Below are 115343 nucleotides of genomic sequence, written 5' to 3' on the forward strand. Positions count from 1 at the left end.
ATCATGAAGCGCTTCAAGTCACAGGGACAGTTGCAGCGCTTCGTCTCCATTCACGATCCGATTGCCAACCTATTCCACATCCCTCGCCACGACATCTCCTCCAGCCATCATCGCGAATCGCGTTCAGCAGCAATGAACCTGTAGGCGAAAATCGCCCGAGCATGACCGACGAACTCGGCCGGCATCATGGTCTGCCCTTGTGGCCGTTAGGTTTACGACGCCCGATACCGTCTTACGTCATTGGCGACGGAGATATTTCGCTTTTATCTTTGCCCAGGCCAAGGCCGGCGCGACGCCCGATGGCCAGAAAGGTTGGAAGGGAATGGAACTAGGCTTGCTGAAAGGCAGGATCGGGGTCTCGCCGCGGACCAGCAGGGCCGCCATCTCCTGACCCATCACCGTGGCCATCGCCACTCCGCGTCCGTTATAGCCCAGGCAGGCATAACCGTTCTTGCCAATATGGTGCACATGTGGATAGTGATCGGCGGTCAACGCCACACGTCCGTTCCAGCCGTACTCCCAGCCGACCGCACCAATCCCCGGCCAAATTGTTTCGGCCAGCGTCTCCAGTTGCGGAAATGCGCCGGGGCCGTCAGCATCGCGCATCCGTCCTCGACCCCCGAAGATCAGCCGCCCATTGCTGTCGACCCTGTAGTAGGTGGTCACTGGCCCAACTTCAAAGCAAGATTGGCCGTCCGCCAGAATCCGGTCGCGCCACTCCTGCGGCAAAGGTCGCGAGGCGAGGATCGAACTGAAGACCGGCAAGACGGACCACCGCAGCCCCGGCACAAGACCATCTGTATAGCCATTGGTCGCGAACAGAATCCTATCCGCCGTAACTTCGCCTTCCGGTGTCTCGATGCGCCAGAGACCCTGCGTCTCGCGGGCACGAAGGGCGGGTGTATTGCAATGAATGGGTATACCCGCACGCTGTACCGCATCGGCAATTCCAAGTGTATACTTCAAGGGGTTCACCTGCCCTCCCGAAGGGTCCAGCAGTCCACCCACGTAGCGCGCGCTGCCAGTGACGGCAGCCACCGCGTCCGACGAAAGCATGCGATAGTCTATACCGGTGTCCCTCGCTTCCTTCGCAAGGGCCTGGAGCTCGGCAAGCGATTGCCGGTCGGTGGCGGCGCGTAGAGTTCCGCCTCGGCGGATCTCACATTCAATACGCTCTTCACCCACCAGTTCGAAAACTGCGTCAGCGGAGCCTTGTACGCGTCGCATGGCTCTCTCACCAAAAAGCTGTGCAACGGTCTTGGGGCCCGTCTTCAGTCCGGGATTGATCTGTCCGCCATTGCGCCCTGACGCACCCCAACCCGGCTCGTTGGCCTCAAGGACACGGCAGTCGATACCGTGCCGCCCCAAGTATAGCGCCGTCACAAGCCCGGTGATACCAGCACCGATCACGGCTACCTCGGTTCGAACAGCCCCCTTTTGCGGCGAACGCGGCATCTGCTCCCGCGACAGGTCGTGGACATACAGGGAGGCTGCTGGAGGCTGTCCTGAGCGGGTCGTGACTATATCGACAAGCATTGTAGGGATCTCTCGTCCTGGCTCAACGCATATGCTCGGCAAGAAAATCGCAGATGACTTTATACTCCTTGGCCGCCTGAGCACCGGTGAAACGAGCACGCATGAAGCCGTGGATCATGCCGCGAGCCTCTCGGAAGGTAACGTCAACGCCAGCCTGCACCAAACGTGCCGCATAGGCCCGGCCGGCATCCCTGATCGGATCGAACTCCGCCACGTGCACCAGCGTCGGCGGCAGGCGGGAGAGATCGGCGGCGAAGATCGGGAAGGCGACCGGATCGTCTTTCGGCGCTCCTTCTGGAAACAGCTTCCGGGCAAAGTCCGAGGTCCGCGCGGCCGTCAATCCAAAGCCGGTTCCGAAATCCAACATCGACCCAGCGTTCTCTATCGGTCCGCCATTGCCATATATGATGACCTGGGCCCGGATCTTCGGACCGTTTGCATCCCGCGCTTTCAGGCTCATGCAGGCCGCATAGCGCCCACCCGCGCTATCGCCGCCGATCGTCAACCTGTCGGGGTCAATGCCGATCTCCGGTCCCGCGGCGGCCGCCCATTCGAGTACCGAACAGCAATCGTCGAAGCCGGCTGGCCACCGGTTCTCCGGCGTCAGCCTGTAGTCCACGCTTATCACCGTGGCGCCGGTTTCTGCAGCGAAGCCCCACGCGACGGAATCCGAACTGTCGAGGTCCCCCAGCATGAAGCCCCCGCCATGCATGTAGATCATGCAGCCCGTGAGCCCCTGTGCCGCCTTTGGCCGATAGATCCGCACCGGCACCTCGACACCTTTGCCGGGCACGACGCGTTCAGTGACCTCGAGTGTGTCTGGGTGGGGCCGCGATAGCCGGGCTGCATACGCATTCCAGTTCTCGCGCTGCTCGGCGACTGTCGGATTGGGGTGCGACGGTCGTCGGGCATCGATCAGGACCTGCATATCCGGATGGATCTGGAAACGGCTTGCATCATTCGACATTGTTGGGGTCCTCAGATCATGACTCTTCGAAGAAAAGCGCAGGTGCTTCAGATTTGACCGGCCTCAAGCACCAGACGACCCGTCACTGTCCCGGCATCAAGGCGGCGCAACGCGTCGTTGACGTCCGCGCGTGGCACGACAGAAACGGGAATTGGGGGAAGCTTGCCGTCGCGCGCGAGGGTCACGACATCGCGCAGATCGTCCAGCGTACCGGTAATGCTGCCCTGAACCGTCAGCGCCCCCCCGGTCAGCAAAAGCAGGGGCAGTTTCATCTCGCCGCCATAAAGCCCGACCTGGACCATGCGCCCGCCCTTGCCCAGAAGTTCAAAGGCCATAGTGGCTGTCACGGAACTATTGACGAAATCGAGAATGGCATCGACCTTGCCCTCGAGGCGATGGAGCACGTCCGCGGTCGTAATCCCTTCCGGTGTGGCAATGAAGTGACTAGCCCCGGCGGCGCGCGCCGCCGCTCCCCGGCCCGCGTCCCGGTCGAGAGAAATGATGTTGCGATGGCCCAGGGCATGAAGAACCGAAATAGCCGTCAGTCCGACGCCACCTGCGCCGATCAATACGATAGGTTGATCGGCATCGAAGGGTTCGAGCTTACGAATGGCACAGCGGACGGTCAGTCCTGCACAGGCGAGAGGGGCTGCGTGTTCGGGTGACAGTTCTGCAAGTGGCACCGCGTAGCGTTCGTGCGGGACCGCCACCTTTTCGGCAAAGCCGCCGTGATTGCCGAAACCCAGGCTGCGAGTGGGTTCGCGGCAAAGATTGTCTTGTCCAGACATGCACGCCTTGCATTTTCCACAGCCGAACCAGGGGTAGACGATTACTTTTTCACCGAGACTACGCCCCTTGACCTCAGGGCCCATCGCAATGATTTCGCCGACGATCTCGTGCCCCATGGCGATTGGGTGTTCCGGCCTGGGGCGACGCACCACGCCGCGGCTGCCAAGGTCCGAAATCCCGTGCCAGCGATGCAGGTCAGAATGGCACAGACCACAATGCGTGACGCGAATCACCAACCCGCTTTCGCCAGCCTGCGGATCGGCGACGTCTTCACATCGCAACATCTCGCCGTGATCATGATTGAGCCAGGCTTTCATCTTATCTTCCTTTAGATGTATGTTCGAAAATCTTGTTGCGGTCCTTAGATTGCCCAGCCGCCGACAGCCTTGACCTCCATGAAGTCCGCGAGGCCCCAGGCCCCCGCCTCGCGCCCATTGCCGGATTGCTTCATCCCGCCGAACGGGGCGCCGGGACCGCGGGGCTTCCCGTTGATCTCGACCATGCCTGATCGGAGCGCGCGCGCGACGCGGTTTGCCCGCGCGCCGTCCGCCGTCTGGACATAGTTCGATAGGCCATAGGGCGTGTCATTGGCGATCGCGATGGCCTGTTCTTCGGTGTCAAAGGGTATGATTGTCAGCACTGGGCCGAAGATTTCTTCGCGCGCGATCGTCATGTCATTGGTGGCATCGGCAAAGACCGTCGGGCGAACGAAGTAGCCGCAGTTGAGGCCCTCCGGAAGCCCCGGACCGCCGGCAACCACCCGCGCGCCTTCATCGATACCTTGCTGGATCATGCCCTGGATCTTGTCCCATTGTGCGCGGCTCACAACCGGCCCCAAATGCAGACCCGGCATAGCGGCCGGGCCAACAGAGATGGATTTCGCGACACTGGCGGCAGTCTCGACAGTCGCGTCATAGACGTCGCGCTGCACGAGCATCCGCGTGGGGGCATTACAGCTCTGGCCGGTGTTATTCATCATCTGGCGCACGCCGCGTTCCACGGCGCCTGCGTCGGCATCACCGAAGATCAGGTTTGCTCCTTTGCCGCCCAATTCCAGATGCACGCGTTTCAGGGTCGCAGCCGCCGCTTTCGAGATCGCAATGCCGGCTCTCGTCGAGCCGGTGAAGCTGATCATGTCGACATCCTTGTGTTCACTAAGTCGGGTCCCGGCGCCGGCTCCGTCGCCGTTGATCAGGTTGAAAACGCCTTTCGGCACACCAGCCTCCGCCATGCATTCGGCCCAGATCATCGCGTTGAGAGGGCTTTGTTCCGAGGGCTTCAGAACCATCGAGCAACCCGCGATCAGCGCCGCTATGGACTTCAGCGAAATCTGGTTCAGCGGCCAGTTCCACGGGGTGATTAGTGCACAGACCCCGACCGCCTCGTAAAGGATGCGGGTATCGGCAGAGGCATCGGACAACGGCGCCTCGAACGGAAAATCCTTCGCCGCCGCCAGGAAGCCTTTGATGTGCTTGACAGCCAGCGGCACCTGGGCCCGTCGTGAGAGATCGATGGGAGCGCCCATCTCAGTCGAGACCGCCTGGGCGATGTCCTCGGCTCGTGTCTCATAGACCGTGAGAAACCGCTCCACCGTAGCAATGCGTTCGGCCGCGGGCGTGGCCATCCAACCGGGCAAAGCGGCCTTCGCTGCGGCAACTGCGGCATCGACGTCGGCCGGGCCCGCCAGAGAGATGACCGCACAGGCCTCTTCCGTAGAAGGGTCGATGACCTCCTTGTCGCGGCCCTCCTTCGGGTCGGTCCAGGCCCCGTCTATGTAAAACTGTCGTTTGTCTATCATGTCGGTCTCTTGCATTTTGGCACTAGAAAGCCAGCCCGCGGAACGCGGGCTAAGGCCAAGGCGATGTTCGAATGATCAGGCCCGGTTTTCGACGAACATTCGGATGCCGACGAAGCGGTTGACCACATAGACCATGGCCAGCGTCAGACACATCAGCAGCGTTGAAACCGCAGCGATGGCCGGGCTTGCCGAAGCCTGGATATCGGAAAGGATCTTGACCGGCAGCGTCGTCAGATCGACCCCGATCAAAAAGACGGAAACGGTGACTTCATCGAAGGAGACGATGAAGCTGAACAGGAAGGCGCTGACCAGCGCCGGCCGGATCATTGGCAGGGTAATCTTGCGGAAAATCGTGACCGGGTCGGCGCCGAGGGTCATGGCGGCCTCTTCGAGGCTGAGGTCATGCTGGCGCAGCCCATTGACGATGGGACTATAAACAAAGGGCATAACGACGATCAGGTGGGCGATCACAAGGCCCATGAACGTGCCGCGCAGCCCTATGAACAAGACCAGCGAAAACAGCGCCATGGCCAGCGCCGCGTGCGGAAGCAACAGCGGAAGTTGTACCAGCAGTTCGAAAAGGCTCTTGCCCGGCACTCTGCGGCGCGTCGTCACCAGCGCTGCGAGAAAGCAGATGAAAGTGGTCGCCGTGGCGGCAACGAACGCCAGGGCGACGCTAAACATGAAGGCACGCAACCAGACCCAGGAGCCGAGAACCTCGGCATACCACTTCAGCGAAAGGCCTTGTGGCGGGAAATCCAGGTAGCCGCGCGGCGTAAAGGAGGCCATGACGACAATCAGGATCGGTGCCAGGATGAAGAGGAACGCGGCGAAAGCAAAGCTGGTCAGAAGCGCTGGCCCGAGTTTCATGGGAAGGTCCTCAGCTCTGCTCGCCGCCGGGCAGCTTGCGGGTCGCCCAGCGGTCGATAAGTTGGAATGGGATGACCGCAATTGCAGCCGAGGCGGTCAGCAGAATTGCAGAGGCGGAGGCTGCCGGGAAGTTGTAGTAGACGAGCATTTGATTGTAGATCATTGTCCCGAGCATGGTCTGCTGCTGACCGCCCAGAAGCAGAGGTGTGACGATCGCCCCAAGGGTCAGCAGGTAGACAATAGTTGCAGCCGTGGCCACGCCCGGCAACGACAGCGGCAGGATGACCTTCGTGAACACCTTGAATGGCGAGGCGCCGAGCGACATCGCGGCCTCGGGCAAACTCTTCTCGATCTTTACGTATACCGCCAGGATCGACAGGACCGCGAAGGGAATGAAGATGTGCACAAGCCCCACGACCACGCCACCGGTGTTGAACATCAGCCGCATGGGACGATCGATCAGGCCAACGTCGATGAGCAGCGTGTTGACCAGTCCACGCGGACCCAGGAGAACCACCCATCCATATGTGCGCACCACGATCGAAACCATGAGCGGCAGCAGGATCAAAATCAGGTAGATCAGCCTCGGTCGCATCGCCATGAAGACCGCCAGCGGATAGGAAAAGAAGACGCAGATCAGCGTCACGATCAACGCGACTTCGTGGGTATACCAGAAGACGCCGACGACCTCGGGCCGACTGGTGAATTCGGTGAAGTTCGCGATAGAGGGCCCTTGGCTTCCGGCAAATGCCTGTATCACTAGAGAGCCGACGCCTGTCAGCATACCGATTAATAGGCCGACGCAGGGGAGCAGCAGCAATAATGTGGCATGTCCGAACTTCATGAAGGGCCCTCTTACTTGACTGCTCAGCCGAGGGCTGCTTCGATACGCTTGATCAGCGCTTCGCGCCCGTTCTCGATGAGGCCCCAGTCTGGATTGAAGGTCTTCGAGACGATCTGCTCACGGGTGTAGCCCATGCGGTCGACCAGAAGATTCTCGTCGATTTTCGCAGTCGAGTTTAGCGGGATGTATCCGGAATTGGCGAAGTTGCGCTCCTGGGGGGCGGCTGTACCGGCGAACTTGGCGAACTCTATCGCCGCTTCCATGTGGGGAGCATTCTTGGGAATGACGAAGACATAGGGGATCATCAAAGCCCCTTCTTCCGGGATCACGATATCCACGGTGCTGCCGCCGCCCTCCTTGAGGATCCAGACCTGGCTCGAATAGTAGGCGCTTGCCACTGCGTCACCGCGTTGCAGAAGTTGCTGGTTCTGCGCCATCGAAGTGTAGGTGGTGAGGGCGTTGTCCGAGACCTTCTTGTAATGAGCGATGCCGGCTTCTACCTTGGTCTGGTCGCCTGTGAGCATGCGAGAATACCACGGCACATCGTAGAGCGATGCAAAGACCGGGTTGGTCAACGTCACCTGGCCCTTCCATTTTGGATCGATGAGCGAGTTCCAGGAGGCGAAATCCTCCTTGGCCGCCGAAGCGCTGTTGAAAGCCAGGCCGTAGAACAGGAACTGGATCGGGATGCCGGAGACATGGTCATCGTCGATCATCGGCAGCATGGACTTGGGCGTATCCTTGAGCGCCGGGAAATCCGAAAGCTTCAGCGGCTCCGTGACACCCATCTTGATCAGTTTCATCGAACCCGAATAGGAGTGGTACGAGGAGTTGTAGATCGGGGAAGAGACGTTGGAGATCAGCGCCGTTTCGGTCGACGGCACTTCAACGATCTTGAAGGGGATTCCGGTCTGCTCGGTAAAGAGATCGCCATAGGATTTTTTGAAGGCTGTGGCCACGCCTCCACCAAAATTGCATTGGATCACCTCGCCCTTGCCCTGGGCAAACACTGGACGGGTGAAGATGGCCGGTGACGCAAGAGTCGCCGCTGCGCCAGCAAGCAGCCCTCTGCGGGTCACGGGAAGTTTGCTCGTCATGATCTATTCCCCTCTATTGTTAGTTTCAATTTTTAGTTGAGGGCAGGGCGACGCATCCGCCGCTCGGCCAGGTAATCAGAACGTCTTGGCCCGGCATGAAGCCATTAACCTGAGGCGAATGCGGCACCCGCACCTTCATCTCTCGCCCGTTGACCGAAACGAGGTACCGCGTGGTATTGCCCACGAAAGTCCGCTCGGTAATCGTACCGGTTAGCCCGGTACCTGCCCCTGGAGAGTTCAGCCTAAGGTAATCAGGACGCACCATCAGTTCGACCCGAGCGCCCTGGGCAAAGGCCGCCCCACGAGCATTGACCGTCTCGCCAGTACCGAGCAGGCGGACCTGCGTACCAGATGCGTCGGAACCCAGCACTTCAGCCTGAAGAACGTTGGTATCGCCTACAAAATTCGCGACGAACAAAGAGGCCGGGCTGTCATAGATCTCCTGTGGCGATCCGACCTGCTCAATCTGTCCTTCGTTGACCACGGCGATCCTGTCGGACATGGTCATCGCTTCCTCTTGGTCATGCGTGACGAATATGAAGGTCGTGCCCACCCGCTTCTGAATGCGCTTCAGCTCCTCCTGCATCTGCTGGCGCAGCTTCAGATCCAAGGCCGAAAGCGGTTCATCCAACAACAGCACGGCGGGCTCGGTCACCAGCGAGCGAGCCAAGGCGACACGCTGCTTCTGTCCGCCCGATAGCTGATGCACGAGCCGGTCGCCATAGCCTGCGAGGCCGACCATAGCCAGCGCATCCTCAGCTTTCCGCTCGGCAATCGCGCGGCTCTCTTTGCGCAGGATCAATCCGAAGGTCACGTTTTCGCGCACATCCATATGCGGAAACAATGCCAGGCTCTGCATCACCATGCCGATCGGACGGCGATAGGTCGGCACCTTGGTGACATCCGCGCCGTCGATCATAATCCGTCCCTCGGTGGGCGTCTCGAATCCGGCAATCATCCGCAGCAGGGTCGTCTTGCCACAGCCGGAAGGCCCCAACAGCGACAGGAACTCCGCCCCTCGGACATTCAGGCTGACATTTTGAACCGCCTGCACCGGCCCGTAACGCTTCATCACGCGGTCGACCTGCACTTCGCCTGCGGGCATCTGGCTCTCGCTTCCTCGTTTTGACGATCCTGTATTAGGCCAACCCTATTGTCGGCTTGAATTTAGTCAAGACAAAAAATTAAATGGCTTAAAGGTTTTTATCAGATGAAAGTCTAGGTCTTACGACGCCGTGGTCGGTCGATGCGATTTCACATAAAATTTTAAACTGGCATAAAGAATTTTATCGCGTATAGGCTAACGCTTGTCAGCCTCAGCAGAACCTAATTGACTGCCTCCCGCCCACCGGCGAACCCAGTGAATTTTCAAAGGTACCGTGAACCTCGATTGTGAAGAGAGCCTCGCGGCAAGATCAAAACGGATAAGATATGGAGCAGCTTAGCAAGAAACTCGGATTGAGGGGCCGCCAGCGACACCGCCGGCACCGTGATATTGTCTTCGCCGCCGCCGAACTCTTTGCCGCCAAGGGATTCGCCGAAACCACGATGGAAGACATCGCCACGAGAGCGGAGGTTTCCCCGCCAACCATATACAATTACTTCCGCTCCAAGAGCGACATACTCTTGGGTCTGCTGGAGATCAGCAAGGAGATGATGGACAAGTCCTTAGATCGCATCATCGAAGACCCCAAAGGTGATCCCATTGACGTAGTTTGCGAATTTGTGCGCATCGATCTCGAGGACGCGTACGACTATCGCCAGAAGAACGTCTGGCGAATGATCTCCGCCGCTGCGCTCGAAGCCAATGATGAGCGGCGCAGTTCTTACATGAAGGTTCAGTCCATTTTTACCGTAAAACTGGAGAAGCTGCTGCGCCAGATGCAGGCGCGGGGCTCGATCACCGCCGAAGTCGATCCCATCGTCGCGGCCCAGCTTTTGAATGCGATTACCCGCGACGTTTTTCGGCTGTACATCAGCGTTGACGCAATGAGTATTGAAGAAATGCATGCCCGCTTTCGAAGCCAAGTAACACTCCTTTGGCAGGCCATGCGGACGCACTCGAAAAAAGCAACGTCGTAGGCCCTTGAGGCGGTAAATGAGTTAGACCATGTAGCTACCCCCGGGCGATGTCACGTTGTCAGTGGCTTAACGGTTGGCGGATAATTGGGCAGGGGGCGATGTCATGTTAACTGGGGCTGGAAGATTTTGCGGCTATGTCGCCGTGATGAGCCAGAGCCCGGTCAATTATAAACGTCATCGCTTTCCGCCGTCTGTGATTTCCCATGCAGTCTGGCTGTATTTCCGATTTCCATTGAGCCTGCGCCTGATCGAAGAGAGGCTGCTGGAGCGCGGCATCGTCGTTTCGCATGAATCGATCCGATGCTGGGCAAAGAAGTTCGGCCTCGACTATGCCGCCCGCTTGCGGCGGAAAGCGCCAGCCCGAATGACGTGTGGCATCTGGACGAGGTGGTCGTGACGATCGGCAGGCGGAAACACTGGCTCTGGCGTGCCGTGGACCAAGACGGTTATGGACTCGACGAAATTGTGCAGGCTCGCCGCAATACCAAAGCGGCGAAGCGGGTTCTGGTCCGGTTGATGAAGAGGCAGGGATGCCAGCCCAAGCGCATGGTCACTGACAAGCTCCGTTCATACGGCGCTGCAAGGCGTCAGGTCATGCCGGACGTCGAGCATCGATCGCACAAGGGCTTGAACAACCGTGCTGAAAACTCGCACCTGCCGCGGCGGAAACGGGAGCGGGTGATGCAGCGGTTCCGTTCGGCAGGCGCGTTGCAACGTTTCGTCAGCGTCTTCTCCGTGGTTCGCAATCTCTTTGTCCCAACCCGCCCGAAAAAGACAGCCATCGATGTCCACCTGCATCGCCTCAGGGCGATCGCCCATTGGAGGAATGCGGCCGCCATCGCCGCGTGATTAATGCAAGCCTGCCCATTGCGCACTCCTCCCTATTAACCTGACATCACCGGTTTTCGGGCGAGCCGTCGGCATGTGAACAATTGCGGCGGCGTCAACCCATGCCGCCGCGCCACAGAGCACACCGTCACGCCAGGCTCGCAACTCTCCGCGATGATCCGCGCCTTCTGATCGTCGGTCCATTCGCGACGACGGCCATTGCCAGTGAACATCCCAAACCGGCGTACTGGCTCATCCTTGGATTTAAGCGCAAGCTCTGAAATGGACATATGTCCAAGCCCTCTTTCGAGGTTGAACATCAATGATCAAGCGATGATCCGGAAGATGGGATCAGGACAGCGCTTGCAAGGAAACTATAACCACTATGACACCGACACCATCTCATGGCGCGTCATCGTAGCAGTCGTTGACAGAAAAACTCTTTTTCCCTAATTGGAAGGCCCATTCGATCCGGGAGAGGCAGCGACCTGATGCAATTTTCAATAGTAATTCCGATCTACGGGGATGGCTATTTGGCAAGAAACTGCTGCGAGGAACTACAGCACGTCTTTCAGGCATACTTTGAAAAAACTGATATCTCCGCGGACATGGAGCTGATTTTTATTAACGACGGCAGCCCAAACAACTCCTTGGAAATTCTCAAAGAAGTCCGGAACGACTTCAATTTTGTTAAAGTCGTTGATCTCTCGCGCAACTTTGGACAGCACGCGGCAATTGCCTGTGGTTTTCAATTGGCATCTGGCAAGTATGTAATGCGCATGAACGTAGACTGTCAGGACCCGCCTTCCGAGGCTCCCAAACTGCTCGATGCCGTTAGAACTGGGCAATATGATCTCGTAATCGGCCAGTACAGGAAGCGGAATAGCCCTCTGATGGACCGAATTACTTCTAAATTGTACTTTTGGATTTTCGAACTGTTCACGGGCCTCCGTTCCCCGCCTCACACATCCCCTATGCGAGTGATGAATAGAACATTCGTGGACGTTTATAACAGTCTGACGGAGAAAGCCCGCTTCCCGCAAGGCCTCGATCAATGGCTGGGCTTCCGCCATCATTACGTCGAAATCATTCACAGGGAACGGGCCGACGGTAAGTCGTCCTACAATTTTCGTAAGCGATTGAGGCTTGCCCTGACGGGAATTCTCTATTTTTCAGATAGACCGCTGAAGTTCATCGCAGGAATTGGACTCGCCTTCGCCCTTATCGGCGCTTTACTTGGCACCTTTGTGGTCGTGCAAAAGCTGTTGGGCGCCACTGTTATGCCGGGTTACACGTCACTTGCCGCAATCGGCCTGATCGGATTCGGCGTTCAGGTGGGCAGTACAGGCGTACTTGGTCTGTATCTGGGACGGGTCTTTACCGAGGTACAAAACAGGCCGCTTTATATCGTCCGTGAAATTCTCTAATACACGACAAGGAAATCAGAGCATGTCAACGGGTCACGAGTCGTCAATCCTTTCCTACTCACCAAGTGATGCACTGGAGTCGAGGAAAGAAATTTTTGATATCATGCAGTCCTATCAAGCAACGGATGAGGAGAAGGAGCGTTCGCTCGGTCTTTTTCTAAGAGGTTCGTTGCTGGCTAGGATCCTAGGCGTCGCTGAGATCTATCAGAAGATAGTTTCTCTTCCGGGGATTGTCATGGATATCGGCACGTGGAGAGGCCAAACGGCCGTATTGTGCGAGAACCTTCGCGCAATTTACGAGCCTCTTCATTTCAACCGGCGTATTGTCTGCTTCGACACATTTGAAGGCTATGCGGGATTCTCTGACAAAGATAAGTCAACCGAGCTCCATAGGGAGGGAACTTACGATCTCGGCGGAGAGGACTACTCCAAATTTCTTAGCAGGCTGCTCGTCTTGCACGAACGCAGTAACGCTATGGGGAACTACAACGGCAAGCACAAAGTCATCAAGGGCGATTGTCGCGTCGAGATCCCGAACTTTTTCAAAGAAAATCCTGGGGAGTTCGTCTCCTTAGCCTTTTTCGACGTTAATTCGTACGATCCTACTCTGAAGTCCTTTAGGGATGTCTGGGACCGCCTGGTGCCCGGTGGCATTGTCGCGTTCTGGCAGATCAGTCGCGGTGTTGCCGTTCAGGCCGAGGGCCAAGTTTACGCGGACAACATTCTGACGAAAGTGCCCCATAAAATCTACCGGAGTTCGACTTATCCGGGCCTCTGCTATTTGGTTAAATAGCCATCTAATTCAGCTGTTGGGTTCTCATGGAAACAGTTATAATCGGAAACGGGATCATTGCCCTGACAACCGCGTTTCGCCTCGCGAAAAGGGCAAGCGCTCGGGATCTTATCACTATCATCGGGCCGCGCGCCCGCGCGGGTTCTGCGACCCGAGCGGCGGGCGCCATGCTGAACTCGTTTGCCGAGATCGAAAAAGGATCGCTCGATCACGAAATTGACATGTTCCGTTTCGAACTCAGCCATTTAGCGGGGAGAATGTGGCCGCGCTTCGAGAATGAAATGATCGAAGCCGGCGCATCTTGTCTGCCATTGGGATGCAGGAAGTGCTCTGGCTTCGGCGGCGGCGGTTGCGTTGATACCGGTACCTACGTTGTCAATAACACCGCCGCAGATGATCTGGATGACGAAAACTACGATGCAATCGTCGATGCCCTAGAGCAATTCGACGAACCGTTCAGGCATGTCTCGCCAAGAGACATCCCAAACTATCTGCCGGAACAGAAGGCGCGAGCAACACGCGCCCTCTACATTGAAAATGAAGGCTGGTTCAATCCGAAACTAATTTTGGAGAAGCTCGACAATCTTCTCAAGCGGTTCCCTCAGGTAAGGTTCGTTGATGCCGAAGCACAACGGCTGTTGAAGACGGCTAAGGTATTAACCGGGGTTGTGCTTTCGAATGGGGAAACGCTCGTTGGTGACACCTACCTCCTGGCGACAGGGGCGACGGTCACGGATCTGATTGAAAAGAGCGATCTGGGGATTGATATCCAGCGCATTTTCTATGGCGTTGGGGTTTCGCTTGAAATCAGAAGCCGCGACTTTCCGCACACCAAGGTCATAAGGACGCCTAACAGGGGGCTCGCGTGCGGTATTTACAGCGTACCATTCTTCCGTGATCCCGACGAGCCACAAGACCATATCCTGATCGGTGCGACGAATTTTATTTCTCCCACTCCGTACAACTATGGCCGCCTTACCAGCGTCGAAACGCTGATGAAAGCCGCTATGGAACAGATCAACGTTAATTTTTACAAGGCTGATCTCGTCGGCATCAATGTAGGCTGGCGTCCGACAAGCCAGGATGGCTATCCGCTGATCGGCCGGACCTCGATTTCGAACCTAGTTGTCTGCACCGGGACCAAGCGTGACGGGTTTCATCTGTCGCCGCTGCTTTCGGAGATACTGGCGAACATCATACATGGCGACAAGACGGATGAACGCCTTGAGTGGTTTCATCCCGAACGCAAGCCGTTGCGTATTCTTAGCCGCGAGGCAGCAATCGAGAAATCAATCAAGCATATGATGAGCGCCGCCTATCAGCACGGCTTTACGCCTTCACCAGGCGGACTTACGCGACAAATCATCGAAAGTCATAAGGCCAACTTAGAAAGGCTGCATGATGATGTCGGAGCCCACGACTGGGGCATCCCGCCGGACATGCTGGATATGTACCGGTACGGTCATGCGAAAACTGACCTGCGGCAAAATAAATGAGATTTTTTCTCGCACTGGCTCCGACCATCTCCTTCGTAGTATATGGGCAGTTGATGCTCAAGTGGCGCGTAGGCACACTTGTGAAAGCGGGAGTGCTCAATGGAGGAATTTGGGAACGATTAGTTTCCTATTTGATTGATCCCATTATCGTATCTGGCTACGTAGCGGCATTTCTCAGCTCGCTTTCGTGGATGATAGTGGTTGAGCGGTATGCGCTGAGCTTGGCATTTCCGGTCTACATTGGGATGACTGTATTTCTGGTTACGCTCGGAAGCGTCGTTCTACTGGGAGAGAATTTAAATGCACAGAGGATTCTCGGAATTTTCATAATATTACTCGGAGTTATACTTTGTAGTCAGTCGTAATAGATGCTGACTGATTGGTGCCACTAACACCATCCCTCCCTCTAAAAACGGCATAAAGTGCGGATACAAAATGAGGAAATATGAGGATATCGATCAATGGCTGGAAAAAGCCAGGGCGTATTTTTCTGTAAATGCTCCGCAGTTGCTCGGCATATTTGACACCTATTCCGCAGAAGCGCGATTTTCGGTTGACCATATCCGTGGGGACCTGGAATCTTTGCGCCCGGATGCGAAGATTCTAGAGGTTGGCGCAGGTTCCTTTCTGCTGACATGCTTTCTAAAGTCTGCAGGTTACCAGATCGTTGGACTTGAACCCGTCGGCGATGGATTTTCACACTTTGATCAAATGAGGACCTTGGTCCTTAGGTGCGCGGCTGAAGACGGTATTGAGCCCGAGTTTCTGGGGGCTTACGCGGAAGATTTGGACGTCGATCTAGTATATGATTATGCGTTCTCAATTAATGTGATGGAGCATGTGGGAAATGTCGATCGAGTCATCGAGCGGGTTGGGCGAGCGCTAAAACTGGGGTGTTTTTACAGATTCACCTGCGCAAACTATGCCTTTCCTTACGAACCGCATTTTAATATTCCGACCCTCTTCTCAAAAAGGTTAACACGTTACGTGTTTGACAGCCGGATCAGGTCCAAGGCGGACCTACTTGATAACGAGGGTATCTGGGCGTCGCTTAACTGGATCACGACCTCATCAGTCAAACGAGCGGTGCGTAGGATCCCTTCTCTCAACGTCAAAATGAATACGCATATGCTTGAAAAGGCAGTGAAGCGGCTTGCAACAGACCGTGAGTTCGCAGCTCGCAGATCTCCATTTATGCTTCGTTTCGTGGCTTTCTTAGTTGCAATTAAAGCGCATAAATTTTTCTGGATCGTACCCGCCGAAATTCAACCGCTAATCGATTGTTGGGTAGAGAAAATTTCAACACAGTCCCCGACTACACTGTCGCAGGTTGCAACCTAAGGGTCCTTGCGCACAATTATCGTAAACTCATACAATCCGTAGTCGTGGAGAAGCGCTACATTGCGCGAGAAGCGCCGCTTGCATATGTCAAAGAGCCTGAGCGGATCGGCATAATAAAGGTAGGATCGCATCTTTTCCGAGTCCGAGTATGACGTGAGGCAGTTGAACGCAAATCCCTTCCGCGACGAGGCATTCATCTTTTCTATGGTATGAATTATAGAGCTCAGCCAGTCCTCGTCCGATCGCTCGAGCCGCACGTTGAATATGCCCGACGCGACACAATAGTCCGAGGGCTCATCCAGGGAGTTCCCGACCAGGAACCGGAAATTTTGCTGGTTCTCGAACCGTGCGTTGGCAGCCGAAACCATCTGCTCGGAGATATCTATGCCCGTATATTGGAAATCGTGGTTCAGAGTTTTGAGATAGTCGACCAGCGCACCATATCCGCAACCGATGTCTCCTATTGTGTATGGAACTGTGGGGTCGACAACTTTTAGCAGTTGAGAGAACCGAAGGTTCTGGCCCGCCTCACCATTCCAATCCACGCCCGCTGCACGGTTTCCATGCGCTCGGAGCTTGTCGGAGTAATAATTTGCCACGTCGTTGAGGAGGTCGCCGTTTTCCAAAGTCATTCGATACACTCATGTCGTTATGGGCCGATCATGATAAACGTATCCGGTGCTTGAAAACAAACGTTATGTTTGACTTCGAGGTATCGGATCAACTCGATCGCGTCGCGCTCACTAGAGCATGTTCTGCGATCGATGAATCGATTGTGCTGTGACGACACGCGTCGAAGCTGATTCAACTGAATAGCCCCGAGTTTCGTAGACACCGTCAGGCCACGACGTTGTCATGGCAGTTCCCTCGGCGGCTTATCGAGTGAACCAGATTGTGGTGTTTCAGGAACGATGAACGATGCCCAGTCCATACTCGTGAACTGCTAGCCCTGGTCCGAATAGATCAGCACCTTGTCCTTCGGCTTGCGTCGCCACACGGCCATAAGCACGGCAGCTTTCTTTAGGATGTCTCGCTCCTCGGTGACGCGAGCCAGTTCCTTCTTCAGCCGCCTGATCTCTTCGACCTCGTCGTTGCCCTTGGCGTTCGACGCCGCAAACGTCTTCTTCCACTCGTAGAGAGAATGCTGGCTGACGCCGAGCCGCTGCGAAACCTCCGAAACCGGATAGCCTCGCTCCGTGATCTGGCGCACCGCGTCACGCTTAAACTCTTCGCTGAAATTCGATTTGCTCATGATGCTCTTCTTGCTTCAAAATTAGGAAAGAAGGCGTCTACAAATCTGGGAGCTGTTCAAACTCAAGTATGGAATCACCCATCGAAACGGGTTAAGAGGTCTCCAACATTCGGGGGGGCCGGTGATCGCGGGTAAACCGAGTAGGTTATCTGCAGTTGGGTATTGAGCAGTGAGTAGCCGAGTGGCTCTGAAGGATAAGACCAATAATCCGATGGTGGCAGTTACGCGCCGTGCAACGGCGGCCATTTCGGTTTTGGGAACATTGATGATTTTGGGCTGGCTTCTCAGATACAGCTTCTACGGACTCGACTTTACAGACGAAAGCTATTACCTCGTATGGATGTCGAACCCTTTTATCTATGAGGTTTCGGCAACGCAGTTTGGTTTTATTTACCGGCCTCTTTATATTCTCCTGAACGGCGATATTGCCTTGCTCAGGCAAGCCAACATAGTAATCACCTTCAGCTTGGGATGGTGTTTAGCTTATACTTACCTGGCTTCGCTCGCGCCTGAGGTCCGCCAAGGTCGTGTCGCCCTACATGTCACTGCCGCGGGGTTGGGCACCAGCTCCCTTGTCGTGTTCAGTACGTGGTTGGCCACCCCAAATTACAACAGCCTTGCATTTCAAGCGCTGATCGTCACCGCCATCGGCCTGTTGCTGGCTGACAAAGCAATTACTCATAAAAGCTTCGCTGGATGGATCACCATTGGCATTGGTGGCTGGTTGGCCTTTATGGCCAAGCCAAGTACTGCGGTTGCGTTGGCTGTCGGTATTTTGGCCTGCCTACTAGTATCGGGCAAGTTTTCGCTTCGATTGCTTTTGCTTACGGCGGCCACCGCTATCGGGCTTCTTTTGTTCAGTGCACTGATGATCGACGGATCGATATCGGGTTTCGCAAGGCGACTGCAGCTTGGAGTTGAGTTCGGAGGATATCTGGGCAGTGGTCACACCATGAGTCAAATCCTTCGCATCGACAATTTTCGAATCCGTGGCCCGGGGCAGCTAGCCATTCTGTCTGTCTTTGCAGCGACATTTGTTGCGATCTGGGGTGCCTGGTCTGAAAAATCAAAGGGGGCGATCGTCTCCCTGTCCGCATGTGCTTGTTTTTTTACGGTGACCGCATTGCTGGCCTTGAGCCAGGTTCACAAGGTAGCAGGTCTAGGAGAGTTCGAAGGGTTACTCATCTTTGGAGTGGTATTCGCCGCGGTTTTGACCGGCCTGATATTCGGCCGGCCCAAGCCATTGTGGTCTCTTTCCGCAGAGCAATGGGCGATAGCCACCCTCTTTTTGGTAATGCCGCACATCTATGCGTTTGGAACGAACAGGAACTATTGGGAGAATGGAGCCTGGGCGGGCATTTTCTGGCTCCTTGCAGGCGTAACGCTGCTGCGGCCAGTTGTTTCCGAACTTGGAAACTGGTCGTTTGCAATGCCACTTGCGCTGGCTACTCAGACTGTCACGGCAGTCCTCCTGCAGACTGGGCTGGAACAGCCTCAGCGCCAAACTCAGCCTCTCAGGCTTAACGAAACTACTTTGGAAATCGGACCGCAACGGTCCGCTTTGGTATTATCCGCAGGGTATGCGACTTATATAGCTGACGCGGTGGCGGCCGCCCAAAATGGCGGTTTCGAACCCGATACCCCAGTGATAGATTTATCAGGCCAGTCGCCGGGCATTCTTTATGCTATCGGTGCAAAAAATATTGGCCAAGCTTGGATCATAGGTGGATATCCAGGCAGCCTGAAGCTTGCTAAGGCCGCGCTGGACCATGTTCCGTGCGAAGAGATTGCGGAGGCGTGGGTTCTCTTTGAGCCCGATGGCCCGCGGAGCATTCCGACGGAACTCATGTCGAGTTTGGGAACTGCTTTTCCTCAAGGCTATCAGGAGGTAGGTACTTGGCGGACTGCAGAAGGCGCAGGCGGCTATGATGCCAGCCGTGCCCAAGAACTTTATAAGCCGACGGCACCGACTGAGGCTTTGAGTGCCTGCCGAGCCATTCGAGCGAAGGAAATGAAGTGAAGAAGGTGGCTATCGTCCAGTCCAACTACATCCCGTGGAAGGGCTATTTCGACATGATCGCCGCGGTGGATGAGTTCATACTCTACGACGACATGCAATATACCCGACGCGATTGGCGCAATCGGAACCAAATCAAAACGCCCCAAGGGGTTCAATGGCTCACGGTTCCCGTCCGTGTTAAGGGGAAGTACCTCCAGAAAATCCGGGAAACGGACATAGAGGGCACTGAATGGGCGAGTGCCCACTGGAAGAGCCTAGTCCAGAACTATCGTCGTGCCCCACACTTTGAGGAAATCGCTGTGTGGTTGGAGCCGCTTTACCTGAATGAATCGCCAACTCGCCTTTCGCAGCTCAACCGTCGATTCATCGAGGCAATATGCGATTATCTTTCGATCCAAACCGTGATTTCCAATTCGTGGGACTACAGGTTGGTGGATGGAAAGACAGAGCGTCTGGCAGAGCTTTGTGCGCAAGCTGGTGGCACAAGGTACGTATCTGGCCCCGCGGCAAAAGACTATGTAGATGAAGAAGTCTTCAAAGAGCGAGGAATAGAGCTTACCTGGTTCGACTATACGGGGTACCCGGAATATCCCCAGCTCTGGGGCGGGTTCACTCATGGCGTGACGATCCTTGATCTGCTGTTCAATTGCGGGTCCGAATCGAGCAGAAAGATGAAATGGGTGCATCCGTGAGGCTGTCTCTCGTAAGCACCATGTATCGATCAGCCCAGTATCTGGAGTCATTTATCTGCCGGAGTACGGCGGAGTGCCAACTTCCTGGGAGAGGTGTTCTGGAAGGCGATAAACTTCATGTCGAGCGTGAGGATACCCGCATAATCCGATGGCATGCCGGTTGATGACCCGCGACTATGTCAACGATGGGTATTGCGTGCGGAAAGTGTTCCCATCAGAACTGGTTTGAATCTTCCGCTGGGTGGTTCACTACTGCTCGTCGCCAGAAAGATGTGAAAGCTACCATCTTTCAGCATGGGAGGTTTTTTATCCAATCGAGGCCGATCGTGTCGGTGAGGAGACATGAATGAAAGCGATTGTTCTTGCTGGCGGCGCGGGCTCGCGGCTGTATCCCCTGACGCAAGTCTCCAGTAAGCAGCTACAGGCTGTTTTCGACAAGCCTATGATCTATTACCCTCTGACCGTTCTGATCGCGTCAGGGGTCAGGGAATTCTGCCTCATTGCGACGCCAGACGACTTGCCTCGGTACCGGAATTTGCTTGGGGATGGCGGTCAGTGGGGAGTGGCAATCCAGTATCGCGAGCAGCCGAGACCAGAAGGAATTGCGCAAGCATTTTTGATTGCGGCGGATTTCGTAGGCTCCGATGAGGTGATCCTGATGCTGGGGGACAATATCTTTTCCGGCGGCGACGATTTTCCCCGGGCGGTCTCCAGCTTTACGGGTGGTGCAACAATTTTTGCCTACCATGTCAAGGATCCTGAGCGCTATGGCGTGGTGGAGTTCGACCGGAACGGAAAGGCGATCTCCATTGAAGAGAAGCCCCAGCATCCCAAAAGCAGCTACGCCGTCCCTGGTGTGTATGTCTACGATAACAGCGTGCTGGACATTGCGAAGGCGGTAAAACCGTCCATCCGCGGCGAGTTGGAGATCACGGATATCAATCTGGAGTACCTGAGGCTCGGCAAGCTACAGGTGCGGCGCTTGAGCCGCGGCTTTGCCTGGCTTGACGCCGGTACCAGCACCGCGCTGCACGAAGCTTCCTCCTACATCGAGGCGATCGAGCGACGGCAAGGCGTGAAGATCGGCTGTCCGGAAGAGGCGGCCCTGGTGAGAGGGTTCCTCAGCATTGCCCAATTTGAAACCTTGATCGAGCGCATGCCGGCATGCGAGTACAGCGACTATCTGCGCGGCGTCGCCGACGAGTGGCACAGGCTTCAGGGGGATAAGCAGTGAGCGAAAAAATCGAGTTCAACCGGCCGTTCATGACCGGTAAGGAGCTATATTACATTGCGGAAGCCAAGTTCGGCAACATGCTCGCTGGTGACGGTCCTTTCACGAAGCGTTGCCACGAGTGGCTGAAAAACAAAAGTGGATGCGTCAAACCGCTGCTGACGCACTCGTGCACCGCCGCACTGGAGATGGCGGCATTGCTTCTCGACATCGAGCCTGGTGACGAGATCATCATGCCTTCGTACACGTTCGTCTCGACCGCCAATGCATTCGTGCTGCGCGGCGGCGTTCCGGTGTTCGTCGATATCCGGGAAGACACCTTGAACCTGAACGAACGCCTGATCGAGTCGGCTATCACCTCGCGCACTCGCGCCATCGCCCCGGTTCATTATGCGGGTGTCGCCTGCGAGATGGACACCATCATGAGCATTGCCAAACGCCATGGCCTCAAGGTCGTGGAAGATGCGGCACAGGGCGTGATGGCAGCCTATAAGGGCCGGGCACTGGGCAGCATCGGCGATCTCGGGGCCTACAGCTTTCACGAAACCAAGAATGTAATTTCAGGGGAAGGTGGAGCCCTGCTGGTAAACGACCCCGCTCTGGCGGTGCGCGCTGAAATCATCCGCGAAAAAGGGACGGACCGTGGTCGGTTTTTCCGGGGTGAGGTCGATAAATACACTTGGCAGGAGGTGGGTTCTTCGTTCTTGCCGGGCGAGCTGATCGCGGCTTTCCTATGTGCCCAGCTTGAAGAAGCCGAGCGCATCACCAATCACCGCTTGAGCATCTGGCAACATTATCACACGCTTCTTGAACCGCTTGAGGCCAAAGGATTGCTTCGCCGGCCCATCGTCCCGGACGATTGCCAGCACAATGCCCACATGTATTACGTTTTGCTGGCGCCGGAGATCGATCGTCAGAAGGTACTCAGTGAGCTGAAGAGGAGCGATATCTTCTCGGTCTTCCATTATGTGCCCCTGCACTCTTCGCCCGCCGGAAAACGGTATGGCCGCACGCATGGCGACCTGCAGGTGACCAACATCCAGTCGGAAAGGCTGGTGCGTCTGCCCTTGTGGGTTGATCTGACGGCTGAGCAGCAGGAACACGTTGTCAGGGTCTTGAAAGATGCCATCGGCTGACCCCACAAGAGCATCGACGGGAATGAAAATTCTGGTGACGGGCGGGGCCGGTTTTATCGGGTCGGCAGTTATCCGCCATATCATCCAGAATACCGGCGACTCGGTGGTCAACGTCGACAAGCTGACCTATGCCGGCAATCTCGATAACCTTCGTTCAATCGAGGGATCGAGCCGTTATATGTTCGAGCACGTCGATATCTGCAATCGGCCTCAGCTGAAGCGGGTATTCCGCCGGCATCTCCCAGATGCCGTCATGCACCTTGCAGCAGAGAGCCATGTTGACCGGTCCATCGACGGTCCCGCGGCCTTTATCGAGACCAACATCATTGGCACCTACACCCTGCTTGAGGTGGCCCGAACTTATTGGCAGGGATTGGGCGCCGAGCGTCGGCAGGCCTTCCGATTCCATCACATCTCTACCGATGAAGTTTACGGCGACCTGCCTCATCCAGCGGATACCGTAGACGCCCACCACCACCTCTTTACCGAAAACACCGGTTATGCCCCCAGCAGCCCATACTCGGCGAGCAAGGCCAGTTCCGATCATCTGGTTCGCGCCTGGATGCGAACATATGGCCTGCCGGTTCTGGTGACCAACTGCTCCAACAATTATGGCCCTTACCATTTCCCGGAGAAGCTGATCCCGCTGGTGATCCTAAACGCGTTGGAGGGGAAGCCCCTGCCGGTCTATGGATCTGGCGATCAGATACGTGACTGGCTTTACGTCGAGGACCACGCGCGTGCGCTTCACAAGGTCGTCAGCGAAGGCCAGGTTGGGTCGACCTACAATATTGGCGGCCATAATGAAAAACAGAATTTGGAGGTTGTCAGAATAATCTGCGATGTCCTGCAACAGCTGGCTCCTCCTGGTATCGACCATCCTGTGAGAGACTACAGGTCGCTGATCACCCACGTGCAGGACCGGCCCGGGCACGATCGCCGATATGCCATCGATGCGAGCAAGATCAAACAAGAGTTGGGTTGGCAACCGACCGAGACATTCGAGACCGGCATCCAGAAGACCGTACGGTGGTATCTGGACAATTTGGACTGGTGCCGTCACGTGCAGGACGGCAGCTATCAACGAGAGCGACTGGGGCAGGTCAGGTAGGTTCGATAGCCGATGCCATTGGGGCTCAATACTAAGCTATGTCGGGGCGGCTCTCGGGAGCTGAACTAGCGAGGCGCATGAAATCTGTACTCTATCCGAACCAGTTTCCAAGCATGTTTTCGCAATTGACGCATCAACGTTCATGCAGGAGAACGTCGCTTGATGCATCAGCGTCAACGCAGTAGCATTGTAGAGCTTCGCCAAGCATCTCGACGCACGCAGCGTCAAAGGAAGACCCCGTGCCTGCCGTCACCGTTGCGAACCCCAAGGGTGGGGCCGGGAAGTTACGCGCCGCTCGTTCTCGCAACCACATTGACCCAGCAGGGAAGTGAGCCCCTCGGGCTGGATCACGGGCGGCATTGATCTTTCGCTCTGCCGTTGTTGACGACTTCACCCGCTGGTCGCCGATACGTCGCTCTCAGGTCGGCGGCTTGCGCGGGGAACTCGATGCCGTCATCGCCCGACGAGGGAAGCCGCGAACGATTGTCTCCGACAATGGCACGGAGATGACGAGCATGGCCATTCTCGAATGGTGCCAAAGCACTCATTGTTGAGTTGATTTCCACTGAGAACTGATCCGGCGTTTCCACCAAGAATTTTGGCTGCCATTCAAATTCCGCGGTGATTTTCATCCACGCTAGCCTGCCGGCGGAAGGGTGCAAGATGGCCGTGCAGTGACCTCGCCAAAGGACGCGCCAATCTCGTGGTTGGCGGGACTGTGGTCATTACATTCCACAATGCGGGCATCTGGCGCATAGAACATGCGGAAAGGTCACGTAATAGGCAAAAATTTCGGTTGCTTAAAAAGAGAACCATGCAATATTTGAATTGATAAAACTCAATGCTGCACTTTCCGCATTATAGGCCGGCCATGGAAATCAAACAGCTCGAAGTCTTCCTCGCTGTCATGTCGGCGGGCAGCATCACCGCCGCCGCCCGCCTGCTCGACCGCTCGCAGTCGCAGGTGACGCGACTCATCCAGGAACTCGAATCCTCGTTGGGCTTTGCGCTATTTGATCGCAACGGCCCCCGCATCACGCCGACGTCGCGGGCGATCGCCTTTCATTCCGACGCGGAGCGTTTCCTGACCGGCATCGGCCAGCTGAAGGAGCGCGCCAGGAATATCCTTTCGCAAGAGCCGGCGCCGATCGAGATCGCTGCGATCCCGGCATTTGCCAGTGGGATCGTGCCGCTGGCGCTCGCGGAAATGTCGTTCGGCCTCATTCCGAGAAACGTGCATCTGCGCAGCATTTCGGCCGAGGCGGCCGTCCAGTCGGTGCTTGCCCGCACCGCGGATTTCTGCGTCGCCTCGCTGCCGGTGGAACATCCGGGCCTTGATGTACATGGCCTGTTTCAGGCGCCTTGCGTTGCAGCGGTGGCCGCCGACGACCCCCTGGCGGACAAAGACGTCATCTCGGTTCGCGACCTGGCCGATCGTTGCCTCGTCACCATGGCCAATCCCTTCCGGTTGCGCCGCCGCGTCAACCAGGCGCTGCAGACGGCCGACGTCCGGCCATCGCGCGTCGTCGATACCAATGCGGCGCTGAATGCGTTGCAGCTTGCCTCCACCGGTTTCGGGGTCTCCATCGTGGAGCCCGCGACCGCCTACGGCCTGCAGCTCAAGAACGTCGAGATCCGGCCGCTCGATGTCGACATCCCGTTTCTCTGGGGCATTTTCTCGGCCGCTTCCAAGCCGCTTTCGGAAGGTGTTCTGGAGCTCATCCAGTTGATCATCAGGATGTCGGCCGCCCGCATACCGGGCTTCGTGGCGCATGATCCCGGCCATATCGAACGCGTGGCGGATGCCACTTTCGGCGCCGGCGCGAACGTACAGGAGCAGTGATTTTGAAGGCGCAGGACGCACAGCGGATGAAAGGCCTGGAAGCGCTTGAACAGCGGCTTGCCGAGGACCTGTCGTTTCTCGAACTTCCTCCCAAGGAGTGGGTGCCGGCGACCGAATATGATGGTGTCCAGGTTTTCGACACCGTCGTAATCGGCGCCGGCATGTGCGGCCTGGTGGCGACCGCCTCGCTGAAAATGCTCGGGCTCCATAACGTCGTTTGCCTCGACCGCTCCCCCGCAGGGCAGGAGGGTCCGTGGGTGACGTTCGCGCGCATGGAAACGCTGCGGTCTCCCAAACAGCTGCCGGGGCCGGCGCTCGGCCTGCCGGCGCTGACATTCAGGGCGTGGTTTGTTTCGCAGTTCGGCGCGCAGGCATGGGACGCGCTCGGCAAGATCCCCAAATCGCAGTGGATGGACTACCTGATCTGGTACCGCCGCGTGCTTCAGCTGCCGGTCCGCAATCTCGTCACCGTCACCGAGATGATCTCGGTCAGCCAAGACCTGATCGCTCTCGATGTGTCGGATGCGCAAACCGGCAGGCAGGAACGGCTTTATGCCCGGCACGTGGTACTGGCGACCGGCCGCGACGGCCTCGGCGGCGGTTACGTGCCGGAATTCGTCGAGCGGGTGCGGCCGAAATTCTGGGCCCATTCCGCCGACGAGATCGATTTTTCCGCCCTGAAGGGCAAGCGCATCGCGGTCGTCGGGGCCGGGGCCTCGGCCATGGACAATGCCGCCACCGCGCTCGAAACCGGTGCCGGCCAGGTCGATATGATCATCCGGCGCAAGGAACTGCCTCGCATCAACAAGTTCACCGGCATCGCCAGCCAGGGTGTCGTCCACGGTTTTGCCGGCCTCAGCGATGCGTGGAAATGGAAATTTCTCGACTATGTGCTCGGTGCCCAGACGCCGCCTCCGCGCGATTCCACCCTGCGGGTGTCGCAACATCAAAACAGCCGGTTTTTCCTCGGCACGGCGGTGACCGGCCTGCGGGAAAGCGGCGATCATATCGTCGTCGAAACCAGCCGCGGCGAATTCGACTATGATTTCGCGATCTTCGCCACGGGCTTTCGGGTCGATCTCGATCGCCGCCCCGAACTCAGACATTTCGCGCCTTACATTCAGTTCTGGAGCGACGTCTTCACGCCCGAAAAGGGCACGGAAAATGGCGAGCTCGCCACGTCTCCCTATCTCGGTCCCGATTTCGAATTTCTCGAAAAGGTCCCCGGCAGCTGCCCGTCGCTGCGTCTTGTCCATTGCTTCAACTACCCGGCCTCGCTCAGCCACGGCAAGTTGTCGGGTGACATACCGGCGGTCAGCGACGGCGGGCGTCGGCTTGCGCGCGGCATCGCCCGCAATCTCTTCGTCGCCGACCGCGAAACCCATTTCGCCAATCTCGTCGCCTTTGAAACGCCGGAGCTGCTCGGCGACGAGTGGACGGATTCCGCCGCGCTGATCCCGGCCATCCTCAAGGGAGCGGCCGAATGACGACCGCCGTTCTCCATCGCACGAGGGCCTGGCCGTGACCCGCTATCTCGTCGGCAAGCTGGCAGAATCGCTGCTCGCCATATGGGGCGTGGTCACGATCGTTTTTTTCGTGAGCCGCGTCCTCGGCGACCCGGCCGTGCTTCTGCTTCCGGTCGGCGCCGGCCAGCAGGACCTCGACGCGCTCCGGGCCTCGCTTGGCCTCGATCGCCCGATCCTCGAACAATATCTCATCTCCGTTCTGGCCATGGTCCGGGGTGATTTCGGCATATCGTTCCAGCACCAGCGCCCCGCCATGGACGTCGTTCTCGAACGCATGCCGGTAACCGCCACGCTCGCCGGTACCGCGCTTTTGTTCGGAACGCTGATCGGAGCGGTGGCCGGTGCCATCGCGGCGCTGAAACGCGGCACCATCTCGGAATTCATCGTCATGGTGGCCGCTCTTCTGGGCCAGGCGACACCGGTTTTCTGGCTCGGCATCATGCTGATCCTGGTATTTTCGGTCGATCTCGGCTGGTTCCCGACGGGTGGCTCGGGAACGATCGCCCATCTGGTGCTGCCTGGACTGACGTTGTCGGTCTTCGTGTCGGCCTCGATCGCCCGTCTGCTCCGCTCGTCGCTGCTCGACATCATGCGTGAGGACTATGTTCGGACCGCGCGGGCCAAGGGCCTGCTGCCGCGCACCGTGTTCTTCTGGCACATCGCGCGAAACGCGCTGATCCCGGTGATTACGATGATCGGCATCATCGCCGGCGAGCTTCTCGGGGGATCGGTGGTCATCGAAACCGTGTTCGCCTGGCCTGGCGTCGGGCGCATCATCATGCAGGCGATCCAGGCCCAGGATTTCCCGGTCATCCAGGCAGGGGTTGCACTGGTCGCCGCCATCTTCATCGTCGTCAACCTGTTGGTCGATCTGCTCTATGGCGTGCTCGATCCGCGCATCCGTCGGCGATAGGTGCGGCCCATGAAAGCGTTCTTCCTCGCCCTCCTGAAAAGCCGCGCCGGACTGTTCGGTTTCCTGCTGGTCTCGGTCTTCGTGCTGGCCGCAATTCTCGCGCCCTATCTCGGCCTGCCGGTGCCGACGCGGTCCAATCTCCTTGCCCGCATGGTGGCTCCCACCTGGACGGGATTGTTTTCGCCCGGCGCCCACCCACTCGGCACCGACGAGCTCGGTCGCGATATCCTGTCTCGCATCGTTCACGGCAGCCGGATCACGCTGGCGATTGCGGCCGCGGCCGTCATCCTGGGCGGCATCGTCGGCACGCTGCTCGGCATTGTCGCCGGTTACTATCGCGGCATGGTCGATCGCGTTCTGATGCGCATTGTCGATATCCAGCTCGCCTTGCCGCTGATGCTCCTGGCCCTTCTGGTGGTTGCGGCGCTCGGACCCTCGACCCGCAACCTCGTCATCGTGCTCGCCCTGACGAGCTGGCTACGCTACGCCCGCATCATCCGCGGCCAGGTGCTTGCCCTTCGCGAACGCGAGTTCATCCTGTCGGCGCATGCCATCGGTGCGGGGACCTGGCGCATCATGCTCAAGCACCTGCTGCCGAACGTCATGACCCCGGCGCTGGTGATCGCCACGCTGGAACTCGCCCGCATCATCATCATGGACGCGGCGCTCTCGTTTCTCGGCCTCGGCGTCCAGCCGCCCAATCCGAGCTGGGGCCGCATGCTGGCCGACGGCCGCGTCTACATCTCGACTGCCTGGTGGATCGTCACCTTCCCCGGCATCGCCATTCTCCTGACTGTGCTCAGCGTCAACCTTCTGGGTGACTGGCTGCGCGATCATTTCGATCCGAAATTGAGGACCATGCGATGAACCAGCTTTCCCGTTCCACGTTACCGCCCCGCGTCGGACGCCTGAAGGCCGGCATGACCAGGCTGGGCGTCGATGTCATCGTCTCCTTCAAACCGGAAAACAGCTTCTATTTCACCGGCTTCAACCCGATCATCTATTCCCATCCGGTGATCGCCATCCTGACCCCGGACGATGACCCGATCATGCTCGTGCATGCGTTGCGCGACGATCACGGCCGCGCCAGCGCCTGGGTGCCGGATATCCGCCTCTACGGCTCCTGGTCGACCAAGGTCACCATGGGGCCGAACTGGCAGGATGCGCTGGCCTCGATCCTTGCCGATCTCGGCGTGGCCGGCAAGACCGTTGGCATCGAGGAGGAATTCATCTCGATCCAGCGGGCCGGTCAGCTGCGCAAGGCGCTGCCGGACGCGGCATTCGCCGATGTCAGTCATCTGATCGACCATTGCCGCCTGATCAAGGATCCTGACGAGATCGCCAATGCCCGCATCGCCGCGCGGGCGGCCGATCTTGGCATGGATACGGCAGTCGCAACGCTTGCCGCCGGCGGTAACGAGCGGGAGGTCGCCATCGCCTCCATGCATGCGATGAACACGCTGTGGACCGCCGAATATCCCGATGTCGAGGTCTGCGACTTCGGCTCGCTGGAAGGCGGGGTCCAGAACGGCATGGCCACCTGGGTGCTTTCGGGGCCACGCATGTTCTACAATTGCGACAACCCCACCCAGCGCAAGCCTCAGCGCGGTGAGGCCGTCTCGGTGCTGATCTGGACGATCGCCAACGGCATCCACGCCGAAAACGAGCGCACCGTCGCGATGGGGCCGCTGCCGGACGTCAACAAGCGGGCGCTCGACGCCATTCTCGAAATCCGCCAAGAGGTCGATGCCCTGATCAGGCCCGGCACGCCCTACAAGGACCTGTTCGAAAAGACCCGCGAGGGACTGAAGGCGCGCGGTTACGGTGCCAACATCCCGGGTCGTATCGGCCATGGGATCGGGCTTGGTGCGCACGAGCATTCCTCGCTCGACGCGTCGTCTTCGCTTGTCCTCGAACCGGGCATGATCTTCACCTTCGAGCCCAATATCCGCGTTCCCGGCGTCTGCGCGACGCAGATCTCCGATACCGTTCTCGTCACCGAGACCGGCCGCGAGTATCTGACCCGCTCGGCCGGCGGCTATCTGGAGGTCTGAGCGTCCGATGGCACCGCTGCTCGAGGTCCGCAATCTTACCGTCGCGTTCGACACGCCGGCCGGCACCGTGCATGCCGTCAACGACGTGTCCTACAGCCTGGAAGAGGGCGAGACGCTCGGCATCGTCGGCGAATCCGGCTCGGGCAAGAGTGTCCATGCCCTGTCGATGGTCGGGCTGATCGCAACACCGCCCGGCCGTATCGTCCGCGGCGAAGTCCTGTTCAACGGTCGCGACCTGCTGGCACTGACGCAACGCGACCTGTTCGAAGTGCGGGGCAAGGAAATCGGCTTCGTCTTCCAGGACCCGATGACCTCGCTCAATCCGGTCCTGACCATCGAGCGGCAGATCGCCGAGCCGCTGCGGCGGCATTTCGGCATGTCGGCAAGCCAGGCGCGGACCCGCGTCGTCGAACTTCTCGAACTTGTCGGCATCCCCGATGCCGCCCGCCGCGCCAAACAATATCCGCACGAGTTTTCCGGCGGCATGCGCCAGCGGGTGATGATTGCGATCGGCATTTCGTGCAATCCGAAGCTGCTGATCGCCGACGAGGCGACCACGGCGCTCGACGTCACCGTTCAGGCGCAGATCCTCGATCTGGTGCGCGATCTCAAGAAGAAGATCGGTACCACCGTCATCTGGATCACCCACGACATGGGCGTCGTCGCCGGCCTCGCCGATACGGTTCAGGTCATGTATGGCGGCCGGATCATGGAGCGCGGCCCGGTCCGCGCCGTGTTCCACGATCCCCGCAACGCCTATACCTGGGGCCTTCTGAAGTCGCTGCCGCATGGCGGCCGTCGAGGCGTGACCCGGCTTTACCAGATCCCCGGCAATCCGCCGGACCTGACCAAGGAGCCGATCGGCGATCCTTTCGCGCCGCGCAATCCCTTCGCGACCGAGCGCTGCCGCATCGAGACGCCGCCGCTTGGCGAAGTCGAGGGCAGCGTTGCCGGCCACAAGGCGGCCGCCTGGTACGATCTTCGTGCCGAGCTTGCCGCCACGCAGGTGCAGCCATGAGCGAGAGCACCATGAAGCCGCTGGTTTCGGTCCAGAACCTCTGCAAGACCTATGGCGGCGAGAAGCGTTTGTTCGGCGGTTCGACGCAGGCACTGAAGGCCGTCGACAATGTCAGCTTCGACATCGAGCCCGGCGAGACGCTCGGCCTTGTCGGCGAATCCGGCTCGGGCAAGAGCACGACCGGCCGTGTGCTGCTCCAGCTCGAGGCGCCGACCAGCGGCGACATCCTCTACAAGGGCGAGAATATCACCGGCCTGAGCAAGCCGACGTTGAAGCCTTACCGGCGCGACATGCAGGTCATCTTCCAGGATCCCTATGCCTCGCTCAATCCGCGCATGACGGTGGGCGAATTTGTCGGTGAGCCGCTGGAGGTTCATAAACTGGGCGGTTCCCGCCGCGAGCGTGAGGATCGGGTCGCCTCGCTGTTTACCAAAGTCGGCCTCGATCCGTCCTTCATGAAGCGTTATCCGCACGAGTTTTCCGGCGGCCAGCGCCAGCGCGTCAATATCGCGCGGGCGATCGCGCTCAATCCCGCCTTCATCGTGGCCGACGAGCCGATCACCGCACTCGACGTGTCCATCCAGGCGCAGATCGTCAACCTCTTCCAGGATCTGCAGGACGAGCTCGGATTGACCTACCTGTTCATCGCCCACGACCTGTCGATGATCCGTTATCTCTGCCACCGGGTGGCGGTCATGCTGCGCGGGCGCATCGTCGAAATCGGCCCCTGCGACGCGATTTTCGAAAACCCGCAGCATGCATATACGAAGGCGCTGCTTTCGGCGATCCCGGTTCCCGACCCGGATATCGAACGGAATCGCCGCCCGCTCGTCTTCGACGTCGGCGCCAACCTGCCGCCGGAGGACGCCGTTCTGCGCCCCGTCGGCAACCGTCATTTCGTGCTGGAGGCTTGAGAAAATGACGCATCTGTTCGCAACCCATTTCGGCACTTACGAAGTCGGCACGGATGCGAACGGGAAGCGCAAGCTCCTGCCGTTCCGTCACGATCCGGACCCTTCGGAAATGGGTCTCGGCTACCTGGATCTGGCCGACCATCCGGAGCGCATCCGCGCCCCGATGGTCCGCAAGTCCTGGCTGGAGAAGGGGCCTCTTGCCGCCACCGGTGTTTCGCGCGGCCGCGAAGATTTCGTCGAGATAAGCTGGGACAAGGCCGCAAGCCTGATCGCCGGCGAGCTTCGGCGCGTGCGGGAGAAACACGGCAACCAGGCGATCTTCGGCGGCTCCTACGGCTGGGCCAGCGCCGGCCGTTTCCACCATGCGCAAAGCCAGCTCAAGCGACTGCTCAATCTCGCCGGCGGCTTCACCTCTTCCGTCAACAGCTATTCCTATGGTGCTGCGGCCGTCCTTCTGCCGCATATCCTCGGGCCGAATTACAAGGATGCCTGCGATACCTCACCGTCCTGGAACGACATTGCCGACGGTTGCCAGCTGCTGGTCGGGTTCGGCGGCTTCCGGCTGAGCAATGCGCAGGTGGAGTCGGGAGGGACCGGCAGCCACCGCGCCGTCGAATGGCTGCGGCACTGCCAGGACAGGGGTGTGCGCATCGTCGTGTTCAGCCCAGCTTCGAGCGATGCGCCCTCCGGTCTAAACGTCCGGCATATTCCGCTGCGCCCGAATACGGATGCCGCGGTCATGCTCGGCATGTGCCATACGCTGCTCGTCCAAGGCCTGTTCGACCGCGATTTCCTGAAACGCTGCACGACCGGCTATTGCGATTTCGAGAGCTATCTGGCCGGCGAGGCGGACGGCATCGCCAAGGATGCCGAATGGGCCTCGGCGATTTCCGGCGTGCCGGCGCAAACCATCGTCGAGATCGCCGAAGACCTGCATGACGTGCCGAGCCTGATCAACGTCGCCTGGTCGCTGCAACGGGCGCGGCGTGGCGAACAGCCGTTCTGGGCTGCGATCGCGCTCGCCTCGATGGCGGGTCATGTCGGCAAGCGCGGCTGCGGTTTCTCCTTCGGGCTGACAGCGGTCAATTCCGTCGGCCAGCCGGTGCGGCGCCTGAAAGGGCCGGCATTCGAACAAGGCTCCAACCCGGTTCGCAGCTTCATTCCGGTGGCGCGGATCACCGAGCTGCTGGAAAATCCGGACGGGCGGATCGACTACGACGGACAGGTTCTCGAACTTCCGGATATCCGGCTCGTCTGGTGGGCCGGCGGCAATCCCTTCCACCATCATCAGGATCTCAACCGGCTGGCCGAGGCTTTCCGGCGCCCGGAGACCGTGATCGTCACCGAGAACATGTGGACCGCCACCGCCAAGATGTCGGACATCGTGCTTCCGTCGGCGTTTCCCTTCGAACGCGACGATGTCGCGGCGGCGTCGCGCGAGAACTGGCTGGTCTACAGCCGCCGTGTGATGGATCCGCCGGCCGGTGTCTTGACCGATCACGAAGCCTATTGCCTGATCGCCGAAGAACTCGGTTGCCGCCAGCAGTTCGACGAGGGGCTGACGACCGACGACTGGCTTGCCCGGATCTACGAGGGTTATCGGGAGCGTTATCCGGAACTGCCGGATTTCCAGGCGTTTCGCGTTCGGGGTTATGCCGCGCTCGACGAAGGCGAGCTTGCGCCGTCGCCCGCGAACCATTTTCGAGATTTCGTCAGAGACCCGGATGCGGCCCCGCTGAAAACAGCAAGCGGGAGGATCGAAATCGGGTCGAATGCCATCTGCGGCTTCGGTTATTCCGACATCGCCGGCCATCCCGTCTGGCTGGCGCCGGAGGAGTGGCTTGGGGCGCCGCTTTCGGCCAGACATCCGTTCCATCTCCTGTCTCCGCAGCCCGCCCACCGCCTGCATGGCCAGCTCGAATATGGTCCCGCGAGCCAGGCGGCCAAGCTTAACGGCTATGAGCGGTTCACGCTGAGCGAGATCGACGCCAGGCGTCTTGCCCTGAAACAGGACGACCTTTGCGAGCTTTACAACGACCGCGGCCGAACGATCGCGGCGCTGACGATCGACAGTGGCCTGATGCCGGGCGTCGCCGTGCTTGCGACCGGCGGCTGGTTTCGTCCCGATACGGATGGCGTCGACCACGGGGGCAACCCGAATACGCTGACAGCGGTTACGCCCGCCTCGCATCTGTCGCAGGCGACCGCCCCCAATTCATGCCTGATCTCGATCCGTCGATGGACCGGATCCGCAGGTGGAACCTAAGATGGGAATGAGTGACTTGGACCAGATCGACATCCTATCCGGCTTGAAGCCGGGCTCCGAGCTCTACGCGATCCGCCGCGAGCGACCGGAATTCGTGGAGGGCACGGAACTGTGCCGCGAAACGGTGCTCAGTCCAAATCACGGCTTTGGCCTCAGCCATGCTCTGCGCGCCGCGCTTGCCTCCCGCATGGCCCGCTTCATCGGCCGCGAGGACTTGGCGGCGGTCTACGATCTGATCCTGGACGATGCAGGCAGCGATCCGGACCTTGCCGCCATTGCCTCCGGCGCCGAAACAGCGGCGTCCGCCGATGCCTTTACCAGCGCCATCATCCGTCATGCCGATCTCGTCACCCAGACGCCGCGCAACAGCAGCAGGGGGGATATCGAGCGCCTCGAAAAGGCGGGCCTCAGCAAACCGCAGATCATCGCGCTGTCCGAGCTGATTGCCTTCGTCAACTACGAGGCCCGCGTCCTTGTCGGTCTCAGCCTGCTGGAGGAGGTCGAATGAGCACATCGCGTTTCAAGGTCAAGGCGCTCTCCTGGTCGCCCTATATCGAGCCGGTCGACGTTGCCACGGCGAGCGAAGAACAGCTGGCTGCGATGCAGGTGACCCCGTCCAACACCAAGGTTTCCCCCTATGTGCGCACGCTGGCGCATGATCCGGAATCCTACGTGGCCCGCACGAAACTGTTCAACGCCATCATGTATGCCAAGGGCGGCCTCGACCGGGCCGAGCGGGAACTGGGCGCGCTCGTCGCCTCCGCCGTCAATCGCTGCGTCTATTGCGCCTCGGTCCATGCTCGCCGCTATGTCGAACTCTCCGGCCGCGAGGATGTCGTCGAGGAGATCTATGTACGCGGCCTCGAAGGTCCGTTCGATGCCAGGACCCAGGCGATCGTCGACTTCTGCAAGGCGCTGTCCGAGACGCCGTCGCAGGCCACCAGCGAGCAGGTACAGGCCCTTCGCGATCATGGCATATCGAAGGCCGAGATCGTCGATCTCATCCACTCCGCCGCCATTTTTGGCTGGGCCAACCGGCTGATGCACACGCTTGGTCATTCTGTCCCTGTCGAAGCCAAATGAACGGAAGGGAGGAAACAGCATGACCGCCAACTCCCGGACAAGCCGATCGTCGTTCCCGGCAGGAGGATGACCGAAACGTTCTGCAATCTTCGCAAATTCGATCCGCTTATGCTCAAGGGCGTAAAATAGAGGAAAAGCGTCTCTTGAGAACGCAGTGTAAACCCATGAAAACCAACGGGAAATAATCAGAAGGGAATGGACGTGACCAGAAAATCGATCTCCGCGGCAATCGCTGCACTTTCACTCGGCGCCACGATCTCGACATCGGCGCTTGCACAGGACAAGACGCTGACCATTGCGATCACCAACACGATCAACACGTTCGATCCGCATATGACGGCATCCGTCGGCACCGACCTTAGCTTGCTCAGCCACATCTATCCGTCGCTGGTTCTGCGCGGGCCCGACATGAAGATCGCTCCGGCTCTTGCAACCGAATGGACGAGCGTCGACGATCTGACCTGGCGCATCAAGCTGCGGTCGGACGCCACGTTCAACGATGGCGAGAAGATCGATGCCGAAGTGGTCAAATGGAACTTTGACCGTGTGCGCGACCCGGCCGTCAATGCCCGCATCAAGGCCTGGTTCACGCTGATCTCCGACGTCAAGGTCATCAGCCCGACCGAGATCGAGATCAAGACGAGTTCGCCCTATCCGGCGATGATCGGCCAGCTGTCGATGTTCTTCCTGCTGCCGCCGAAATGGGCCGCCGGGCACAAGCCGGCGACCGAGACCGCTTCGGGCGGCGCCTATGTCATCTCCTCCGTCAAGCCGGGCGAGAGCATCACCCTCGACGCCAATCCGCAATATTGGGGTCCAAAGCCGGATTTCGGCAAGGTCGTCGTCCGCATCATTCCGGATGCCGCCAGCCGTGTCGCCGCGCTGCTTGCGGGCGAGGTCGATTTCATCAACTCGATCCCGACCACGGAAATTACCCGGATCAAGACGAGCGGCAGTGCCCAGGCCAGCGCGGTGCCGAGCACCCGCACCGCCTTCATCAAGTTCAACACGCTGAAGCCGCCGCTCGACAACAAACTGCTTCGCCAGGCACTGAACTACGCCGTCGACAAGGAAGGCATCGTCAAGGCGATCTTCAACGACCAGGCCGAGATCGCCAAGTGCCAGGTGACATCGAAGAGCTATTTCGGCTTCAACGCCGATCTGAAGCCCTATGCCTATGATCCGGAAAAGGCGGCCGAACTTTTGAAGAAGGCAGGCGGTGCGCCGGCCGAGCCGATCGAAATCGAAGTGCCGACGGGCATCTACCTCAACGGCGAGGAAGTCGTCCAGGCCGTCGCCAGCCAACTGGAAGAGATCGGCGTCAAGACCAAGATCGTCGAGATGCAGTTCAGCGCCTATATGGACAAGTATCTGAAGACCAAGGACCTCGGCCGCATGAGCCTGCTCAGCCAGGCATGGCCGACGATCGATGCCGATGGTCTTCTGACCCTCTTCGCGCCGGGCAACATGTATGCCTATTGGGAGAATGCCGATTTCGGCAAGGCCCTGGCGGATGGCCGCTCGACCATGGACGTGGCGAAGCGCCAGGCGGCCTACAAGAAGGCGACCGAGGTGATGTGCGACGAGGCGCCGGCGCTCTTCCTCTATACCCAGCCCGCCACCTACGGCCTGTCCAAGCGCATCACCTGGACCGCTCGGGGCGACGACTGGGTCCGCGCTTTCGACATGAAGCCTGCGGCGAACTGAGTCCAGGACGCCAGATTGTGCCATCCCGCTTCACGCCGAGGCGGGGTGGTCTTCCATTGGCCCATGACAGTTGTCGAATCCAGCATCCACCGGACCGACGACCCGGCAGACGCACGCACTCGGACGCTATATCAGCAGAATAGGATACCCCATGCCGACAGTGACACTCAACAACGCCACCTTCGTCTACGACGACATCGGCAATCCCGATGCCGAGCCGATCATTGCGCTGCATGGCGGGCGCGGCATCGGCGATCGCCGCGGAGAGTTCAACGCCTACAAGGTCCTGTCGGACAAATACCGCGTCATTGCCTATGATCAGCGCGGCTGCGGGGAGACGAGCCTGACGCCGCCCTACACGTTCGAGCAGCTGGCCGATGACGTCGAGGCCTTTCGCGTGAACCTGTGCGGCGGCCGCAAGATCATCCTCGAGGGCGGTTCGTTCGGCGGCATGATCGCGCTCACCTATGCCGTGAAATACGGCCAGAACCTGTCGCGGTTGATCCTGCGCGGCACCGCTGCCAGCTATCACCACGAAGACGATGCCATGGTGGTGTTCAAGCAGCGTATTCACAAGGCGACCAGCGCTTCACTCGACATGCTCGACAAGATGTTCTCCGACAGGGTCAAGGACGATACCGAGCTGCGCCTGATCTGGCTGGCGCTGCAGCCGCTCTACTACGAAAAATTCGATCCGGATGCCGCGCTGGAGCGCACCCGCATCATGCATCTGCATGCCGAGACCCACAACGCACTGTTCAAGGAACGCCTCTACGATCTGCGCGACAAGCTGAAAGACATCCCGGTTCCGACGCTGGTCGTCTGCGGTGCGCAAGACTGGATCTGCCCGCCGAACCATTCGCGCCTGATCGCGGAAAGCATCCCCAGCGGCGAACTTCTCGAGGTACCGAATGCAAACCATGCGGTCCATGTCGAAGCGCATGAGATCGTGATCGCGGCGATCCGCGAATTTTTGGCGCGGACTGCGAACTGAGGTTCGCAAGCGCGCGATCTGCGATCCGTCAGCATCTCGCATCCTTCCGCCGTGCCGGCGGCGTTCCCGATGGCGAAGTGCCGTCTATGCCGACATGGTCTGCGGCACAGCCGGGACCTTTGCAACGGAACGACGCCCGGGTGATCCTTGGGCTCCTGCTTCGGAACTCCGTCGCCTCGGCAGTCGGTAAGATCAAGACGGCGGTTGAGGCACGGACCGACAAGATCGGCATGGCGATCGGCCGCGGCTTCGATAGGGGACGCTAGCGTTCATTTTCTTCTGCCGCTCGAATGTCTGTTTGAGAAAAATCCTTGCCCTTGAACAACAGGGGCGTGCCATTTCCCGAGCAAAGCACCCGGTCCAGCTCCGTTTCCCGACGGCCTTGACAACGAGTCGTCTTGCCAGCCAATCGGCGAATATTTTGGCCACTTTTCCGCTGGCTTCCCGTCATGCCGAAGCCCCCGCGCCACAGCCGGCGACCTTGTGACGGAACAAGGCCCGGGGCACATCCGTCAAACCCTCTTTCCGGCGGCATCGAACAGATGGAAGCGGGTGGCGTCGGCCGTCAGGGCCATGGTCTCGCCGATCTGGATGCCGGAGCGGCCTGGGACGCGGAAGACGACAGGGCTGCCGTCCGCGGTCACGGCATGAACATAGCTTTCGGCGCCGACCAGTTCGACCGCCGCTACCTGAACTTCAGCCCTGACGGCCCCGGGAACATTGCCGTTGGCGATGACGATATCCTCCGGACGGATGCCGATCGTGGCGGCATTGTTCGGCAGTCGCGCATCGGGCGACATCTTCCAGCCGGCGTCTTCGCCGAGTTTCATGAGGTTCATGGACGGCGAGCCGATGAAGGTCGCGACGAACGTGGTCGCAGGCTTTTCATAGAGCTCGATCGGCGTGCCGACCTGCTCGATCCGGCCGGCATTCAAGACGACCAGCCGGTCGGCCAGGGTCATTGCCTCCATCTGGTCGTGGGTGACGTAGATCGAGGTCGTGGCGAGCGAACGCTGCAGGCGGCGGATCTCGACACGCATCTGGACGCGCAGCTTGGCGTCGAGGTTGGAGAGCGGCTCGTCGAACAGGAAGGCGGCAGGCTTGCGCACGATGGCGCGGCCCATGGCAACGCGCTGACGCTGGCCACCGGAGAGCTGGCGCGGCTTGCGTTCGAGGAATGGCTCGATCTCAAGCGCACGGGCGGCCTCGGTGATGCGGCGATCGATCTCGTCCTTCGGCGTGTTGCGGTTCTTGAGGCCGTAGGCAAGGTTCTGCCGCACGGTCATGTGCGGATAGAGCGCGTAGTTCTGAAAAACCATGGCGATGTCCCGCTCTGCCGGTTCCAGTTCGTTGACGCGTTTGTCGGCAATCGTCACTTCGCCCGAGGAGATGCCTTCAAGACCTGCCACCATGCGCAGAAGTGTGGATTTGCCGCAGCCGGACGGACCGACCAGCACGATCATCTCGCCGTCTTCGATATCGAGCGACACGCCCTTGATCGCCTCGATGTTTCCGCCATAGACCTTGCGGACGTCCTTGAGTTCAATCCTTGCCATTACTTCTCGGTCTCCACCAAACCTTTGACGAACCAGCGCTGCATCAGCACCACGACGATGACGGGAGGAATAATCGCCAGGATCGCGGTGACCATGACGTAGTTCCACGGGGTCGAGGCATCCGCGAAATCGACCATGCGGCGCAGGCCGATGACGATCGTGTTCATCTTCGCGTCATTGGTGACCAGCAGCGGCCACAGATATTGTGTCCAGCCGTAGATGAACAGGATGACGAAGAGTGCCGCGATATTGGTCGTCGACAGCGGCAAAAGGATATCGCGCATGAAGCGGAACGGTCCCGCATTGTCGATACGGGCAGCCTCGACCATCTCGCCCGGGATCGTCAGGAAGAACTGCCGGAAGAGAAAGGTGGCGGTCGCCGACGCCATCAGCGGCAGCGTCAGTCCCGCATAGGTATCGATAAGGCCGAGATCGACGATGACCTTGTAGGTCGGCAGGATGCGCACTTCCACCGGCAGCATCAGGGTGATGAAGATCATCCAGAAGAAGCCCATGCGGAAGGGAAAGCGGAAGAAGACGATCGCAAAGGCCGACAGGAAGGAGATGACGATCTTGCCTATGGCAATCGCGATCGCCACCACGAAGCTGTTGAACAACAGTCGCTCAAGGCTCACCCCGACGACGCGCTCGACGCCGCCCGAGATGGATTCGGTGTAGTTCTCCATCATGTGGCCGCCGGGCAGCAGCGACAGCGGCGGACGGATGATGGCGGTCGACGTCGCCGTCGAGGCGATGAAAGTATAATAGATCGGAAAGGCGACAATGACGATGCCGAGGATCAGCATCAGATGCCCCATGAGGATGGCGAGCGGGCGGTTCTCAATCATCGGGTCACCTCAACCATAATGCACGCGCCGCTCGACGAAGCGGAACTGGAAAGCCGTGAGCGCGATGACGATGACCATCAGCACCACCGACTGGGCGGCCGACGAGCCGAGGTTGAGGTTCACGAAACCGTCGTTATAGACCTTGTAGACCAGCGTCTCGGTCGCCTTGGCAGGTCCGCCGCCGGTCACGGAGTGGATGATGCCGAACGTGTCGAAGAAGGCGTAGACGGTGTTGACGACAAGCAGGAAGAAGGTCGTCGGCGCAAGAAGCGGGAAGACGATCGTCCAGAAGCGGCGGCTGCCGCGGGCGCCGTCGATTGCGGCGGCCTCCAGCAGCGATTTCGGGATTGCCTGGAGGCCGGCGACGAAGAACAGGAAATTATAGCTGATCTGCTTCCAGGCGGCGGCAACCACGACCAGCACCATCGCCTGATCACCATTGAGCAATGGGTCCCAGGCAATGCCATTGCGTCTTAGAATATAGGCCAGGGTTCCCATGGCCGGATTGAACATGAAAAGCCACAGCATGCCGGCAACGGCCGGCGCCACGGCATAGGGAATGATCATCATGGTGCGGTAGAAGCCCTTGCCGCGCACCACGAGATCCGCCGCCGTCGCCAGCAGCAGTGCCAGGCCCATGGAGAGCAGGGCGGTGGCGACGCTGAAGACGATCGTCACCTGCAACGCATGAAGGTAATTCTCGTCCGACAGGATCAACCGGAAATTTGCCAATCCGACGAAATTGCTCTGCAGGCCGAACGGGTCTTCCCGCATGGCCGATTGATAGAGTGCCTGGCTTGCAGGCCAGAAGAAGAAAATGACCGTCAGGATGATCTGCGGCGCGACCAGGAAGTAGGGCAGGATCTTGTTCGGAAAGACGACGGTTTGCACGGGCAGGCTCCGTTGGAATGCGAACGGGGCCGCCCGTGCCGGGAAGATACGGGCGGCCTGGGCGGTGCTTACTTTTCGATTGCCTGCTGGATGGCGGCATTGCCACGTTCGACGGCCTTGTTGAGAGCAGTCTTGGCGTCCTGCTTTCCGGCCAGCATTGCCTCGAACTCCTCGTTCATGATGTCGCGGACCTGCGGCAGGTTGACGAGGCGGACACCCTTGGAGTTTTCGGTCGGTGCCTTGCCCATCATCTGCAGCAGCGGTGCCTGGCGGCCGGGGTTCTTGTCGTAGAAGCCGGACTTCTTGGTGTCTTCATAAGCCGCCATCGTCACCGGCATATAGCCCGAGACCTGGTGCAGGCGGGCCTGGATCTTGGTCTGCGACAGGAAGTTGAAGAATTCCGCCGTGCCCTTGTATTCCGCATCGCTCTTGCCGGCGAAGACCCAGAGGCTAGCGCCGCCGGGAATGGTGTTCTGCGGACGGCCGGCGCCTTCATAATAGGGGAGCTGGCCGATGCCGTAGTTCATGCCGGTCTTGATGATGTCGCCGAGACCGCCGGAGGATTCCGTCAGGATGCCGCATTCCCCTGATGTGAAGAGCTGTTTCGCTTCGGAAGTACGGCCGCCGTAGCGGAAGGTCCCGTCCTTGGCGAGGTCGGCGATAGACTGGAAGTGTTTGACGAAGAAGTCGGAGTTGAAGGCGAGCTTCACGTCCACGCCGGCAAGGCCGTTTTCGTTGCTGCCATAGGAGACGTTGTTCCAGGCGGCGAAGTTCTCGGTCTGGATCCAGGTCAGCCAGGTCGAGCTCATGCCGCATGGGGCAGCGCCGCTGGTCTTGATCTTCCTGGCTGCATCGAACACCTGCGGCCAGGTCTTCGGCGGGTTGGCGACATCGAGGCCGGCCTTCTGGAAGATATCCTTGTTGTAATAGAGGATCGGCGACGAGGAGTTATAAGGGAAGGACAGCATGGTGCCGTCCGGCTTCGAATAATAGGCGACGATGCCGGGCAGGTACTGCGACTTGTCGAACTTGTAGCCGCCCTTGGTGAGGACGTCAGCGACCGGTACGATGGCGCCCTGGGCACCCATCATCACGCCGCTGCCTGCGTCGAAGACCTGGATGATCGCCGGCGGCTGCTTGGCGCGGAAGGCGGCGATGCCGGCATTCAGCGTTTCCGGATAGCTGCCCTTGAAGACAGGAACGATCTTGTAGTCCTTCTGGCCCTCGTTGAATTCCTTGGAGAGCTGCTCGACGACCTCGTTGTTGGCGCCGGTCATGGCGTGCCACCATTGAATTTCGGTGACTGCCATGGCGCTCGACGCCATGAGCAGTGATGTGGTTGCGGCAATTGCCGAAGCAAGAACGATCTTCATGGATGTTTTCCTCCCTTTCCCATGAACAGACGATTGGGTCCGGCAGGACCCTTCTTGTGCGCGTCGCCCGATCCCGAGATTAGGAGCGCCGCGCGGATGCAGCGGCTATGCCGCCGCCGAATCTCCTCCGCTGACACCGGCGATGCGTTTGAGGTCACTGACGGCCCCGGGGCCTGCTGCGAGCACGGGCGCGCCCTTGGTCAGCCGCCCGCCTTCCGTGGGGAAGGGCAGGAACCAGCCGCCTGCTTCCTCGACGATGCAATAGCCGCCGAGGCAGTCCCAGGCGTGCATGTAGGGTTCGTAATAGCCGACCAGCCGGCCGGCGGCGACATAGGCGAGCATCAGCGCACCCGACCCAAGCCGGACGAAATTGCCGCCACCTTCGAGGAGATCGCTGACGATCTTGGCGACGGCAGCCGGCGTGACATGATGGTTGGCGCCGATGCCGGTCAGCCCGTTGCGGATCGTCTTGCGCCCGTCGAGCGAAAGCCGCTTGCCGTTCAACGTGGCGCCCTGTCCGGCCGCTGCGGAATAGATTTCTTCGTAACAGGGCACAAAAATGACGCCGACGACCGGCTTCTTGTCATGGAGGACAGCGATCGAGACGCACCAGTTGGGCATGCCGCTGACAAACGGGCTGGTGCCGTCGATCGGATCGACGACCCAGGTATAACCGGAACTGCCCTCGGCAAGCCCGTATTCCTCGCCCAGAAAGCCGTCATCCGCGAATGTTTCGGACACGCGGTCGCGGATGAGGTTTTCCACCTCCCGGTCGGCGATCGAAACGACATCCTGCGGATCGCCCTTGGTTTCGATGACCAATGTTTCGCGCCGGCTGAAATAGGCGAACGCGACCTTTCCCGCTTCCCGCGCAACCTTTTCGGCAAGCGCGTGACGATCCCTGATTTGCTGCTCGTTATTGTTCATGAAGAAACGTGTCCCTGTCTGCGGATCTTTCATTCCGCGATGATGGCGATGCCGCGGCTCTTGAGGCCGATGGCGACCTGTGTGCCGGGAGGAAGAGGGCGGTCGACCGACGGGTCGACGATGAACAACGTCCCGCCGCTCGTTTCCGCCTCGTATTCGATATGGTCGCCGAGATAGGCCGTATGCCTGATCCGCCCGAAAAAGGCGGCGCTTTCGGCCGGTTCGACCGTGATGGCATTCGGCCTTACCGCGAGCTTGCCGCGGCCGGGCCTCGCACCGCGCGCCGGCACGACATGCCTCAGGCCTTCGATGCCGACGGTCGCCTGTGTGCCCGAGATATCGATGATCTCGCAGGGCACGACATTCGCCTCGCCGATGAAGTCGGCGATGAAGGACGAGGCCGGTGCTTCGTAGAGGTCGCGCGGGCTGCCCTCCTGGGCGATCTCGCCGTCCTTCATCACGATGATCTTGTCGGAGACCGCAAGCGCCTCGTCCTGGTCGTGGGTGACGTAGACGGCGGTGAACTGCAGGCGTTGCTGAAGCTCGCGGATTTCGGTGCGGACGCGGCGGCGCAGCCGCGCATCGAGGTTCGACAGCGGCTCGTCGAGCAGCAGGACCTGGGGTTCGAGGACCAGCGCGCGGGCGACGGCAACGCGCTGCTGCTGGCCGCCGGAAAGTTCAGCGGGAAGGCGGCGTCCCATGCCTGCAAGGCCGACGAGTTCGAGCCCGTGTTCGGCCTTTTGGCGCGCCTCTCTCCTGCTCAGCCCGGACGACTCCAGCCCGTAGGCGACGTTGTCGAGTGAATTCATGTGCGGGAAAAGCGCGTATGACTGGAAGACCATCGAGACGTCCCGCTCGTTGGCCGGCAGCATGGTGACGTCCTTGCCGCCGATGAGGATGCGGCCGGAGCTCGGGTGTTCGAGGCCGGCGAGCATGCGCAGCGTCGTGGTCTTGCCGCAGCCGGAGGGGCCGAGCAATGTCACCAGCGTGCCGGGCTCGACAGTCAGCGACAGGTCGTGAATGGCCGTGAAGGCGCCGAAAGTCTTGCGGACGTTCTGGAAGACGACGGAGCCGGCCTGGGTGAGGCTCATGCGATTTTCTCCTGCTGCAGGGAGGTCGGAACGCGGGGGCGCGAGGCCGAAATGCGGTTTTCCCGCCGCAGCCGCCGTTCACCGACGATCAGTTGGAAGCCGGCGATGACGGCGATCATCACCACGATCAGCATCGAGGAATAGGCGATCGCCACGCCGTATTCGCCGTTTTCGACCAGGCCGACGATATAGGAGGTCGCCATGTTGTACTGGGCGCTGACCAGGAAGACGACGGCGCTGATCGAGGTGATGGCGCGGACGAAGGAATAGACCAGCGCTGCAGTGATCGCCGGCCTCAGGAGCGGCAGGATGACCTTGCGGATCGTGCGGAAGCTGGTTGCTCCGAGCGTCATCGAGGCTTCGTCGAGGCTCTTGTCGAGCTGGCTCATGGCGGCGATGCCGCCGCGTACGCCGACCGGCATGTTGCGGAAGACGAAGCAGGCGACGAGGATCAGGGCCGTGCCGGTCATTTCGAGCGGCGGCAGATTGAAGGCCATGATGTAGCTGATGCCGATGACCGTGCCGGGAATGGCGAAACTCATCATCAGGGCGAACTCGAAGAGCTCGCGGCCGGCGAATTTCTGCCGCACTATCACATAGGCCGTGGCCAGTCCGACGGCGGCGGTCAGCGGCGCCGAGATCAGCGCGATCTCCATCGTCGTCCAGAAGGAATTCCAGGCAACCCCCGTCCAGACCAGCGAACCATCGCGGACGGTGACGGAGAAAGCCTTGGCGTAATGGGCAAGCGTCAGCGTGTTGTCGAGGCCCCAGGTCTTCACGAAGCCGCCGAAGATGATCATGCCGTAGACGACGAGCGTGAAGATCATCCAGGGGATGACGAGCATATGTACGGCAATCGAAAGCGGGCGGGGCAGCGCGATATGGGAGCCGCTGTCGCCCTTGCCGGTGACGGTCGCGAAATTCCTGCCCGAAAGCCAGAGCCGCTGGGCGAGGAAGGCAGACAAGGTGAAGCAGAGCAGGATCATCGCAAGCACCGCGGCGCGGGCCGGATCGTTCTGCGAGCCGACGACGGCGAAGAAGATTTCCGTCGAAAGCACGCCATGACTGCCGCCGAGCACCAGCGGGTTGCCGAAATCCGCCATGCTTTCGATAAACCCGATCAGGAAGGCGTTGGCGAGGCCGGGCTTCATCAGCGGCAGGGAAACGCGCCAGAAGGTGCGCCAACGATTTGCGCGCAATGTCTGGGAGGCCTCCTCCATCGAGGGGCTCACGCCTTCGACGACGCCGATCAGCACGAGGAAGGAAATCGGCGTGAAGGAAAGGACCTGGGCGATCCAGATGCCGGTGAGGCCATAGAGCCAGCGGCTCGGCTCGATGCCGAAGACCGACGAAAGGCCCTGGGTGACGACACCGGCGCGGCCGAACAGAAGCGTGAGCGCAAGGCCGATGACGAAGGGCGGTGTGATGATCGGCAGCACGGTCAGCAGCCGCAGGCCCTTCTTGAAGGGAAAATGCGTGCGGGTCGCGACCAGTGCGAAGGCGAGACCGAGCAGCGTCGAGCCCGCAGCCGTCATGATCGCCAGGAAAAGCGTGCGCCAGGCGATCCCGCAGCGGCTGCCGCCGGCAAGACAATCGAGGCTCCAGATCGAGGAATCGGCGATGTTGCGGCTGAAGCCGTCGAAATTCACCGAACCGTCGAAGTCCTGGAAGGCACCGATGAACATGCTGCCGATCGGATAAAAGACGAAGACCGTGACGAGGAAGATCAGCACCGAGATGGTCGAGACGACAAACGCGTCGCCGCGCATCACCCCCCTTTCGGCAAGGCCGAAGGAAAATAGCAGGACGAAGACCACGGACATCAGGACGGCGCCGGCACCCATCGACGGCTGGCCACCGGCGAGCTCACCGAAGAGCGTCTGGGTGATCGCCCAGCTCCAGCCGGTATTGCCGATCGCGAGCCCCTGGAGGGCGAGAAAGACGATGCCGAAGCCGCCCGCCCAGGCGAGAAGCGCGCCGCGCCGCATCGGGTCGGTCACGAACCGCGCCGCGGCTGCGCCCAGAAGTGCCAGCAAGGCGGCCAACAGCCAAAGCCGGCCGTGCACGAAGATCTGCAGCATCCCGGGAGCAGCCGAGGCCGCTCCCGGGAAGTCCCCCAGCCAGGAGAATGACAGAAAACCCTTCTCGATCCGGTACCACGGCACAACGACCATGGCCGCGGCGCCGAAGGCAAGGACAAGGTCCAGTCTGCGATTGCGATTGTCCATGGCCGGCCGCGACCTCATCGAGAGCATGGAAAGTCCGGTCGCGCTACAGGCCAAGCCGCAGCGCGACGATGGCGATCGGGATCAGTTGGCGCTCGCGCCGATTTCCTTGTCCCAGCGCTCGAGCAGTTTTTTGCGGGTGTTCGGGTCGCCGTATTTGGTGAAGTCGTAGTCGATCAGCTTGATGTCCGCGAACTTCGGCGCTTCCTTCGGCACTTCTGCCTTGGCGTTTGACGGAAGCTGGAAGGACTTCGCCTCCTTCATGTGCGACTGCACGTCGGCCTTCAGCGCCCAGTCATACCACTTCTTGGCGTTCTCCAGGTTGCGGGCGCCCTTGACGATCGACATCGAGCCGATTTCGTAGCCGGTGCCTTCGCAGGGTGCGATCGACTTGACCGGGAAACCCTCGACCGTCTGGGCGACCGCATCATGCATGAAGACGATGCCGATCGCCGTCTCGCCGCGGGCGGCGGCCTTGACCGGCGCCGAACCGGACTTGGTATATTGCGAAATGTTGGCGTTGAGCTTCTTCAGATAGTCATAGGCCTTGTCTTCGCCCATGATCTGCACCAGCGTCGCCAGCGCCGTGTAGGCGGTACCGGACGAATTCGGGTTGGCCATCTGGATCTCGCCTTTGAACGAGGCGTCGAGAAGGTCGGCCCAACACTTGGGCTCCTTGTAGTTCTTCTGCTTGAAGAGTTCGGTATTGTAACCCCAGCCGAGCGCGCCGGCATAGACGCCGACCGTGCGGAAGCCGGAGCTTTCGGCCTGCTTCTTCGCCCAGTCGTTGAGCTCTCCGAGAAGCGGCGACTTGTATTCCTGCGTCAGTCCCTCGGATGCCGCCTGCAGATGAGGATCGCCGGTCCCCGCCCACCAGATATCCGTTTTCGGATTGCGCGCTTCGGCGCGGATCTTGGCATAGGTTTCACCGGACGACAGACGAACCATGTTCACCTGGATGCCGGTATCCTTCTGGAACATCTGCTGCATCATCTCGCAGATGACCACGTCGGCAGAGCAGATCAGATTGAGTTCTTCCGCGGCACGAGATGCCGAGACATTCATAGTCAAGCCAGCCGCAAGAGCGGCAGCGGCCGTGAGAGCCAGACGCATGATTATCCTCCAAGATTGTGGTGACGCCTCCACATCACCCGCCTTTGCAAGCGTGTGCAATGGTTCCACGTAGTTGCGGATCTTGTCAATAACAAATCGCTAAAGAATTTGGGCTGAAGCCGTTTTTCTTGTCATCGGCTTGTTGCACTCGCTTGCAAAAATGGGCATTGATTGAGGCAAGGGAGAGGGCGATGAGCCGCAAGATTTTTGTCAGCGCCAAGGACGTCGCTGACCGGGCCGGTGTGTCCAGGTCGGCTGTTTCGCGCACGTTCACGCCGGGTGCAAGCGTTTCGGAAGAGACGAGGCGACGGGTGACCGAGGCTGCCGAGGCGCTGGGTTATCACGTCAACCACCTCGCCCGTGGGCTTATGCGCAATGAAAGCGGCATCGTCTGCCTGATCGTTTCCGAGCTCGACACGCCTTACCGCGCCAGCCTCATTCGAGCCCTTACCGGCCAGCTCCAGAGCGCCTCGAAGATCGCCATGCTGATCAATACCGATCGCTCCGACGACAGCGTCGACCAGGCGCTCCGGCAAGCGATCAGCTACCGGGCCGACGCCTCGATCATTCTGTCCGGCATGCCGGACAGGTCGATCACCGATCTCTGCCTGAAGAGCGGGCAAAGGCTTGTGCTGATCAACCGCGACGAGGATCGGGACGGCGCCCTGATGATCAACCTCAATGATCGCGATGCAGCCCGCCGTAGCTTCATCGCCTTGCTGCGCGCCGGCTGTCGCAACTTCGCCTTCGCCAATTCGGAAGCGATGACGCCGAGCCTGATGGCTCGCGAGGAGGGTTTTCGCGCGGCCGGTCGCGAACACGGCTTGGAGGTGACCGTCGAGCGTTTCGGCTCCACCACCTATCAGAGCGGCGCGGTGCTGGCGCAGCGGCTGCTCACCCGCGAGAAGCGGCCGGACGCGATCTTCTGCGTCAACGACCTGCTTGCCTGTGGGCTGATGGATGCCGCGCGGCATCAGTTCAACCTTGCCATTCCGTCCGAACTCTGCGTCGTCGGGTTCGACGACATAGAGCAGGCGTCCTGGTCCTCCTACAATCTCACCACCTTTGCCCAACCCGTCGACCGGATTGCGGCCGAAGCCGTCGCCTGGCTCGATCAGGTGACACCGGGGGAGGCGAACTCCCGCAGACTCGAAGCCGAACTCGTCTGGCGCGGATCGGTGAGGGGCGGATGACGCGGTGAAGGAGTACGGGATAGGCCACCGTGGCCTACCTCACTTGATGCCCGAGAGGTCGAAGGCGGGGACCACGTCTCCTTCCGTGCGGAACAGCCGTTCCAGTTCCGCCACATCCGGGCATGCGGGGACGGACTCCAGAAATGCCGGGTCTATCCCGGTTTTGGGGAGCGCGATGACCGCTGTCGCGAGCAGCGTCGTCCCGGCCTCGATCGGTCCACGAAGCTGGGGAAGCAGCGTCTTTGCGTGAATGAGGTTGGTATTGGCGATCGGGCTCATGGCATGGCCTTCTCGCCCGAAGGCAGGCGAGAGGTCGACGATGGCGCTTGTGTCGGTTTGGCCGCGCCAAACGGCGAAACCTCTGCCTTGCTCCGCAATATCGGTATTAAAATCCGCCTGCTCGACGGCGAAGCCGCCTTCCGTCGTTTGAAGAGCGCGGGGCGTGACAATGCGGTGGATGCGGATATGCCAGGGGTTGGCCGGCACCAGCCATGTCTCTACCGTGACATCGCTCCAGGGCTTCCAGCGGGAGTAGAGCCTGTCACCGGCGATCAGCGCCTGCTCGAGCGTCTCGCGCATGCGAAAATGCGTGCCGTCGTCGGAGAGACCCAGCATGCCGTCAAAACTTGCGGCCGCGAAATGCCGGTCGTTGGCCTCGATGTTGAAGGCGTAGCGGGTGGAATAGACGAACTTCGAATATTTTTCGTTGGCACCGCGCATCCTGTCGTGCTGCTGACCGGAGGCGAGAACCACGACATTGCCGGGCGTGTGCATGGCGACCATGCCGGGTTCCTTGAGTGGAACAGGGTCGGCAAAGGATGGCGCGGGCGCTTCTTGCGCCATCCAAAAGGCGTGGTCGGCGGGCAGGGCCAGGGGCAAAAAGAATTTCATCGCCCAATAGGGCGAGCAGGGCGAGTTGTAGCTCTCGCTCATCAAGAGATTGGGATAACCGTAGCCGATCGACAGCACCCCGTCGCGGTCGGCGATCGGAAGTTTCGACCACCAGCGGATATGGCGCATGTAATAGCCTTTGATCTCGGCCCACGGCAGGGCCTCGACGCCCGCAAACGCCAAGGCGCCCCAAAAGCCGCCGGCCGCAAACCGATATGTCTGGCTGCGCCCGAAGGCGAGGGCAGCGCCATCCGGGCCGAACCAGTGACGGATATCCTGCGCAAACACCCGGGCACGTTCGCGATAGGCATCGCCGCGCGCGGTATCGACCTTTGCCAGAACCGAATAGATCAGCGCATAAAAATGCATCGCAAACGGGATATAATGGTCGACGCGCTTCACCGGCCCGTCGCGATACCAACCTTCGCCAAGCCGAAAGGCCTCCGTCTCGTCGAGATACTTCTCCGTCATGGATCGGTCGAAGCTTATGCCGACGCGTGCGAGGCCGAGATCGATGAGAACCCGGAAGAATTTCCAGTTGTTGTCGATGAATTCCTTGTCGCGGGCGGACAGGAGGTAGGCCGCGACGGTTTTCTTCTCTCCTTCGCTCAGCGGCTCCCAGATATGTTCGGGCACCGTGGCAAGCGCAAAACCGACCGCGGCCAGTTCCACCTGACGCTGGTCGCGATCGGAAATGTCGCCCCAATATTCCGGATGGGACGGATCGGTGCCGCTTGCGAGGCCGCGGCGGTAGAGATCCCAATGGGGGAAATCATGGCCTCCGGCTGCGAGCGGTACGATACCCCAGAGCGGTCGGGCGAAACCTTCGAGGTCGGCCGCGGCACGGTCGAAATGCGCGCCTGTCGCGCTCAGGCGGACCCGCGCGCCGCCTGGCGAAAAATAGGGAAGAAGCGGTTTGAACAGATCCAGGACCGCCTGGCCAAGATCGTCTCGGGACAGAAGAGGGTTCCCGTATAGGGGATTAGCTCGAACTGGGTCGTAGATCACTGGCAAACCATTTTCATTGAAAAAAAGAGACCCGCGGAGGTACTCGCTTCCGCGGGTCGGGCTGTTACTTGATGGCCTTCACGCCTTCGGTCATTTCCTTCAGGCCGTCGTCGATTGAGATGTTGTCGGTCATGATCGAGTCATGCGCACGGTTAAGAACAACTTCGATCTTCGCGGCATTTGGATTGACGGCCATTTCCAGGAAGGACTTGCCGGCTTGGAGTGCGTCCTTGCTCGTCTGATCCTGCGGGAACCCCGGCAGCGATGCGATCTTGGCGGTGACTTCCGGCGTGCGAACGGTCGGGATCGTGCCGGTGCCGGCAATGATGGCCGCCCCTTCCGGGCCGGTGACGAACTTGATGAAGTCGAGCACCTCGGCCTTGTGAGTGGAGTTGGTGTTGACGGCGAGACCGGAAATCTGCGCTGCGGTTGTGCCTGCTGCAACGCCATCCGGATGCGGGAACTTCACGATTCCCCAGTTCTTGCTCTTGGATTCGCCGGAGGCAACCTTGGCGATCTGGGTGCCGACGAACCAGGTACCCATCGGCAGCATGCCGATCGTGCCGTTGAAGAACAGCGCCGAATAGTGAGTGTTGGAGGTTTTCAGCGACCCATAGGACGGAACGACGCCGGCCTTCTGCAGGGCAAGGGCGCGCTCATACCACGGCTTCAGGAAGGCGTAGTCCGGACCCGCCAGTGTCTGTTTGCCGTTGAGAATGCCCGGAAGCTGGACCGTGGAGCGCCACGTGTGGAAGAGCGCGCCATAGGTCTTGTTCGCGCCCATGCCGCCGGCGAGCTTGGTGGCGATCTGGTCGAACTGCGTCCAGGTCAGGTCGTTGGTCGGGTAGGCAACACCGGCCTTGTCGAAAATGTCCTTGTTGTAGTAGACGACCCAGAAATCCGAACGGAACGGCAGGGCATAGACCTTGCCGTCGATCTTGAGTTCGTCGACGAGGCCGCCGAAGGACGCGGGATCGATTTTCTGTTCCGTCATGAAGCCGGTGAGGTCCGAGATCGAACCGGCACGGACGAGGTTCGCGTAGTTCGGAACGTCCTTGACGGTGACGATGTCGATATCCTTGGAGCCGCCCGCGAGCTGCGTGGCGATCATCTGCTGGTAGTCCTGTGAACCGAGGTCGACGGATTCGAACTTAACGTTCGGATGTTTGGCCTGGTATGCCGCTATCAGTGGCTTGTAGTACGCGACCTTGTCCCAATCCCACAACGCCCATTTAAGCGTCACGGCGTCCCCCGACTGTGCGTAGGCCGATCCTGCGATAGAACCCGCCAAGGCAAGACCCGCCATCGCGAACTTTGCCGATCTCCCGAGTTTTTCCAAATACATTCCGTTCTCCTTCCCTGAAGTGTCTCTGGATTAGATATGCGTAGCGTCACCAGCCTGCGGTTCGCGATGCGCCTGTATTGCCATTGGCAGGGCTAGAACCATGACCGCTGCCCGATGGACGCCGAATGCGACGGCGAACATTCCGAGTGAAAAGTTGAGGGTGGCCGGCATGAACACGGACACCGGATAAAAGACGATATGCGCGAGCCAGAGCGCAGCCACGAATGCAAGCGCGCCGAGCGCCGGCAGTGGACGGACGACCGATGCAATGGCTGCCAGCCTGAGCAGCGTTGGCGCCGAAAGATCACGCATCACCATCAGCACGACGAGGTGGCAGGCCACCACGACGATGAAGACGGTCGCGACCAGTGCGATCGTCAGCGGCAGGGCCAGCACGAGATTGTCTTTCGCGGTCGCGGCATAGGTGACGATCGCATAGACGCCGAGGCCGATGGCAAGGGTGAAGGCCAGCCCCCACGCGGTCGCGCGCCAGAAATACCGGAAAAACGCTTCGACAAAGTCGCGCAGGAGATAGGTGTTCCGGTCCTCGACGAAGGCGACCGAAATGCGGGCGGTCGCGGCGATGGCGGCGGGAATGGTGACGACGAATAGTGCGGCCAGAATGAACAGGATGTTCAATTTGACCATCTCCCACCATTCGCGCGCGAACGTGTCGGCGAAAAGGGCGAGACCGGTCTTCTTCGGCGCATTCTTCGGAATGCCCGGCCCTTCCTTCGTCCACATGTCGCGCAGCCATTGCATGGCCGTCTCCTCCCGCGCGCCTAATAAAGGATCGAGCGCTCCGTTTGCTTGTCGAACAACTGCATATTGGTGGTGTCGACGACCAGCTTGACCTCCTCGCCGATCGCGCCCTTGAAGCGGGGCGACACGCGCGCGATGAGGCTGCGCCCGCCGGCGACGATATTGAGGTGGATTTCCGAGCCCATGGGTTCGGCGAGTTCCATGAGGGCGCTGAAGGGCGCCAGATTTTCCGCTGCAATATCGGCCGGCGGCAATTCGTGAAAATTCTCGGGCCGGATGCCGATGACCAGTTCGCGGCCTTCGTAGGGTGCGATGCGGTTTTTGTCGAAATGCGCCGGCAATGGCAGTTCCCGCCCGTCGAACGAGGCAAAATATCTCTCGCCTCGCCGCTCGATCACGGATGGCATCATGTTCATCTGCGGCGCGCCGATAAAGCCCGCGACGAACATGTTGACGGGGCGATCGTAGAGGTTCTGCGGCGTATCGACCTGCTGGATATGCCCGTCCTTCATCACCACGATGCGGTCCGCCATTGTCATCGCCTCGATCTGGTCGTGGGTGACGTAGATGAAGGTGGCATCGAGACGCTTGTGCAGCTTGGTGATCTCGGCGCGCATGGTGCCGCGAAGCTTGGCGTCGAGATTGGAGAGTGGTTCGTCGAGCAGGAAGACCGCCGGATTGCGGACCATGGCACGTCCGAGCGCGACGCGCTGGCGCTGGCCGCCGGACAGAGCCTTCGGCTTGCGGTTGAGAAGGTGGGTGATGTCGAGGATCTTCGCAGCGTCCTGAACCTGGCTGTCGATGAAATCCCGGGACACTTTCCGAAGCTGCAGGCCGAAAGCCATGTTCTTGTAGACGGTCATATGCGGGTAAAGCGCATAGTTCTGGAAGACCATGGCGATGTCGCGGTCCTTGGACGGCACGTCGTTCATCATGTTGCCGCCGATCTGAAGCTCGCCGCCGGAAATCTCTTCCAGCCCGGCGATCATCCTGAGCGTCGTCGATTTGCCGCAACCCGAAGGCCCGACGAGGATGATGAATTCCTTGTCGGCGATCTCCAGATCGATGTCATGGACGACAGTCAGCGCGCCGTAGGACTTGTTCAGTTTTTTCAGTGAAATGCTGGCCATCGGATTCTCTCACCAATAGGAAGACCAGGCGCGCGACAGGCGCGTCAGGGCTTCCATGTAATAATAGTCGCCCCACGAGACGCACTCGTCGACGCCTTCGCCGCGGCAGGTGTTGTAGGGCGATTTCTTGGAATAGGTCCCATGCAGGACGAGGCCGTTGGAGATCGCCGGGTCCTTTACCGCGTAATGCTCGACGAGGCTTTTCATCATGCGGCGCGCAAGCTCACGGTAACGCGCGGCCACGTCTGCTTCGACCAGCTCGGCCATTTCGAGCAGCCCGCAGGCGACGATTGCGGCTGCCGAGCTGTCGCGGGGCTCGCCATCTCCGTCCGAGAATACCAGATCCCAATAGGGCACCAGGTCGGCTGGCAGCTTCTTTAGATAGAAGTCGAGAAGCCGGTCGAAGGTGTTGCGATATTCGTCGATCGGCTCGTAGCGATAGGAAAGCGCCATGCCGGCGATGCCCCACGCCTGCCCGCGCGCCCAGAAACTGTCGTCCTTGTAGCCCTGCTTCGTTGCACCACGAACAGGTGCACCGGTAACCGGGTCCATGTAGAACGTATGGTAGGTGGAATCGTCCAGCCTGACCGAGTTTGCCAGCGTCGTGCGGGCATGGATGAGCGCGATGTCGCGATATTTTGGATCGCCAGTCTCGCGGCTTGCCCAATAAAGCAGCGGCAGGTTCAGCAGGCAGTCGATGATGTAACGATATTCCTCCGCGACACCCTTGCGGCCCCAGGCCTGGATGAACTGGCCGATCGGCTGGAAGCGCTCGACAAGCTGGTCCGCGGCCAGAATGGCGGCCTTGCGCCCGTCCTCATCGCCGACCAGCTTCCATGCCGCGATGCACGATGGCGAATAGAGAAAGCCCATGTCGTGGTGGTCGGTCTCGATGCGGTTCTCGATCCGGTGCAGGAAACTCTGCACCTGGATCTGCGCCGCATGCTGAAAAACCTTGTCGCCTGTGTGCTCGAACGCCAGCCAGATTTCTCCCGGCCAGAAGCCTGCGGTCCATTGGGTATTCTCGACGGCGGGATAAAAATTGCCGACGCTGGAATGGTTCTGGGACGCATAGGTGAAGGCCGGCAGATTGTGCCGGATCTGGGCGACGGCGAGATCGAGCGCTGCCTTGACCTCGACATCCGTGATCGGTTGGGGAGCGATCTGCACAACGGCATTCATGACGTTAACCCTTGAGGCCCGATGAGGCGACGCCTTCGACGAAGAAGCGCTGCAGCGACAGGAAGACGATCAGGACGGGAATGAGGGCGACGACCGATGCCGCCATGATCAGCCCGTATTCGGCGGAATATTGCGAGATGAACATACGCAGGCCGATCTGGATCGTCTTCAGCTCCGTCTTGGTCAGATAGATCATCGGGCCGAGGAAGTCGTTCCAGGTGGTGACGAAGGTGAAGATGGTCAGCGTCGAGAGCGCGGGCTTGGACAGCGGCAGCATGATGCGCGCCCAGATCTGATATTCGTTCATGCCGTCGATGCGTGCCGCCTCGCAAAGCTCCGTCGGGATCGACATGTAGAACTGCCGCATGAGGAACACGCCGAAGGCGGTGAACGCCTGCAGGCAGATCAGCGCCAGATGCGTATTGTTCAGACCGAATTCGCGCATCAGCAGGAACTGAGGCACCATATAGACCTGCCAGGGCATGGCGATCGTCGCGATATAACCGAGGAAAAGCGTGTTCTTGTAGGGAAAATCGAGCTTGGCAAAGGCATAGGCGGCGAAGCTCGACGTCAGCAGCTGGAGCAGAGTGACGATGATCGTCAGCTTCGATGTGTTGTAGATGAAGAGGCCGAGCGGGATCTTCGTCCAGATGTCCACGTAGTTCTGCCACTGCGGTTGCGATGGAATCCACTCGATCGGAAAGACGAAGACGTCGCGGCTGAGCTTCAACGAGGCAGAAAGCATCCAAGCGAAAGGCATCAGCATCACGGCGGTGATGACGATGACCGTCGCATAGATTGCGACCCTCTTGGCAGTGATCTTGTGTCCGGCAATCTTCACGGATCAATCCTCCCTCTGTCGGCGGAACTGGACGACCGTGACTGCCAGCACGAGAAAGAAGAGAACGAGCGCAATCATGCTGGAATAACCGAGGTCCCAGGAAATGAAGGCTTCGTTGTAGATGTGATAAACGAGGACAAGCGTCGAGGTGCCGGGGCCGCCCTGGGTGATCATGTAGATCTGATCGAAGACCTTGAACGACTGGATCGTCAGCATGACGGTCACGAAAAAGGTCGTGGGGGCGAGCTGCGGCACGGTGACATAGATGAACTTCTGCCACGAATTGGCACCGTCGAGATCGGCCGCTTCGTAAAGCTCGGAATTGATGCCCTGCAGCCCGGCGAGATAGACGACCATGTAATAACCCATGCTCTTCCAGATGCCGAAGAGGATGACCGTCACCATCGCCCAATGCCGGTCGGCCGCCCAGCCCGGCATGTCCTTGGGGTCGAGGCCGAGCGTGTAGAGGATCATGTTCACCGGCCCCATTTCGGGGTTGAAGATCATGTTCCAGACCACGGCGACAGCCACCAGCGACGCGACGTACGGAAAGAACATTGCCGTTCGGAAGAAGTCGCGCCCGAAAATCTTCTGGTTCAGCAGGATCGCCAGGCCGAGCGCGCAGGCAAGCGTCGCGGGCACCGACACGACCGTATAGATGATCGTGTTCCAGAATGCGGCAATGAAGACCTTGTCTTCGAACAGCCGCCAGAAATTGTCGAGACCGGCGAAGGTGATCGCATTGGAGCCGTCCCAATGCATGAACGCCAGCACGAAGGCGAACAGGATCGGTCCGAGCGTAAAGACGGCAAAACCGAGGAAATTCGGGGCGATGAAGGAGTAGGCGACCAGCGCGCTCTGTATCTTGCGCCGGCGGCGCGACAACACCTTGCTCGGCCGCCGGGACGCGGCCGGCGCATCACCCGCGGCAATGGTCGAATTCGATATGGACACTTTATCCCTCCTCGAACCAGGATGCTCCGATCGATGCCCAAGGGCTATCCACGGCCCGCCATTGTGTCACGAGCGTGCCGCCTCCCTACCGAGGGGATAGCACATCTCTCACATTGGTCAAACAAGTTTATGGATAAATCATATGAATTCTGTAGTCATCTCAAAATACGTATGATAGGTGGCGAATGAGGTCGTTTATCGGTCGCATGGAGGAAGGCTGATGTTCAGCGAGATCGCCGGGTCTTTGCCGCCGGTTTTGGGGGACTTCATGCCCGGCGCGCCGATCGGCGATCGGGCCGCCTGGGATGCCGTATCGGATGATATGCGTTCCGCAGTCATCCGGGATGCGGAGGCGGCGCTTGGCCGGCCGTGGTCGCTCATCAAGGCTTCCGACTACCGGGAATATTCGCTGAACGGGAACCGCTCCCGCTTTGAGGCGCTGTATTTTTCGCGGCGGCGGATGTTGAACGATATGGTTCTTGCCGAGCTGCTCGAGGGCAGGGGGCGTTTCATCGATGCAATCGTCGACGGTGTCTTCCTGATCTGTGAGGAAAGCGGCTGGCAGCTTCCGGCTCACAACGCCTACGAGCGGGGCGGACAGCGGTTTGCCTTGCCCGATACGGAGCAGCCGGTCATCGATCTGTTTGCGGCGGAGACGGGTGCCCTGCTGGCGACCGTGGCCGCTCTGATGAAAGATCGGCTCGACGAGGTCAGTCCGCAGGTCGTCGCCCGGATCGAGCGGGAGGTCCGGCTGCGCATCGTGTCGCCCTATCTCGACCGGCATTTCTGGTGGATGGGAAACGGCACTGAGCGAATGAACAACTGGACGGCGTGGATAACGCAGAACGTCCTGCTTTCGACCTTTGTCCTGAAGACGGAACAGGACCTGCGGCGGCGGATCGTCGGGAAGGCCCTTTCCAGCCTGGATGCCTTCATCAAGGATTACGCGGAGGACGGGGCCTGCGAGGAGGGAGTGGTTTATTATCGCCATGCGGCGCTCTGCATGGCCGGGGCGATGGCCATTCTCGACACGGTTGCTCCAGCTTCGATGACGCCGCTCTGGAAGGCTCCAAAAATCCGCGGCATGGCGGAATATATCGTCAACATGCATGTCGCCGGCCATCACTATTTCAACTTTGCCGATTCCGCCGCCGTCGTGGAACCCTGCACCGTGCGCGAGTATCTCTTCGGTAAGGCCGTTGGGTCGAACGTATTGGCGGCATTCGCCGCGCGCGACCGGCTGTCGTCTGGGCACAGGCACCTGCCAGAGGAATGGAACCTCTGGTACCGCGTGCAGGAGCTGCTGGTAACGCCGGCAGTCGGCACCGAACCGAAGCCGCCGGATGATATGTTTTATCCCGGGATCGGCCTATTCGTTGCCCGCGACGACCGCTTCGCGCTCGCCGTCAAGGGCGGCAATAACGGGGAAAGCCACAACCACAACGACGTCGGCAGCCTGACGGTCTACAAGGACGGCAAGCCGTTCCTGGTCGACGTCGGAGTCGAAACCTACACCGCCAAGACCTTCTCCTCCGAGCGCTACGACATCTGGACCATGCAGTCGGGTTTCCACAACCTGCCGACTTTCGGAGAGGTGAACCAAGCCGACGGCGCGGAATTCGCGGCGCGTAATGTCCATACCGAGTTCACCGAAGACCAGGCGCAAATATCTCTGGACATCGCAACCGCCTATCCGGTCGAGGCGCGCGTGCGGTCCTATCGGCGAACCGTCACGCTCCGGCGCGGGCGGGAGATCGAGGTCGTCGACATCCATGAGGGTGACCTGCCGGCCGTGCTTTCGCTGATGACCTGCGTCGAGCCGATTATCCACCATGCGCTTTATTTCGAAGGCCTCGGCCGCATCGATCTCGAAGGAGCCGGCGAGGTCGAGATTGACGCAATCGACATCGACGATGCCCGCCTGCGCATCTCCTGGTCCTCGAGAATTTATCGACTGCGCATCCCCTTTGCCGGAACGCGCCTGCAACTGCGGATCGTCTGAGGAGGACGAGCATGGAATTGACACTGAAAGTCGTGGATGTGGCGGGCGAGGTTCGCGCCGAGGCAACGGCTATGGACGAGGCCTATCTCGTCTATCGCAACGTCTACAAGGAGGGCGATCAGGTCGTCGTCGAAGCATCTGAGCCGGGATATCTGATGCTCGCCCTCGACGACGCGATGGCTCCCGCCATCGTCTATATGAAGGGCGGGACCTATGCGCTCGGGGTACCCTTCGGTTCCAAGCGCATTCCCTATTCACCGCGGGCCTTCGAGGGCGGAATCCACAGGTTATGCGTGCGCAAGGCGCGGGCGGAGGAAATCGCCGCGCGCCGGAACCTCGCCCTCAATCCGTGGGATGACCATGCCAACGCCTCCGTCTTTCCGCATGCCAAGGCGAATGTGGAGACGCGTGGAGAGGCGGTTTTCGCGGCGCGCAACGCCATCGACGGTGAAAAGGCCAATGACGATCATGGCTTCTGGCCCTATACAAGCTGGGGGATCAATCGCGACCCCGAGGCGACGCTGACCCTCGATTTCGGTCGGCCGGTGAAAATCGACGAAATCGTCCTCTACCTGCGAGCCGATTTTCCGCACGACGCATGGTGGGAAGAGGCGAGCGTCACCTTTTCCAACGCCGAAACCGTGTGTTTTTCACTGATCAAAACGGGTGCGGCGCAATGCTTTCCGGTGAGGGGACAGACGGTTGAATGGATCAGGCTGCACAGCCTGATCAAGGCCGACGATCCTTCGCCCTTTCCGGCGCTGACGCAGATCGAGGTCTGGGGACGTGAAGCGGATTAGGGCAGAATGTCGGCCCGGACCATGTCGCCGATATGCTGCGGGATCAGCTTGAAAACGCCTTGAAATCCCTCAGCACATCCCGGTAGCGGATCTGGCTGCCTCTCAGGTGGTCGCGCATGGCATTGCGCGCCGCCTCCTCGTTGCGATCCGAGATCGCCACGACGATCGCTTCGTGTTCCTTGTGGATCATGCGGCGGTAGGCGGTCTGTTCACCGGACCGTTCGCCGGGTGTTGCCCTCGATTGCGGAATAGCCGCGGTGCCATGAAATTCCAGATGCTGCCGGAACAGCGGATTGTTGGTGGCGTCGGCGATGGCGAAATGCAGTGCGAGATCCGCCTCGCGGATGGATTCATTCTGTTCGATGCACCGCAGAATTTCACGATGACGCTCGAAGATCGCCTCTTCCTGGGCTGGAGACCGGCGCATGGCAGCCAGACCGGCAGCCTCGATCTCCAGCGGCGCCCGCACCTCGAGCACCTCCAGATCGGACGAGACGCGCGCCCGGTCGATTTTCCGACCCGAAGGGGCCGGAGCATCCTGGCTGAGAACATAAATTCCCGCCCCCTGCCTCACTTCGACAAGCCCATCCGAGCGCAGCGCGGCGACCGCTTCGCGGATTACCGTCCGGCTTACGCCATGCGTTTCCGTCAGTTCCACCTCGCTCGGGAGCTTGTCACCGGGGGAGTATTGGCCGCCGGCAATGGCTGCCCGAAGGCTTTCGCCCACCCGTGACACCAGTGATCCCGGTCCCTTGTTCCGATCCTTGGTCTGGGTCGTCACGCTCAATCCCCACTGCAACGATGCGACGCATCTGCGCCGTATTCATCACACGTGTATGACAAATTCCGGTCCATATCAATCCAAGAGTAAATTCCATTTGTCTTTGGCAGCATCAAACGGGCCAAACGACCTCCGAAACTAAAGCTGGACGCTTAAATTTGTCTGCTGTATCTCATCGATTGGCCGAATACTGAAAATTGGTATGATGACATAGGCGTGCCATTTGAAGATATCCGTCTGCCGGGAGCATATGGGCATAAGCCTGCTTCGAGGCGTTGGAGGAGGTGCAGGATGAGTGAGGGAATGCGGATCGATCCAGAGCCGGAATCCGAGATGGATCGAGAAGCCAGGCTGCAATTCCTCACCTGGGAGCGCAAACCTGCGGATATTGAAAGCGATCTCCAAAAGAAATTGAAGGAGAAGCTGGCGCAATCTGCAGGTGCGCAAATCGCAGAAACCGCTTACATCGCAAGAGATGCCCGCATTTTCACATCCTCTCTGATCGTCGGCGATCGTTCCTGGATTGCGGGGCATGCTCTCGTGCGGGGAGATGTGGAAATCGGCTCCGGTTGTTCGGTCAACCCTTACGCCTGTATTTCCGGAAAGGTCCGGTGCGGAAACGGTGTGCGCATTGCGTCGCTCGTTTCGATCGTCGGTTTCAACCACGGTTTCGACGATCCCAATATGCCCATCAACGATCAGCCTCACGAGACGCTCGGCATTACGATTGGCGATGATGTGTGGATCGGCGCCAATGCAGTCATTCTTGACGGCGTGACGATCGGCAGCGGTGCGGTTATCGCAGCCGGGGCCGTTGTCACCAAAGACATTCCCGATCTGGCGATCGCGGCAGGGGTGCCGGCCAAAGTCGTGCGCCGCCGCGGCGAAACGGCAGCCGCTGGAAAGTCGCGCCGGGGCGAGGTCGAGCAGGCGTTGCTGCGGGTCAGCAAGATGGCCGAAACCGAATGGCGGGATGTGCTGGAACGGCATCTGACGCCGAACGGCTATCTATCGGCGGACGCCGATGGCACAGCACACATGAGCGTCAGGCACGAATGCGATGCGATCGAGATCGCCGCCGGTTTTGGAGAACAGCCTTCGGGGAACGAGGCTAAGGCAATCGTCGATCGTTTGCAGGCGCTGCAGGATCCTTCCACCGGCTTTTTCCCCGATCCGTTTCGTTCACCCGACCCCGCGAAGAATATCCGTGACGATTCCCCGGCTCTTTATAACATCCTTGCGGTCGGTTATGCGCTGGAGATACTCGGCGCGCAGCCCGCCAACCCCATTTCCGACGTCGAGATGGACGCCGTTGCACTTTGCGATTGGCTGGAGGCCCTGCCCTGGAGCACACGTGCATGGTGGTGCGGCGACCGGGTGGACGCCATCGCCACGGCGTTTTATCTCAACGCCCGGTATTTCAAGAGCGGCAGGGGCAGGGAAATCCTCTTTGGCTGGCTGACGACCCATGTCGATCGTTCGACCGGACTGTGGGGAAAGCCGACCGCGGAACAGGGGCTCCTGCAACCGGTTAACGGCTTTTATCGCCTCACCCGCGGAGCGCATGCCCAGTTCGGCATCCCAGTCCCATTCCCTGAGGCCGCTATCAATTCCGTGATGTCGCATTATCGAAACAACGGCGGTTTTTCCGGCCCGACCTATACGGCCTGCAATCTGCTCGACACGATCCATCCGCTTTGGCTGTGCCTCAAGCAGACGGACTTCATGCGTGGCCAGGCGGAAGCGGTAGCTGAGGACATCATTCTGGGTTCGCCGGACCGGTGGCAGGAAAAAAGGGGCTTCGCCTTCGCCGATGGTCAGGCTGGAAGCCTGCAGGGCACGGAAATGTGGCTTTCGACCCTGCATCTTGCCGCAGACCTTTTGGGCATTGCGGAAGTCTTCGCCTTCATTCCAAAAGGAGTGCACCGGACGCGACCGGCGGGAATGGGGCTGTAGTATTGTAAAGCCTGGGGTGCCGCCTAGCGGAAGCGCGGCGGTCGTGGCGGCGAGTTCGACTGAATCTCGTGCACCGGCGCCTGCTTCCCCAGCAGCCTTAGCATCTTCCTCTCGTCCTCCAACCGCATTCCATTTTTACGGCAGTGTTCGGCGACGTCGTGGTCGCGTGGCCCAGGAATTCTGACCTGCCGGTTAGTATCCTTTTTCATAAGATCTCCTCCTTCTAACGATAGAACGCTCCCCAGCTGGCAAATGTTCGTTAGAAGTGGCTAAAATTCAACCCCTGCCGTCAGAATCCGTCGGTCGCGTGGGAGGTGATATTGTCCGCATCAGGCGCCACCGGGCTCAGCCAGGCGTGCGACCCGCCCCTTTTGGCAACCCCCGCCATCGAGAAAAGCCCCTCTGCAGAGCAGAAGGGCTTTTCTCGTATCAACGCCAATCCCGGCGATCGCGCCAGTCGCGATGGCCTCGCCATTCCCAGCGAGGCGGTCCTCGGTAGTCCCATCGATCCCGACGATCCCACCGATGGCTGTAGCGGGGCGGCGGCGGTCCCCAGCGGTTGGGGCGGCAGTCGCCCCACCGGTTCAGGTGATAGCCGCGGCCGCAAGCCCAATCGACCTTTTCGGCGGTTGGCTTTGCCGGAACGGCAATGTTTCCGATCGGCATGGCGTTTGCCGCGCCTCCAAGTCCAAAAAGACAAGCTGCGACCAAACTGGCCGCCAAGATTATCCTGCGCATCGGTTTCCTCCAGAGTGCACACGCTGGCAGATTGCAGCGCGATCCTTGAACCGTTGCTGAAGTCCGTATTCATCTGCGCTTCAGCTTATGTACGTTCGTTTGAGGGCGGCCTTCGCGCACGTCTGCTCAAGTCCCGGCAGGCTCTCTTCCACGAGAGTTGCGGCGAGGCGGCTTGAAGAAGGACCGGTCTGGTTTCCTTCTGGTCTTAGGCGGCTTCAGCGATAACGTGAGCGATCCCGGCCGTCGTCGCGGGAGTCGGAATCGTCCGAAGACCTCCCTCGCTCCAGCCGGTCCAGCACCTGCAGGAGAAGATCCGCGCAATCCTTTGTCGGTTCGCTGTCGGCGCAACGCAGGTCAATCGTGGTTCGTCCGTTTTCGATGCGGAAGCGCGCACCCCGGGGCGATCGGCGGTCCGCCATGGGAGGCATGCGCCATTCGTCTCCGTCCCTGTCAGCGGCCGGTTCCTGTGAACCAGGCGGTGATGCGTTTGAGGCACGGTCCCGCTCGGCTTGTGGCGGGGCGCCGGGAGGCGCGTTTGGGGTTTCCTGCGCGAGCGTGAGGTTGGTCGACAGCGAAAGAACGGCCGCTGCCGCGATGAAAAGACGTTTCATGTCGTGCCCTCCGGTTCCGGACGGACAACCAACAAATGACCGGGTTTGTTTGTTCCAGCCGGCGTGCGCGCGGCGGCCCTCGGTTCCGTCGACGCGGGCGGCGCGGTCGAGCCCTGCCGTAGGTGGAAGTTGTCAGACGAGGTAGTGGATATGGGGTCGTGAATGGTGCGGCGAAGCTTCTACCCGTGCTTCGACGCAGAATACGTCCCTCAGCAGAGCTTCGGTCACCACCTCTTCCGGTGCTCCGGAAGCAACGATCCTGCCGTCCTGCATGACGAGCAGTTGGTCGCAGAACATCGCTGCATGATTGAGATCGTGAAGCGCGATGATGCTCGTCATCGGCAGGCCGGAAACCAGCCGCATCAGGCCGATCTGATGCTGGATATCCAGATGGTTGGTCGGCTCGTCGAGGATGAGTTCCTTCGGCGACTGCGCCAGCGCCCTTGCGATATGGGTCCGTTGTTTCTCGCCGCCCGAAAGGGACTGCCAACGGTCGTTGCGCTTGTGGGCCATGCCGGCACGAACAAGTGCGGTCTCGACCGCTTCGTCATCAGTGAGCGACCAGCCGGAAAATATCGACCGGTGCGGAAACCGCCCGAGCTTCACCACATCGACGACCCTCAGGTTGGCGTTGGTCGTGGCATGCTGTTCGACGAAGGCGACCCGCTTTGCGATCGAACGCCGCCCGATCGTTTTGAGATCCTTGCCTTCAAGCGTGATGGAGCCTGAATGCGGCATTTTCAAACCCGCGAGCAGACGCAGGAGCGACGTCTTTCCCGAACCGTTCGGTCCGAGCAGGCCAAGTGTCTTGCCAGGCTGTGCCTCGAACGAAACCCCGTCGAGCACGGTCTTCCTGCCAATTTTCCAGGTGAGGTTCTCGGTCTTGATGCTCATGACGCGCGTTGGAACCGGTAGAGGATGATCGAAAAGAAGGGCACGCCTACCAGCGCGGTGACGACGCCGATCGGCAGGACCTGCTGCGGGATAAGGGTACGCGACGCAATGTCCGCCACCACCATGAAAACGGCACCGACGACGGCGCAGGCCGGAAGCAATCGAACATGCAGCGGCCCGACCACAAACCGCGCCACATGCGGCACGACAAGGCCGACGAAGCCGATCGAGCCGACCATGCTGACGATCGTCGCCGTCATCATCGCCGTTAGGGCGAAAAGCACGATGCGTGCGCGCGCGACATTGACACCGAGCGACGCTGCCGCTTCGTCGCCGAAGGCAAAGGCATCCAGCACGCGGGCATAAAGCAAGCATGCCACCAGCGCGATGCCGACGATGATCGAGACCAACATCAATTCCGGCCAGCGCACGCCGCCGAAACTGCCGAGCAACCAGAACATCACGTCGCGCGCCTGCTGGGCGTTGCCCGACGTCATGACGATGTATGAGGTCGAGGCGTTGAAGAGCTGCGACGCGGCGATACCGGCGAGGATGGTGCGATCTGCGCCGCCGCGCGTGCCGTTGGATAGCAGCGCCACGAAGAAGAAGGCCGCGAAGGCGCCGGCAAAAGCCCCGGCCGACAATGAAACAGCGCCTGCGCCAACACCGAGGATGACGATTGCGACGGCTCCTGTAGACGCGCCGGCGGAAATGCCGAGAACGTAAGGTTCAGCAAGCGGGTTGCGCAGCAGCGACTGCATGATTGCCCCCGACAGGGCGAGACCCGCACCGCAAAAGGCCGCGACCAGCGCCCGGCTGAGACGGTAATCCCAGATGACCGTCTCATGGATACGGTTGAGCCCCACCGCAGTCCACCCCAGCCGATTGGTGACCGCAGAAAAGGTCGTCGCGAGCGGGATCGGCAGATCGCCGATCCCGACGCTTATGCCGACGACGAGACCGATGGCTGCAAGCGAAGCCACCAGCACGGTTGCGGAGGCGAAAAGCTGCTGAAGGGAGCGGCGCTTTTCCGTCACTTCAGAAGACCGAGGGCCTTTAACTGTTCGGCCACTTGTTCGGCGCCATAGATCGTCCGTACGGTCGGGTTCATGGCCTGACCGTCCATCACCACCATTGCCTTGTTCTTCACTGCGGTGATCTGGCTGACGGCCGGATCGGTGGTCAGGAACTTGATCTTTGCTTCCGGCTTGTCGAGTTCCCAGCGGTTGCGGTCCAGACTGGCGACGACGATCACATCCGGATTGATCGCGATAATGCTTTCCCAGCCAAGGGTCGGCCATTCGGCTTCGGCGGTGACGCCATTGTGGCCGCCAAGGACGTCGGCGATGAAGCCGGAGGCGCCGTTCTTGCCGCCGAGATAGGCATCCGCCGACGGGCTGGGGCTGGAGAACCAGAAGACGTAGGAAAGGTTCTTGCCGTCTTTCGACACGCCGGCGCGAAGTGCAGCCTCGCGCGCCTTGAAATCGGCGATCAGCGCCTGGCCGCGATCGGCGACATCGAAGATCTGCGACAGTTCGTCGATTTCCTTGTAAAGCAGATCCATGTTCCAGAGCTGCGCGCGGCTGCCGTACTGGTCCTTGACGTCTTTGGTGCTGAGGCAGGTGCTAGGCGAGAGATAGGTCGGAACGCCGACCTTGTCGAAGTCCTCACGCTTGGCGACCTTGCTGTTCGGGCCGACCAGGCTTGGCAAAGCCGCCGCCACGAAATCCGGGTTCTCCGCCAGGATCGATTCGAAGGTGGGGAATTCGACGCTCAGAAGCTTGACCTTGGCATTGGCTTCGGCAAGCTGCGGCAAAACCTTGCTCGGCCAGAAGGCGGTGCCAGCCATCTTGTCCTTGAGGCCGAGCAGCAGCAGGATTTCCGCGCTGTTCTGGCCAAGCCCGATCGCCCGCTCTGGCGCCTTTTGAAAGCTGACCTGTGCGCCACAGTTTTCGATTGTCAGGGGGTATTTCGTCGATGCGAATGCCGAGGAAACAGTGAAGCTGGATGCTGTAGCGATCAGCAGCGCGGTCAATGTGGATTTTAGCGGGAGCATGGCAGGTCCTGGTTTAAGTCTGCCATGGCGAATAGCCGTTCCGGCTCGTTTTAACAAGATAAAGCCAGTCACCTTTAATGTCGCAAGCTGGCATCCTGCCCAAGACGTATCGTTACCTGCATTGCAAGCCTTGGTAGCGGGTGAGGAGAAGTAAGTCAGTTCAGACCAGGTTGCGCCGTTTTGCCTTTATCAGGGCGGCCAACTCGTCACCGCTGATGATCGGCTCGGGGATCTGGCCGCAATGAACGAAGATCTCGATTGCCGGAAGCTCGCCAATATTCTTCTTGCAGTAGGCCAAGGCCTTTTCCAGCGAGACGAAAGTCTGGCTGGGGACGTCTTCTGACCAGCAATGTACCGTGGCTGGCACGCGCGGATATCCCGGAATTCGGTCGGGCATTTTAGGGTTTCCTCGACGTATCGTTCTGATGCGAATTTTCGTCACAATTAGCATATGACAAGAACGGGCGGAGGCTTTAGCTGGTCGGGTGGTTACCGATCTGAAACCCGAAACCAGGCAATTTGAACGGCCGGGACCTCGTCTCCTCCCCGCGCTGAGGCGGAAGGCGGGGTGTCAGGTGCGGGCATAGATCCCATACAGCACGATGAATACGTAGAGGCAGAACGCCACGATCGCCACGCCGGCGACAAACATGACCAGGCCTCGACCGGCGATGGCGCAGAGAGCGCCGCCGGTTCGGGAGCGTCGACGGCTTCCCGGATCTAATCTTCAGGCCGCTGCCGCAAGCAGGACGCTGGCGATGATCAGGCAGCCCAGCGCCGCGTTCAGTCCGATGTAAAACGCCATTTCATGTTGGTGGCCGGGTTTGTGGTGCATCTCGTTCTCCTCCTGAAAGCCAAACCTGCCGTCGCGTTGGAAAGTTCCGGCTGGGCATTGTCATGGCGCTGAAAAGGGATTGCACGAAGGAGAACGGAAAGACGCCGCCTAGTCTCCTGCTGCCCCAAGCCCAAGCGGCCCATTGATCCTGTTCAAGGCTTCCCCGAGGGATTTGACCGCTTCCATCGTCACGGCCTGGGCCGACATCAGCATTGCGAGGTCAGCGTCCTTGCCCTGGTGGGACAGGGCGAGGGAGCGCTTGTGCAGCTGGTGGCTCATGGTGCTCAGTTGCGTAAAAGTATTTTCGTCCATCTTCATCCTCCGAAGTCTGCGCGGTTTTAAAGCCCCAGCCGGCATTCAGTTCCAATCAGCGAGCTGAACGGCAGAATTCGTAGGCGGCGAACTAAACATGCGGGGATCGTCCGCGTGCCGAAGGCTCTGGCTCCCGCTCTTTGGTGGGAGCCGGTTCGTCGTTTCCAGGTCACTGCTGCGGCAGAACCACATTGCTGTCGGTAGTGCTTTTGACCGGCTTCTGCCCCGGGACATGAGACATGCTGCGCGTCTTGCTTTGCAGCTCATCACCCTTGACCCTCGTTTTCGTCTGCGATTTGCTGAAGGTGCCTTGGTCCATGGCCTGGGCCTTTGACTGCGCCTTCAGCTGCTCGGGGTTCTCGTTGATCTTGGTCTGGCTCCGGGCCTTGCCCTCGGCCGTCGCCGCGCTGCCCCCGGAGCCGATCGAGGCTGTCGTGCCATCGTCGGTCCGACAGGCTCCGGCGGTGCCGAGTGTGCTTGCCGATGTGCCGCCTGCGGAGGCACTGCCGCCGGAGCCGACCGTCCCGGCCGAGTTGCAGTCCTGTGCAAACACGGGTGTCGTGGCGACCGAGGCCACAAGCACAAGGCCTGCCAGTGTTATCTTCTTAGACATGCCGATCTCCTTCATTTCCGAGGTTTGGTGACGTCGCAGGTGCCGTCCGACCGCCGAGTGATGACCGTCCCATCAGGTCTGGTGACGCTTGCCGTCGAAAATGCCTGATTGCCGGCCGTGCCGGTCGTGACGGACGAGCCGGCGCTGGACGAAGCCGAGCCGCCGCCCGAGTGCATGGTGGTTGTCTTGCCGTCGATTGTCGTCGAGGACGAAACGCTGCCGCCACCTGCTGTTACCGATGTGGACGTGCCGTTGGCGATCGAACCCGTGCTTTCGATGACGGTGCAGGTGGTGCCGTCGTCAAGCTTGATGGTTTCGGTGGCAAAGGCGGAGATCGCGGTAATGGTTGCCAGGATCAGCGGCAGTGCGAACGTGCCTTTGTATGCGAATGATGCCGAGGTCATTTCGGCTCTCCTATGGACAGGACGAAGGCGGAACAATCCGCCCTCGTCCGATGGATGGGATTAGCAGGACGCGCCGTCTTTCTTGGCCTGGCCCGGAGGACATGCCTTCTTGCCCTGTCCATGTTCCTGACCGGCTGCGCCAGCAGAGCTGCCGCCGGTTCCGACCGAACTGGTCGACATGCCGTCCTTGGCGGACGTGCCGCCGGTGCCGAGCGTCGAGGCGGAGCCCGAGCCGCTGCCGGAACCTGCCGCCGAACCGCCGGTGCCGACGGAGCTGCTGGACTGGCCATCGCCCGCAGACGTGCCACCGGTGCCGAGCGTCGATGCGGAACCCGACCCACTGCCCGAGCCTGCCGCCGAACCGCCGGTGCCAACCGAGCTGCTCGACTGGCCGCCGCCGGCGGAAGAACCACCGGTGCCCAGGGTCGAAGCCGAACCGGAGCCGCAGTTGGTGGTGCCGGGTGCGCAATTCGTTCCGGCAGAACTGCCGCCCGTCCCGATCGTGCTGCTGGACGTGCCGCCGCCAGCGCTGGTTCCTCCGGTGCCGACCGTGCTGCTGGTCTGGGCAAAGGCAGACAGGGTAGTGCCCGCGAGAAGCGCCGCGGCAAATGCCGCGCGTGTAACGATGTTCATATCTTATCTCCTTGGGTTTCCTCATGCTTCCGACCGCGACAGCGTTTCCGAAGCTGCGAGACAAACAGGCTGTCGGCAGCGCATGTTCCCGCCCTGGGGCTTCAGTCTAATCAGGGCTTAGACCTTAGTCCTTGGGGGCATCGACCAAGGTCTGGTGCGAGGGCGGAAAGGTCCCGACCGCGGAACTTCGGCGGCACTCGCGGTGTTCTTGGCGTCTCGAAAAGGGAGATTCAGATGGAAGAGAGTGTATATCAGGCCCGTTGGCTGCTGATCATCATGGCTTTGCTCGCTGTCGGCTTGTCTGCAGTCGGAGCCGCGGCCGGGTAAGCCGTCGCATCGTCATTCCGCTAGGGAGGGTCCAGCAAGGGCGGCGCTTTTGACCGCAGCCTCTGCGATATCGAGGCGGGTCTCTCGGTGTCGGGCATAGGAGACAGGCAACCGAAGCACCTGACGCCGGATCAGGAGCTCCCTTTTCCAGCAAGTCTTTCAATAGAGGCATGCCGGGTTGCATTGACTACCCGGCATGCCCGATCGTGTTACTTTACCGCCAGCGCCTCGTTGATTTTGCCGGCGTCAGCCTCGAGGTTCTTGTAGGTTTCCTCCAGGCTCAATTCGCCCACGATGAGCTGGCTCATGCGCTGGACGATCTGCTGGTAGATCGCCGTCCCGCCCTTCAAGCGTTCGAAATCCCGCGCGACCTGGGGAACGTTCTTCTTGTTATCCAGGAAGACCGCCATGGACGCCTTGGCGTCATTGCTCGAGATCTTGTATTGCGGGTTCTTGATGTCGGCTCCCGTCAGGATCACGTAATTTTCGGCAATCTCGCGCTGAACCTTCTCAGAGCCCAGAAATTCGATGAACTGGGCAACCGCCTCGGGATGTTCGGTGCGCTTGAAGCCGACGATCGCGGTCGCGCCCGGCATTGCATAGCAACCGGCATCGCCGCACGGCGCATTGATGGCCGTCCATTGGAAGGCATTGCCAATCTTCTTCTGGAAGGGGTTCACCATCCAGTTGCCGGCGAGATAGGTGACGACATTGCCGTTGACGAATTCGTCGCCCATGTTCTTGTACTGCGAGCCGCCAGCTGCGCCCCACATTTCCTTCGGGAAACTGCCGTTCTGGGTCCAGGAATAGAGGTCGGCGATATATTTGCGGGCGGCCGCATCCGGGAAACTGAACTTGCCGTCCTTCACATAGACCGAACCGTAGGAATAGGCACCGCCGGAGAAGCGGTGGCCGGACCGGTCCATGGTGAAGGGGATCTGCGCGCCCGTCGCCTTTGCGACCCGGGCCGAAGCTTCCACGATCTCCTTGAGCGTGGCCTTCGGGCCGGGCACCGGTTCGCCGGCCTGCTCGAACAGGGTCTTGTTGACGAACGGCAGGTTCAGCGTCTGGGACGCGACGTAACCGTTGATCGACTTCGGGTCGTTGATATTGGGCAGGCGAAGCTGGTTGAGGCTGTCTCCATGGAGCTTGGCGAAGGTGTCGGGGTCCTTCATGTAGCTGCGCATGTCGAGATAATACGGCGCCAGCTGCCAGTCGGTGATCTTGGCGAGGTCCGGTCCCTTGCCTGCGGCCAGCTGGACCGGCAGCTGTTTCACCACCGCATCATAGCCGGAAGACACGAAATTGACCTTGATATCGGGATGTGACGCTTCGAACTCCTTGCTCAAGGCGGCCATGCGCTCGACATAACCCTGGTCGTCGTCGGTGAACAGGAAAGTGATCGTCTTGGCGTCCGCCATGGCCACGCCGGATAGGGCGAAGGCCGAAAATACGAATGCACTTATCCCGGATAGAAGTCTCTGCATTTTTCATCCTCCCAATGAAAACATTTTCACGATTCGGAAGGTTCTCTTTCGGAGTTTCACCTTCGAATTTCTCTTTTTTGACGCTTGACAATCCAAACGTCAAGCTGTTTTGTCGGCTAAATTCGAAACCGCTTACAAAGCCGGAGTGGGCGAAGTTCGAATAATAAAAATATTTTCATGATCTGGGAGGCAGTCATGGAGCAGTCACCTACAGCCGCGGACCGTTCGCGCGCCGCCGGCTATCACGTCGCCCCCGGCGAAACCTTCACCGCGTGGGTCGTTTCGGATCTGCGCCAGGCGTATTTTCCAGGCGAGCCGGCGCCGGCGGAAGATCGCGTCCATTACCGCTTCATCAACGGCTTCGTGGATGTCGGCGACCTGCCTTGCCGGAAAGCCTTCCAGGCGCAGATGATCGGACGGGAAATCCGCGCCGAGCACGACTGGAAACCGACCTCACTGAACCTGCCGGGGCCGAACCGCCGCGTCGAGTTCACCGGCTTCTGGCACGTGCCCACCCATGTCAGCCGCTGGCTGCGCGGCAGTTTCCGCACCGAGGCTGCCCGCCGCGTGCCGATGCGGCTGAGAACCTGCGGCGGTGTGCGGATCTGGGTGAACGGCGAGGAACAGGTGCGGTTCGAGCCCTTCCGGCGCAATGTCGAGAGCGAGAGAGAGATCGTCCTGGCGCTGAAGGCCGGCGACAACGACATCCTTCTCTTGACGGAAGATCTTGCGGAGCGGGACACCATCTGGTTCTTCGAACTGGAACTGGCCGATACCAGGCCGCTGGACATCGCCCTGCCCACGGAAGTGGACCGGCAGGAGGTTCGGCGGCTCGAGCTTCTGGCGCGCGCCATTCGGCCGGCCGGCGACGTTTTCGTCGATCGCCCACTGGAAATCCTCTTCGACAGTGCGCCGGGTGCCGATCTGCCTGTCGGCATCGAGGTCTATAGCCACGGTCATGACCGGGCCGTGCTGGCGCGTGCCGACCTGACCCTCGGCGCCGGCGAGACCCGGCTGGCCGCTCCCGCCATCAAGGGCCTGCCGGACGGATATCACGGCATCAGGCTGAAGATCGGCTCGGGCGCCGCAACCGTCGCCCGCCATATAGACGCCGCCTTCATGAGCTGCCTTGGCCTGCCGCAGGCCGCGGCGACGCTTGCCGAACGCAAACACGAGGCGCTGATCTTCAGCGCCCGTTTCGGTGCCGAGCGCATCGGTCGAGTCCTCGCCATGGCGGCAGTCGGCGAGATCGAGGGGGAGGCGATGGACAGGATCATCGCCTCCACCCTCGAAGTCATCGACCGGCGGGAGGATTGCTCCGATTTCGTGATGGTGCCGCTACTCTGGCTCCTCGGAGAATATGGGCACACCTTGCCGGCGGAGACGGCGGCAAGAATTCGCGTATCCGTCGCCGGCTACCGTTACTGGGTGGACGAGCCCGGCAACGATGTGATGTGGTTCTGGAGCGAGAACCATGTTCTGTGCTTCCACACCAGCCAGTTGATCGCCGGCAGGTTGATGCCGGATACCGTGTTCTCCGCCTCGGGCAGGACGGGGCGCGAGCAGGCGCAGCTGGCAGAAGACCGGCTTCGCCGCTGGTTCGACAGCGTCGAGGCGCACGGCCTCGCCGAATGGAATTCCGCAGCCTATTATCCGGTGGATTTCATAGGTCTTTTGGCTCTCGAACGCTGGGGCGGGAACGATATCGCCCCGCGTGCGCGCCATCAGCTGGATCTCATCTTCCGGATGATCGCGCTGCACACGCTGGCAGGCGTTCCCGCCGGCTCGCAGGGGCGCGCCTACGACAAGGAGCTGCGGGCCGGCCCGCTGACGGAATTGGTGCCATTCGCCCGGGTGGCATTCGGCAGCGGCTGGCTGAACGGCGGCGTCGCTTCGCTTCCGATGTTCTGTGCCGGTTCCTACGCGCCGCCGGACGACCTGCCGGAGTTTGCCCAGCTGGCGTCAGGACGCTCGATCGAAGCGCGCTACACCCAGGGGCTCGAAAGCGGCAAGCTGGTGCTCTTCAAGACCGAGGCCTCGCAGCTCTCGACGGTGGTCGATCACAAGACCGGCGGGCGGGGCCACCAGCAGCACGTGCTCGATATCCGGCTCGCCGGCCACCCGATGGCGAGGCTCTGGGTCAACCATCCCGGGGAGGACGATCCCTGGGGCACGCAGCGCCCGTCCTATTGGGCCGGCAACGGCGTTCTCCCGCGCGTCATGCAATATCGCGATGTCGCCCTGCTGATCGCGGACACCGAAGGCACGCGCCATGCCTGGACGCATGCCTATCTTGGTCGCGACGGCCTCGACGAGGTCATCATGGATGGAAACTGGCTCGTCACCCGCTCGGGCAGGGGCTTTGCGGCACTGCATGCCACGAACGGGCTCGAGCTCGTCAACGAGGGAGCGACCGCGGGGCGCGAGGCGCGCTCCGAGGGTGCGCTCACCGGCTGGGCAGCCGTGGTGGGCGCGGGCGACGAAGCCGCTTTCCGTCGTTTCGTCGAGCGCATCCGCGCCACCTCCGTCTCGTTCGATACCGGAAGCAAGGTGCTCAGTCTTTCTCCGCCGGAGCGTGAGATGCTCGTGCTCTCCCATGCCGGCGAATTCACCGTCGGCGGACTGCCGCAACCCTTCATCCACGACCAGCCAGTGCCGATCGTGACCTATGACAGCGCGACCGCCGGCCACGGCGACCACCCATTCTATGCATAAAGGACATTCCGACCGATGGATTCGATAACCCTCAACAGACCGGCCCTGCAGGAGACGATCGATCAGGTCGCGGTTGCGTTCAGCCGCCTCAAGGGTATCAAGGAAGGCCTTGCCGGAACCGATGCCGGCGGCGGCATCCAGTTCGACGAATGGGACTGGGAAGTCGGCGTCGGCCTCTACGGGTTCCTGCGCCGGGCGCTTGCCGCCGGCGACCGGCAGGCCATCGACGATCTCGTCGCCTGGTACGGCCGGCAAATCGGCCGGGGCCTGCCGCCGCGGCAGATCAACAGCACGGCGCCCATGCTGCCGCTCGCCATCCTGATCGACCATGTCGACCGGCCGGATTTCCGCATGCTGGTCGAGGATTGGGCGGACTGGCTCGTCCACCGGCTTCCGAAGACCGAGGACGGCGGCTTCCAGCACGTTGTCAAAGAACGCCTCAACGACGGCGAACTATGGGACGATACGCTGTTCATGGCCGGCCTGTTCCTGGCGCGGGCGGGCGTCGCCTGCGGGCGCCGCGACTGGATCGACGAGGCCGTCTACCAGTTCATGGTGCATGCCCGCTATCTGTCCGACCCGGTCACGGGCCTGTGGTATCACGGCTGGACCTTCAACGGCCGGCACAATTTCGCCAAGGCCTTCTGGGCGCGGGGCAACGCCTGGATCACGGTTGCCATTCCCGAACTGTTCGAGCTCGTTCCCGACCTTGAGGAAAAGGACAAGCGTTTCCTGTCGAATGTGCTAGCGAGCCAGGTGTGCTCGCTGAAGCGACTGCAGCGCACTGATGGCATGTTCCATACGCTGCTCGACGACCCGACGTCTCCCCTTGAAACATCGGCGACGGCCGGGATCGCCTACGGCATCCTGCGATCGATCGATGCGGGCATTCTCGACGCTTCCAACAGGGTGCATGCGGAGCGGGCGCTCGCGGCGGTGCTCGCCCATATCGACGACGAGGGTGTCGTCCAGGGTGTTTCGGATGGCACGCCGATGGGGCACGATCTCGACTTCTACCGCCGTATCCCCAACCTGCCGACCCCCTATGGCCAAGCGCTGACGATGCTGCTGCTGACGGAAGTCCTTCTCGAAGGCGAGGATAGGGCATGAACCGGTTCCCGTCCCTTCTTATAGAGCCCATGCAGGAGGACGAGACGGCGCATATTCAGGCGGCGATCGACCAGATTGCCGCGCGAGGCGGCGGCTGCGTGGAACTTGCCGAAGGCATCCACAACACCCGCGGCCTGAGACTGCAATCCGGCGTCGAGCTTCATCTGGCGAAGGGAGCGCTGCTGCGCCCGGTTCCGGACTATGGAGCCTACGAGGAGACATCGGTTTCGGTCATCGCCGAGAAGTCGAACCGCGCGATGGTCGTTGCAAGGAACGCAACGGACATAGCCTTGACCGGCCCCGGACGCATCGACGCGGGAGGCGAGCATTTCATCGCCGGCACCGACGAGGCGATGGGCACGCTCGTTCCCGCGGAATTCCGCCCGCGGGTGGTGGTCTTCGAGACCTGCCGCGGCGTCCGGATCGAGCGGTTGGAAATCGTCGATTCGCCGATGTGGACGCTGCATCTCGTCAATTGCGACAACGTCTATGTCGGCGGCGTGAAGGTGTCGAACAATCGCCGCATGCCGAATACCGACGGAATCGTGCTCGACGCCTGCCGGCATGCGGTGGTGGAAGACTGCATCATCTCGACGGCCGACGATGGCATCTGCCTGAAGACCAGCGCGGGCCCGGATGGCCGCGCCATCGGGGAATGCGAAAACGTGCGGGTGCGCCGCTGCGTGGTCGAGAGCAAGAGCTGCGCTCTCAAGATCGGCACGGAATCCTACGGCGATTTCATGGATGTCGTCTTCGAGGACTGCCGCGTCCAGGATTCCAACCGGGGCCTGGGGCTTTTCTCACGCGATGGCGGGCATATCACCGATATCCGATTCTCCCGGATAGAGGTCGATTGCCACGAGACGCTCGACGGCTTCTGGGGATCGGGCGAGGCGCTGACGGTGACGGTGGTGGACCGCATCCCTGCCCGTCCGGCCGGCGCCATCCGCGACCTCGTCGTCGAGGATCTGCACGGCCAGATGGACGGAGCGATCGCGCTCGTTTCGACTTCCGCCGCGGGTATTCACGGCGTCAGGCTTTCACGGCTGCGGTTGCGCCAGCGGAAGGGGCCGCTCGGCACCGGACTTCGGTATGATCTGAGGCCGACCAACGCGGATATCGCACCGAGCGCCGACGCTGCCGGCCGTGCGAATGCCTGGACGAAGGGGGCGGACGGACGGGTGATCGGCCTTTTTGACTACCCGGGAGGCATGCCGGCGCTTTTCACCGCTGGCATAGAGGGGATTGCGATCGAGGAGACGCATTTCGAGAGGCCGCAACCGATACCGGAAGGCTGGAACGTCAAGAGCGTCGTCCATAAAGTGACTGAACCTGACGGGAGCAGGGAATGGGAAATCTGAAACTTACAAATGTCACCAAGGCGTTCGGCGCACTGACCGTTCTGCACGGCATCGACCTGACGATCGACGACGGCAAGTTCGTCGTGTTCGTCGGTCCGTCCGGCTGCGGCAAGTCGACCCTTCTGAGGATCATCGCGGGGCTGGAGGACATCAGCGCCGGCGGCATCGAGATCGGCGGGCGCGACGTCGTCCAGCTTTCCCCGGCGGAACGGAAGATCGCCATGGTCTTCCAGTCCTATGCGCTCTATCCCCATATGAGCGTGCGCAAGAACCTCGCCTTCGGGCTCGAAAACCTGAAATTCAAGCGCGGCGAGATCGACACGCGGATCGCCGAGGCGGCACGCATGCTGGCGATCGAACCCTATCTGGAACGCAAGCCGCGGCAGCTTTCCGGCGGTCAGCGTCAGCGTGTCGCGATCGGACGCGCCATCGTGCGCAACCCCGATATCTTCCTCTTCGACGAGCCGCTTTCGAACCTCGACGCGGCGCTGCGCGTGCAGACAAGGGCGGAAATCACAAGGCTGCATCGCCAGCTGAAAACGACGATGATCTACGTCACCCACGATCAGGTCGAGGCGATGACCATGGCCGATGAAATCGTCGTGCTGAACGGCGGCCGGATCGAGCAGGTCGGAACGCCGCTCGAACTCTTTGACAACCCGCGGAACCTTTTTGTCGCCGGCTTCCTGGGCTCGCCGCGGATGAACATGCTGAAGGGCAAGGTGATGGCGGTCGGCGAGGCCGGGGTGACGATCGATGTCGGTTACGGCGCGCCGCTCGCTGCGTCGATCGATCCCGCCGCGGCGAAACCAGGCCAGGCCGTGCTTGTCGGCATAAGGCCCGCGCATTTCGCGGTCGGCGATGAAGGACTGCCGTTCGTCGTCCAGTATCACGAGAGCCTTGGGACCGAGACCTATGTCTACGGGACGCTCGAGGGGCGGGACGAACAGATCATCGTCCACCAGACCGGCCATTTCGCGCCGCGGTCCGGCGACCTTCTGCGGATCATGCCGTTGTCCGGCCGGGTGCACGTCTTCGACCCCGACAACGGCCTGGCTCTGCCGCAGACCGTTAGCCAGCGGAGTGACGCTTATGAGCACGCCTAAGGCGACCGATCTCGGCGGCCGTGCCCTCGACTTCGTCATGGGCATAGTCGAAGCGCCCATCAACGGGTTCGAACGGCTGATGGGCAGGAAGCGGATGCCCTACCTGTTCCTCGCACCGAACCTCATCCTTTTCGGCATATTCACCTTCCTGCCCATCGCGATTGCGGTCGGTTATGCCTTCACCGGGGGCACCGGGCTTTTTGTCTCGGACCGGCCTTTTGTCGGCTTCGACAATTTCCGTCAGCTCCTGCAGTGCGAGGACTACCTTCGTCCGGGAAGCTGCCGCGAATCCCTGTTCTGGACGGCGGTCTGGAACACGCTGTGGTTCGTCGGCTTCAACGTCGCGGCGACCCTGCTCGTGGCCTTGGTGACGGCGCTCATCCTCAACCGGGCGATTGCCGCGCGGGGTTTCTTCAGGGCCATGTTCTTTTATCCCGTCCTGTTGTCGCCGGTCGTCATCGGCCTGATCTGGAAATGGTTCCTGGATCGCAACGGCTTGCTCAACGCCTTCCTCCAGATGCTCGGCGTGCCGCCGGAAATCTTCCTGCTGGACGTCGGCTGGTCGCGCTTCTTCGTGGTGGTCGTGTCCGTCTGGTTCCACATGGGTTTTTATACGCTGATCCTTCTCGCCGGCCTGCAGGCCATTCCCAAGGACCTCTACGAAGCCGCCGCGATCGATGCGGCCTCGCCCCGGCGCACCCTGTTCCGCATCACGCTTCCGCTTCTCGGGCCAAACCTGCTCGTCGTGCTGATTCTCCTGATGATCCGTTCGGTTCAGATCTTCGACGAAGCCTGGGTGCTGACCAATGGCGGCGGGCCCGGCACCGCCAACAGCTTCATCGTGCAATACATCTACCAGATGGCCTTCGGCAGCGACCTGCGCCTTTTCGGGCTCGCCTCGGCGGCCTCGGTGCTGATGGGTCTCGTACTGCTGGCCCTGACGCTCATACAGCTGCGGCTCGGCCGCAAGATGGAGTCCTGATCATGTCGCAAGGCCTCTCCCCCATCGCCTTCCTGACCCGCACCCGCCGGCCGGGGCGGATCGGCGTCACCGACATTCTCTCCTGGGCCTGGCTGGTCCTGGGCACGCTTGCCGTGCTCATCCCGGTGGTATGGGCGGGCCTTTCCTCGTTCAAGCCGGCCGCCGAGATCACCCGCTTTCCGCCGACGCTGCTGCCGCGTGCAGCGGTCCAGCAGACCGTCCCCGGCTTCAACGCCCCGCTCAGCCTCTGGACCGTCGATGTCGATGGCCAGCCGCGCGAGATGGCGATGGTCCGGCGCATCGGGCTGAAGGCCCAGATGGTCGATCCGAGCAATCCCGGAACGCCGGTCAGCGTCGACGTCAAGACCATGTCACCGGTCCAGCGGCTCACCATCGCGACCGAGAACTACACCGATCCGCTCACCAGGTTCGACTTCCTGACCTTTCTCAAGAATTCGGTCTTCGTCACTTTCGTCGCCACGCTGCTGACGCTCATCGTCAACGCGCTTGCCGCTTTCGCGCTGTCGAAATACCGGTTCCGGGGCGAGAAGGCGATTTTCGTGCTGATCATCTCGACACTGATGATACCGCTGACGGTGGTCATGGTGCCGGCCTATCTGGTCGTCGTCGGCGTCGGCCTGGTGGACAGTCTCTGGGGCATCATCATTCCGACGGTCGCCTCGCCGACCGGCGTCTTCCTGCTGCGCCAGTACATGCTCACCATCCCCGACGAACTCATCGAGGCGGCCCGCGTCGACGCGGCAAGCGAGTTCCGGATCTTCTGGCGCATCGTGCTGCCGCTCACGGCGCCGGCGCTCGCGGTGCTGGCGATCTTCTCGGTCCTGTGGCGGTGGAACGACTTCCTCTGGCCGCTGATCGTGCTCAGCAGCCGCGAAAACTTTACCCTGCAGGTCGGACTCAATGCCTTCCAGGGCGAGTTCTCCGTGCAATGGAACTACATTCTCGCCATGACCTTCCTGAGCCTTGCTCCGGTCACGGTCGTCTTCCTGTTCCTGCAGAAATACATCACCACCGGCATTGCCGGCACCGGAATGAAGTGAGGTTCACCGGCGGGGTGGCGCAACGCTGCCCCGCAGCACCAGCTTGCAGCCGAGTTCCAGCCGGTAGGCGGGCCGCAGCGGATCGTTGGCGACGAGCCGCTGCTCCAGAAGGCTCATTGCTGCGGCTCCCAGCCGGTCGGTCGGCAACTGAACCGTCGACAGCGGCGGCGTGCTGAACTCTCCGGGCACGATATCGTCGAAGCCGAGCACGGACATTTCTTCCGGCACGCGGATGTCGAATGCCGCAAGCGCCCTCAGGCAGCCGAGCGCCAGATTGTCGGCGGCGCAGAAGACCGCCGTTGCGCCGCGCAGGCTGCTATCTTCGGACAGCAACTGGCGGATCGCCTGCTCGCCCTGATAGGGCTCGTATCCCTCCGCCTCGACGATCATATCCGGCGATACGGCAAGGCCGGCGGCGAGATGCGCGTCGGCGTAACCGTCATACCGGCGGCGGATGGTGGTCCTGCCCTTCCAGGTCAGATGCAGGATGCGGCGATGGCCGAGCGAAAGCAGGTGCTCGGTCCCCTGGCGGGCGCCGAAGCGGTTTTCGCCGGTCACCGTATCGACCAGCATCGAAGGGTCCTCTCCGTTCAGGATGACGAGCGGCGTCCGCCCTGCGGCAAGAGCGCGGATCAGTTCCGGCCGGTCGTCGTTGAGGATGACGATGCCGTCGACGTTTTCGGCCTGCGCCATGCGGCGCACCTCGCCCGCGTCGATGCGGCTGCCGGCGCTGACGAAAGGCACGATCCGGATGCTGAGGCGTTCGCATTCCTGGCGCAGGCTGTTGAGCATCGTCCAGCTGACGAGATTGATGTCGCTGTGAGGCGCGGCATCGCTGGTGATCGCCAGGAGGATGGTGCGAAGCGTAGCGATCGTCGCCCGGCTTCTACGCTTTTCCAGATATCCCAGCCTTTGAGCGGAATTCAGCACACGCTCTCGAACTTCTATGGATATGGGCGCGGTTCCGTTGAGAACATGAGATGCGGTACTGAGCGAAACACCGGCATCCAGAGCCACATCTTTCAAGCCTATCTTGGCTTTCAACAGAATTTCTTTCGATTTAAGCTGGTTTTTGAGGCGCCAAGACGAGCAGTCAATGTCTCACATTGTCGTGCGGGCCATTTCCGACTTCTTCGCGCATGTTCCGTTGCCGGAGCGATGCCTCATCCCCCTGATGCGATGAACTTCGTCCATCATGCATGCTCATGTGGCTCCAACGCAAGACAATCCTGGCGCGGCCTTTCGTTGAAAAGCCGCGTCGCTGTTGTTGTGGAAGCGCTCCTGTCCTTCCACCCCAGGCGCCTGTGTCCGAAACCAGGTGCCTTGGACCCTCTATTCGCCGATGACGATCGACTTGCCTTCCTCGACGGCCCGCAGGGCCGCGTCGGCCAGCATCAGCGCGATCACGCCGTCTTCGGCGGAAGGCGAGGGTGCCGAGCCGCTTTCCAGGCTGTCGATGAAGGCCGAAATTTCCGCTGCATAGGCCTCGGTATAACGGGTCATGAAGAAGTCGTGCAGCGGCGGACGGGTATAGCCGTCCTTGTTGGCGATTTCGATCGAGACCGGCCGCTGGTTTTCGGCGGCAACTGAGCCGAGCGATCCGTGCACCTCGATACGCTGGTCGTAACCGTAGCTCGCCCGGCGGGAGTTGGAGATGATGGCCTGCCTGCCGCTTTTCGTCGTCAGGATGAGGCTTGCGCTGTCATAGTCGCCAAGTTCGCCGATCTTCGGATCGACCAGCACGGCGCCGGACGCCATGACACTGTGGATTTCCTCGCCAAGCAGGAAGCGCGCCATGTCGAAGTCGTGGATCGTCATGTCGCGGAAAATGCCTCCGGACACCTTGATGTATTCCGCGGGCGGCGGGCCGGGGTCGCGGCTGGTGATGGTCACCATCTCCACCTTGCCGATCCTGCCGTCGTCGATCGCCTGGCGCACGGCGCGGAAATGCGGATCGAAGCGGCGGTTGAAGCCGAGCATTACCTTGGCGCCGGTCCTGCGAACCGTCTCCACGCAGGCTTTGGCGCGGTTTACGTCGAGGTCGATCGGCTTTTCACAGAAGATCGCCTTGCCGGCCTTGGCGAAGCGCTCGATCAGGTCCGCATGGGTATTGGTCGGTGTGCAGATGATGACGGCATCGATATCGCGATCGGCCTCGACCGCGTCGATCGTGCTGACCTTGCAGCCGGTGCTGTCAGCAATCGCTTGCGCCGCGTCGGTCATGGCATCCACCACCGCGACGAGCTTGGCTCGCTTGTCCTCCGCGATGGCGCGCGCATGTACCTTGCCGATCCGGCCTGCGCCGAGAAGCGCGAGTTTCGTGACCATGATGTCCTCCCGTGACATTGTCCGCTGTTTCAGCCAGCCCCGCCTGCGCGGGCGACGCAATCGTTTTCCCTGCTGCGTTCCAGATTGTCCAAATCGAAATTTGGAATATATGTTCTATTTTGCTAGTTTGTGATTTCATCCATGTCAAGGAGAACGGAAGGACCGAATGGAGGACAAGGCGCCGGCCAGCATCAAGCAATTCGAAGAACGGCTGATCGACGTTTCGGAAAGCCTGCCGAAGCGGCTGCGGCAATGCGCCGACTATGTCGCGGCCAACAAGGACCGGATTGCCGTGTCCACGGTGGCCGAGATGGCGGAAGGGGCCGGCGTGCAACCCTCGGCCTTCATGCGCTTCTGCCGGATCCTCGGCTTTTCCGGGTTCTCCGAAATGCAGCGGTTGTTTCGCGAGTCCTACGCCGGTGGCTGGCCGGACTATTCGACGCGGCTGAAACATCTGCGGGAAAAGGACGAGGGCAGCGCGTCCGCGCTGCTGGGCGAGTTCGTCGATGCTGGCCGCGCTTCACTCGAAAACCTCCTGAAGACGATCGATCCGAGGACCCTGGACGACGCCGTCGAGGCGTTGGCGAAGGCCCAGATGATCCACATCATCGGCCTCAGGCGCTCCTTTCCGGTCGCAAGTTACATCTCCTATGCGTTCGAGAAGATGAACGTCCCGGCCATGCTGCATTCCGGCGTCGGGGGGCTCGACAACCACAATGCGATCCGGACCGGCGACGTGCTGCTGGCGGTCACCTTTTCTCCCTATTCGGCAGAGACGGTCGATATGGTCGAGGCAGTGAGCGCGCGGGGCATCCCGGTAGTGGCGTTGACCGATACGATCGTCAGCCCCTTGCGGAAGTTCGAAGCGATCACACTTTCGGTCTCGGAGGTTGATTTCGGCGCTTTCCGTTCGCTCTCGGCGCCGCTTTGTCTGGCTATCGTGCTGTCGGTGGCGGTGGGTACAAAGCGATCAGACTGAATGTTTATATTGGAATCTTCAAAAATAGAATTTATAGTCCATTTCTGACTGGGGCGGCCGGGGAGGACCGGCCGGCTCCGGACGGTATCGATGGGCACAAGGCCCGGCCGCCGCAAGGGAGGAAATCTTGGCGTCACTGGATCTCATCACGATCGGCCGTTCGTCCGTTGATCTCTACGGCGTGCAAGTCGGCGGGCGTATGGAGGATATGGCCTCCTTCAACAAATATATCGGCGGCTCGCCGACGAACATCGCTGCGGGTGCGGCCCGGCTCGGGCTGAAATCGGCCCTGATCACCCGCGTCGGCGCGGAGCATATGGGCCGGTTCATTCGCGAGCAACTGATCCGCGAAGAGGTCGACGTGCGGGGCGTCAAGACCGATCCGGAGCGCCTGACGGCGCTCGTTTTGCTCGGCATCCGCGACCAGCACCAGTTTCCGCTGATCTTCTATCGCGAGAACTGCGCCGACATGGCGCTTTGCGAAGACGATATCGATCCCGGCTTTATTGCAGAGGCCGGCTGCGTCTGCGCCACGGGCACCCATCTTTCCCACCCGAACACCGAGGCTGCCGTCTTGAAGGCGCTGCGGCTCGCCCGCGAGAATGGTGCCCGCACGGCCCTCGACATCGACTATCGCCCGAACCTCTGGGGCCTTGCGGGCCATGAGGCAGGCGAAAGCCGCTTCATCGAATCCGGCAAGGTGACTGCCAAGCTGCAATCGAGCCTGCATCTGTTCGACCTGTTGGTCGGGACGGAAGAGGAATTTCATATCGCCGGCGGTTCGACCGACACGCTCGAGGCGCTGAGAGCGGTTCGCTCCGTTTCCAAGGCGACGCTGGTCTGCAAGCGCGGCCCGATGGGCGCCGTCGTTTTCGAAGGCGATATTCCCGACAGCCTCGACAAAGGCCAGACGGGGCAGGGTTTTCCGATCGAGGTCTTCAACGTGCTCGGCGCCGGTGACGGCTTCATGGCAGGCCTGCTGAAGGGCTGGCTCACCGGTGAGGACTGGCCGACGGCGCTGAAATACGCCAACGCCTGCGGCGCCTTCGCCGTCTCGCGCCACGGCTGCACGCCGGCCTATCCGAGCTGGGAAGAGTTGCAATATTTCTTCCGCACCGGCATCCGGGACAAGGCGCTGCGCAAGGACGGCGCGCTGGAGCAGGTTCATTGGTCGACCAACCGGACCGGCGAATGGCCGCAATTGCGGGTCTTCGCCTTCGATCACCGCATGCAGCTCGAAACCATTGCCGATGAGGCCGGCCAGAGTTCGGAGCGGATCGACGAGTTCAAGGCGCTCTGCCTGAAGGCCGCGCTCGACGTTTCGGATGGCAGGCACGGCTACGGCATTCTTTGCGACGGGCGGCTTGGCCGCGAGACGCTTTACAAGGCGACGGGCACGGGGTTGTGGATCGGCCGGCCGGTGGAATGGCCGGGCTCGCGCCCGCTGACCCTGGAGCCAGAACTTGGTCCCGACTTCGGCGGCATCACGGAATGGCCGGTCGAGAACGTTGCCAAGGTTCTCTGCTTCTACCACCCCGATGATCCGGCCGAGATGCGGGAGAAACAGGAAGAGGTGATCCAGCGTCTGTTTGCCGCCACCCGACGCAACCGGCTGGAAATGCTGCTGGAGGTCATCCCCTCGAAGGTCGGACCGGTCAACGATCGGACCGTTGCCGATATCATCGAGCGTTTCTACGAGATCGGCGTCTATCCCGATTGGTGGAAGCTCGAACCGATGAAGAGCAAGGCCGCCTGGGCGAATGCCTGCGCCGCGGTCGAGAAGCACGATCCCTATGTGCGCGGTATCGTCGTGCTCGGGCTCGATGCGCCGATGGCGGAGCTGGAGGAAAGCTTTGCCACCGCGGCGCGCTTCGACCTTGTGAAGGGTTTTGCCGTCGGCCGGACAATTTTTGGCGATGCGGCGCGGCGCTGGTTTGCCGGCGCGATCGGCGACGACGAGGCGGTGGCCGACATGGTGCGTAAATACCGCGAACTCTGCACGGCCTGGGACACGGCACGCGCCAGAGCTGGCAGCGGAGGAGGAAACGGCCAATGACAAGAGTGAGACTGACCGCTGCGCAGGCGATGGTGCGCTATCTCGCAAACCAGATGACGGAGGAGGGCGTGCCCTTCATCGCCGGCGTCTGGGCGATCTTCGGGCACGGCAATGTCGCCGGCATGGGCGAGGCGTTGGCTGGTATCCGGCCGGACCTGCCGACCTATCGCGGCCAGAACGAGCAGTCGATGGCGCATGCGGCGATCGCCTATTCCAAACAGCTGCGCCGCAGCCGGGCGATGGCGGTGACCTCCTCGATCGGACCGGGCGCGCTCAACATGGTGACGGCGGCGGCCTTGGCGCATGTGAACCGCCTGCCGGTGCTTTTCATTCCGGGCGACGTCTTTGCCAATCGCGGTCCGGATCCGGTCCTGCAGCAGATCGAGGATTTCGGCGACGGTCTTGCAAGCGTCAACGACTGCTTTCGGCCGGTCAGCCGCTATTTCGACCGCATCAGCCGGCCGGAACACCTTCTGACCGCGCTGCCGCGCGCCATGCGGACGTTGACGGATCCGGCCGATTGTGGACCGGTGACATTGGCCTTCTGCCAGGACACCCAGGCCGAGGCCTATGATTATCCGGAGAGCTTCTTCGAGCCGAGGACGTGGCATTGGCGTCGGCCACGGCCGGATGAGAACGAGCTTGAGCGTGCGGTCGAGGCGATCAGGGCCGCAAAGAACCCGGTCATCGTCGCTGGCGGCGGCGTGCATTTTTCCGGCGCGACCGGGACGCTCGCGGCATTTGCGAGCCGGCACAATATCCCGGTCGTCGAGACGCAGGCCGGCAAGTCGGTGCTGCCTTGGGACCATGCATCGAATTTCGGCCCGGTCGGCGTGACGGGCGCTTCGAGCGCCAATACCGTTTGCGAAAACGCCGATCTGGTGATTGGCGTCGGCACCCGGTTCCAGGATTTCACCACCGGCTCCTGGGCGCTCTTTAAGAATCCCACGCGCCGTATCCTGTCGCTCAATGTCCAGCCCTATGACAGCGCCAAGCACGAAGCGATCCCGCTCGTCTCGGATGCGAAGGTCGGGCTGGAGCTGATCGGTGCGGCGCTCGGCGATCACCGTTTCCAGACATTGAATGTCGGCCTCAAGGATGACTGGTTCGCCAAGGCGGATGCTGTCACCGCTGCCCCCAAGGACGGCAATCTGCTGCCGACCGACATGCAGGTGATCGGCGCGGTCCAACGGGCCTCGCGCGACAATACCGTCGTCATGTGCGCGGCCGGAACCATGCCGGGTGAGCTGCACCAGCTCTGGAAGGCGGGCAGGCCGCTCTCCTACCACATGGAATACGGCTTTTCCTGCATGGGCTACGAGATCGCCGGCGGGCTCGGCATCAAGATGGCGGAACCGGATCGTGACGTGATCGTCATGGTCGGCGACGGCTCCTACATGATGATGAACTCGGAGCTTGCCACCGCCGTTGCGATGGGCGTCAAGATCACCGTCGTGATCACCGACAACCGCGGCTACGGCTGCATCAACCGGCTGCAGATGGCGACCGGCGGCGAGCAGTTCAACAATCTCTATGCGCACACCAACCAGGCGAACCCGATGCAGATCGATTTCGCAGCCCATGCCGCGGCAATGGGTGCCGATGCCCGCAAGGTCACCTCGATCGCGGACCTGGAAGCGGCATTGAACGGCGCTCGGAAAGCCAAAGTCGCAACCGTGATCGTCATCGACACCGATCCCTACCCGACGCCGGAAGGCGGGGGCTACTGGTGGGACGTCGCGGTGCCGGAGGTTTCGGCCCGCGCCGAAGTCACACAAGCTCGCGCCGCCTACGAAGCGGCACTCAAGGAAAGACGCTGACATGATCCTCTACGGTACCAATCCCATCGCCTGGTCGAACGATGACGACCGCTCGCTCGGCGCCCATATCAGCCTCGACCAGTGCCTCGACGAGACCGCGAAGATCGGTTTCGACGGCATCGAGAAGGGCCACAAGTTTCCGCAGGAGCCGGCAGCGCTCAAGGCGGTGCTGGAGCCGCGCGGGCTGCGCTATGTTTCCGGCTGGCATTCGCTGAACCTGCTCGTCAACTCCGTCGAGGACGAGAAACGAGCTATGCAGCCGGCGCTCGATCTCCTCAAGGCGATGGGTTCGAAAGTCATCATCGTCTGCGAGACGTCGAATGCCATCCACGGCGACGACGGCAAGGCCGTCAACGACCGTCCGAAACTCCCCGACAGCGAGTGGAAATCCTTTGGCGCCGGTGTCGAGGCTCTGGCGGAATTTGCGGCCGGGCAGGGCATCAGCCTCGTCTATCACCACCACATGGGCACGATCGTCGAGAGCGAAGCCGAGATCGACAAGCTGATGGCCCATACCGGCCCGCATGCGAAGCTCCTGCTCGATACCGGCCATTGCCTGTTTGGCGGCGGCGACCCGGAGCGCGCCGCAAAAAACCACATGGCTCGCGTCGGGCATATCCATGCCAAGAACGTGCGGCCTGATATCGCCGCGCAGGTGCGCAACGAAGGCCTTTCCTTTCTCGAAGGCGTCCGCCGCGGCGTCTTCACCGTCCCGGGCGACAAGGAAGGGGGCGTGAGTTTTCCGCCAGTGCTGAAGATCGCCGCCGACCACGGTTATGAAGGCTGGCTGGTGATCGAGGCCGAACAGGACCCGGACGTGCGCAATCCCTTCGAATACCAGAGCATGGGTCTTTCCTCGCTGAAGGCGATGGCGCAAGCCGCCGGCCTCGACAAGGGGAGGAGCAACGCATGACGAACCTGCTGCGCAAGCCGAAAGGCGCATCCGGCAAGGTGCATGACGTGACGCCGAGGGATGCCGGCTGGGGTTATGTCGGATTTGGCCTCTACCGCCTGAAGCCCGGCGAAAGCGCTGCGGAACAGACGGGAGATACGGAAGTCATCCTCGTGCTGGTCGAGGGCAGGGCGGATATCTCCGGAGCAGGCAAGGCTTTCGGCGAGCTCGGCGACCGGACGAACGTCTTCGAGCGCAAGCCGCCGCACTGCGTCTATGTGCCCGCCGGTTCCGACTGGAGCGCCAAGGCGACAACCGAATGCACGCTCGCGGTCTGCACCGCGCCGGCCAAGCCCGGACGCGAAGCGGCGGTGATCGGGCCGGAAGGGCTTTCTCTCAATACCCGCGGCAAGGATGCCAATACCCGCTACATCTTCCCGATCGCCATGGAAGAGCGGGACGTCGCCGACAGCCTGCTGGTCACCGAGGTGTTCACGCCGGCCGGCAACTGGTCCTCCTATCCGCCGCACCGGCATGACGAGGATAATTTCCCCGACATGACCTATCTGGAAGAGACCTACTACCACCGGCTGAACCCGGCGCAGGGGTTCGGCTTCCAGCGGGTGTTCACCGAAGACGGCTCGCTTGACGAGACCATGGCCGTCTCGGACCACGATCTCGTGCTGGTGCCGAAGGGCCATCACCCCTGCGGCGCGCCCTATGGCTACGAGATGTATTATCTGAACGTCATGGCCGGGCCGATCCGCAAATGGCGGTTCAAGAACCACCCGGACCATGACTGGATCTTCAGAAGGGACAATCCCTAAACCCGTCCCCTGGGATGCTCGGCGATGTCGCCGATCTCGGCCATATAGGTGTCGAGCTTATCGAGCATCTCGCGGAAAACTGCCGCATAGCCCGGATCGTCCGCGACGTTCCTCAACTCGTGCGGATCTTCCACGCAGTCGAATAACTCCCATTCCGGCGGCGCGCCGTTCGGTCGGGCACCTGGCTGTCCCAGATCGTCGTTGTACCAGTAGATAAGCTTGTAGCGGGTGTCGCGCACCCCGTAATGCGCCCAGGCGCCGTGAATCGCATCATTGTGCATCCAATAGCGATGGTACACCAATTGCTGCCAGTCTGCCGGTGTCCGTTGCTCCAGCACGGGTCGCATCGACCGCCCCTGCATGAAGGAAGGCGTCCGCACTCCTGCATAATCCAGGAAGGTGGGCGCAAAATCGACATTGCAAGCGAGATCGCTGCTGGTCGTGCCGGCCGGGATCGCCGCCGGGTAACGCGCCAGGAACGGCATCTGCAGACTTTCCTCGTACATGAAACGCTTGTCGAACCAGCCGTGCTCGCCAAGGAAGAAGCCTTGGTCGGAGGTGTAGATCACCAGCGTGTTCTCGGTCAGGCCTTTTTCATCGAGGTAGTCGAGCAGGCGGCCGACATTGTCGTCGATGGATTGAACCGTCCGGAGATAGCGCTTCATATAACGCTGGTATTTGAATTCCGCGAAAGCCTGTGGATCGGTGAAGGCGTAGTTCCGGCCGGTGGACGCGCATACCACGGTGATGCTTTCGCCACTTTTAAGTTCAGGCACGCGGCGAATCGGGATCTGATCCAGCATCAGTTCTCCCGTGACTGTGGCCGGCCCTTCTGGTTGCACGAGCCCGAGATCCTCCCAGTTGAGGTCGGACCGGACGCGCATGCGCGCGGCGGCCGCCGCCGCTGCCCGGCCGGAATAATCGTCGTTGAACGTCGACGGCAGCGGAAGGTCCTCTTCCGCCCAGAGATGATTGTGTTTGTGGTCGGGAACGAAATTACGATGAGGCGCCTTGTGGTGGCACATCAGAAAGAACGGGCGGCCGTCGCCTTGTTCGATGAAATCGATCGATTTGTCGGTAATGATATCGGTGACATAACCCGGAATTCGCTGCCGGCCATCGCGATCAATGAAGGCCGGGTCCCAATAGTCGCCCTGCCCAGGAACGACGGCCCAGTCATCGAACCCCTTCGGCTCGTGGAGGGGACCTTCGCCGAGATGCCATTTGCCGAAGATGCCGGTGCGGTAGCCTGCCGCCTTCAAAAGCTTGGCCACGTTGGGGATACGATTGTTCATGTGCGTCACCAGTGTCGTGACGCCATTGACGTGGTTGTGCGTGCCGGTCAGGATCGCGGCCCTCGACGGCGTGCAGATCGAATTCGTCACATAGGTCGCGTCATGTCTCACACCCTCCTTTGCGAGGCGATCGAGATTGGGGGTGTGGTTGAGACCTGCGCCGTAGGCGGAGATCGCCCGCGCAGCATGGTCATCCGACATGATGAAAATGATATTCGGTCGCAAGTATTCCTCCCTCGCATGCGGGTGGCAGGAATACGTATGATCGCAACCATTGAACCCACCGCCTTGGTCAAGGATACCGCGTCAGGCCATGCGGAAATAATGCAATTTCAGAAGCAAGCGATGCTGGAAACTGATCACTGCTGATCGCTTGACCCGGTCTCCGGTGGGTTTTCGAGATGAAACCGCTCCTTGCAGAGTGCGATCAGCTGGCGCACCGGAGCCCAGTCGCTCAGTTCTTCGCGATAGATCACTCCCGTCCGCGCATGCCTGTAATTGAGGTTGACCGGCACCGGGACGATGCGCGGCGAGGAGGTCGCAAGAACGGCCGCATCGGGCAGCAGGCAGAGGCAATCACTCCGCTGAAGAATGGACAATGTCGAATGCAAGCTCTCGCAGCTCAACCGAATGTCGGGCTCCCGCCCCAGCCGCTCGAAAAGACCGTGCTGCGTGGTTGCTTGATAAATCGGAAGCTCGGAATGGACGAGCCAGGGATAATCGAGCAGGCGCTCAGGCGGAACGGCTCCTGCCGCATCGCGTGCGGCGAAGATCGGATGATCCTCGCGCGCCATGACATTGTTGATCACTTTCGTCAGCGCAAGTGCGACGAGGCGAAAGTCCTGCGGATCATCGATTGTCACGCCCGTGAACAAGATGTCGAGGCGCCCCTCCAGGAGATCGGTGAGCGAGGTCGCATAACGGCTGTTTCTGAGTTCGAACACGATCTTGGGGAACCGTCGCTGCATGTCGACGAGCAGCTCTGGCAGGATTGCCGGACGCCACATCGGTCCGGCGCCGATCCGCAGATAGGCCTTGCCTATTGCCCTGTCGGACATGAGCTCCTGCTCGGCCACTTCCCAGTGACGCATCATCCGCAACGATTCCGACAATACCCTCTCGCCGAAAAGCGTCGGACGAACGCCGCGTGCATGCCGCTCCAGAAGCGGTCGCCCGAAATGTGCTTCCAACTGGGCGAGAGATCGAGACAAGGCAGGCTGCGTGAGATTCAGCCGCTCGGCGGCACGACGGAGACTGCCTTCCTCCACGATCGCTTGAAGACGGAAGAGGTGGGTGATCTGATCCAGCATGGCAGTGATAAGCTTCGTTTATCGGTCACGCCGTTAATTGCATTTTTCGTGCATTGCCTCAACTGGTATGGCTACGGAACGCCAAGAATGTGTATTTGGCAGTATCTTATTCGCTACATGCAGCCTGTCTGGCCGGGGAGTGGGCAGTCAGGCTCTCGGGGAGGAGAGCATGCGAAACCGATTGATTTTGTCCGCCTTGATGGCGGTTTTTTTATCCATGCCGCCGGTCGCCCAGGCAGAGGTCGGGAACAGTCCCGAGACGCTTGCGATCGCCGGCATTCTGGATAATGACACCTTCGACCGCGCCGGCCTTTCCATCGGCCATCGCGCCCAATACTGGATGCCGGTCTTCGACACGCTGCTCTACACTGCCCCGGACGGCAAGACGATGCCGAACCTGGCCACCGAATGGCGCTTCAACGGCGATGGCACGGAGCTGACGCTCAAGTTGCGAGAAGGCGTCAAATTCACCGACGGTACACCATTCAACGCGGAGGCGGTGAAGGCAAACCTCGAATATCTGCGCGATGGCGTCGGGCAGAACACCTGGATGGCTGGCGCCATCAAGAATGTCGAGATCGTAAGCCCGGCCGAGGTGAAGCTGTACCTCAAGGAGCCAGATCCGGGCATGCTCTTCAATCTGGCGACCGTCGGCGGCGCGATGGCGAGCCCCGCGACGCTCGGCAAGGCTGATTCCAAAATGCTCCCGATCGGCTCCGGGCCTTACATCTACGACACGGCGCGCTCGGTGACTGGGCGGCAATACGTCTACAAGCGCAATCCGGATTATTGGAATGCCGGCGCCTTTCCGTTCGAAACCATGACGATCGCGCCGATCAACGATCTCAGCGCGCGGATGAATGCGCTGAAATCCGGCCAGGTGGACGCCGCCGCGGGCGAAGGGCAGGTCGTCACCGAGGCCGAGGCGAGCAAGCTGACGGTTTCCAGATTGCCCGTGGACTGGCTGGGTCTGTTTCTCTCCGACCGCGACGGCAAGATGGTGAAGGCACTGTCCGACGTCCGCGTCCGGCGCGCGCTCAATATGGCATTCGACGAAAAAGCGATCCTGAAATTCGTCGCCCGGGGTTATGGCGAAGTCACGGATCAGCCTTTCGTTCCGCCAAGCGAGGCATTTGATCCATCGCTCGACGGAACCTATCAATATGACCCGAAGGCGGCCCGGGCCCTGCTTGCCGAAGCGGGTTATCCAAACGGCTTCAGCGTCACGATGCCGGATATCGGCACGCTTGCTCCCTATACGCCGATCATCACCCAGCAGCTCAAGGATATCGGCGTCACCGTCAGCTGGGTGAAAGTTCCGCCGAATGTCACGATCGCCGAGCTGCTGTCTGGTAAATACCCGATGTTCCTCTTCCGTCTGGGCAGCCAGTCGCCCTGGGCCGATTTCAACAAATTCGCCTTCGCAAACTCCCCCTGGAATACCTCCAAGGCAAAGGACGAAAAGCTGGAGGCTCTCCTGAAGAAAGCCCAGTACACGCCTCCAGGCAAGGAGCAGAATGCCGCGATGCAGGCCGCCAATCGATACATGGTCGAGAATGCCTTCTTTGCGCCCTGGTTCCGCATCGACAGCATCTACATTTCCAGCGCGCAGGTGAAGGTCCAGATGCAGGCGCAGAACATCGTGCCCTGGCCGCGCAATTATGCGCCTGCAAAGTGAGTTCGGACGCCGATGATACGGTATCTTCTGAAACGGGTCACTTCCGGCATCGCGCTGCTTTGCCTGGTTTCGACCGTAACCTTCATGATGGTTTTCGGCGCCACGGGCAATGTCGCCCGCAACATTCTCGGTGAGAACGCGACGGCCGACCAGGTGACGGCGCTGAACAGCCGGCTAGGGCTCGACCGGCCGCTGATGGTCCAATTCGGGGATTGGGTGAGCCATGCCGTCCGCGGCGACCTCGGCCCGTCATGGACGATGAGCGAAAGCGTGGCGTCGGCACTTGCAAGCCGGCTGCCCGTCACCCTGTCGATGGTGACGATCGCGGTGGCGATGATGGCGCTCCTTTCGGCGATGCTCGGCATTGCTGCGGCTGTCCGTGGTGGCTGGGCGGACCGTGCCATCCAGGTCGTCAGCGTCGCGGGTTTTGCCATGCCGAACTTCTGGCTCGGCCTGCTGCTGGTCCTCACCTTCTCGGTCAAGCTCGGGTTGTTGCCTGCGACCGGTTATGTTTCGTTCAGTGCTTCACCGTCCGCATGGGCGGCTTCCCTGGTGCTTCCCGTAACGTCGCTGGTGCTTTCGGGAATAGCCTCGGCCTCCCAGCAGATCCGGGGCGCAGTTATTGATGCGCTCAAGCAGGACTACGTGCGCACACTTCGCGCCCGCGGCGTCAGCCCCCGTTCGGTGCTCTATCGCCACGCTCTGCGCAATGCGATGCCGGCGGCTCTGACTGTCCTTTCGGTACAGTTCATTGCCCTTCTCGGCGGCGCCGCCGTCATCGAGCGCGTATTCGCCATTCCCGGCATGGGCTCGTTGACGGTCTCGGCCGCGCTGATTGGCGACGTGCCCGTGCTCATGGGCGTGGTCGTGACCCTCATCATCGTGGTCGTTCTGGTGAACATCCTGATCGACTTCCTCAACGCATGGGCAAATCCGAAGGTGAGGATGTCATGAGCGATATCGACACCGCCCAGGCGCCAATCCCTGCCGCTTCGCAGCGCCGCCATTTCGTCCGCTCGGTGCTCACCAATCCGACGGGTCTTGTCGCTTCGCTGGCGCTGCTGATCGTCATCGCATCGGCGCTCTTCGCTCCTCTGCTTGCCCCCAACGATCCGTCCGCCGTTCAGATATTCAAGGTCAATGCTGTCGCCGGCGACGGTTATCTCCTCGGCGGCGACGGTTCGGGACGCGACATATGGAGCCGTCTCGTCCATGGCGGCCGCAACACATTCCTCGGCGCGCTGATCACGGTGGTCATCGCCGCATCCATCGGGGTGACGGCGGGGCTCTTCGCCGGCTTTTACGGCAGGAAGCTCGATCTGGTGGCCCGCTGGATCGCCGACGGTATCATGGCACTGCCGGCGCTGATCGTTTTGCTCGCCTTCTATCAGGCGCTCGGGGCCTCGATCTACCTGTCGATGGCGGTCTTCGGGGTCATGCTGTCGCCGGGCTTTTTCCGGCTGACGCGCAATCTCGTCAACGGTGTCAAGCACGAACTCTATATCGACGCCGCACGGGTGTCGGGGCTTAGTGATCTACGGATCATCACCCGCCATATCCTGCTTTCGGTGCGGGCGCCGATGGTGATCCAGACCTCCATCGTCGCCGGCATCGCCATTGTCGTCCAGTCCGGCCTCGAGTTCCTGGGTTTGGGCGACCCCAGCACGCCGACCTGGGGCGGCATGCTGCAGGACGCCTTCTCCAACATCTATGTCTCGCCGCAGGCGATCCTCTGGCCGGGGCTGGCAATCACGGCAACGGTGGCGTCGCTGGTGTTGCTTGCGAACGCCATCCGCGACCGCATGCAGCAGGGCGGCGCGCAGGTAAGAGCCCCGAAGGCCCTTCCCCTGGCGGTGAGCGAACCGCTGCCGCAAGCCGCACCCGACTTGCTCCTCGACGTGCGGGATCTGGTCGTTGCCTATCCTGCGAACGACGGCTGGCGCGAAGTCGTCAAGGGCGTGAGCCTCAGCCTCAGGCGCGGCGAAGTTCTCGGGCTCGTCGGCGAAAGCGGATCGGGCAAGAGCCAGACGGCCTTTGCCATCCTCGGGCTTTTGTCGCCCGGAGGCCGGGTTCTCTCCGGCTCCATCCTGTTCGACGGCATCGATCTCGGAAAATCCTCCGAGGATGAGGTCCGGGCTCTTCGCGGCAAGCGCATAGCCTATGTTCCCCAGGAGCCGATGGCCAATCTCGATCCGGCGTTCCGGATCGGATTCCAGCTCGTCGAGCCGATGATGACGGTCCTCGGGATTTCGCGGGCGGAAGCGACGCGGCGGGCGCTGAAACTGCTTGCCCGCGTGAAGCTGCCGGATCCGGAGCGGGTATTTCGCGCCTATCCGCACGAGATCTCGGGGGGCATGGCCCAGCGCGTCCTCATTGCCGGTGCGGTTGCCTGCAGCCCGGACCTTCTGATCGCCGACGAACCCACCACCGCGCTCGACGTAACCGTGCAGGCGGAAGTCCTCGATCTTCTGCGCGATCTGCAAAAGGAGTTCAACATGGCGGTCATGCTGGTGACCCACAATTTCGGTGTCGTGGCGGACAGCTGCGATCGGGTGGCCGTCATGAAGGATGGCAGGATCGTGGAGATCAACGCGGTGGCTGACCTCTTCGCCGCGCCGGCGCATGACTACACCCGCATGCTTCTCGATTCCGTTCTCGAAGATGGAGAGACTCGCACATATCGACCGCCGGTGACGGAAGGAATGCGGGCATGAACAATCAGATCCTTGTTGATTGCCGCAACGTCAACGTCCATTTCGGCGCCCACCATGTCCTGAAACACGTCAATCTCACCATCCGCCCCGGTGAAACCGTAGGCTTGGTGGGCGAGAGCGGTTCGGGCAAGACGACGCTCGGGCGCGCCATTCTCGGCATCGGCCCGGTCAGCTCCGGCGAGATATGGTTCGACGGCGAGAATATCGCCGGGGTACCGCCCCGCGCGCGCAAAGGCCAGGCGGCCATCCAGGCGGTCTTCCAGGATCCCTACAGCTCGCTCAATCCGTCGATGACGATCGAGGACATCCTGACGGAACCGATTGTTGCACGAAGGCTCGCCTCGCGTGCCGATGCTTCCCGACAGGTCCGAAAGCTGCTCGATCAGGTCGCTCTGCCAAGCGACGCGGCAGAACGGTTTGCCCGCGAATTTTCCGGCGGCCAGCGCCAGCGTATCGCCATTGCCCGCGCGCTGGCGCTCTCTCCGCGCCTTATCGTCTGCGACGAGCCTGTCTCCGCACTCGATCTTTCCACCCAATCGCGGGTCATGGACCTGTTCATCGAAATCCAGGAACGGACGGGTGTCGCCTATCTCTTCGTTTCCCACGATCTGGCTGCGGTGCGCCACATCTCGCATCGTGTCGCGGTGATGCGTTTCGGCGAAATCGTGGAATTCGGAGAATGCGATCAGGTGACGGCTCGCCCCGCTCACGACTACACGAAGCGCCTGCTTCTCGCCGCCCCCGTTGCCGATCCCGCAAGGCAGGCCGAACGGCGCGCCGCGTTTCGCGCGCTAGAAATGACGGCCTAAGCCATGCGCGCCATTGTCCTGATGTTCGACAGCCTCAACCGCCGCCTTCTGCCGCCCTATGGCGACACGACCGCCCATGCACCCAATTTCGTGCGGCTTGCTGACAAGACTGCTACGTTCGACCGCTGTTATGCCGGTTCGATGCCCTGCATGCCGGCGCGGCGCGAAATGCATACCGGCCGGTACAACTTTCTCCACCGGTCCTGGTCGCCGATCGAGCCTTTCGATGACAGCGTGCCGGAATTGCTGAGAAACGCCGGCATCTACACGCATCTGGTCACCGATCATCAGCACTATTGGGAGGATGGCGGAGCCACCTATCACACGCGCTTTTCTTCGCACGAGTTTTTTCGCGGCCAGGAAGGCGACCTTTGGAAAGGCTTCGTCGAAGGTGTGGATCGCACGCGCCTCGTCGACTTCCTCTACCAGATGCGGCGGCAGGATCCCATCAACCGGACCCATCTCAAGGACGAGCGTGACCATCCGCAGACCCGGACCTTCGATGCCGGATTGCAATTCATAAAAGACAACGCCGGCCAGGACGACTGGATGCTGCAGATCGAAACCTTCGATCCGCACGAGCCGTTTTTCAGCTATGCCGAATATCATGCGCTCTACCCCGATACCGGCGAGGATTTCGACTGGCCGCCCTATGACCGCGTGACCGAGGCGGAAGAACGGGTCCTCCAGGCGCGGCACCGCTATCTGGCGCTGCTTTCGATGTGCGACCGCAATCTTGGCCGGCTGCTTGACATGATGGACGACAAGAACCTGTGGGACGATACGATGCTGATCGTCTGCACGGACCATGGCTATATGCTCGGCGAAAGGGGCTGGTGGGGTAAATCCGTCATGCCGTGGTACGACGAGACGATCCACACTCCCTTCTTCGTCTGGGATCCGCGGGCCAGGGTTGCCGGCGAGCGGCGCTCCGCGCTCGTCCAGACCATAGACATAGCGCCGACGCTGCTCGACCTTTTCGGTCTCCAACCGACGCCCGATATGCAGGGAAAACCGCTTCTCGATACGGTCAGAAGGGACGCCCCGGTCCGCACTGCCGGACTATTCGGGAATTTCGGGGGGCACGTGTGTGTCACCGACGGCCGTTATGTTTATATGCGCTGCTGCGCAACCGAGGACAATTCGCCGCTCCATGAATATACGCTGATGCCGACCCACATGCGCGCGCGCTTCTCTTCGGACGAACTGTCGAAGGCGGAGCTCGCGCAGCCTTTTTCCTTTACCAAAGGGGCTCCTGTCCTGCGCATACCGGGATGGACGATCCGGGGACCCTGGGTCTTCGGGACCCTGCTCTACGATCTTGAGACGGATCCCGAACAGAAAAAACCGCTCAGAGACGATAGGATTGAATTGCGTATGGCCGGGCTGCTGGTCGAACTATTGCGTGCCTCCGATGCGCCCTCCGATCAGTTCAAGCGGCTGGGCCTTCCGGAAACGGGGCCGGTGGGGACCGAACACCTGCTCATCGAAAGACAATGGGCACAGGTGGTTTCCGGCCAGCGGAGCGTGGCGCAAGCGAGCGATTTCGCACAAGGGGCTCGTGTGGCGAATATTCCCATTGCCGAGCTCATGGCCGACGAAACGACGCGCCGCATCCTGATCGCGGAGGTTCCTCGCCTTGCCGACAAACCGCTGCCCGCCCCACTCGCCGCAAAAACGCTCGTGCAGGCCGCAACAGCCTGGCCGGAACTGGACCGGGAAAAGCTAGAGGCGCTTGAGCGCGCGTTCACCGAGCAGGTTTGAACGGAGGGATCGATGCCATCGACACTGGATCATCTGACGAAAGCACCCTTCAATCTCGATCGCGAAGCCCTCGACTGGGTGACCCGGACGTTTCAGTCTCTGGACGATACCGCCCGTACAGCCCAGCTTTTCAATCTCAATTCGCGCGGTGACGACCGCGAGACGGAGATTATCCGCCTCGGCGAACTGCAACCGGGCGGCATCACCCGCTATTTCGGCGCCGATGGTAACAGGGAACGCGAGCACATGGCCGCGATCCAGGCCAAGGCCAAAGTGCCTTTGCTCGTTTCCGCCGATCTCGAAGGCTCCCGCATGAGCCTCCCCTTCGGCACGGCCGTCCCCAATCCGCTGGCACTGGCAGCCGTCGATGATGTCGAGCTGACCGAGGCGATTTCCGACCTGATGGCGCGCGAAGCCCGTTCCGTCGGGATCAACTGGTCCTTCACGCCGGTGCTGGATATCAACGCGGCCTTTCGCAGCCCGATCGTCGCTACCCGGGGATATGGCTCGGATCCGGCGCGGATCGAACGTCACGCACTGGCGCAGATGCGTGTCTTCCAGCGGCTCGGCCTTGCCGCGACCGTGAAACACTGGCCGGGCGAAGGATATGACGAACGCGACCAGCATCTCGTCACCACGATCAATCCGCTGTCGATGGAAGAATGGCGCGCCACCTTCGGCCCGCTCTATAAGGCCGCCATCGACCAAGGGGTCAAGTCCGTCATGTCGGCGCATATCGCGCTGCCGGCCTATGTCTTGGAACGCGATCCCGATGCCGGCGAAGAAGCCTATCTGCCGGCCTCAGTCTCTGCTCCGCTCAATATCGCGCTCCTGCGCGGCGAGCTCGGGTTCAACGGCCTTATCGTCTCAGACGCAAGCGAGATGGCAGGTCTCTCCGGCGTGATGCCGGCGCACGACGCGAAGATCGAGATCATTGCGGGTGGCTGCGACATGGTCCTTTTCTCCTCCAGGCCGGAGGCTGAAATTGCTGCGGTGCGTGACGCCGTCCATTCCGGGCGCATTCCGGCAGAACGTTTCCACGATGCGGTCACACGCGTCCTCGCCCTCAAGGCTTCGCTCGGCCTGCATCGCACCGTCGAGATGCCGGTCCATGCCGGTGCGGCTCCCGCCCAAAAACTCGCTCACGAAGCTTTCGCTCGCGCCCCGACTCTGGTGAAGGACAGGAACGGCACGCTGCCGCTCGATCCCGAAAAGCATCGCCGCATCCTTGTCGTTTCCGGCGGGATCGTCGAGCCGATGCCGAATGCGAGGCTGGATTTCAAGCTGCCGGAAATGCTGGCTGCCGAGGGTTTCGAGGTGACCCTCAATCCCTACGGCACGCCGCTCGATGCGGACGGGCACGATCTTGTCCTCTATCTGTTCGGCGAAGAGGCCCTTCTGACGCGCGGGCGCATCTTTCTCGATTGGCGGGCACTTCACGGGGATTTCAGAGCGGCCATGAAACGGCCGTGGACGAGCCTGCCGACCGTGATGATTTCCTTCGGTTTTCCCTATTATCTCTACGACGCCCCCCGGGTGCCGACCTATATAAACGCCTATTCCACCCATGAGGCGATGCAGGCCGCCGTGGTGGAGGCGTTGATGGGGCGTAGGCCGTGGAACCGGAAGAGCCCTATTGATCCCTTTGCCGGAGCGTTTGACGCGCGATTCTGATCGCGCTGCGGAAGATGCCGGATGAGACGAATGCGGGACCGCGCCTTCTTCAAAGGCGGCGATCATGTCCCGGCGTCATAGGCAACCCTGAAACCCGTATTGCTCGAGGCGCTATCCGGGGAGAGACCCATCCGCGCTGCGATCCGGTACCGATAGCAGTAACTTTTGTGGCAGAGGAACGAACCGCCCTTCAGCACCTTGTCGGAAAAGCGCTTCGCCTGTTCATTCCGCGCCTTTGCCTGTTTCGAGAGTGAGCGCACCTTGAAAGGGTCGGCGGTCCACTCCCAGACATTGCCGGCGAGATTGTAGAAGCCGGCCTCATTCGGAGCGAAGCTGCGTACCGGCGCAGTGCCGAAATATCCGTCCTGGAGCGTGTTGGTGTCGGGGAAGCGGCCCTGCCAGATATTGCAGAAGATCGCCTCGTCGGTCGGCTCCTCCTCACCCCAGGGATACCGCCGGCGGCGGTTTCCGCCGCGCGCGGCATGCTCCCATTCCGCTTCCGTCGGCAGGCGCCCGCCGACCCATTGCGCGAATGCGAGCGCATCGTTCCAGGAAACGTGGGTGACCGGATGGTCAAGCCGATCGTCGATGGAACTGTCCCGACCTTCCGGCTGCCGCCACGTGGCATCATCGATGCGCGTCCACCAGGGGGTGCCGACGACGCCGCCCGTCGCAAGGCTGATGTCGCCGAGCAGCGGCGCGAACACGGCGGAGGAGCCGAAGCGTTCCGATTCCGTCACATACCCGGTCGCGTCGACGAATGCGGCAAACCTGCCGATCGTGACCGTCTCGGCCTCGAGCTGATAATCCTGCAGCGAGACCTTGCGCTCCGGCCCCTCGCCATCGGCGGAGATAACCGGATCATGCGTTCCGACGAACGTGTCGCCACCCTTGACGGCAATCGTTTGCCCACGGATGCCGCGAGAGATCGTGTTTGCGGATGTGTCGAATATTCCCTGCCCCGTTTCCCGTCTCGATCCTGAACAGCATCCACTCATCGCATTTTCCCGATAGGCCTTTATTCCTTCTACGGACTCGGACGGCAGCCTCATCGTCCTCATCGACGGCTTCGCCTTGATAATCTATTAACGCCCGATCGCGGGAATGCCAAAAGCAATCGGACGACGAGGGCTGGAAACGCGGTCATCTTCTCGACGTTGTGCACCTGCTCTTCGCAGTTGCGAACGGCACCACAAAACCAACATCATTTCCGGCCAACTAGGTCGTCGACGGTCTGCAGCCTTGGCCAAGGCTGCCGGATCGCGCCGTCGGACGAGACGATCGACTCCTTCGGTCACTTGGGAATCCGCGCGAGGCTGCTAGGGGAAAATTGCATGGAGAGATCGATGACCGAAGTGTCCAGCAGATAGGCCGTCCCATTTTAATGCGGCAAGGAAATCTCACGCACCATTGGCGCGGAACCTGCGGCTTGAAAAGGAGCCGGAACTCCGGGAAAGAGGGTAGCTACGGAATGATGTCGCTCACGTACGATCGGTATTTGTCGCGAAGAGGTCGGTCATGAGTATCGCTGACCGCCTGGTAACCGGAAGTCTCTGGGTCTCCTTCTCAAGGATCATCGTCAATGGATTGTCGACCCTCAGCACCATTATCCTGGCCTGGTATCTCCTGCCGTCGGATTTCGGCCTCGTAGCGCTTGCGACCACGATGCTCGCCATCGTGACGACGATAACCGAGCTTTCGTTGAACGAAGCGCTTATCCGTCATGAGGCTCCGGGAGAATCCCATTTCAGCGCCGCATGGACACTGGCTGCGACCCGCGGCCTGATATTGTGCGCTTTGTTCGCCGCGTTCGCCTATCCGGCGTCCCTCATCTATGACGAGCCGCGCCTTTTCGGCGTCCTCCTTGTCCTGAGCCTCAGCCTCCTCATCAACGGGTTCGCAAATCCACGAAGGATCATGCTCCAGCGGGAGCTGATTTTCTGGCAGGAGTTCGTACTGAACGTTGCCCAGAAGATTGCCGGATTCGTGGCAACCGTCGCCATCGCCGTCATCTATCAAACCTATTGGGCGCTCGTGGTCGGGACATTGGTGATGCAGGTCACCAATGTCGTGGCGTCCTATTTCATCCTGCCGTTCCGGCCCCGGGTCACCTTCTCCCATATGCGCGAATTCTTTTCGTTTTCGATCTGGATTACCGCCGGGCAGATCGTCAACACGCTCAACTGGCGTTTCGACTACCTGCTCATCGGCAAGCTGCTGACCGGCTCCGCCCTTGGATATTATTCGCTGGGAGGTCAGCTCGCGATGACGCCCACGCGCGAGGCGACCGCGCCGCTGACCGCCACCATCTATCCCGCTTTTGCCAATGTCCGCCACGATCCCGCGCGTCTCGCCGCAGCCTATCAGCGAACGCAGGCATTGCTGACGGCGGTCGCTTTGCCCGCCGGCATCGGGATGGCGGTCATCGCAGATCCCCTGGTCAGGCTCGTGCTTGGCGAAAAGTGGCTTCCGGTGATTTTCATCATCCAGGCGCTGGCCTCCGTTTATGCGCTGCAGACATTGGGATCTCTCAATCAGCCCCTCGGCATGGCGCTGGGGCAAACCCGGACCCTGTTCATCCGCGACGCGCAGATGCTTCTCGTCCGGATCCCGGTGATTACGATCGGCCTGGTGTTCTGGGGGCTTCCGGGATTGATATTCAGCCGTGTGCTCACCGGCCTTTTCAGCGCTTTCGTGAACATGGTCATCGTGAAGCGCTTCATAAGCGTTTCGGTCTCCGCGCAGCTATGGGCAAATTTCAGAGCACTTGCCAGCTCGGCCGTCATGGCTGCCGGCGTCTCGCTTGCCGATCGCTCCATGGGAGTCGAGACCACACATACCGGGCTGGTCCTACAACTTGCCGCCCTTATCTGCCTTGGAGGCGTTCTCTATTGCGGCACCAGTATCTTTCTCTGGCTGGTTATGGATCGCCCAAACGGTCCGGAGACTGAAGTCAGAAAGATCGCCGCCAAGGTATTGTCCAAAGTCAGTCACGCCTGATCGCGGGGCTTGTTCTTCTAAACTTTTGAAAGAGAGGCATAATGTCAGGTGCTCAGCAATCCGAACTTATCACCAAGCTTCAGGACAGGACCCACGATTGCCTTAAGGAGTTCATCCGGCCTGATGAACCGATAGCGATACTGGACTTTCCCGACATCAGGAATTGCGGAGATTCCGCGATCTGGCTGGGAGAGATGGCCTATTTGCAGCAGCGGTACGCAAAGCGGCCTTCCTACGTTTGCACGACCGATGATTTCTCACCGGATGAACTCAAGAGCTCTGCCCCGAACGGCCCGATCTTCATCCATGGGGGCGGCAATTTCGGCGATATATGGGTATTTCATCAGGATTTCCGGGAGCGCGTGATGGAGCTGTTTCCCGACCGGCAGATCGTCCAGTTTCCGCAGTCGATTCACTACAAGTCCGCAGAACGGCTGGAGCAAAGCAAGCGCGCGATCGGCAAGCACAGGAACTTCGTGCTCCTGGTGCGCGACGAGGAGTCGTTTCAGTTCGCCAAGGAAAATTTCGATTGCCAGGTCTATCTCTGCCCGGACATGGCCTTCTGCATCGGCAAGATAGAGCCCGCCGCGCCGGAGTTTCCGGTCCTCGCAATGCTCCGCCAGGACAAGGAACAGGTTGGAACGGTCGACTTTTCCGCCTATCCTGACATCCCGAAGGAGGACTGGATTACCGAGAGCCGATCGAAGGTGCGCGTCGCAAAAGCGCTTGGGGCTGCCTCTGCGCTGCTGCATCTCACCCCTTCCGAAATGCGGCTGCGGAAGCTGGATGCTGCGGCCAACAACCGCTTCCAGCGCGGCATAGGGCAGATTTCCCGCGGAAAGGCGATCGTGACCGACCGTCTGCATGTGCATATCTGCTCGCTTCTCATCGGACGCAGCCATGCCGTGCTCGACAATAACTACGGAAAGATCCGCCGATTCATGAACGCCTTTTCGGGAGGCACCGATCTCTCCTACAAGGCGACCTCGCTCGACGACGGCATCAGATGGGCAAGAGAACAGGCGGGTGTCGCGGCATGACGCTGCCTGAGATCAACGACCGGAGGCTGGTATGAGTGTTGTGACCTTCATCATCCCTGTCCGGCATCAGGACAACGCGCGCGACTGGAGCATCCTGAAGCGAAACCTGACGCAGACCGTGGCATCCATCGCGAACCAGACCAATCCCGACTGGCGGGGAGTGATCGTCGCCAACAGGGGTGCCGATCTTCCTGCCCTGCCGGAGAAGTTCTCGGTGGCATGGGTGGACTTTCCGCCGAACGACATCCACGAACGGGGCGATGCGACGGAAGAGGATTTTCTCGATTCCTTCCGCGCCGACAAAGGCCGCCGCGTGCTTGCGGGCATGCTGGCGGCCCGTGATTGCCGCTTCTTCATGATCGTCGACGATGACGATTTTGTCAGCGCCCGAATTACCGAATATGCCGCCCGGCACCCGGACGGGAACGGCTGGACGATCGACAAGGGCTATATCTGGGACGACGGCGGCAGCATTCTGTTGTGCCGCGACCAGTTCAACCATTATTGCGGAACGTCGCTGATCATTCGTTCGGACCTCTACGGACTGCCGTCAAAGGCGGAAGACGTTTCCCTTCCATGGATCAAGGACATGCTTGGCAGCCATGTTCGCATAGAATCGATTTTGGCTGAACGCGGTACGCCCTTGAATGCCCTGCCGTTCCGGGGTGCGGTCTACCGTGTCGCCCACAAGGGATCGCACAGCAAGGCGCCCAGCCTGATCCATATGTATTTCCTGAACAGGAACGTTCTCAAGCGGCCTGTCCGGGTTCTCAAGAATCTGACGAAGCTCCGACCGCTGTCGGCCGGATACAGGAAAGAGTTTTTCGGGCTTGCCGCCGGAAAGACGGAGTAGATATCGCGGCGTCGGCACCGATCACATTACCACTTCACGCTGAACCCGACTTTGGCGCCGATGCTGTTGCTGCCGCCGAAGTCCTTGAGGCTGGTGCGAGCGAAGGCTTCCCCGTGGACTGCATACCGGTCGTCGGACCAGCTGAGCGAGCCGCCCAGGCTGAGGCCGCCCCAGAGCGGCTGGTTGTCGCTGACGACCTTGATCCCGGAGACATCGACATTCGAGCCGTCGAGGAAGTCGTAATAGAGATTGGCGATGCCGTAGAATTTCGAGCGGCTGATCCTTCCCGCCGCGTCCTTCCAGTCGCTATCATAATCGGCCGAGACGCCGAGGCGGCCGGTCAGGCTGTCGGCATCGTCCAGCGATACGGCGGTGCCATAGGCGTCGGTGAAGTCGTCGAACCGAACGGAGGAATAGGCCAGCTGCGCCTGCGGTGTCAGCGACCACTGGCGCGTCAGCGCGATCTTCTGTCCGGCTTCGACGCTCAGGCCATAACCGAAGCCGTCATTGCCGTCGGCAAGTGTGGATTGGAGCGTCCCGGAGTTGAGATTGCTGTCATACCAGGTGACGGCGGCCTGAGTATCGACGTAGAAGCCGCTATTGCCATACCAGGTCAAGGTGCCGTCGAAGCCATAGCCGGTCGTATCGATGCTGCCCTTGCCAAAGCGCGAGGAGATATCCGCGGAGGCCGTGTCGAAGTGAAAACTGAGGCCGCCGACCAGCGCGCCGCTCCTGCCTTCATGCAGCATGCCGTCGATCCCCGCCTGCATCGTCCAGGTGTCCAGATCGTATTCGGTGCCGGTTGTCGACGTTCTCGGATTGAGATGCGCATGCGTGCTGTCGATGCGGGTCCAGATCGCCTTGGTGGGGTCGTTCTCCGCTTGTCCGTTGTCGATCGCCCGTCCGCTGCTGCGCTGGCGCAAGGTGCCGAATTCGTTGAGCGTCTGCAGCACGCCGGCATAGGTCTCGTAGAGAGGAACGCTCGGCGCATAGACCATACCGATCCCTACACCTGCCGGATTGAGCAGGGTCGAACGCAGATACCAGTCACCGTCGGCAGGCGTGCTGACGCCGCCCTGGTAGAGCCGATAGGCGTAGGCTCCGCCGACCACGGCCTGATCGCCCTCGAATACATAGTCGCCGAGCAGCGAAAAGGTGCCGGCGGACGTGCCCCCGACATCGACGATCTTGATGCCTTCGACGGTCTGCCCTCCGCCTCCACCGAGATTGGTGACCGTGACATTGGTCGTGCCTGCGGTATTGCCCGTCACCACGAGCCGGTCGGTCGGCGAGGTATCGCCGCCGAGCACGGTTTCGATCGCCAGCGTGCCGCCGGTGCCGGTATAGTTGCCGGCGATCGTCAGCGTGCCGATCGAATTGCCGGGCGCGATCGTGCCGCCGCTGGTCGTCGTTCCCACCTGGCCGATGCCTTGCAAAACGCCAGCGGCGCGAACGTCCATGGTTCCGCCAACGGTTCCATTCACGGCAAGCGTGCCGTCATAGATTGTCCAGTTGGTGGCGGCGGTATCCGTGCCGGTCAGCGTCCATTTGCTGCTGCCGGTCTTTTCGAACACATCGAAGTTCCGGTACTGCGCGGCGACGCCGATCGCAGAGATGTCGAAGCTGTCATTACCGGCACCGCCGAGGCGCAGCGTGTCGGTGGTGGGCGCGACGCCGGCGACGACGTTGCCTACGATTACGGAACCGGCCTGAAGTTCGAGCGTCAGCGTACCTGTCGTCGCCGCGACTGACCGGGTTATGGCGTCCGCCTGACCCCCACCGGCACGGATCGTGCCGCTGTTGACGATGTCGAGATTGACGATCGCGCTGCCGGACGAGATGCCTGCCCCGCCGGTTCCGCCTTCGATCGTGCCGGTGTTGACAATCTGGTTTGCCTGGACGCGTACCAGCACGCCGGAGCTGTTCAATGAGCCCGCCGTACCTGTTCCGCCACGGATCGTCCCATTGTTCACCAGCGAGCCTGCGTTGCCCGGTCCGCTATAATTGACGCCCGCGCCTCCGGTCGCGCCCTGACCACCTTCAATGAGACCATTGTTGATCAGAATGGAGTTGCGCGTCATGTCCACCCCGACACCTCCGGCGCCTCCGCCGCGACCTTCCCCGCCGTGGATGGTGCCATTATTGACGACGTTCGTGAATAGGAGCCGCGCACCTGCGCCGCCTGCACCGCCTGCGCCACCACCGGCACCACCGGTAATCGAACCGTTGTTGACGATCGAAGAGCGGTTAATCGTCGACCTTGTATAGAGACCGAAACCGCCCGCTGTCGTGCCCGCACCATCACCGCCTACGAACGTACCCGCGACAGTTACAGTGTTTCCACCGGTATGATCAAATGAAAGGGGTGCGTTGTTGGTGGCACCGGTGATCGTAAAACCCTGAGTATCTATGGCAATCGGCTTCGAGGGTGTCGGGAAGATGGTACTTGTCGACGTCGAGAAGCTGCTCGTCAGCACGATCGTTGCGCTGGCGTCGCCACTGGCATTCGCCGCGGTGATGGCATTGCTCAGTTCGGTTTCGTTGCTGACCATATAGGTCGCGGCTGAAACTGAAGTCGCGAGCGAACAGCCGAAGCTTAGTGCCGCCAGGCAGATGCCGGAAAGAAGCTTCTGCTTCCTTGTGCTGCGAAACATAGCACCCGCCTTAGGTAAATGTTTTGAAGATTAATTAGAAAGGCAACATATTGGAATCGATACCTTTCTCGCGATTAAAATTGACGAATGTTAAGAAAGCATGATCACCCGGACAAAACGGTCGGAGGTGAAGGAAGGGCGGCGCCGAGGGGGCGCCCGGGATCGTGCCATCCGTTGCGGTGTCTGGCCAGAGTTGCCGGTGCTTCCTGAAGGACGATCTTCCCGGCGTCTCGGCCATCGGAGGGGGTCCGGCGTCCTGAGTTCCCGACCGAATGGCCCCGCCCGAGCGCTATCTGTACCCACGCCTGAGCGCTTGCGGCGGCTGTCCCAAGCTTCTCAGGAACGCCCGCCGCATTCGCCCGGCGTCGCCGAAGCCGGCGGCCTCGGCAATATGTTCGAGCGGCGCATGGCTGGTCTCGACCGCCATCCGCGCCGTTTCGAGCCGCAGGCGCTCCACGGCCTTGGCCGGTGTCGTGCCGGTTTCGGCAGCAAACGCCCTGGCAAAGTTGCGCGGGCTCATCGCCGCCTGGTCCGCGAGGCGTTCCACGGTCAGCCGCTCGGCCAGATGTTCGCGCATCCAGTCGATCAGCGCCAGGAACCTGCCCGTGTGCCCTCCGAGATCGACAAGCGCTGAAAACTGCGACTGGCCACCGGGCCGGCGCTGATGAACGACGAGCTGCTGTGCCGTCCTGCGCGCGATGTCCGGCCCCAGATCTTCCTCGATAAGCGCAAGCGCCAGGTCGATACCGGCGGAAATGCCGGCCGAGGTCCAGACGTGGCCGTCCTGGACATAGATGCGGTCGGCGTGCATTTCTATCTTGGGGTAGCGGCGGGAAAAGTCGTGCGAGCTGTTCCAGTGGGTGGTGGCGCGGCGCCCGTCGAGCAGCCCGGCTTCGGCGAGCAGATAGGCCCCGGAACAAACGCTCGTCACGCGCCTTGCGCTCGTGCGTTTCAGCCATTCGAGAATTTCGTGCACCGCCGCCATGGAGCGGATGATCTCGCCGCCCGAGATCATCACCGTGTCGAACGGCCCATCCGCAAGCGGGGCAGCCGACAGTTTGAGGCCTGACGAGCTCTCGATCTCGCCGCCGCCCGGTGCCATCAGCACCAGGTCATAACTGCCCGGCCGGAATCGCTCCGCCATCTCGAAAGCCGACGTCGGCCCGGCCGTATCGAGAAGCTGGAAACCTGGATGCACCACAAGAGCAATTGAACGAACCATGGCAGTTTTTGCCCGATTAATGTCATTTCAGTCAGACAATAGCAGGGGTAACTTTCCCTGCAAACAGAGGCAACCGATCGATCGGGCGAACTATCATGACGTGGCGGTTTGTTCTTGGAGGCGGGCTGGGGCTTGCCGCGGTCTTCCTGGTGGTCGCCGGGGGCTGGATAGTCTCTCTGCCATCCGGGTCGTCGGGCGGCGAAACCAGACCTATCCCCGGCGAGGAGACACGCGCCACCGTCGAGGCCTTGAAGCCGCCCAAACGCGTCCGCCCTGTGATCGCCATCGTCGGCATCAATGACGGGACGGAGATCACCGACTACCTGATGCCCTATGGTGTCCTGCGCCGTGCCGATGTGGCGGACGTGGTGGCATTGGCGACGCAGCCCGGGCCGATGGTGCTCTATCCGGCGTTGAAGGTCGAACCGCAGGCGACGATCGCGGATTTCGACAGGCAGCATCCGGAAGGCGCCGATTACGTCATCGTCCCGGCCATGGTGCGCGAGGATGATCCGGCAGCGCTGCGCTGGATCAGCAACCAGGCGGAAAAAGGAGCGATGATCATCGGCGTCTGCGTCGGCGCCAAGGTAGTGGCGGCCGCCGGCCTTCTCGACGGCCGGAAAGCCACGACCCACTGGTATTCGCTGGCTGCCATGCTGAAGGAACATCCGAGTATCCGCCATGTCGCCGACCGCCGCTTCCTCGTCGACGGTCGCGTCGCGACGACGACGGGCATCAGCGCGTCCATGCCGATGTCGCTCACCTTGATCGAGGCAATTGCGGGGCGGCGGAAAGCCGAGGCTGTCGCGGCCGATCTGGGCGTCGCGAATTGGGATGCGCAACACGACAGCGGCGCCTTCAGGTTCACGCGGCCTTTCGCATTGACGGCGATCGGCAATTCGCTCGCCTTCTGGAGCCGGGAAACGTTCCGCATCGAGCTTTCGCAAGGCGTGGACGAAGTGTCGCTCGCTCTCGTCGCGGATGCCTGGTCGCGTACCTACCGCTCGCGGGTGATGACCTTCGCAGCCGGCGCGGATGCCGTGGAGAGCCGCGGCGGCATCCGCATCGTTCCCGACGAAGTGATCGCAAGCGCATCGACGATGCGCGTGCCCGGAGCGCCGCTTGCCCGCAAACCGGCGGAAGCGCTGGATGAGACGCTCAAGGCCATCGCTGACCGCTATCGGGAAGACACGGCCGATTTCGTGGCCATGCAGCTCGAATACAGGAGACGGTGACGCCGCAATGGATGGTCGCGGTCTGCGGTGTGGCGCGGGTCTCCAACGAGAGGAAGGAACCAGTCATGAAGGCAGTCATCGCAGGTGCCGGCATCGGCGGCTTGACGGCCGCGCTTCACCTCCACGAGGCCGGGATAGAAGTGGAGATCTTCGAACGTGCCGACGAGGTTCGCGAACTCGGAGTCGGCATCAACATGCTGCCGCATGCCGTGACAGTTCTGGCCGATCTCGGGTTGCTGCCTGGTCTCGACGCTGCAGGGATACGGACGCGGGAACTGGTTTACACCAACCGTTTCGGCCAGGTCGTATGGCAGGAACTACGCGGCCTGGATGCCGGCCAAGAGGCGCCGCAGATCAGCATCCATCGCGGCAAGCTGCTCGGCGTGGTCCACAGGGCGGTCATCGCGCGCCTCGGACCCGATGTGATCAGAACCGGTTGCCGGGTTGCCGGTTTCGAACAGACGGAAGACGGGGTCGCTGTTCATCTCGGCGGACACGACGGATGGCGCGGCACGGCACATGGGGACTTGCTGATCGGCGCCGATGGCATCCATTCCACGGTCCGGGCGCAGCTTTATCCCGATGAAGGAGCGCCGATCTGGAGCGGGATCATGTTGTGGCGCGGCGCCACGCGCTGGCCGATCTGGCGCGACGGACGGACGATGGCGATTGCCGGCGGCAATTTCGCGAAATTCGTCTATTATCCGATCGAGGTCGATCACGCGGATCCGAATATGCGGCTGACGAACTGGGCCGTGATGGCCAAGGTGGGCGAGCCGGGCACCGCGCCGGTGCGCCGCGAGGATTGGAGTCGGTCCGGTATCCCGGGCGAGGTGCTGCCCTTCGTGCGCGATCGTTTTCACCTCGATTTCGCCGATCCCGCCTCCATCATCCAGTCAACCGAGAATTTCTACGAATATCCCAATTGCGATCGGGAGCCTTTGCCCCGCTGGTCGTTCGGGCGGGTCACCCTGCTCGGGGATGCGGCCCATCCCATGTATCCGGTCGGCTCCAACGGCGCGAGCCAGTCGATCCTCGACGCCCGATGCCTTGCCGGGTATCTTCGCACACAAGATGAAATCGAGGCGGCCCTTTCCCGCTACGACGCCGAGCGCCGGCCTGCCACGTCGGAAATCATCCTGGCGAACCGCCGGGGCGGACCCGAGGGTGTGATCGACATGGTCGAGGCCCGGGCGCCCGACGGTTTCGACGACATCGACGCGGTGGCCTCGTTCGAAGAACGCCAGGCGGTGGTCCGCGGCTACGCTTTGCTCGCTCGTGGACGGAACCGGTAGGCAGGGTGGCGGATCACTCAGAACAGATCCGGCCTGATCCCGGCGGCGTCCAGCAGGAAGTCGCGGCTTGCCTCCAGTTCCGACCTCAGCCTGGCGATGTCATGACCCAGCAGCGTGCCCTGCCATTTGCGGATTTTGCCCGCGCAGAGCACCGTTGAGACGTTCGACCGTTCCATCAGCGTGACCACGGCGCCGGGGACGTGGTTCAGCGGGGCGACATTGACGGCATTCGCGTCGAGCAGGATGATGTCGGCTTCCTTGCCCGGCGTCAGTGTGCCTGTCTTGTGGTCAAGCTTCAGGCCCCGCGCCCCTTCGATCGTCGCGAAGCGGATCACGTCGATCGCCGACAACAGCTTCGGGTATTCCTCGCCGCGCAGCGCCTTGTCGTTCGCCAGCATTCGCTGCAGCGTGATCGCCGAGCGCATCTGGGTGAACATGTCGGCGGTCATGGTGCATTCCACATCCGTCGACAGGGACGGCTGAAGGCCGAGATCGAGCGCCTGTTGCAGTGGCGGATTGCCATGGCGCATCTGCATCTCGATAGGCACCGACAGCGATATATGCGAGCCGGCATCGGCGGCACACCTCCAGGCCATGTCGCTCATGCCCGTCATGTGGATGAAGATGTTGTCCGGCCCGAATTTTCCGGCCTCCGCCAGCTGGTCGAAGACCGGCCGCATGCCGAACGTGCCGACCACGTGCAGGGCGATCGGAATGCCGAGTTCCCGGCCGAGCGCCCAGGCCTCCTCATGGAACGGCAGATAGATTTCGCCGCCCATGACCATGGTCAGCAACTGGTCCTCGCTCGCAAAATGTTCGGCCTTGATGCGTCGGGCGTCGCCCGGATATTTTGCCGCATCGCCCCAGCCCTCGAAATATCCGAAGACGCCGCGCCGCCCGGCATCGCGAAGCGCCGTGATCGCCGCGTCGGAATGTTCCGGCGAATGGTGGATCTGGCTGACGTCCATGACAGTCGTCACGCCGGCATCGATCTGGGACAGGCCGCCGAACAACTCCGAAATGTAGACATCCTGCGGCCGGTAGAGGACCGAGAATTTCTGGAGCATCCACTCGTAGTAGTTGGAGGCGCTTTCCGGCCGCCCGTCATTGATCAGGATCGCGTCGGCAAGCAGGCTTCGAAGCGCCGTCTCGAACTGATGGTGGTGGGTGTCGATGAAGCCCGGCATGACGACCATGCCCGAAGCATCGATAACTGCGGCCTCCGGCGCGTTGATCGAGGCGGCGACCTCGACGATCCGCGAGCCGCGGATCAGCACGTCGCCCCTGGCAAAATTGCCGACCGCGCCGTCCATCGAAAGCACCGCACCGCCGCGGATGAGGGTGAGGCGATCGGCATCGCCGATGCCGGCGGGCATGTTGGCCGGCGCGGCGATGACCTTGCCGGAGCCGCCGCCGAGTTCCGTGGGCGCATGCGCCCGGTTGTCGCAGAATCTGCACATGCTCTTCCCCTCCCAAGGTAAGAACGATCATGCCTCCCGCAACCAAACCGGAGGCGGGATGCTTGCCTGGTGTGCGTCTGTCAGCGCGCGGCTGCTTGCCAGAGCGCGACGGTCGGATAATCCTTGCCGGTCCAGTGTTTCAGCTTTTCCGCGAACTCGCGCTGGAAGGAAAGCGGGCCGCTCTTGGCCATATAATCCTCGTCGTAGATGGCGATGAAGATCGTCAGCGACAGGAAAAAGTGGGCGCCCATCTCGAACAGTGCCACATAGTCGTGGTTGATCAGCGCGTCGCGTTCCGCATCCGTCAGCGAATTGACCGTCGAGAGCTCGGCATCGTTGAGCCGCGGACCGATCGACTGTTCCCAGCTTTCGACGAGTGCGCGCGGATTCTCCTTGTAGCGGCGAAGCAGTTCCGGGTCGCGGTCGACGGTGAAGAGGAACTTGTTCACATAATACTTGCTCATGCGGCTGCTCCTTCCGGATACCAGGTGAAGTATGCCTCCATCGTGTGAAAGAGGTCCAGATTGTCATGATAGGCGGTCGGGATCGGCCCGGCGATGCCCATCATCAGGATCAGGTCCATGAAGCCGTGGGTCGCGTTGCCGCTTTTCGTCATGCTTTCATGCGTCACATTGGCGAGGATTTCCTCGATATTGCCGGTCGACAGCCATTCGATCGCCTTGCGGTCGAATTCCGGGTCCGGCCCCGTTTCCTTGAACTGGCGCGGACCGCCAAGCTCCAGCGACAAGTGTCCGCTGCCGACGGCCGCGATGCGCTTGTCGGAGGGGAATTCGTCGATGATCTCGCGGATGGCGCGGCCGAGATCCCAGAAGCGTTTCGGCGAAGGCAGCGGCGGCGCGAAGATGTTGGTGTAGATCGGCACGACCGGCAGGTCGGCATCGGGGCGCGTGGTGATGATCGGGCAGATGATCGAGTGGTCGAGCTTCAGCTCATGGCTGAAGGCGAAGTCGAAACCGCGGTCCATCAGGCCCTGATGCATGAAGTTCGACAGTTCCTCATGGCCTTCCAGCACATATTTCGGGATTCCGAATTCGCGCTCTTCATTATAGAAGGTGGCGTCGTAGCGCGGCGCCTTGCCGATCAGGAAGGTCGGGTAGTTGTCGAGGAAGAACTGGTGGAAATGGTCGGCGCCGACCATGACCAGGATATCCGGCTTGGCGCGGGTCAGGGTCTCGCGATAGGCCTCGACCTTGCGTTTCCATTCCGCCGCCTGCGGCATCTGCTGTTCCGGCGGCATGGTTGTCGCCTTCAGGTAAAAAGGGTGGTGGGTGGTCGCGAGGACCGCTGCCAGGGTTGCCATCTTCTCCTCCGAATCTGTCCCGTCTATTAGACTGAATTTTTACCGCGGCGCAGCCGCCGTCTCCGTTTCCAGGGCCGGCCAGGCTGCCGGATCGCCTTGCAGCGCCGAGCGGATCTCGTCTCCGTGCTGGTTGACGACAGGCGCGGCCCTCACGGTCCTTGCGTGTTCCCCATCGAAGGAATAGGCGGGCCGAACCGTCTGCTCGGCGCCTTCTATACGGCCGGCGACCGGCACGAACATTTCCAGATGCTGCGCCTGGGGATCGTTCAGCACATCGGGGATCGTGTTGATCGGTGCGAAAGGCACGTCGAATTTCGAGAAACGCTCCACCCATTCCAGCCGGGTCCGGGTCGCGAAGATCGCGTTGAGCTCGGTGTTCAGCGCGTCATAATTGTCGATGCGCTTCAGCCGCTGCGAGAACCGGTCGTCTCTGGCAAGCGCCTCACCGTCGATCGCCTCGACCAGTGCATCCCAGAACTTGTCGAGCGAGGAGAGGTGGAAGGCGAACAGCTTTTCGTCCTTGCAGCGCACGATGAAGGCCTGTGCGAGGCGGGGACGATCGACGCCGCTCGGTTCTTCGCCGAGCGCGAAATAGCCCATGAACGGTTCGACCGCGAAATGCATCATCGCCTCGATCATGGAAATGTCGATACGCTTGCCCTTGCCGGTGCGGCCGCGTTCGATCAGCGCCGCCGAGATGCCGAGTGAGGCATAGATGCCAGTGATCGCGTCGGCGAGCGCCGGCCCGATGAAGCGCGGCTGTTCAGGGTCGATGGAGACGCTGAGGAAGCCGCTGACGGCCTGGGCGACGGAATCGTAGACCGGCCGCTGCGCATAGGGCCCGTCCGGGCCAAAACCGCTGATCGAGCAGTAGATCAGCTTCGGATTGATCTTCGACAGCGTCTCGTAGTCCGCACCGATACGCGCCGCAGCACCGGGCCGGAAATTCTGGATATAGACGTCAGCCTGGGCGATCAGCTGGTAGAAGATCTCGCGATCCTTCTCGCTCTTCAGGTCCAGTCCGATCGCCCGCTTGTTGCGGTTATAGGCCTGAAAATGGGCGCTGTAGAAACCGGTCTTGAAGCTGCGATAGGGATCGCCATTGCCGGCCGATTCGATCTTGATGACGTCGGCGCCGAGATCGGCGAGCATCATGCCGGCGCAGGGGCCGGTAATGAACGTGCCCTGTTCGACGATTCGGATTTGGTCCAGAGCTTTCAGCATGTCAGGTCCTAGTTCTCGTTTGCCACGAAGCCGTCGGGCGCGGGGCCGTCGTATTCGATGGCGCTGGCGGCGGCGGCAGACATGACGAAGCCGATAGGCCTCGTCTGTTCTTCGAGCAGGTGGCCGATCAGCCCGGCGGTGCGGGCCAGCA

General features: G+C 60.9%; 100 protein-coding genes and 3 pseudogenes (1 of these 103 running past the window's edge). 50 read left to right on the top strand and 53 right to left on the bottom strand.

Translation table 11 applies throughout. The annotated features are described in order from the left end of the window. Positions 1-144 (top strand): annotated as a pseudogene (locus tag J2857_RS19285) (IS6 family transposase); the annotation flags it as partial. 93 nt (positions 145-237) lie between these two features. Here J2857_RS19285 and J2857_RS19290 read toward each other — a convergent pair. The 8 genes from J2857_RS19290 to J2857_RS19325 form a co-directional block, all read right to left on the bottom strand. Beyond that, positions 238-1536 carry an NAD(P)/FAD-dependent oxidoreductase gene (locus J2857_RS19290; RefSeq protein ID WP_210011735.1) on the bottom strand — a complete coding sequence of 433 codons (1299 nt, stop codon included), beginning with the start codon at positions 1534-1536 and terminating at the stop codon, positions 238-240. 22 nt (positions 1537-1558) lie between these two features. Beyond that, positions 1559-2464: an alpha/beta hydrolase gene (locus J2857_RS19295; RefSeq protein WP_210011736.1), complete on the bottom strand. Its 906-nt coding sequence runs from the start codon at positions 2462-2464 to the stop codon at positions 1559-1561. 86 nt (positions 2465-2550) lie between these two features. Then, on the bottom strand, positions 2551-3609 hold the full coding sequence (locus J2857_RS19300; RefSeq protein ID WP_210011737.1) for an alcohol dehydrogenase catalytic domain-containing protein: 1059 nt from the start codon (positions 3607-3609) through the stop codon (positions 2551-2553). Positions 3610-3653: 44 nt separating this feature from the next. After that, positions 3654-5105: an aldehyde dehydrogenase family protein gene (locus tag J2857_RS19305; RefSeq protein ID WP_210011738.1), complete on the bottom strand. Its 1452-nt coding sequence runs from the start codon at positions 5103-5105 to the stop codon at positions 3654-3656. A 60-nt stretch (positions 5106-5165) separates the two neighbouring features. Then, positions 5166-5960, bottom strand: a complete 795-nt coding sequence (locus tag J2857_RS19310; RefSeq protein WP_210011739.1) for an ABC transporter permease — start codon at positions 5958-5960, stop codon at positions 5166-5168. 10 nt (positions 5961-5970) lie between these two features. Beyond that, entirely contained in the window at positions 5971-6804 is an 834-nt protein-coding gene (locus J2857_RS19315) for an ABC transporter permease (RefSeq protein WP_210011740.1), read from the bottom strand. A gap of 23 nt (positions 6805-6827) precedes the next feature. After that, on the bottom strand, positions 6828-7901 hold the full coding sequence (locus J2857_RS19320; RefSeq protein ID WP_210011741.1) for an extracellular solute-binding protein: 1074 nt from the start codon (positions 7899-7901) through the stop codon (positions 6828-6830). A gap of 25 nt (positions 7902-7926) precedes the next feature. Next, entirely contained in the window at positions 7927-9006 is a 1080-nt protein-coding gene (locus tag J2857_RS19325; protein ID WP_210011742.1) for an ABC transporter ATP-binding protein, read from the bottom strand. 326 nt (positions 9007-9332) lie between these two features. On the opposite strand from J2857_RS19325, the gene J2857_RS19330 reads away from it, so the two are divergent. Together J2857_RS19330 and J2857_RS19335 are read left to right on the top strand one after the other, a co-directional pair. Beyond that, entirely contained in the window at positions 9333-9983 is a 651-nt protein-coding gene (locus J2857_RS19330) for a TetR/AcrR family transcriptional regulator (protein ID WP_210011743.1), read from the top strand. A gap of 145 nt (positions 9984-10128) precedes the next feature. Then, a pseudogene (locus J2857_RS19335) lies at positions 10129-10832 on the top strand (IS6 family transposase). 35 nt (positions 10833-10867) lie between these two features. Here the strand turns inward: J2857_RS19335 and J2857_RS19340 are convergent. Next, positions 10868-11131, bottom strand: a complete 264-nt coding sequence (locus tag J2857_RS19340; protein WP_306867165.1) for a transposase — start codon at positions 11129-11131, stop codon at positions 10868-10870. Positions 11132-11302: 171 nt separating this feature from the next. Between J2857_RS19340 and J2857_RS19345 the strand changes: the two genes are divergently transcribed. The 4 genes from J2857_RS19345 (at position 11303) to J2857_RS19360 (ending at position 15868) form a co-directional block, all read left to right on the top strand. Continuing rightward, the gene (locus J2857_RS19345; RefSeq protein ID WP_210011744.1) at positions 11303-12238 is read left to right on the top strand and encodes a glycosyltransferase family 2 protein; all 936 of its coding nucleotides are present in this window, start codon (positions 11303-11305) and stop codon (positions 12236-12238) included. 22 nt (positions 12239-12260) lie between these two features. Next, positions 12261-13031 carry a class I SAM-dependent methyltransferase gene (locus tag J2857_RS19350; protein ID WP_210011745.1) on the top strand — a complete coding sequence of 257 codons (771 nt, stop codon included), beginning with the start codon at positions 12261-12263 and terminating at the stop codon, positions 13029-13031. Between the two features lie 26 nt (positions 13032-13057). Further along, positions 13058-14527, top strand: coding sequence for an NAD(P)/FAD-dependent oxidoreductase (locus J2857_RS19355; protein ID WP_210011746.1), 1470 nt, complete (start codon positions 13058-13060; stop codon positions 14525-14527). 435 nt (positions 14528-14962) lie between these two features. Continuing rightward, complete coding sequence (locus tag J2857_RS19360) at positions 14963-15868, top strand: class I SAM-dependent methyltransferase (protein ID WP_210011747.1); 906 nt, start codon at positions 14963-14965, stop codon at positions 15866-15868. On the opposite strand, the gene J2857_RS19365 is transcribed toward J2857_RS19360, so the two are convergent. Both J2857_RS19365 and J2857_RS31495 read right to left on the bottom strand, forming a co-directional pair. Continuing rightward, complete coding sequence (locus J2857_RS19365; protein ID WP_210011748.1) at positions 15865-16500, bottom strand: class I SAM-dependent methyltransferase; 636 nt, start codon at positions 16498-16500, stop codon at positions 15865-15867. The genes J2857_RS19360 and J2857_RS19365 overlap by 4 nt on opposite strands. 380 nt (positions 16501-16880) lie before the next feature. Continuing rightward, positions 16881-17120 (bottom strand): annotated as a pseudogene (locus tag J2857_RS31495) (transposase); the annotation flags it as partial. Positions 17121-17301: 181 nt separating this feature from the next. Between J2857_RS31495 and J2857_RS19375 the strand changes: the two are divergent. From J2857_RS19375 to rfbB, 5 genes are all read left to right on the top strand, one after another. Then, positions 17302-19140, top strand: a complete 1839-nt coding sequence (locus tag J2857_RS19375) for a hypothetical protein (protein ID WP_210011749.1) — start codon at positions 17302-17304, stop codon at positions 19138-19140. Continuing rightward, positions 19137-19832 carry a WbqC family protein gene (locus tag J2857_RS19380; protein WP_210011750.1) on the top strand — a complete coding sequence of 232 codons (696 nt, stop codon included), beginning with the start codon at positions 19137-19139 and terminating at the stop codon, positions 19830-19832. The genes J2857_RS19375 and J2857_RS19380 overlap by 4 nt, the downstream gene beginning before the upstream one ends. Positions 19833-20178: 346 nt before the next feature. Continuing rightward, complete coding sequence (rfbA, locus tag J2857_RS19385) at positions 20179-21066, top strand: glucose-1-phosphate thymidylyltransferase RfbA (RefSeq protein WP_210011751.1); 888 nt, start codon at positions 20179-20181, stop codon at positions 21064-21066. Next, the gene (gene rffA, locus J2857_RS19390) at positions 21063-22199 is read left to right on the top strand and encodes a dTDP-4-amino-4,6-dideoxygalactose transaminase (RefSeq protein WP_210011752.1); all 1137 of its coding nucleotides are present in this window, start codon (positions 21063-21065) and stop codon (positions 22197-22199) included. Before rfbA ends, rffA begins: the two co-directional genes overlap by 4 nt. 22 nt (positions 22200-22221) lie before the next feature. Next, positions 22222-23310 carry a dTDP-glucose 4,6-dehydratase gene (gene rfbB / locus J2857_RS19395; protein WP_210011753.1) on the top strand — a complete coding sequence of 363 codons (1089 nt, stop codon included), beginning with the start codon at positions 22222-22224 and terminating at the stop codon, positions 23308-23310. Between the two features lie 347 nt (positions 23311-23657). Here rfbB and J2857_RS31305 read toward each other — a convergent pair whose 3' ends face one another. Beyond that, entirely contained in the window at positions 23658-23942 is a 285-nt protein-coding gene (locus J2857_RS31305; RefSeq protein WP_281068642.1) for a hypothetical protein, read from the bottom strand. Between the two features lie 239 nt (positions 23943-24181). Here J2857_RS31305 and J2857_RS19405 point away from each other — a divergent pair, with 239 nt between their 5' ends. The 12 genes from J2857_RS19405 (at position 24182) to J2857_RS19460 (ending at position 37628) form a co-directional block, all read left to right on the top strand. Beyond that, positions 24182-25153 (top strand): LysR family transcriptional regulator, encoded by a 972-nt coding sequence (locus J2857_RS19405; protein ID WP_245363595.1) that lies wholly within the window; start codon positions 24182-24184, stop codon positions 25151-25153. 26 nt (positions 25154-25179) lie between these two features. Next, positions 25180-26640 (top strand): NAD(P)-binding domain-containing protein, encoded by a 1461-nt coding sequence (locus J2857_RS19410; RefSeq protein ID WP_210011755.1) that lies wholly within the window; start codon positions 25180-25182, stop codon positions 26638-26640. 34 nt (positions 26641-26674) lie between these two features. Continuing rightward, positions 26675-27592 (top strand): ABC transporter permease, encoded by a 918-nt coding sequence (locus J2857_RS19415; RefSeq protein WP_040124631.1) that lies wholly within the window; start codon positions 26675-26677, stop codon positions 27590-27592. Between the two features lie 9 nt (positions 27593-27601). After that, complete coding sequence (locus J2857_RS19420; protein WP_210011756.1) at positions 27602-28459, top strand: ABC transporter permease; 858 nt, start codon at positions 27602-27604, stop codon at positions 28457-28459. After that, the gene (locus J2857_RS19425; RefSeq protein WP_210011757.1) at positions 28456-29646 is read left to right on the top strand and encodes a M24 family metallopeptidase; all 1191 of its coding nucleotides are present in this window, start codon (positions 28456-28458) and stop codon (positions 29644-29646) included. Before J2857_RS19420 ends, J2857_RS19425 begins: the two co-directional genes overlap by 4 nt. Before the next feature lie 7 nt (positions 29647-29653). Continuing rightward, a complete protein-coding gene (locus J2857_RS19430; RefSeq protein WP_210011758.1) occupies positions 29654-30664 on the top strand; it encodes an ABC transporter ATP-binding protein in 1011 nt (336 codons plus the stop codon). Next, entirely contained in the window at positions 30661-31578 is a 918-nt protein-coding gene (locus tag J2857_RS19435) for an ABC transporter ATP-binding protein (RefSeq protein ID WP_210011759.1), read from the top strand. The genes J2857_RS19430 and J2857_RS19435 overlap by 4 nt, the downstream gene beginning before the upstream one ends. A gap of 4 nt (positions 31579-31582) precedes the next feature. Then, positions 31583-33844: a molybdopterin-dependent oxidoreductase gene (locus J2857_RS19440; protein WP_210011760.1), complete on the top strand. Its 2262-nt coding sequence runs from the start codon at positions 31583-31585 to the stop codon at positions 33842-33844. A 7-nt stretch (positions 33845-33851) separates the two neighbouring features. Continuing rightward, entirely contained in the window at positions 33852-34352 is a 501-nt protein-coding gene (locus J2857_RS19445; RefSeq protein ID WP_245363597.1) for a CMD domain-containing protein, read from the top strand. After that, entirely contained in the window at positions 34349-34927 is a 579-nt protein-coding gene (locus tag J2857_RS19450) for a peroxidase-related enzyme (protein ID WP_210011762.1), read from the top strand. The genes J2857_RS19445 and J2857_RS19450 overlap by 4 nt, the downstream gene beginning before the upstream one ends. A 195-nt stretch (positions 34928-35122) precedes the next feature. After that, entirely contained in the window at positions 35123-36634 is a 1512-nt protein-coding gene (locus tag J2857_RS19455) for an ABC transporter substrate-binding protein (protein ID WP_245363599.1), read from the top strand. Positions 36635-36785: 151 nt separating this feature from the next. Further along, entirely contained in the window at positions 36786-37628 is an 843-nt protein-coding gene (locus tag J2857_RS19460) for an alpha/beta fold hydrolase (protein ID WP_210011764.1), read from the top strand. Between the two features lie 262 nt (positions 37629-37890). On the opposite strand, the gene J2857_RS19465 is transcribed toward J2857_RS19460, so the two are convergent. From J2857_RS19465 to J2857_RS19505, 9 genes are all read right to left on the bottom strand, one after another. Further along, positions 37891-38079, bottom strand: a complete 189-nt coding sequence (locus J2857_RS19465; RefSeq protein WP_210011765.1) for a type II toxin-antitoxin system VapC family toxin — start codon at positions 38077-38079, stop codon at positions 37891-37893. Positions 38080-38140: 61 nt separating this feature from the next. Further along, positions 38141-39184 (bottom strand): sn-glycerol-3-phosphate import ATP-binding protein UgpC, encoded by a 1044-nt coding sequence (locus J2857_RS19470; protein ID WP_210011766.1) that lies wholly within the window; start codon positions 39182-39184, stop codon positions 38141-38143. After that, on the bottom strand, positions 39184-40032 hold the full coding sequence (gene ugpE / locus J2857_RS19475; RefSeq protein ID WP_210011767.1) for a sn-glycerol-3-phosphate ABC transporter permease UgpE: 849 nt from the start codon (positions 40030-40032) through the stop codon (positions 39184-39186). Before ugpE ends, J2857_RS19470 begins: the two co-directional genes overlap by 1 nt. Positions 40033-40041: 9 nt before the next feature. After that, entirely contained in the window at positions 40042-40923 is an 882-nt protein-coding gene (gene ugpA / locus J2857_RS19480; protein WP_210011768.1) for a sn-glycerol-3-phosphate ABC transporter permease UgpA, read from the bottom strand. A gap of 68 nt (positions 40924-40991) precedes the next feature. Continuing rightward, on the bottom strand, positions 40992-42296 hold the full coding sequence (gene ugpB, locus J2857_RS19485; RefSeq protein ID WP_210011769.1) for a sn-glycerol-3-phosphate ABC transporter substrate-binding protein UgpB: 1305 nt from the start codon (positions 42294-42296) through the stop codon (positions 40992-40994). A gap of 105 nt (positions 42297-42401) precedes the next feature. Further along, on the bottom strand, positions 42402-43223 hold the full coding sequence (locus J2857_RS19490) for an inositol monophosphatase family protein (protein ID WP_210011770.1): 822 nt from the start codon (positions 43221-43223) through the stop codon (positions 42402-42404). Between the two features lie 29 nt (positions 43224-43252). Beyond that, on the bottom strand, positions 43253-44314 hold the full coding sequence (locus tag J2857_RS19495; protein ID WP_210011771.1) for an ABC transporter ATP-binding protein: 1062 nt from the start codon (positions 44312-44314) through the stop codon (positions 43253-43255). Beyond that, complete coding sequence (locus J2857_RS19500; RefSeq protein WP_210011772.1) at positions 44311-46542, bottom strand: ABC transporter permease; 2232 nt, start codon at positions 46540-46542, stop codon at positions 44311-44313. Before J2857_RS19500 ends, J2857_RS19495 begins: the two co-directional genes overlap by 4 nt. An 81-nt stretch (positions 46543-46623) precedes the next feature. Then, positions 46624-47652, bottom strand: coding sequence for an ABC transporter substrate-binding protein (locus tag J2857_RS19505; RefSeq protein ID WP_210011773.1), 1029 nt, complete (start codon positions 47650-47652; stop codon positions 46624-46626). 191 nt (positions 47653-47843) lie between these two features. Here J2857_RS19505 and J2857_RS19510 point away from each other — a divergent pair, with 191 nt between their 5' ends. Continuing rightward, positions 47844-48845 carry a LacI family DNA-binding transcriptional regulator gene (locus J2857_RS19510; RefSeq protein WP_210011774.1) on the top strand — a complete coding sequence of 334 codons (1002 nt, stop codon included), beginning with the start codon at positions 47844-47846 and terminating at the stop codon, positions 48843-48845. A 39-nt stretch (positions 48846-48884) separates the two neighbouring features. On the opposite strand, the gene J2857_RS19515 is transcribed toward J2857_RS19510, so the two are convergent. The 7 genes from J2857_RS19515 to J2857_RS19545 form a co-directional block, all read right to left on the bottom strand. Then, the gene (locus J2857_RS19515; protein ID WP_210012426.1) at positions 48885-50744 is read right to left on the bottom strand and encodes a DUF2264 domain-containing protein; all 1860 of its coding nucleotides are present in this window, start codon (positions 50742-50744) and stop codon (positions 48885-48887) included. Positions 50745-50808: 64 nt separating this feature from the next. Then, positions 50809-52089 carry an ABC transporter substrate-binding protein gene (locus J2857_RS19520; RefSeq protein WP_210011775.1) on the bottom strand — a complete coding sequence of 427 codons (1281 nt, stop codon included), beginning with the start codon at positions 52087-52089 and terminating at the stop codon, positions 50809-50811. Positions 52090-52119: 30 nt separating this feature from the next. Beyond that, complete coding sequence (locus tag J2857_RS19525; RefSeq protein WP_210011776.1) at positions 52120-52851, bottom strand: DUF624 domain-containing protein; 732 nt, start codon at positions 52849-52851, stop codon at positions 52120-52122. Positions 52852-52871: 20 nt separating this feature from the next. Beyond that, complete coding sequence (locus J2857_RS19530; RefSeq protein WP_210011777.1) at positions 52872-53981, bottom strand: ABC transporter ATP-binding protein; 1110 nt, start codon at positions 53979-53981, stop codon at positions 52872-52874. A gap of 9 nt (positions 53982-53990) precedes the next feature. After that, positions 53991-55163: a glycoside hydrolase family 88 protein gene (locus J2857_RS19535; protein WP_210011778.1), complete on the bottom strand. Its 1173-nt coding sequence runs from the start codon at positions 55161-55163 to the stop codon at positions 53991-53993. Between the two features lie 4 nt (positions 55164-55167). Beyond that, positions 55168-56004 (bottom strand): carbohydrate ABC transporter permease, encoded by an 837-nt coding sequence (locus J2857_RS19540; RefSeq protein WP_210011779.1) that lies wholly within the window; start codon positions 56002-56004, stop codon positions 55168-55170. A 3-nt stretch (positions 56005-56007) separates the two neighbouring features. Further along, complete coding sequence (locus tag J2857_RS19545; protein WP_210011780.1) at positions 56008-56958, bottom strand: carbohydrate ABC transporter permease; 951 nt, start codon at positions 56956-56958, stop codon at positions 56008-56010. Between the two features lie 220 nt (positions 56959-57178). On the opposite strand from J2857_RS19545, the gene J2857_RS19550 reads away from it, so the two are divergent. Both J2857_RS19550 and J2857_RS19555 read left to right on the top strand, forming a co-directional pair. Beyond that, complete coding sequence (locus J2857_RS19550; RefSeq protein WP_210011781.1) at positions 57179-58960, top strand: heparinase II/III domain-containing protein; 1782 nt, start codon at positions 57179-57181, stop codon at positions 58958-58960. 11 nt (positions 58961-58971) lie between these two features. Beyond that, complete coding sequence (locus J2857_RS19555; protein ID WP_210011782.1) at positions 58972-59760, top strand: discoidin domain-containing protein; 789 nt, start codon at positions 58972-58974, stop codon at positions 59758-59760. A gap of 43 nt (positions 59761-59803) precedes the next feature. Here the strand turns inward: J2857_RS19555 and J2857_RS19560 are convergent, their stop codons facing one another. Next, positions 59804-60541, bottom strand: a complete 738-nt coding sequence (locus J2857_RS19560; RefSeq protein ID WP_210011783.1) for a FadR/GntR family transcriptional regulator — start codon at positions 60539-60541, stop codon at positions 59804-59806. Positions 60542-60832: 291 nt separating this feature from the next. Here J2857_RS19560 and J2857_RS19565 point away from each other — a divergent pair, with 291 nt between their 5' ends. Further along, positions 60833-62497 (top strand): acyltransferase, encoded by a 1665-nt coding sequence (locus tag J2857_RS19565; RefSeq protein ID WP_210011784.1) that lies wholly within the window; start codon positions 60833-60835, stop codon positions 62495-62497. Positions 62498-62520: 23 nt separating this feature from the next. Here J2857_RS19565 and J2857_RS31420 read toward each other — a convergent pair whose 3' ends face one another. The 12 genes from J2857_RS31420 to J2857_RS19615 all read right to left on the bottom strand — a co-directional run bounded on the left by J2857_RS31420 (position 62521) and on the right by J2857_RS19615 (position 71407). Next, complete coding sequence (locus tag J2857_RS31420; RefSeq protein WP_345928707.1) at positions 62521-62706, bottom strand: hypothetical protein; 186 nt, start codon at positions 62704-62706, stop codon at positions 62521-62523. Between the two features lie 220 nt (positions 62707-62926). Next, entirely contained in the window at positions 62927-63235 is a 309-nt protein-coding gene (locus tag J2857_RS31500; RefSeq protein ID WP_432420168.1) for a GCG_CRPN prefix-to-repeats domain-containing protein, read from the bottom strand. Between the two features lie 215 nt (positions 63236-63450). After that, entirely contained in the window at positions 63451-63846 is a 396-nt protein-coding gene (locus J2857_RS19570; protein ID WP_210011785.1) for a hypothetical protein, read from the bottom strand. A 132-nt stretch (positions 63847-63978) separates the two neighbouring features. Next, the gene (locus J2857_RS19575; RefSeq protein ID WP_210011786.1) at positions 63979-64740 is read right to left on the bottom strand and encodes an ABC transporter ATP-binding protein; all 762 of its coding nucleotides are present in this window, start codon (positions 64738-64740) and stop codon (positions 63979-63981) included. After that, positions 64737-65777, bottom strand: coding sequence for a FecCD family ABC transporter permease (locus J2857_RS19580; protein ID WP_210011787.1), 1041 nt, complete (start codon positions 65775-65777; stop codon positions 64737-64739). The genes J2857_RS19575 and J2857_RS19580 overlap by 4 nt, the downstream gene beginning before the upstream one ends. Then, positions 65774-66796, bottom strand: coding sequence for an ABC transporter substrate-binding protein (locus J2857_RS19585; RefSeq protein ID WP_210011788.1), 1023 nt, complete (start codon positions 66794-66796; stop codon positions 65774-65776). Before J2857_RS19585 ends, J2857_RS19580 begins: the two co-directional genes overlap by 4 nt. A 160-nt stretch (positions 66797-66956) precedes the next feature. Continuing rightward, positions 66957-67193 carry a hypothetical protein gene (locus J2857_RS19590; RefSeq protein WP_210011789.1) on the bottom strand — a complete coding sequence of 79 codons (237 nt, stop codon included), beginning with the start codon at positions 67191-67193 and terminating at the stop codon, positions 66957-66959. A gap of 546 nt (positions 67194-67739) precedes the next feature. Beyond that, positions 67740-67943 (bottom strand): hypothetical protein, encoded by a 204-nt coding sequence (locus J2857_RS19595; protein ID WP_210011790.1) that lies wholly within the window; start codon positions 67941-67943, stop codon positions 67740-67742. Positions 67944-68112: 169 nt separating this feature from the next. Then, a complete protein-coding gene (locus tag J2857_RS19600) occupies positions 68113-68556 on the bottom strand; it encodes a hypothetical protein (protein ID WP_210011791.1) in 444 nt (147 codons plus the stop codon). Positions 68557-68567: 11 nt separating this feature from the next. Further along, the gene (locus tag J2857_RS19605) at positions 68568-68960 is read right to left on the bottom strand and encodes a hypothetical protein (RefSeq protein WP_051903798.1); all 393 of its coding nucleotides are present in this window, start codon (positions 68958-68960) and stop codon (positions 68568-68570) included. Positions 68961-69020: 60 nt separating this feature from the next. Next, entirely contained in the window at positions 69021-69593 is a 573-nt protein-coding gene (locus J2857_RS19610) for a hypothetical protein (RefSeq protein ID WP_210011792.1), read from the bottom strand. A 536-nt stretch (positions 69594-70129) separates the two neighbouring features. Next, positions 70130-71407, bottom strand: coding sequence for an ABC transporter substrate-binding protein (locus tag J2857_RS19615; RefSeq protein ID WP_210011793.1), 1278 nt, complete (start codon positions 71405-71407; stop codon positions 70130-70132). 195 nt (positions 71408-71602) lie between these two features. Here J2857_RS19615 and J2857_RS19620 point away from each other — a divergent pair, with 195 nt between their 5' ends. Genes J2857_RS19620 through J2857_RS19645 form a run of 6 tightly spaced genes read left to right on the top strand, consistent with a single transcriptional unit; the run spans position 71603 to position 79742 of the window. Then, entirely contained in the window at positions 71603-74122 is a 2520-nt protein-coding gene (locus tag J2857_RS19620) for a hypothetical protein (RefSeq protein ID WP_210011794.1), read from the top strand. A 15-nt stretch (positions 74123-74137) separates the two neighbouring features. Next, positions 74138-75232, top strand: a complete 1095-nt coding sequence (locus J2857_RS19625) for a glycoside hydrolase family 88/105 protein (protein ID WP_210011795.1) — start codon at positions 74138-74140, stop codon at positions 75230-75232. Beyond that, positions 75229-76593: a glycoside hydrolase family 28 protein gene (locus J2857_RS19630; RefSeq protein WP_210011796.1), complete on the top strand. Its 1365-nt coding sequence runs from the start codon at positions 75229-75231 to the stop codon at positions 76591-76593. The genes J2857_RS19625 and J2857_RS19630 overlap by 4 nt, the downstream gene beginning before the upstream one ends. Next, positions 76581-77699 (top strand): ABC transporter ATP-binding protein, encoded by a 1119-nt coding sequence (locus J2857_RS19635; RefSeq protein WP_210011797.1) that lies wholly within the window; start codon positions 76581-76583, stop codon positions 77697-77699. The genes J2857_RS19630 and J2857_RS19635 overlap by 13 nt, the downstream gene beginning before the upstream one ends. Further along, the gene (locus tag J2857_RS19640; protein ID WP_210011798.1) at positions 77686-78681 is read left to right on the top strand and encodes a carbohydrate ABC transporter permease; all 996 of its coding nucleotides are present in this window, start codon (positions 77686-77688) and stop codon (positions 78679-78681) included. The genes J2857_RS19635 and J2857_RS19640 overlap by 14 nt, the downstream gene beginning before the upstream one ends. 2 nt (positions 78682-78683) lie before the next feature. Then, positions 78684-79742, top strand: a complete 1059-nt coding sequence (locus J2857_RS19645) for a carbohydrate ABC transporter permease (RefSeq protein WP_210011799.1) — start codon at positions 78684-78686, stop codon at positions 79740-79742. A 3-nt stretch (positions 79743-79745) separates the two neighbouring features. Here the strand turns inward: J2857_RS19645 and J2857_RS19650 are convergent, their stop codons facing one another. Continuing rightward, positions 79746-80786 carry a LacI family DNA-binding transcriptional regulator gene (locus tag J2857_RS19650; RefSeq protein WP_210011800.1) on the bottom strand — a complete coding sequence of 347 codons (1041 nt, stop codon included), beginning with the start codon at positions 80784-80786 and terminating at the stop codon, positions 79746-79748. Between the two features lie 288 nt (positions 80787-81074). Then, positions 81075-82070: an inositol 2-dehydrogenase gene (gene iolG, locus J2857_RS19655; protein ID WP_210011801.1), complete on the bottom strand. Its 996-nt coding sequence runs from the start codon at positions 82068-82070 to the stop codon at positions 81075-81077. Positions 82071-82236: 166 nt separating this feature from the next. Here iolG and J2857_RS19660 point away from each other — a divergent pair, with 166 nt between their 5' ends. From J2857_RS19660 to iolB, 5 genes are all read left to right on the top strand, one after another. Then, the gene (locus tag J2857_RS19660) at positions 82237-83049 is read left to right on the top strand and encodes a MurR/RpiR family transcriptional regulator (protein ID WP_210011802.1); all 813 of its coding nucleotides are present in this window, start codon (positions 82237-82239) and stop codon (positions 83047-83049) included. Positions 83050-83176: 127 nt separating this feature from the next. After that, positions 83177-85105, top strand: a complete 1929-nt coding sequence (locus J2857_RS19665; RefSeq protein WP_210011803.1) for a bifunctional 5-dehydro-2-deoxygluconokinase/5-dehydro-2-deoxyphosphogluconate aldolase — start codon at positions 83177-83179, stop codon at positions 85103-85105. Then, positions 85102-86925, top strand: coding sequence for a 3D-(3,5/4)-trihydroxycyclohexane-1,2-dione acylhydrolase (decyclizing) (gene iolD, locus J2857_RS19670; protein ID WP_210011804.1), 1824 nt, complete (start codon positions 85102-85104; stop codon positions 86923-86925). Before J2857_RS19665 ends, iolD begins: the two co-directional genes overlap by 4 nt. A 1-nt stretch (position 86926) precedes the next feature. Then, positions 86927-87838 (top strand): myo-inosose-2 dehydratase, encoded by a 912-nt coding sequence (gene iolE, locus J2857_RS19675; RefSeq protein ID WP_210011805.1) that lies wholly within the window; start codon positions 86927-86929, stop codon positions 87836-87838. Continuing rightward, positions 87835-88644 (top strand): 5-deoxy-glucuronate isomerase, encoded by an 810-nt coding sequence (iolB, locus tag J2857_RS19680; protein ID WP_210011806.1) that lies wholly within the window; start codon positions 87835-87837, stop codon positions 88642-88644. Before iolE ends, iolB begins: the two co-directional genes overlap by 4 nt. Here the strand turns inward: iolB and J2857_RS19685 are convergent. Beyond that, complete coding sequence (locus J2857_RS19685) at positions 88641-90164, bottom strand: sulfatase family protein (RefSeq protein WP_210011807.1); 1524 nt, start codon at positions 90162-90164, stop codon at positions 88641-88643. The two genes, iolB and J2857_RS19685, sit on opposite strands and share 4 nt — an antisense overlap. Before the next feature lie 134 nt (positions 90165-90298). Next, positions 90299-91249, bottom strand: a complete 951-nt coding sequence (locus tag J2857_RS19690; RefSeq protein ID WP_210011808.1) for a LysR family transcriptional regulator — start codon at positions 91247-91249, stop codon at positions 90299-90301. A gap of 169 nt (positions 91250-91418) precedes the next feature. Between J2857_RS19690 and J2857_RS19695 the strand changes: the two genes are divergently transcribed. From J2857_RS19695 to J2857_RS19720, 6 genes are read left to right on the top strand one after another with little or no spacing between them, the layout of a single operon-like run. Beyond that, entirely contained in the window at positions 91419-92927 is a 1509-nt protein-coding gene (locus J2857_RS19695; protein WP_210011809.1) for an ABC transporter substrate-binding protein, read from the top strand. Between the two features lie 12 nt (positions 92928-92939). Continuing rightward, entirely contained in the window at positions 92940-93881 is a 942-nt protein-coding gene (locus tag J2857_RS19700; RefSeq protein ID WP_210011810.1) for an ABC transporter permease, read from the top strand. Next, on the top strand, positions 93878-95641 hold the full coding sequence (locus J2857_RS19705; RefSeq protein WP_210011811.1) for a dipeptide/oligopeptide/nickel ABC transporter permease/ATP-binding protein: 1764 nt from the start codon (positions 93878-93880) through the stop codon (positions 95639-95641). Before J2857_RS19700 ends, J2857_RS19705 begins: the two co-directional genes overlap by 4 nt. Then, positions 95638-96450 carry an ATP-binding cassette domain-containing protein gene (locus J2857_RS19710; RefSeq protein ID WP_210011812.1) on the top strand — a complete coding sequence of 271 codons (813 nt, stop codon included), beginning with the start codon at positions 95638-95640 and terminating at the stop codon, positions 96448-96450. Before J2857_RS19705 ends, J2857_RS19710 begins: the two co-directional genes overlap by 4 nt. A gap of 3 nt (positions 96451-96453) precedes the next feature. Continuing rightward, entirely contained in the window at positions 96454-98214 is a 1761-nt protein-coding gene (locus J2857_RS19715; protein ID WP_210011813.1) for a sulfatase, read from the top strand. Positions 98215-98226: 12 nt separating this feature from the next. After that, entirely contained in the window at positions 98227-99888 is a 1662-nt protein-coding gene (locus J2857_RS19720; protein WP_210011814.1) for a glycoside hydrolase family 3 protein, read from the top strand. A 62-nt stretch (positions 99889-99950) separates the two neighbouring features. Here the strand turns inward: J2857_RS19720 and J2857_RS19725 are convergent, their stop codons facing one another. Then, a complete protein-coding gene (locus J2857_RS19725) occupies positions 99951-100886 on the bottom strand; it encodes a formylglycine-generating enzyme family protein (RefSeq protein WP_210011815.1) in 936 nt (311 codons plus the stop codon). A 520-nt stretch (positions 100887-101406) separates the two neighbouring features. On the opposite strand from J2857_RS19725, the gene J2857_RS19730 reads away from it, so the two are divergent. The 3 genes from J2857_RS19730 to J2857_RS19740 are packed head-to-tail and all read left to right on the top strand — an operon-like array spanning position 101407 to position 104781. Beyond that, positions 101407-102888 carry a lipopolysaccharide biosynthesis protein gene (locus tag J2857_RS19730; protein ID WP_210011816.1) on the top strand — a complete coding sequence of 494 codons (1482 nt, stop codon included), beginning with the start codon at positions 101407-101409 and terminating at the stop codon, positions 102886-102888. Between the two features lie 41 nt (positions 102889-102929). Next, positions 102930-103928: a polysaccharide pyruvyl transferase family protein gene (locus tag J2857_RS19735; protein WP_210011817.1), complete on the top strand. Its 999-nt coding sequence runs from the start codon at positions 102930-102932 to the stop codon at positions 103926-103928. Between the two features lie 31 nt (positions 103929-103959). Then, entirely contained in the window at positions 103960-104781 is an 822-nt protein-coding gene (locus tag J2857_RS19740) for a galactosyl transferase (RefSeq protein ID WP_210011818.1), read from the top strand. 26 nt (positions 104782-104807) lie between these two features. Here J2857_RS19740 and J2857_RS19745 read toward each other — a convergent pair whose 3' ends face one another. Continuing rightward, positions 104808-107435, bottom strand: a complete 2628-nt coding sequence (locus J2857_RS19745) for an autotransporter outer membrane beta-barrel domain-containing protein (RefSeq protein ID WP_245363607.1) — start codon at positions 107433-107435, stop codon at positions 104808-104810. A gap of 289 nt (positions 107436-107724) precedes the next feature. Continuing rightward, complete coding sequence (locus J2857_RS19750) at positions 107725-108657, bottom strand: GlxA family transcriptional regulator (RefSeq protein WP_210011819.1); 933 nt, start codon at positions 108655-108657, stop codon at positions 107725-107727. A 95-nt stretch (positions 108658-108752) separates the two neighbouring features. Between J2857_RS19750 and J2857_RS19755 the strand changes: the two genes are divergently transcribed. Together J2857_RS19755 and J2857_RS19760 are read left to right on the top strand one after the other, a co-directional pair. Beyond that, complete coding sequence (locus J2857_RS19755; RefSeq protein ID WP_210011820.1) at positions 108753-109892, top strand: DJ-1/PfpI family protein; 1140 nt, start codon at positions 108753-108755, stop codon at positions 109890-109892. Between the two features lie 65 nt (positions 109893-109957). Next, positions 109958-111187, top strand: a complete 1230-nt coding sequence (locus tag J2857_RS19760; RefSeq protein WP_210011821.1) for a flavin-dependent oxidoreductase — start codon at positions 109958-109960, stop codon at positions 111185-111187. A 17-nt stretch (positions 111188-111204) separates the two neighbouring features. On the opposite strand, the gene J2857_RS19765 is transcribed toward J2857_RS19760, so the two are convergent. The 5 genes from J2857_RS19765 to J2857_RS19785 form a co-directional block, all read right to left on the bottom strand. Continuing rightward, on the bottom strand, positions 111205-112647 hold the full coding sequence (locus J2857_RS19765) for an amidohydrolase family protein (protein WP_210011822.1): 1443 nt from the start codon (positions 112645-112647) through the stop codon (positions 111205-111207). Positions 112648-112727: 80 nt separating this feature from the next. Further along, entirely contained in the window at positions 112728-113111 is a 384-nt protein-coding gene (locus tag J2857_RS19770; RefSeq protein WP_210011823.1) for a hypothetical protein, read from the bottom strand. Next, the gene (locus J2857_RS19775; protein ID WP_046629636.1) at positions 113108-113968 is read right to left on the bottom strand and encodes an extradiol ring-cleavage dioxygenase; all 861 of its coding nucleotides are present in this window, start codon (positions 113966-113968) and stop codon (positions 113108-113110) included. Before J2857_RS19775 ends, J2857_RS19770 begins: the two co-directional genes overlap by 4 nt. 39 nt (positions 113969-114007) lie before the next feature. Next, positions 114008-115192 carry a CaiB/BaiF CoA transferase family protein gene (locus J2857_RS19780; RefSeq protein ID WP_210011824.1) on the bottom strand — a complete coding sequence of 395 codons (1185 nt, stop codon included), beginning with the start codon at positions 115190-115192 and terminating at the stop codon, positions 114008-114010. Between the two features lie 8 nt (positions 115193-115200). After that, a protein-coding gene (locus J2857_RS19785; RefSeq protein ID WP_210011825.1) for a citryl-CoA lyase crosses the window boundary here: on the bottom strand, positions 115201-115343 show its 3' end. 670 nt of this gene lie beyond the right edge of the window; only the last 143 of its 813 coding nucleotides appear in the window; its start codon lies off the right edge, out of view; its stop codon occupies positions 115201-115203.

The organism is Neorhizobium galegae, from assembly GCF_017877055.1.
GTDB lineage: Bacteria > Pseudomonadota > Alphaproteobacteria > Rhizobiales > Rhizobiaceae > Neorhizobium > Neorhizobium galegae_D.

Bases quoted from the DNA above. Each gene is read 5' to 3' on its own strand.
- J2857_RS19630 (WP_210011796.1), top strand. From the start codon at position 75,229: ATGAACCGGTTCCCGTCCCTTCTTATAGAGCCCATGCAGGAGGACGAG.
- J2857_RS19705 (WP_210011811.1), top strand. From the start codon at position 93,878: ATGAGCGATATCGACACCGCCCAGGCGCCAATCCCTGCCGCTTCGCAG.
- J2857_RS19730 (WP_210011816.1), top strand. From the start codon at position 101,407: ATGAGTATCGCTGACCGCCTGGTAACCGGAAGTCTCTGGGTCTCCTTC.
- J2857_RS19735 (WP_210011817.1), top strand. From the start codon at position 102,930: ATGTCAGGTGCTCAGCAATCCGAACTTATCACCAAGCTTCAGGACAGG.
- J2857_RS19745 (WP_245363607.1), bottom strand. From the start codon at position 107,435: ATGTTTCGCAGCACAAGGAAGCAGAAGCTTCTTTCCGGCATCTGCCTG.
- iolD (WP_210011804.1), top strand. From the start codon at position 85,102: ATGACAAGAGTGAGACTGACCGCTGCGCAGGCGATGGTGCGCTATCTC.
- J2857_RS31420 (WP_345928707.1), bottom strand. From the start codon at position 62,706: ATGAAAAAGGATACTAACCGGCAGGTCAGAATTCCTGGGCCACGCGAC.
- J2857_RS19610 (WP_210011792.1), bottom strand. From the start codon at position 69,593: ATGAACATCGTTACACGCGCGGCATTTGCCGCGGCGCTTCTCGCGGGC.
- J2857_RS19620 (WP_210011794.1), top strand. From the start codon at position 71,603: ATGGAGCAGTCACCTACAGCCGCGGACCGTTCGCGCGCCGCCGGCTAT.
- J2857_RS19575 (WP_210011786.1), bottom strand. From the start codon at position 64,740: ATGAGCATCAAGACCGAGAACCTCACCTGGAAAATTGGCAGGAAGACC.
- J2857_RS19555 (WP_210011782.1), top strand. From the start codon at position 58,972: ATGGAATTGACACTGAAAGTCGTGGATGTGGCGGGCGAGGTTCGCGCC.
- J2857_RS19720 (WP_210011814.1), top strand. From the start codon at position 98,227: ATGCCATCGACACTGGATCATCTGACGAAAGCACCCTTCAATCTCGAT.
- J2857_RS19605 (WP_051903798.1), bottom strand. From the start codon at position 68,960: ATGACCTCGGCATCATTCGCATACAAAGGCACGTTCGCACTGCCGCTG.
- J2857_RS19495 (WP_210011771.1), bottom strand. From the start codon at position 44,314: ATGAGCCTCACCCAGGCCGGCTCCGTCGTCTTCCAGAACGTCCGCAAG.
- J2857_RS31305 (WP_281068642.1), bottom strand. From the start codon at position 23,942: ATGAAAATCACCGCGGAATTTGAATGGCAGCCAAAATTCTTGGTGGAA.
- J2857_RS19355 (WP_210011746.1), top strand. From the start codon at position 13,058: ATGGAAACAGTTATAATCGGAAACGGGATCATTGCCCTGACAACCGCG.
- J2857_RS19595 (WP_210011790.1), bottom strand. From the start codon at position 67,943: ATGGACGAAAATACTTTTACGCAACTGAGCACCATGAGCCACCAGCTG.
- J2857_RS19420 (WP_210011756.1), top strand. From the start codon at position 27,602: ATGAAAGCGTTCTTCCTCGCCCTCCTGAAAAGCCGCGCCGGACTGTTC.
- J2857_RS19345 (WP_210011744.1), top strand. From the start codon at position 11,303: ATGCAATTTTCAATAGTAATTCCGATCTACGGGGATGGCTATTTGGCA.
- J2857_RS19755 (WP_210011820.1), top strand. From the start codon at position 108,753: ATGACGTGGCGGTTTGTTCTTGGAGGCGGGCTGGGGCTTGCCGCGGTC.
- J2857_RS19505 (WP_210011773.1), bottom strand. From the start codon at position 47,652: ATGCGTCTGGCTCTCACGGCCGCTGCCGCTCTTGCGGCTGGCTTGACT.
- ugpE (WP_210011767.1), bottom strand. From the start codon at position 40,032: ATGATTGAGAACCGCCCGCTCGCCATCCTCATGGGGCATCTGATGCTG.
- J2857_RS19660 (WP_210011802.1), top strand. From the start codon at position 82,237: ATGGAGGACAAGGCGCCGGCCAGCATCAAGCAATTCGAAGAACGGCTG.
- J2857_RS19290 (WP_210011735.1), bottom strand. From the start codon at position 1,536: ATGCTTGTCGATATAGTCACGACCCGCTCAGGACAGCCTCCAGCAGCC.
- J2857_RS19710 (WP_210011812.1), top strand. From the start codon at position 95,638: ATGAACAATCAGATCCTTGTTGATTGCCGCAACGTCAACGTCCATTTC.
- ugpB (WP_210011769.1), bottom strand. From the start codon at position 42,296: ATGAAGATCGTTCTTGCTTCGGCAATTGCCGCAACCACATCACTGCTC.
- J2857_RS19340 (WP_306867165.1), bottom strand. From the start codon at position 11,131: ATGTTCAACCTCGAAAGAGGGCTTGGACATATGTCCATTTCAGAGCTT.
- J2857_RS19450 (WP_210011762.1), top strand. From the start codon at position 34,349: ATGAGCACATCGCGTTTCAAGGTCAAGGCGCTCTCCTGGTCGCCCTAT.
- J2857_RS19585 (WP_210011788.1), bottom strand. From the start codon at position 66,796: ATGCTCCCGCTAAAATCCACATTGACCGCGCTGCTGATCGCTACAGCA.
- J2857_RS19625 (WP_210011795.1), top strand. From the start codon at position 74,138: ATGGATTCGATAACCCTCAACAGACCGGCCCTGCAGGAGACGATCGAT.
- J2857_RS19570 (WP_210011785.1), bottom strand. From the start codon at position 63,846: ATGAAACGTCTTTTCATCGCGGCAGCGGCCGTTCTTTCGCTGTCGACC.
- J2857_RS19535 (WP_210011778.1), bottom strand. From the start codon at position 55,163: ATGAATGCCGTTGTGCAGATCGCTCCCCAACCGATCACGGATGTCGAG.
- J2857_RS19725 (WP_210011815.1), bottom strand. From the start codon at position 100,886: ATGAGTGGATGCTGTTCAGGATCGAGACGGGAAACGGGGCAGGGAATA.
- rfbB (WP_210011753.1), top strand. From the start codon at position 22,222: ATGAAAATTCTGGTGACGGGCGGGGCCGGTTTTATCGGGTCGGCAGTT.
- J2857_RS19645 (WP_210011799.1), top strand. From the start codon at position 78,684: ATGTCGCAAGGCCTCTCCCCCATCGCCTTCCTGACCCGCACCCGCCGG.
- J2857_RS19350 (WP_210011745.1), top strand. From the start codon at position 12,261: ATGTCAACGGGTCACGAGTCGTCAATCCTTTCCTACTCACCAAGTGAT.
- J2857_RS19500 (WP_210011772.1), bottom strand. From the start codon at position 46,542: ATGGACAATCGCAATCGCAGACTGGACCTTGTCCTTGCCTTCGGCGCC.
- iolE (WP_210011805.1), top strand. From the start codon at position 86,927: ATGATCCTCTACGGTACCAATCCCATCGCCTGGTCGAACGATGACGAC.
- J2857_RS19305 (WP_210011738.1), bottom strand. From the start codon at position 5,105: ATGCAAGAGACCGACATGATAGACAAACGACAGTTTTACATAGACGGG.
- J2857_RS19715 (WP_210011813.1), top strand. From the start codon at position 96,454: ATGCGCGCCATTGTCCTGATGTTCGACAGCCTCAACCGCCGCCTTCTG.
- J2857_RS19320 (WP_210011741.1), bottom strand. From the start codon at position 7,901: ATGACGAGCAAACTTCCCGTGACCCGCAGAGGGCTGCTTGCTGGCGCA.
- J2857_RS19465 (WP_210011765.1), bottom strand. From the start codon at position 38,079: ATGACGGGAAGCCAGCGGAAAAGTGGCCAAAATATTCGCCGATTGGCT.
- J2857_RS19700 (WP_210011810.1), top strand. From the start codon at position 92,940: ATGATACGGTATCTTCTGAAACGGGTCACTTCCGGCATCGCGCTGCTT.
- rfbA (WP_210011751.1), top strand. From the start codon at position 20,179: ATGAAAGCGATTGTTCTTGCTGGCGGCGCGGGCTCGCGGCTGTATCCC.
- J2857_RS19590 (WP_210011789.1), bottom strand. From the start codon at position 67,193: ATGCCCGACCGAATTCCGGGATATCCGCGCGTGCCAGCCACGGTACAT.
- J2857_RS19435 (WP_210011759.1), top strand. From the start codon at position 30,661: ATGAGCGAGAGCACCATGAAGCCGCTGGTTTCGGTCCAGAACCTCTGC.
- J2857_RS19690 (WP_210011808.1), bottom strand. From the start codon at position 91,249: ATGCTGGATCAGATCACCCACCTCTTCCGTCTTCAAGCGATCGTGGAG.
- J2857_RS19550 (WP_210011781.1), top strand. From the start codon at position 57,179: ATGTTCAGCGAGATCGCCGGGTCTTTGCCGCCGGTTTTGGGGGACTTC.
- J2857_RS19695 (WP_210011809.1), top strand. From the start codon at position 91,419: ATGCGAAACCGATTGATTTTGTCCGCCTTGATGGCGGTTTTTTTATCC.
- iolG (WP_210011801.1), bottom strand. From the start codon at position 82,070: ATGGTCACGAAACTCGCGCTTCTCGGCGCAGGCCGGATCGGCAAGGTA.
- J2857_RS19425 (WP_210011757.1), top strand. From the start codon at position 28,456: ATGAACCAGCTTTCCCGTTCCACGTTACCGCCCCGCGTCGGACGCCTG.
- J2857_RS19360 (WP_210011747.1), top strand. From the start codon at position 14,963: ATGAGGAAATATGAGGATATCGATCAATGGCTGGAAAAAGCCAGGGCG.
- J2857_RS19530 (WP_210011777.1), bottom strand. From the start codon at position 53,981: ATGGCCAGCATTTCACTGAAAAAACTGAACAAGTCCTACGGCGCGCTG.
- J2857_RS19325 (WP_210011742.1), bottom strand. From the start codon at position 9,006: ATGCCCGCAGGCGAAGTGCAGGTCGACCGCGTGATGAAGCGTTACGGG.
- J2857_RS19750 (WP_210011819.1), bottom strand. From the start codon at position 108,657: ATGGTTCGTTCAATTGCTCTTGTGGTGCATCCAGGTTTCCAGCTTCTC.
- J2857_RS19445 (WP_245363597.1), top strand. From the start codon at position 33,852: ATGAGTGACTTGGACCAGATCGACATCCTATCCGGCTTGAAGCCGGGC.
- J2857_RS19765 (WP_210011822.1), bottom strand. From the start codon at position 112,647: ATGTGCAGATTCTGCGACAACCGGGCGCATGCGCCCACGGAACTCGGC.
- J2857_RS19300 (WP_210011737.1), bottom strand. From the start codon at position 3,609: ATGAAAGCCTGGCTCAATCATGATCACGGCGAGATGTTGCGATGTGAA.
- J2857_RS19440 (WP_210011760.1), top strand. From the start codon at position 31,583: ATGACGCATCTGTTCGCAACCCATTTCGGCACTTACGAAGTCGGCACG.
- J2857_RS19600 (WP_210011791.1), bottom strand. From the start codon at position 68,556: ATGTCTAAGAAGATAACACTGGCAGGCCTTGTGCTTGTGGCCTCGGTC.
- J2857_RS19760 (WP_210011821.1), top strand. From the start codon at position 109,958: ATGAAGGCAGTCATCGCAGGTGCCGGCATCGGCGGCTTGACGGCCGCG.
- J2857_RS19780 (WP_210011824.1), bottom strand. From the start codon at position 115,192: ATGCTGAAAGCTCTGGACCAAATCCGAATCGTCGAACAGGGCACGTTC.
- J2857_RS19430 (WP_210011758.1), top strand. From the start codon at position 29,654: ATGGCACCGCTGCTCGAGGTCCGCAATCTTACCGTCGCGTTCGACACG.
- J2857_RS19460 (WP_210011764.1), top strand. From the start codon at position 36,786: ATGCCGACAGTGACACTCAACAACGCCACCTTCGTCTACGACGACATC.
- iolB (WP_210011806.1), top strand. From the start codon at position 87,835: ATGACGAACCTGCTGCGCAAGCCGAAAGGCGCATCCGGCAAGGTGCAT.
- J2857_RS19365 (WP_210011748.1), bottom strand. From the start codon at position 16,500: ATGACTTTGGAAAACGGCGACCTCCTCAACGACGTGGCAAATTATTAC.
- J2857_RS19405 (WP_245363595.1), top strand. From the start codon at position 24,182: ATGGAAATCAAACAGCTCGAAGTCTTCCTCGCTGTCATGTCGGCGGGC.
- J2857_RS19410 (WP_210011755.1), top strand. From the start codon at position 25,180: ATGAAAGGCCTGGAAGCGCTTGAACAGCGGCTTGCCGAGGACCTGTCG.
- J2857_RS19565 (WP_210011784.1), top strand. From the start codon at position 60,833: ATGAGTGAGGGAATGCGGATCGATCCAGAGCCGGAATCCGAGATGGAT.
- J2857_RS19640 (WP_210011798.1), top strand. From the start codon at position 77,686: ATGAGCACGCCTAAGGCGACCGATCTCGGCGGCCGTGCCCTCGACTTC.
- J2857_RS19455 (WP_245363599.1), top strand. From the start codon at position 35,123: ATGGACGTGACCAGAAAATCGATCTCCGCGGCAATCGCTGCACTTTCA.
- J2857_RS19615 (WP_210011793.1), bottom strand. From the start codon at position 71,407: ATGCAGAGACTTCTATCCGGGATAAGTGCATTCGTATTTTCGGCCTTC.
- J2857_RS19635 (WP_210011797.1), top strand. From the start codon at position 76,581: ATGGGAAATCTGAAACTTACAAATGTCACCAAGGCGTTCGGCGCACTG.
- J2857_RS19315 (WP_210011740.1), bottom strand. From the start codon at position 6,804: ATGAAGTTCGGACATGCCACATTATTGCTGCTGCTCCCCTGCGTCGGC.
- J2857_RS19330 (WP_210011743.1), top strand. From the start codon at position 9,333: ATGGAGCAGCTTAGCAAGAAACTCGGATTGAGGGGCCGCCAGCGACAC.
- J2857_RS19510 (WP_210011774.1), top strand. From the start codon at position 47,844: ATGAGCCGCAAGATTTTTGTCAGCGCCAAGGACGTCGCTGACCGGGCC.
- J2857_RS19470 (WP_210011766.1), bottom strand. From the start codon at position 39,184: ATGGCAAGGATTGAACTCAAGGACGTCCGCAAGGTCTATGGCGGAAAC.
- J2857_RS19310 (WP_210011739.1), bottom strand. From the start codon at position 5,960: ATGAAACTCGGGCCAGCGCTTCTGACCAGCTTTGCTTTCGCCGCGTTC.
- J2857_RS19525 (WP_210011776.1), bottom strand. From the start codon at position 52,851: ATGCAATGGCTGCGCGACATGTGGACGAAGGAAGGGCCGGGCATTCCG.
- J2857_RS31500 (WP_432420168.1), bottom strand. From the start codon at position 63,235: ATGCGCAGGATAATCTTGGCGGCCAGTTTGGTCGCAGCTTGTCTTTTT.
- J2857_RS19490 (WP_210011770.1), bottom strand. From the start codon at position 43,223: ATGAACAATAACGAGCAGCAAATCAGGGATCGTCACGCGCTTGCCGAA.
- J2857_RS19295 (WP_210011736.1), bottom strand. From the start codon at position 2,464: ATGCAGGTCCTGATCGATGCCCGACGACCGTCGCACCCCAATCCGACA.
- J2857_RS19520 (WP_210011775.1), bottom strand. From the start codon at position 52,089: ATGTATTTGGAAAAACTCGGGAGATCGGCAAAGTTCGCGATGGCGGGT.
- J2857_RS19775 (WP_046629636.1), bottom strand. From the start codon at position 113,968: ATGGCAACCCTGGCAGCGGTCCTCGCGACCACCCACCACCCTTTTTAC.
- J2857_RS19740 (WP_210011818.1), top strand. From the start codon at position 103,960: ATGAGTGTTGTGACCTTCATCATCCCTGTCCGGCATCAGGACAACGCG.
- J2857_RS19770 (WP_210011823.1), bottom strand. From the start codon at position 113,111: ATGAGCAAGTATTATGTGAACAAGTTCCTCTTCACCGTCGACCGCGAC.